This is a genomic window from Streptomyces sp. NPDC056061 (assembly GCF_042266885.1).
Classification (GTDB): domain Bacteria; phylum Actinomycetota; class Actinomycetes; order Streptomycetales; family Streptomycetaceae; genus Streptomyces.
Genome location: NZ_JBHJWQ010000019.1, coordinates 57672 through 163964 on the forward strand (window position 1 = coordinate 57672; position 106293 = coordinate 163964).

Annotated in this window: 89 protein-coding genes and 8 pseudogenes (1 of these 97 cut by a window edge); 57 read left to right on the plus strand and 40 right to left on the minus strand. The window is 69.6% G+C overall.

From position 1 onward, the window contains the following. The 9 genes from mobL to ACFC79_RS24940 all read right to left on the minus strand — a co-directional run. Positions 1 to 1729 carry the 5' portion of a relaxase MobL gene (mobL, locus tag ACFC79_RS24900; protein ID WP_376243801.1) on the minus strand. 551 nt of this gene lie to the left of the window's left edge, so only the first 1729 of its 2280 coding nucleotides appear in the window; it begins with the start codon at positions 1727 to 1729; its stop codon lies off the left edge, out of view. 101 nt (positions 1730 to 1830) lie between these two features. Next, positions 1831 to 2856, minus strand: coding sequence for a hypothetical protein (locus tag ACFC79_RS24905; RefSeq protein WP_376243804.1), 1026 nt, complete (start codon positions 2854 to 2856; stop codon positions 1831 to 1833). Continuing rightward, positions 2856 to 3386, minus strand: a complete 531-nt coding sequence (locus ACFC79_RS24910; protein WP_376243806.1) for a hypothetical protein — start codon at positions 3384 to 3386, stop codon at positions 2856 to 2858. The genes ACFC79_RS24905 and ACFC79_RS24910 overlap by 1 nt, the downstream gene beginning before the upstream one ends. Continuing rightward, positions 3383 to 3946, minus strand: coding sequence for a hypothetical protein (locus ACFC79_RS24915; protein ID WP_376243809.1), 564 nt, complete (start codon positions 3944 to 3946; stop codon positions 3383 to 3385). The genes ACFC79_RS24910 and ACFC79_RS24915 overlap by 4 nt, the downstream gene beginning before the upstream one ends. A 74-nt stretch (positions 3947 to 4020) precedes the next feature. Further along, a complete protein-coding gene (locus ACFC79_RS24920; protein ID WP_376243812.1) occupies positions 4021 to 4743 on the minus strand; it encodes a hypothetical protein in 723 nt (240 codons plus the stop codon). After that, the gene (locus tag ACFC79_RS24925; protein ID WP_376243815.1) at positions 4740 to 5759 is read right to left on the minus strand and encodes a hypothetical protein; all 1020 of its coding nucleotides are present in this window, start codon (positions 5757 to 5759) and stop codon (positions 4740 to 4742) included. The genes ACFC79_RS24920 and ACFC79_RS24925 overlap by 4 nt, the downstream gene beginning before the upstream one ends. Before the next feature lie 190 nt (positions 5760 to 5949). Continuing rightward, entirely contained in the window at positions 5950 to 8241 is a 2292-nt protein-coding gene (locus tag ACFC79_RS24930) for a phage tail tip lysozyme (RefSeq protein WP_376243818.1), read from the minus strand. Positions 8242 to 8293: 52 nt separating this feature from the next. Next, positions 8294 to 9601 carry a hypothetical protein gene (locus tag ACFC79_RS24935; RefSeq protein ID WP_376243821.1) on the minus strand — a complete coding sequence of 436 codons (1308 nt, stop codon included), beginning with the start codon at positions 9599 to 9601 and terminating at the stop codon, positions 8294 to 8296. A gap of 168 nt (positions 9602 to 9769) precedes the next feature. After that, positions 9770 to 10168: a hypothetical protein gene (locus ACFC79_RS24940; RefSeq protein WP_376243824.1), complete on the minus strand. Its 399-nt coding sequence runs from the start codon at positions 10166 to 10168 to the stop codon at positions 9770 to 9772. 422 nt (positions 10169 to 10590) lie between these two features. On the opposite strand from ACFC79_RS24940, the gene ACFC79_RS24945 reads away from it, so the two are divergent. Further along, positions 10591 to 11082, plus strand: coding sequence for a helix-turn-helix domain-containing protein (locus ACFC79_RS24945; protein ID WP_376243827.1), 492 nt, complete (start codon positions 10591 to 10593; stop codon positions 11080 to 11082). Between the two features lie 587 nt (positions 11083 to 11669). After that, positions 11670 to 11807, plus strand: coding sequence for a hypothetical protein (locus ACFC79_RS24950; protein ID WP_376243830.1), 138 nt, complete (start codon positions 11670 to 11672; stop codon positions 11805 to 11807). Positions 11808 to 11929: 122 nt separating this feature from the next. Here the strand turns inward: ACFC79_RS24950 and ACFC79_RS24955 are convergent, their stop codons facing one another. Further along, positions 11930 to 12286 (minus strand): hypothetical protein, encoded by a 357-nt coding sequence (locus ACFC79_RS24955; protein WP_376243833.1) that lies wholly within the window; start codon positions 12284 to 12286, stop codon positions 11930 to 11932. A gap of 306 nt (positions 12287 to 12592) precedes the next feature. Here ACFC79_RS24955 and ACFC79_RS24960 point away from each other — a divergent pair, with 306 nt between their 5' ends. The 3 genes from ACFC79_RS24960 (at position 12593) to ACFC79_RS24970 (ending at position 15480) form a co-directional block, all read left to right on the plus strand. Then, complete coding sequence (locus ACFC79_RS24960) at positions 12593 to 13030, plus strand: hypothetical protein (RefSeq protein ID WP_376243836.1); 438 nt, start codon at positions 12593 to 12595, stop codon at positions 13028 to 13030. A 138-nt stretch (positions 13031 to 13168) separates the two neighbouring features. Then, a complete protein-coding gene (locus ACFC79_RS24965; RefSeq protein ID WP_376243839.1) occupies positions 13169 to 14518 on the plus strand; it encodes an integrase in 1350 nt (449 codons plus the stop codon). Further along, on the plus strand, positions 14515 to 15480 hold the full coding sequence (locus ACFC79_RS24970; protein WP_376243841.1) for a pirin family protein: 966 nt from the start codon (positions 14515 to 14517) through the stop codon (positions 15478 to 15480). Before ACFC79_RS24965 ends, ACFC79_RS24970 begins: the two co-directional genes overlap by 4 nt. A gap of 182 nt (positions 15481 to 15662) precedes the next feature. Here ACFC79_RS24970 and ACFC79_RS24975 read toward each other — a convergent pair. From ACFC79_RS24975 to ACFC79_RS24985, 3 genes and pseudogenes are all read right to left on the minus strand, one after another. Beyond that, a pseudogene (locus tag ACFC79_RS24975) lies at positions 15663 to 16475 on the minus strand (hypothetical protein); the annotation flags it as partial. After that, complete coding sequence (locus ACFC79_RS24980; RefSeq protein ID WP_376244008.1) at positions 16472 to 16837, minus strand: 2-keto-4-pentenoate hydratase; 366 nt, start codon at positions 16835 to 16837, stop codon at positions 16472 to 16474. The gene ACFC79_RS24980 and the pseudogene ACFC79_RS24975, both read right to left, overlap by 4 nt. 28 nt (positions 16838 to 16865) lie before the next feature. Further along, complete coding sequence (locus tag ACFC79_RS24985; protein WP_376243844.1) at positions 16866 to 18413, minus strand: bifunctional 3-(3-hydroxy-phenyl)propionate/3-hydroxycinnamic acid hydroxylase; 1548 nt, start codon at positions 18411 to 18413, stop codon at positions 16866 to 16868. 265 nt (positions 18414 to 18678) lie between these two features. Between ACFC79_RS24985 and ACFC79_RS24990 the strand changes: the two are divergent. From ACFC79_RS24990 to ACFC79_RS25005, 4 genes and pseudogenes are all read left to right on the plus strand, one after another. Next, positions 18679 to 19494: pseudogene (locus tag ACFC79_RS24990) on the plus strand (cupin domain-containing protein); the annotation flags it as partial. Between the two features lie 2 nt (positions 19495 to 19496). After that, the gene (locus tag ACFC79_RS24995; protein ID WP_376243847.1) at positions 19497 to 20321 is read left to right on the plus strand and encodes a fumarylacetoacetate hydrolase family protein; all 825 of its coding nucleotides are present in this window, start codon (positions 19497 to 19499) and stop codon (positions 20319 to 20321) included. Beyond that, a complete protein-coding gene (locus ACFC79_RS25000) occupies positions 20318 to 20950 on the plus strand; it encodes a maleylpyruvate isomerase N-terminal domain-containing protein (RefSeq protein ID WP_376243850.1) in 633 nt (210 codons plus the stop codon). The genes ACFC79_RS24995 and ACFC79_RS25000 overlap by 4 nt, the downstream gene beginning before the upstream one ends. An 11-nt stretch (positions 20951 to 20961) precedes the next feature. Continuing rightward, complete coding sequence (locus ACFC79_RS25005; RefSeq protein WP_376243853.1) at positions 20962 to 22236, plus strand: FAD-dependent oxidoreductase; 1275 nt, start codon at positions 20962 to 20964, stop codon at positions 22234 to 22236. A gap of 318 nt (positions 22237 to 22554) precedes the next feature. Here ACFC79_RS25005 and ACFC79_RS25010 read toward each other — a convergent pair whose 3' ends face one another. The 5 genes from ACFC79_RS25010 to ACFC79_RS25030 form a co-directional block, all read right to left on the minus strand. After that, complete coding sequence (locus ACFC79_RS25010) at positions 22555 to 23109, minus strand: L,D-transpeptidase family protein (protein ID WP_376243856.1); 555 nt, start codon at positions 23107 to 23109, stop codon at positions 22555 to 22557. A 59-nt stretch (positions 23110 to 23168) separates the two neighbouring features. Then, complete coding sequence (locus tag ACFC79_RS25015) at positions 23169 to 23519, minus strand: hypothetical protein (protein ID WP_376243859.1); 351 nt, start codon at positions 23517 to 23519, stop codon at positions 23169 to 23171. 274 nt (positions 23520 to 23793) lie between these two features. Then, positions 23794 to 24813 carry a peptidoglycan-binding protein gene (locus tag ACFC79_RS25020; RefSeq protein ID WP_376243862.1) on the minus strand — a complete coding sequence of 340 codons (1020 nt, stop codon included), beginning with the start codon at positions 24811 to 24813 and terminating at the stop codon, positions 23794 to 23796. Positions 24814 to 25209: 396 nt separating this feature from the next. Further along, on the minus strand, positions 25210 to 25623 hold the full coding sequence (locus ACFC79_RS25025; protein WP_376243864.1) for a TIGR03618 family F420-dependent PPOX class oxidoreductase: 414 nt from the start codon (positions 25621 to 25623) through the stop codon (positions 25210 to 25212). A gap of 178 nt (positions 25624 to 25801) precedes the next feature. Beyond that, complete coding sequence (locus tag ACFC79_RS25030; RefSeq protein ID WP_376243866.1) at positions 25802 to 28660, minus strand: AAA family ATPase; 2859 nt, start codon at positions 28658 to 28660, stop codon at positions 25802 to 25804. Between the two features lie 281 nt (positions 28661 to 28941). Between ACFC79_RS25030 and ACFC79_RS25035 the strand changes: the two genes are divergently transcribed. Genes ACFC79_RS25035 through ACFC79_RS25065 form a run of 7 tightly spaced genes read left to right on the plus strand, consistent with a single transcriptional unit; the run spans position 28942 to position 37058 of the window. Continuing rightward, positions 28942 to 29940, plus strand: a complete 999-nt coding sequence (locus ACFC79_RS25035) for an SDR family NAD(P)-dependent oxidoreductase (RefSeq protein ID WP_376243868.1) — start codon at positions 28942 to 28944, stop codon at positions 29938 to 29940. A 10-nt stretch (positions 29941 to 29950) separates the two neighbouring features. After that, on the plus strand, positions 29951 to 31147 hold the full coding sequence (locus ACFC79_RS25040; RefSeq protein ID WP_376243871.1) for a cytochrome P450: 1197 nt from the start codon (positions 29951 to 29953) through the stop codon (positions 31145 to 31147). Between the two features lie 22 nt (positions 31148 to 31169). Then, complete coding sequence (locus ACFC79_RS25045; RefSeq protein WP_376243873.1) at positions 31170 to 32387, plus strand: cytochrome P450; 1218 nt, start codon at positions 31170 to 31172, stop codon at positions 32385 to 32387. Beyond that, entirely contained in the window at positions 32384 to 33610 is a 1227-nt protein-coding gene (locus tag ACFC79_RS25050) for a cytochrome P450 (RefSeq protein WP_376243876.1), read from the plus strand. The genes ACFC79_RS25045 and ACFC79_RS25050 overlap by 4 nt, the downstream gene beginning before the upstream one ends. Further along, on the plus strand, positions 33603 to 35012 hold the full coding sequence (locus tag ACFC79_RS25055) for an MFS transporter (protein ID WP_376243879.1): 1410 nt from the start codon (positions 33603 to 33605) through the stop codon (positions 35010 to 35012). The genes ACFC79_RS25050 and ACFC79_RS25055 overlap by 8 nt, the downstream gene beginning before the upstream one ends. Then, the gene (locus ACFC79_RS25060) at positions 34999 to 35832 is read left to right on the plus strand and encodes an SDR family NAD(P)-dependent oxidoreductase (RefSeq protein ID WP_376243882.1); all 834 of its coding nucleotides are present in this window, start codon (positions 34999 to 35001) and stop codon (positions 35830 to 35832) included. The genes ACFC79_RS25055 and ACFC79_RS25060 overlap by 14 nt, the downstream gene beginning before the upstream one ends. Positions 35833 to 35840: 8 nt before the next feature. Next, positions 35841 to 37058 carry a helix-turn-helix domain-containing protein gene (locus tag ACFC79_RS25065; RefSeq protein WP_376243884.1) on the plus strand — a complete coding sequence of 406 codons (1218 nt, stop codon included), beginning with the start codon at positions 35841 to 35843 and terminating at the stop codon, positions 37056 to 37058. Here ACFC79_RS25065 and ACFC79_RS25070 read toward each other — a convergent pair. Continuing rightward, positions 37006 to 37695 (minus strand): TetR/AcrR family transcriptional regulator, encoded by a 690-nt coding sequence (locus ACFC79_RS25070; protein WP_376243887.1) that lies wholly within the window; start codon positions 37693 to 37695, stop codon positions 37006 to 37008. The two genes, ACFC79_RS25065 and ACFC79_RS25070, sit on opposite strands and share 53 nt — an antisense overlap. A gap of 169 nt (positions 37696 to 37864) precedes the next feature. On the opposite strand from ACFC79_RS25070, the gene ACFC79_RS25075 reads away from it, so the two are divergent. The 10 genes from ACFC79_RS25075 to ACFC79_RS25120 all read left to right on the plus strand — a co-directional run bounded on the left by ACFC79_RS25075 (position 37865) and on the right by ACFC79_RS25120 (position 48365). Then, a complete protein-coding gene (locus ACFC79_RS25075) occupies positions 37865 to 38848 on the plus strand; it encodes an aldo/keto reductase (RefSeq protein WP_376244011.1) in 984 nt (327 codons plus the stop codon). 33 nt (positions 38849 to 38881) lie between these two features. Next, positions 38882 to 39823, plus strand: a complete 942-nt coding sequence (locus tag ACFC79_RS25080; protein ID WP_376243889.1) for a superoxide dismutase — start codon at positions 38882 to 38884, stop codon at positions 39821 to 39823. A 248-nt stretch (positions 39824 to 40071) separates the two neighbouring features. Next, a complete protein-coding gene (gene ispH / locus ACFC79_RS25085) occupies positions 40072 to 41343 on the plus strand; it encodes a 4-hydroxy-3-methylbut-2-enyl diphosphate reductase (RefSeq protein WP_376243891.1) in 1272 nt (423 codons plus the stop codon). Further along, positions 41340 to 43175, plus strand: coding sequence for a 1-deoxy-D-xylulose-5-phosphate synthase (locus tag ACFC79_RS25090; RefSeq protein WP_376243893.1), 1836 nt, complete (start codon positions 41340 to 41342; stop codon positions 43173 to 43175). Before ispH ends, ACFC79_RS25090 begins: the two co-directional genes overlap by 4 nt. After that, a complete protein-coding gene (gene ispG / locus ACFC79_RS25095; RefSeq protein WP_376243896.1) occupies positions 43172 to 44320 on the plus strand; it encodes a flavodoxin-dependent (E)-4-hydroxy-3-methylbut-2-enyl-diphosphate synthase in 1149 nt (382 codons plus the stop codon). The genes ACFC79_RS25090 and ispG overlap by 4 nt, the downstream gene beginning before the upstream one ends. Next, complete coding sequence (locus ACFC79_RS25100; protein WP_376243899.1) at positions 44317 to 45390, plus strand: polyprenyl synthetase family protein; 1074 nt, start codon at positions 44317 to 44319, stop codon at positions 45388 to 45390. The genes ispG and ACFC79_RS25100 overlap by 4 nt, the downstream gene beginning before the upstream one ends. After that, positions 45387 to 46337, plus strand: coding sequence for a UbiA family prenyltransferase (locus ACFC79_RS25105; RefSeq protein ID WP_376243902.1), 951 nt, complete (start codon positions 45387 to 45389; stop codon positions 46335 to 46337). The genes ACFC79_RS25100 and ACFC79_RS25105 overlap by 4 nt, the downstream gene beginning before the upstream one ends. A gap of 236 nt (positions 46338 to 46573) precedes the next feature. Beyond that, positions 46574 to 46762 (plus strand): hypothetical protein, encoded by a 189-nt coding sequence (locus ACFC79_RS25110; RefSeq protein ID WP_376243904.1) that lies wholly within the window; start codon positions 46574 to 46576, stop codon positions 46760 to 46762. Beyond that, positions 46759 to 47412 carry a cytochrome b N-terminal domain-containing protein gene (locus ACFC79_RS25115; protein WP_376243906.1) on the plus strand — a complete coding sequence of 218 codons (654 nt, stop codon included), beginning with the start codon at positions 46759 to 46761 and terminating at the stop codon, positions 47410 to 47412. The genes ACFC79_RS25110 and ACFC79_RS25115 overlap by 4 nt, the downstream gene beginning before the upstream one ends. Further along, complete coding sequence (locus tag ACFC79_RS25120) at positions 47409 to 48365, plus strand: hypothetical protein (protein WP_376243908.1); 957 nt, start codon at positions 47409 to 47411, stop codon at positions 48363 to 48365. The genes ACFC79_RS25115 and ACFC79_RS25120 overlap by 4 nt, the downstream gene beginning before the upstream one ends. A 261-nt stretch (positions 48366 to 48626) precedes the next feature. Here the strand turns inward: ACFC79_RS25120 and ACFC79_RS25125 are convergent, their stop codons facing one another. Further along, positions 48627 to 49748, minus strand: coding sequence for a YbhN family protein (locus tag ACFC79_RS25125; RefSeq protein WP_376243911.1), 1122 nt, complete (start codon positions 49746 to 49748; stop codon positions 48627 to 48629). A 704-nt stretch (positions 49749 to 50452) separates the two neighbouring features. On the opposite strand from ACFC79_RS25125, the gene ACFC79_RS25130 reads away from it, so the two are divergent. After that, on the plus strand, positions 50453 to 50917 hold the full coding sequence (locus ACFC79_RS25130; RefSeq protein ID WP_376243913.1) for a universal stress protein: 465 nt from the start codon (positions 50453 to 50455) through the stop codon (positions 50915 to 50917). 276 nt (positions 50918 to 51193) lie between these two features. After that, positions 51194 to 52336 (plus strand): site-2 protease family protein, encoded by a 1143-nt coding sequence (locus tag ACFC79_RS25135; RefSeq protein ID WP_376243916.1) that lies wholly within the window; start codon positions 51194 to 51196, stop codon positions 52334 to 52336. Between the two features lie 267 nt (positions 52337 to 52603). Here ACFC79_RS25135 and ACFC79_RS25140 read toward each other — a convergent pair whose 3' ends face one another. After that, entirely contained in the window at positions 52604 to 52720 is a 117-nt protein-coding gene (locus ACFC79_RS25140) for an Hsp20 family protein (protein ID WP_376244014.1), read from the minus strand. Between the two features lie 511 nt (positions 52721 to 53231). On the opposite strand from ACFC79_RS25140, the pseudogene ACFC79_RS25145 reads away from it, so the two are divergent. From ACFC79_RS25145 to ACFC79_RS25180, 8 genes and pseudogenes are all read left to right on the plus strand, one after another. Then, positions 53232 to 53423 (plus strand): annotated as a pseudogene (locus ACFC79_RS25145) (phosphoribosyltransferase); the annotation flags it as partial. A gap of 727 nt (positions 53424 to 54150) precedes the next feature. After that, entirely contained in the window at positions 54151 to 54570 is a 420-nt protein-coding gene (locus ACFC79_RS25150; protein WP_376243918.1) for a CBS domain-containing protein, read from the plus strand. 65 nt (positions 54571 to 54635) lie between these two features. After that, positions 54636 to 54770: pseudogene (locus tag ACFC79_RS25155) on the plus strand (sulfite exporter TauE/SafE family protein); the annotation flags it as partial. Positions 54771 to 54786: 16 nt separating this feature from the next. After that, complete coding sequence (locus ACFC79_RS25160; protein ID WP_376244030.1) at positions 54787 to 55023, plus strand: hypothetical protein; 237 nt, start codon at positions 54787 to 54789, stop codon at positions 55021 to 55023. 181 nt (positions 55024 to 55204) lie between these two features. Next, the gene (ftsH, locus tag ACFC79_RS25165) at positions 55205 to 57145 is read left to right on the plus strand and encodes an ATP-dependent zinc metalloprotease FtsH (protein ID WP_376243921.1); all 1941 of its coding nucleotides are present in this window, start codon (positions 55205 to 55207) and stop codon (positions 57143 to 57145) included. Between the two features lie 111 nt (positions 57146 to 57256). Beyond that, positions 57257 to 57472, plus strand: a pseudogene (locus tag ACFC79_RS25170) (transposase); the annotation flags it as partial. Beyond that, positions 57441 to 57890, plus strand: coding sequence for a helix-turn-helix domain-containing protein (locus tag ACFC79_RS25175; protein ID WP_376244017.1), 450 nt, complete (start codon positions 57441 to 57443; stop codon positions 57888 to 57890). The pseudogene ACFC79_RS25170 and the gene ACFC79_RS25175, both read left to right, overlap by 32 nt. Continuing rightward, positions 57857 to 58360, plus strand: a complete 504-nt coding sequence (locus ACFC79_RS25180) for an integrase core domain-containing protein (protein WP_376243924.1) — start codon at positions 57857 to 57859, stop codon at positions 58358 to 58360. Before ACFC79_RS25175 ends, ACFC79_RS25180 begins: the two co-directional genes overlap by 34 nt. Positions 58361 to 58413: 53 nt before the next feature. Here ACFC79_RS25180 and ACFC79_RS25185 read toward each other — a convergent pair. Beyond that, positions 58414 to 58524: pseudogene (locus ACFC79_RS25185) on the minus strand (transposase); the annotation flags it as partial. A gap of 266 nt (positions 58525 to 58790) precedes the next feature. Continuing rightward, positions 58791 to 59145: pseudogene (locus ACFC79_RS25190) on the minus strand (transposase); the annotation flags it as partial. A gap of 325 nt (positions 59146 to 59470) precedes the next feature. Here ACFC79_RS25190 and ACFC79_RS25195 point away from each other — a divergent pair. Further along, the gene (locus ACFC79_RS25195) at positions 59471 to 61180 is read left to right on the plus strand and encodes a GAF domain-containing protein (protein WP_376243927.1); all 1710 of its coding nucleotides are present in this window, start codon (positions 59471 to 59473) and stop codon (positions 61178 to 61180) included. A 22-nt stretch (positions 61181 to 61202) separates the two neighbouring features. Here ACFC79_RS25195 and ACFC79_RS25200 read toward each other — a convergent pair whose 3' ends face one another. Together ACFC79_RS25200 and ACFC79_RS25205 are read right to left on the minus strand one after the other, a co-directional pair. After that, positions 61203 to 61916, minus strand: a complete 714-nt coding sequence (locus ACFC79_RS25200) for a response regulator (RefSeq protein ID WP_376244020.1) — start codon at positions 61914 to 61916, stop codon at positions 61203 to 61205. Positions 61917 to 62394: 478 nt separating this feature from the next. Beyond that, positions 62395 to 63117 carry a helix-turn-helix domain-containing protein gene (locus tag ACFC79_RS25205; protein ID WP_376243929.1) on the minus strand — a complete coding sequence of 241 codons (723 nt, stop codon included), beginning with the start codon at positions 63115 to 63117 and terminating at the stop codon, positions 62395 to 62397. Between the two features lie 412 nt (positions 63118 to 63529). On the opposite strand from ACFC79_RS25205, the gene ACFC79_RS25210 reads away from it, so the two are divergent. Then, positions 63530 to 64399 (plus strand): universal stress protein, encoded by an 870-nt coding sequence (locus ACFC79_RS25210; protein ID WP_376244023.1) that lies wholly within the window; start codon positions 63530 to 63532, stop codon positions 64397 to 64399. Between the two features lie 122 nt (positions 64400 to 64521). Here ACFC79_RS25210 and ACFC79_RS25215 read toward each other — a convergent pair whose 3' ends face one another. Next, the gene (locus tag ACFC79_RS25215) at positions 64522 to 65232 is read right to left on the minus strand and encodes a CBS domain-containing protein (RefSeq protein WP_376243932.1); all 711 of its coding nucleotides are present in this window, start codon (positions 65230 to 65232) and stop codon (positions 64522 to 64524) included. Positions 65233 to 65576: 344 nt separating this feature from the next. Here ACFC79_RS25215 and ACFC79_RS25220 point away from each other — a divergent pair, with 344 nt between their 5' ends. The 3 genes from ACFC79_RS25220 (at position 65577) to ppsA (ending at position 72324) form a co-directional block, all read left to right on the plus strand. After that, complete coding sequence (locus tag ACFC79_RS25220; RefSeq protein ID WP_376243934.1) at positions 65577 to 67979, plus strand: glycoside hydrolase family 65 protein; 2403 nt, start codon at positions 65577 to 65579, stop codon at positions 67977 to 67979. 151 nt (positions 67980 to 68130) lie between these two features. Beyond that, complete coding sequence (locus ACFC79_RS25225) at positions 68131 to 69636, plus strand: ATP-binding protein (protein WP_376243937.1); 1506 nt, start codon at positions 68131 to 68133, stop codon at positions 69634 to 69636. Positions 69637 to 69900: 264 nt separating this feature from the next. Beyond that, positions 69901 to 72324, plus strand: coding sequence for a phosphoenolpyruvate synthase (gene ppsA / locus ACFC79_RS25230; protein ID WP_376243940.1), 2424 nt, complete (start codon positions 69901 to 69903; stop codon positions 72322 to 72324). Positions 72325 to 72424: 100 nt separating this feature from the next. Here ppsA and ACFC79_RS25235 read toward each other — a convergent pair whose 3' ends face one another. The 10 genes from ACFC79_RS25235 to ACFC79_RS25280 all read right to left on the minus strand — a co-directional run bounded on the left by ACFC79_RS25235 (position 72425) and on the right by ACFC79_RS25280 (position 83336). Next, positions 72425 to 73303 (minus strand): universal stress protein, encoded by an 879-nt coding sequence (locus ACFC79_RS25235; protein ID WP_376243943.1) that lies wholly within the window; start codon positions 73301 to 73303, stop codon positions 72425 to 72427. A gap of 477 nt (positions 73304 to 73780) precedes the next feature. Next, positions 73781 to 74032, minus strand: coding sequence for an acyl carrier protein (locus ACFC79_RS25240; protein WP_376243945.1), 252 nt, complete (start codon positions 74030 to 74032; stop codon positions 73781 to 73783). Next, complete coding sequence (locus ACFC79_RS25245) at positions 74029 to 75327, minus strand: dihydrolipoamide acetyltransferase family protein (RefSeq protein WP_376243947.1); 1299 nt, start codon at positions 75325 to 75327, stop codon at positions 74029 to 74031. The genes ACFC79_RS25240 and ACFC79_RS25245 overlap by 4 nt, the downstream gene beginning before the upstream one ends. 1 nt (position 75328) lies before the next feature. Further along, positions 75329 to 76330 (minus strand): alpha-ketoacid dehydrogenase subunit beta, encoded by a 1002-nt coding sequence (locus ACFC79_RS25250; protein ID WP_376243950.1) that lies wholly within the window; start codon positions 76328 to 76330, stop codon positions 75329 to 75331. Continuing rightward, positions 76327 to 77394 (minus strand): pyruvate dehydrogenase (acetyl-transferring) E1 component subunit alpha, encoded by a 1068-nt coding sequence (pdhA, locus tag ACFC79_RS25255; protein ID WP_376243952.1) that lies wholly within the window; start codon positions 77392 to 77394, stop codon positions 76327 to 76329. Before pdhA ends, ACFC79_RS25250 begins: the two co-directional genes overlap by 4 nt. Before the next feature lie 25 nt (positions 77395 to 77419). Further along, positions 77420 to 79210 (minus strand): acetate--CoA ligase, encoded by a 1791-nt coding sequence (gene acsA / locus ACFC79_RS25260; RefSeq protein ID WP_376243955.1) that lies wholly within the window; start codon positions 79208 to 79210, stop codon positions 77420 to 77422. A 99-nt stretch (positions 79211 to 79309) separates the two neighbouring features. Further along, positions 79310 to 79945, minus strand: a complete 636-nt coding sequence (locus tag ACFC79_RS25265) for a CBS domain-containing protein (protein ID WP_376243958.1) — start codon at positions 79943 to 79945, stop codon at positions 79310 to 79312. A 627-nt stretch (positions 79946 to 80572) separates the two neighbouring features. Continuing rightward, on the minus strand, positions 80573 to 81187 hold the full coding sequence (locus ACFC79_RS25270; RefSeq protein ID WP_376243961.1) for a CBS domain-containing protein: 615 nt from the start codon (positions 81185 to 81187) through the stop codon (positions 80573 to 80575). A gap of 280 nt (positions 81188 to 81467) precedes the next feature. Further along, a complete protein-coding gene (locus ACFC79_RS25275; RefSeq protein ID WP_376243963.1) occupies positions 81468 to 82832 on the minus strand; it encodes a nicotinate phosphoribosyltransferase in 1365 nt (454 codons plus the stop codon). A 216-nt stretch (positions 82833 to 83048) separates the two neighbouring features. Beyond that, positions 83049 to 83336, minus strand: a complete 288-nt coding sequence (locus ACFC79_RS25280) for a DUF1918 domain-containing protein (protein ID WP_376244026.1) — start codon at positions 83334 to 83336, stop codon at positions 83049 to 83051. A gap of 213 nt (positions 83337 to 83549) precedes the next feature. On the opposite strand from ACFC79_RS25280, the gene ACFC79_RS25285 reads away from it, so the two are divergent. After that, positions 83550 to 84218, plus strand: coding sequence for a CBS domain-containing protein (locus ACFC79_RS25285; RefSeq protein ID WP_376243965.1), 669 nt, complete (start codon positions 83550 to 83552; stop codon positions 84216 to 84218). Between the two features lie 164 nt (positions 84219 to 84382). Here ACFC79_RS25285 and ACFC79_RS25290 read toward each other — a convergent pair whose 3' ends face one another. Further along, positions 84383 to 85351, minus strand: coding sequence for a rubrerythrin family protein (locus tag ACFC79_RS25290; RefSeq protein ID WP_376243968.1), 969 nt, complete (start codon positions 85349 to 85351; stop codon positions 84383 to 84385). Between the two features lie 499 nt (positions 85352 to 85850). Here ACFC79_RS25290 and ACFC79_RS25295 point away from each other — a divergent pair, with 499 nt between their 5' ends. Next, entirely contained in the window at positions 85851 to 88238 is a 2388-nt protein-coding gene (locus tag ACFC79_RS25295; protein ID WP_376243971.1) for a heavy metal translocating P-type ATPase, read from the plus strand. 426 nt (positions 88239 to 88664) lie between these two features. Then, positions 88665 to 89120: an Hsp20/alpha crystallin family protein gene (locus tag ACFC79_RS25300; protein WP_376243973.1), complete on the plus strand. Its 456-nt coding sequence runs from the start codon at positions 88665 to 88667 to the stop codon at positions 89118 to 89120. Positions 89121 to 89498: 378 nt separating this feature from the next. Here ACFC79_RS25300 and ACFC79_RS25305 read toward each other — a convergent pair whose 3' ends face one another. Beyond that, positions 89499 to 90026 (minus strand): hydrogenase maturation protease, encoded by a 528-nt coding sequence (locus ACFC79_RS25305; RefSeq protein ID WP_376243975.1) that lies wholly within the window; start codon positions 90024 to 90026, stop codon positions 89499 to 89501. A 223-nt stretch (positions 90027 to 90249) separates the two neighbouring features. On the opposite strand from ACFC79_RS25305, the gene ACFC79_RS25310 reads away from it, so the two are divergent. The 11 genes from ACFC79_RS25310 to ACFC79_RS25360 all read left to right on the plus strand — a co-directional run bounded on the left by ACFC79_RS25310 (position 90250) and on the right by ACFC79_RS25360 (position 103324). Next, complete coding sequence (locus tag ACFC79_RS25310) at positions 90250 to 91386, plus strand: 4Fe-4S dicluster domain-containing protein (protein ID WP_376243977.1); 1137 nt, start codon at positions 90250 to 90252, stop codon at positions 91384 to 91386. After that, on the plus strand, positions 91373 to 91870 hold the full coding sequence (locus tag ACFC79_RS25315) for a cyclic nucleotide-binding domain-containing protein (protein WP_376243980.1): 498 nt from the start codon (positions 91373 to 91375) through the stop codon (positions 91868 to 91870). Before ACFC79_RS25310 ends, ACFC79_RS25315 begins: the two co-directional genes overlap by 14 nt. Then, positions 91867 to 92703 carry an FAD/NAD(P)-binding protein gene (locus ACFC79_RS25320; protein WP_376243982.1) on the plus strand — a complete coding sequence of 279 codons (837 nt, stop codon included), beginning with the start codon at positions 91867 to 91869 and terminating at the stop codon, positions 92701 to 92703. The genes ACFC79_RS25315 and ACFC79_RS25320 overlap by 4 nt, the downstream gene beginning before the upstream one ends. 1 nt (position 92704) lies before the next feature. Then, positions 92705 to 93508 carry an oxidoreductase gene (locus tag ACFC79_RS25325; RefSeq protein ID WP_376243985.1) on the plus strand — a complete coding sequence of 268 codons (804 nt, stop codon included), beginning with the start codon at positions 92705 to 92707 and terminating at the stop codon, positions 93506 to 93508. After that, positions 93505 to 94872 (plus strand): Ni/Fe hydrogenase subunit alpha, encoded by a 1368-nt coding sequence (locus ACFC79_RS25330; RefSeq protein WP_376243987.1) that lies wholly within the window; start codon positions 93505 to 93507, stop codon positions 94870 to 94872. Before ACFC79_RS25325 ends, ACFC79_RS25330 begins: the two co-directional genes overlap by 4 nt. 128 nt (positions 94873 to 95000) lie before the next feature. Beyond that, complete coding sequence (locus ACFC79_RS25335; RefSeq protein WP_376243990.1) at positions 95001 to 96749, plus strand: enoyl-CoA hydratase-related protein; 1749 nt, start codon at positions 95001 to 95003, stop codon at positions 96747 to 96749. Further along, positions 96746 to 99145, plus strand: a complete 2400-nt coding sequence (gene hypF, locus ACFC79_RS25340; protein WP_376243993.1) for a carbamoyltransferase HypF — start codon at positions 96746 to 96748, stop codon at positions 99143 to 99145. The genes ACFC79_RS25335 and hypF overlap by 4 nt, the downstream gene beginning before the upstream one ends. A gap of 44 nt (positions 99146 to 99189) precedes the next feature. After that, complete coding sequence (locus tag ACFC79_RS25345) at positions 99190 to 99504, plus strand: HypC/HybG/HupF family hydrogenase formation chaperone (protein ID WP_376244028.1); 315 nt, start codon at positions 99190 to 99192, stop codon at positions 99502 to 99504. Continuing rightward, a complete protein-coding gene (gene hypD / locus ACFC79_RS25350; RefSeq protein WP_376243995.1) occupies positions 99501 to 100625 on the plus strand; it encodes a hydrogenase formation protein HypD in 1125 nt (374 codons plus the stop codon). Before ACFC79_RS25345 ends, hypD begins: the two co-directional genes overlap by 4 nt. Continuing rightward, positions 100618 to 101730: a hydrogenase expression/formation protein HypE gene (gene hypE / locus ACFC79_RS25355; RefSeq protein ID WP_376243996.1), complete on the plus strand. Its 1113-nt coding sequence runs from the start codon at positions 100618 to 100620 to the stop codon at positions 101728 to 101730. The genes hypD and hypE overlap by 8 nt, the downstream gene beginning before the upstream one ends. Positions 101731 to 102418: 688 nt before the next feature. Then, on the plus strand, positions 102419 to 103324 hold the full coding sequence (locus ACFC79_RS25360; RefSeq protein ID WP_376243998.1) for a universal stress protein: 906 nt from the start codon (positions 102419 to 102421) through the stop codon (positions 103322 to 103324). Positions 103325 to 103610: 286 nt separating this feature from the next. Here the strand turns inward: ACFC79_RS25360 and ACFC79_RS25365 are convergent, their stop codons facing one another. Continuing rightward, positions 103611 to 104216: a CBS domain-containing protein gene (locus ACFC79_RS25365; RefSeq protein WP_376244001.1), complete on the minus strand. Its 606-nt coding sequence runs from the start codon at positions 104214 to 104216 to the stop codon at positions 103611 to 103613. Positions 104217 to 104782: 566 nt separating this feature from the next. Continuing rightward, positions 104783 to 105554, minus strand: a pseudogene (locus ACFC79_RS25370) (hypothetical protein); the annotation flags it as partial. On the opposite strand from ACFC79_RS25370, the gene ACFC79_RS25375 reads away from it, so the two are divergent. Together ACFC79_RS25375 and ACFC79_RS25380 are read left to right on the plus strand one after the other, a co-directional pair. Beyond that, positions 105439 to 105732 carry a transposase gene (locus ACFC79_RS25375; protein ID WP_376244004.1) on the plus strand — a complete coding sequence of 98 codons (294 nt, stop codon included), beginning with the start codon at positions 105439 to 105441 and terminating at the stop codon, positions 105730 to 105732. The pseudogene ACFC79_RS25370 and the gene ACFC79_RS25375 sit on opposite strands and share 116 nt — an antisense overlap. Positions 105733 to 105792: 60 nt before the next feature. After that, a partial coding sequence (locus tag ACFC79_RS25380; protein WP_376244006.1) for a winged helix-turn-helix domain-containing protein occupies positions 105793 to 106293 on the plus strand: 501 nt, incomplete at its 3' end.

Genomic DNA, 106293 nt, shown 5'->3' on the forward strand with positions numbered 1-106293 from the left:
GGCCAGAGGCCGCCAGGCCGACGTGCAACGCGTCCAGACGCTCGTTGTAGACCTGCGTCATGGTCGCAATCCGGGCGTCCAGCACCGCGCGCCCCGCCTTGCCCTCGGTCAGGTGCCGTCCGCCGGGCTGACTGTAGATGTCCCGGCCCAGCTGCTCGGCCCGCTCCGCGTCCTTCATCCTCTGCAACGAGACGTCCTGGCGCAGCGCCGTGAGCGAGAGCAGCCGCCGTCCGTAGGCGGCGGTTTGCCGCTGCTGTTCGTACCACTCGCCCGCGTCTCCGAGGAACGGCAGGAAGTGCTGGTACTTGCTCATCACCCGCCGGTGGTAGTCCTCCTCGAAGCGGTAGAAGGCGTATAGCGGCCGGGAGTCCTCCGTCGCCACGTCGTCCTTCTCCGCCCGCTCCCACTGGCGTGCCAGGTCGTGGTAGGCCCCAGCCCGGTCCTTGTGGTAACGCAGGCGTGAGGCGTAGCTGCGCAGCCGGAAGCCGAAGGAGACCAGGTCCTCCTCCGTGCTCTGCACGTCCCCCTTCTCTGCCCGCTGGTCCGCGGCCAGCACCGCCATCTCGCCGTAATCCATTCCCATGACATCGAGCATCGGCGTGCGCACCCGCAGCTCGGTCTCGGGCAGTGCCCGCAGCATCTGGTAGACGCCGTTGACCGCCCGCTCCGTGATCTGGCTCCGGCCCCGGTCGATCAGGCGCTGCCACTCCTGCGTCGACAGGCCCTCGCTCTCACGCCGTTCGTTGGTGTAGTCGACTATCTTCTCCATCGCAGCGGGCATGGGGGAACCGGGCCGCTCCAGCTGCTCGGTCACCAGCTCGCCGACCAGCGCGTTCGCCTTGCGCATGCGCTGGTCGTTCGAACCGGCATGCCACAGCTTTCGGTCCTCCGGCAGGCATACCATCAGGAATTGGGGGAGTGACTCGGCCCTGATGCGCTCGTGCGCCCACCGCTTGATGAAGGTCGTGACGTTGCGGCGCTCGTAGCCGACGGCGCTGGACAGGTGGGCGACGTGCTGCTTCTCGTCCAGCCAGACATCGATGCCGCGGCGCAGGCGCGACTTGTGCCGGTCCAGCAGTTTGCCGCGCTGGGTGCCGTCCTTTGCGAGCGACCCCCTGCCCGCGTCGATCATCGCCAGATGGCAGTGCACGTGTTGCGTGTCGACCTGGATCACGCCGACGTAGCGCAGGTCGTCGAAGCCGCTCGTTCCTGCGCTCATCCGGTCCAGGCCGCACATGATCGCCATCCGCAGCTTCATCTGGTCGATATGGCCCCGGTAGTCCCCGCGTGCCTCGCAGTGGAAGTCCTCGCCGACGATGCCGTGCTTCTTCAGGTAGTCCTCGTCGAAGCTCAGGACCGTCTTGAATACCGTCTTGCCGTTCTCGAAGCCCTTCTGGATGTCACTGGAAGCCGCCCGCAGCTGCTCGTCGGAGAGCGAGACCGAGCCGTAGCCGAAGGCCACACCACCGTTGCCCTGGGCCTGGCGCATTTCGTTCTTCGCCGCGCTGCGGGAGACCCCCGCGCGCTCGACAGCCGACTCGCGGGCCCTGTACCGCTCGATGAAGTGATCGGTGCGCAGCCGCTGGATCGGGGCCAAGGACTCAGTCGCGCCGTCGCGCGCCATGTAGCGGGTCACGTAGTCGCCCGGCGTCCCGCCCCGCGACCCCTTGCCACCGGGCCGCGGCACACTGAATTCGTTGACCACCACGATCGACTGGCGCAGCCCCATGATTTCTCATCCCTCCGTTGTGGGGCCATCGCGGCCCCGGCTGCTGTTCCCCGGCAGCCGGGGCCGCGATGGTCCGCTCTCGCTCTTGTTCCGGCTGGGCGTCAGGAACCCAGACCGTGTCCCTCCTCGTCGCCGAGATCCAGATCGGCCGCGCGGCGTGTGGCTTCGCGCCTACGCTCCTCGAAGACCGGCGCGGCGCTGTGCTGCTCCTGACGGGCCTCCCGCTCCTCGCGCTCCAGGCCGAGCTCGAAGTCCAAGTCGGTCCTCGGCGTACGCGCGGGGCGCGGCGGCGCCGACGGCTCATCGGCAGTGCTCAGCGACGGGGCCACGCGCTCGTGGTAGACGTGCTCCGGCGTGCCCTCGACGCGCTCCCGCTCGGACTGGTACTGCTCGCGCTCGGCAGCGATCTCCGCCTCGATGCGCTGCAGGCCCTCGCTCACCCCATGCGCCTCGGTCTCCTCCCCGGCCGCAGGGACGGCCGCTCGCTCCGCCTCGTCGGCCAGGTCCAGCTCGTCCTCGGCGAACAGTGAGTTGATCGCGTCTGAGCGCGCCCGCAGTTCCCGCTCGTCGACGGGTGTCTCGGTCTGCGCGAGGCCGGCCTTGGGGTGGTCGGCGAAGTAGTCGGTGAGGTCGTAGCCGGAGGAGGCGAGGCTGATCTCGACTCCTGCGATGCCATGCACCTGAGTGAACACCACCGGCGCATCGGTCCCCACGCCCGACGGCGCTAGCACGAGTGCGTCCACCGTGACCGGAAGTTCCCATTCGATGCCGGTGATCTGCTCGGGCACAGCGAAGCCGCTGCTGAAGTAGCCCTTGTTGGCGAGTGCGACCAACTGCTCGTCGTCGAACTCGTAGAAGGCATCGACCCTCTCGCCCCGGCCGGGGGAGTAGATCACCTCGGAGATCCCGTACGGCAGCCGTTCAGCAGGGGTGATCGAACGCAGCTCGCCGGTGATATGCAGGTAGGGCCGGTAGTTCTCGTCCTTGCCGCGGTGCTGGAGCTCAACCGATTTCACGAGGACGCCGATCTCGGCATCCAGTCCCTCGTGACGGTACGTCTCGACACCACGCTCACGCAGGACCCGGTCGGCCCATACGTCGTTCATCATCAGTCCTGCGGTGCGCATCACTTGCTCCTCTTCCTGTTGTTCTTCTTGCCCTGGTGGTGGGTCTGCGCTGCCGGCCTGGAGTCATCCGCGCGGCCGTCGCGGATTTTCCGGATCCCCCGCGTGCCCCAGCGCCACATGGCCCGCATCACGGCGATCTCTCCGACGGCCAGGAGAGCCACTAGGAAGAACAGCGGCGTCAGCCACATCGCGATCGTCCCGGCCCCGGTCAGCTCGCCCTGGGAGGCACCGGACTGCTGGTGCAACCAGACGCCGAGCATTGGGATGACGACCATCGCGGTCGTGAACGCGAGCAGGTAGTCGGCGATGAGGACGATCGAGCGGAAGAACACGGTCCAGATCACAACCGGGAGCCCGTCGCCGCGCTTCTTCGGGGAAAGCCGCTGCCAGGGCCTGCGCTGCTGCGAGGGGTGCCTGCCGTTCTTCTCTGCGGGCTTTGCCGTGATGGGCTTCCGTACCGGCGTCGTGGCTGCTCCGGTCTCTTCGCTCGAAATGGTCTGATCGGTCCCGTCCAGGGCCTGGGTCGTCATGGCCGTCTCGTCCTTCGTGTCGTCGTTGCGTGGCTCGTTCGTGTCGGGGGCGTGGCAATGACGTAGTCGGTGCGGGCCCAGGCCTGCACCGCCCGTGTCTGCCCCGCGGTGGGCCGCGTGTCGACCACCAGCCACATGACCCGCACGGTGGTGTCGCCGTTGATGGTGTAGGGCCGCTGCACGGCCCGCTCGAAGCCTGAGCGGAAGCTCGTTGGGATCCCGATGCCGTCGGACACGTCCTTATCGCTGGCGAGCAGGTACCAGGGGGCGAGCGTGTCAGCGTCGAGCTTTCCGCTGGCGGCGGCCACGCCCGGCGGCACCGGGGTCTCACCCCCGGAGAATTCGGGGGCCAGTACGAAGCACAGCTGAACAGCGGCCCCTACGGCCGCGCCTCCGATCGCCGCGCCGCGGCTCGTCAGTGCGCCCGTGTTCCCCGACCGACTCCCGGCGTTCGCATCATCCGATGCCCGGGAGGCATTGGGGGAAGCAGTAACGAAATGCTTCTTGTACACCGTGTTCCCGGCCTGTCCGGCCGACTCCTTGTTCTCTGTCGATGTCATTGGCACTCAAATCGCCATTCCAATTGAATGAGAGCGTGACCCTATCGATGAGATGATTGGGTCGGGAATTGGAATCATCCGGAAAGGCGAGTTGACCCGCTTGCGGGAATCCCGGAGAGACCTGAGACGCCACCTTCGGCATCAACGGTGACGAAGAGCAGCATCCGGCGATGGGCGGTCACCTTTTCCGGGCTGGCGCTGTTGCGCTCGACCGAGTCGGAGGTGACCGCGACGTCGACCAGGAAGGCATAGGCGTAGTCGCCCGCGGCGACCTTGACGACCTCGATGTCCGGGGCGTCGCCGACCGCCGAGTTCAGCCCGGCCGTGTCGATGTAGTAGTACCGCTTCCCGGTATCGTCCTCGTTGTACCGCGACGGCGGCATGAACTCCCGCAGGAACGCATCGTCCTCGGTCAAGGCGTACCTGTCCTTGAGCTGCGCGCGCGCCCGCTCATAGGCTGCTCCGGAGTCCCAGGTGAACGCCGTCTCGGCCAGTCTGGTAACGATTCGGCTGTCGGCGTCCAAGCGCCTCTGGCTGATGCCGAGGGCCTCCAGCGTATCCTGCTCCACCCGCTCGGAGTTCTTCAGCTGAGCGGTCTTCAGCCGGCCCTCCAACTGGCCGATCCGCGATTCCTGGGCCTTCGTGGCCGTGTGCTGACCGCTCCACGTGATCGCTGCCAGAGTCGCGACCAGGGCGAGGAACGCGGCCAGCGTCAGGATCCAGGCGTTGCGCCGGACGAAGCCCGGCCGTTTTTCTGGCTGCCGCAGGGGCGTCACGGCCGTCGTCTGCCCGTTCATCGGTCCTCCCCACCGTTCTCGTTCTGCTTGCCGGTGCCCAGATCGCTGATCTCGGGGGCCCAGGGTGTGTCCTGCGTCCGCCTCGACGGGTGCTGATGCACCGCGCCGGCAGCGGTGACGACGACGGCCAGGTCATCGAAGACACCTTTCGTGCCGTCATAGATGTAGTTCGCATCGGCCCAGGCCAGCACGTCGCCGGTCTTCGTGTCCCGGCACAGCCAGACCGCCCGGGCCCTGTCCGTCGTCCCCGTCCTCAGGGCTTGCCCCGAGTCCAGGTCGGGCGTCACCGCCCCGACCTCCCACGTGTACGTGTCCGGGGCGGATGCCTTGCCCCCGTCGTAGCGGACGTACCAGGCAAAGCGCGGATCGATCTCGCTGTCCGCATCGAAGGGCAGCACGTTCTGCCAGGTGTACGCGTCCTCGTCGCCCGCCAGATAGGAGCTCTTGCTGAAGTGCGGAGCCAGATCCCTGCGGTGCTCGGCTGTCGCGAGCATCGCCTCGTTCGGCGCACCGTTGCCCGTATCCGGTTGCATGCTCGAGTCGTGGTGGAGCTTCGCGTAGGCATGCTGTGCGACCGCGACCTCGCCGGCAGCGGCCGCCGCCGCGTCGGACAGCTTCGCCATCCGCTCCGCCGCGTCCGTCTCCCCTGATTCCGCCTCGGCCTCGGCCACCTGCTTCTCCAGGGCCGTGATGCGCACGTCGTTTCCGGCACGGGCCGTCGCGAAGCTGTTGCCCGTCAGTGCCGAGGTGATGACCAGCGCGGCGATTCCCGTGCCCATGAGCGCACCCAGCCCCCGGCGCAGCACCCGCGCGCCGTCCTCGGGCGTGCGCGCTTCGCGCCTGGTCCGCCAGTCGTCGAACCGCGCCTCGAGCTCGACCCCGGTCAGTCTTCTGCGCGTCTGCGGGACAGCGCGCTCCCCCCAGGCCGTCTCCGCGCCCTCCGGCAACGGTGAACCTGGGGCGCTTTCCGTGCCCTGGCCGAACGTGTCGCCAGTCTCATCGTCGCCTGTCGCCACGTCATGTGCCTCTCATTCGAGAATGCCCTCATACGCGATAAGAGCCTATCTTAATGACCATTCGACATCGATTCCATAGATCAATCGAGAGGTGGCGAAAGGTGGTGCCGGGCCGGGGGTCTGGACGCCAAGGAACCGGTGCCCTGACACTGGGCACCGGTTCCTCGGCTGGTCATGCGGCCGAGGTGGATCACGCCGTCTTGACCTGGTCCTCCGGCAGCATCGCGTCCGACATATCCACGAACATCCAGCCATCAGCAGCCAGTTGGCTGGCGCTCAGCACGCTCACCCGGCCCATGAAGGCGCAGTACCCGGCTTCGCCGACGATCACCTGGTCACCCTGGATCCCCAGCACGACAAACGTGTGGCCAGCAACCCCCGAGCCCGGCCCGGATCCGACCGAGTACGGCGTCGGCGTGGCCGACAACTTCTTCCCCATGTCCGCTGCGATCGTGTAAGCCGTGTCGATGCCGTTGCCCACCGGATACTGCTGGTACGTCGTGTACTTGTTCACGAACCAGGTCGACAGCGACACGCAGTTCATCGCGTGGTTATCACCGCACGAACCCGGGCCGCCGCCAGGGCCGTAGCGGTCGTCGAGAAATTTGTCGCCCTCCTCGTTGAAGAGGTCGACGAAGGACTGGGCCTCGGCCATAGTCATCCCGCCGTCCTTCAGCGAGACGGGCCCCGCTCCGTCCTTGTTCTCGCAGTTGCCGAAGATGGTGCGGATGCCCGTGCCGATGCTGTCAATGATGCCGCCGACGATGTCCTCGACGCCGTCGACGGCCGACGGATCAACCGTCCAGCCGCTCATCTTCGCGTACCACATCTGGGCGTCGCCCGTGCGCTCGGCGATGCCCTGGGCATCGTCGGCAGAACGCTCCCAGTTCTCATGGAAGTGCACCGCCGCCGCAGCCGGCGAACCCTGCGAGTTCCCGAGCATGTCCCGGAAGACCGCGACATCGCCAGGATTGTCGCCCTCGGCCATGAACGCCAGCTGGGCCTCGATCGTGTACCAGTCGATGTTCTTGGAGCCGGCGTAGCCCCGCAGCGCCGAGTTGCGGCCAAACGTCCACTGACCGAGCCCGATACCGTTGTCCGTGTTCTTCGAACCTGCCTCCTTCTCCGGGGTCATCGTGTACGTGCCCACGGGGAAGGTCTGCACACTCGTTGGGTCGATGCCCGACTCCTGCGACCAGTTGCCGAGGATACCCGCGATGTTCTCCTCGGGCATGCCCCAGGTCCTGAGCACCGAGTAGACGACCCGGGCGTTGGCCTCCCCGCTCGCAGGGACATCCGCACCAGCGCCGCGATTGCCCGCGTTCACCACGCAGTTGACCCGGCCCTTGCCTACCTGGTCCTCCGTCAGGGCGGTGCTGTTGAGGACACCGCCGAAGACGGTGCCGACCAGGGCCGCCGCTGCCACCGTGGCGACCACACCAGAGGCCGCTGCGGCCACAGGTGCCATCGCCGCCGTGACGGTGACGCCCAGAACCACACCAGCACCCTTGGCTATGAAGCTGCCGATCGCCAGGAAGGGGGCGGCGATCGCGTGGCCGATAGCCTTCACCACGTTGAGGATGAGCATCCACACTGCGTTCGCGGCATTGGCCAGCATCGCCAGAGCCGCGAAGAACATCGATTTCAGCCAGTTGAGCAGCGCCATCGCCATGACCACGCCCATCGCGTGGGGAGCCACCGCAGCCCCACTGCCGATCGTGACGCCCTTGGCCGCCTTCGATCCCAGACCCTCGGCGTCCTTCTGGACGGTGCGCTCGTAGCTCGTGCCACCCGCACCCAGGCGCTTGTCTGCAGGCTCAGCGGCCGGACCGCCTCCGGTGACCTTGGACACGCCTTCGATCGCGTCCTTGCCCGCCTCGATACCGACATTCTTTGCCGCGCCGACGACAGCACCGGGGACTGCGCCGATGCCGCCTGCAGCAGCACCGGCCTGAGCACCCGCCACGGCACCGGAGACCGCCGCACCGGCGTAGCGGCCAGCGTTGCGCCGGGCAGCGCTGCTGCCGTCGCCCTCAACGGCCTTCTTCGCGGCACCGCCGGCGGCGTTCGCAGCCGCGCCGTCCATTCCCTTGGCCGCGCCTTCGGCGGCCTTCATCACACCACCGGCCCCGCCCGCGGCCCCTGTCATATCCGTCGTTCCGGTCGTGGCTGCCGCATCCTTCGCGACAGCCTTCGCGGCGACCCTTGCCCCGGAGGCGTCCGGGGGAGTGCTCCCGCCCAGGCTCTTTGTCCCGCGCCTGGCCGGTGCGGCCGCGGGCGCACCGGCCGGAGACGAACCGCCCGCCGAGGGCTTCGACGGCGGCGCACCGCGAGTCGTGGGCTGGGCGGGCGCCGAGATTTTCGCGTACCCCCGGCCCTTCGCGCCGTGGCCCTCGGGTAGGCTCTTCGGCCCGGCACCCTTCCGAGCCGGCGCTCCAGGCCGAACCGACTCGTCCTGCTTCTTCGACTTGTCGCTGACCATGCTGTTCCTTACTGGCTCAATGCCTGGTGGCCGTGGCTCGGCGGGGCGGCGCTCAGTAGAGCGTCGTCAACACCTCCGAGCCGTCGTGGACGGAGCTGTTGGACTGCACGTCGCGCAGCTTCACGTCGAGGCGGAGAAGCTCAAGGAGCAGTTCTGACTGGTACTCCGACTTGTTCTTGGCGTAGGCCTGATAGGCCTGCGACAGGTTGTTCATCACGTTCGTGAGAGGCCGCATCGTCACGTCGGAGGACTGGTAGTCACTCTTGAGATCCGAGCCGTCGGAGAGGATCCACTGCATGTTCGAGACCTGCTGGGCCGTGCCGTCAGAGCCCTCCTTGCGTTTCTTGGACAGGAACTCGACATAGCTCTGTCCGGAAGGGACGAGGTCGTCCAGGTAGCCGTCGTAGACGTTGCCTGCACGCCAGTTGAGGTCGAAGCCGCCGGGCACGGTGTGTTCGGTCTGCAGGGCCAGTGTCGGGACACCGTCGGGCGCCTCCGCTGCCGAGGTACCCGTGACCGAGTCACCGGCGATCGTCTCGGGCACCGACGGCGGACGCAGGAACAGTCCGTCGACCTTGGTCGTCTCCAGGTCGGAGGTGTACGCCTGGATCTGTGCCAGGTTCGCGCGCATCGCGATGAGCTTGCGGTCGAGTTCCTGGCGGGTTGCCTCTTCCTCCTCGTGGAGCACGATGTTGTAGTACGCCTGCGCCGGGTCGAAGGTCACCGCGTCCAGCGCCGGGATCGTCGTGGTCCCGGTCGCCCCGGGGTTGAAGAAGACCCGCCACTGGTCGTACTTGTCGAAGCTCGCGTCGCCGGCCAGTTCGTCGGCGCTGCCCTTGTTCTGCTCGTGCTCGTCGTAGGACAGCTCGGCGTTCGCCCGGACAGTCAGGTTGAGCACTTGCTTGCCGAAGGGCTTGTCCGCGTCGAGCAGGACTCCGACGTAGCCGGTCGATCCGAAGACGTAGACGGAGCCCTTGATGCCGCCGGTCTCCACCGCCTGGCTGTTGAGGTTCTTGTCCGAACCCAGTAGGAACGCCTGATAGTCCGCTGCGTTGTACGAGATCGATGCGTTGGCCGGGAAGTGCATCATCACCAGGGCCCTGCTGGCTTGCTTGTTGGTGTAGACCCCGTCGACATCACCCTTGAGCGAGGTCTTCGATGTGGTGAACTGCTGGGTGTACAGCGCCGTATGCGACAGTGCGTCGCTGCCAGCCTTCAAGGCCGAGGCCCCTGCCCCTCCGATCACCATTACGCCGGTGACCGCGAAGGCACTGAAGAACACTCCGAAGCGTTCGATCGCGTGGTGCGAGTCGAGTTTGAACTTTTTACCGAAGGCCAGTGCTTTGTCCTTGGTCCCCATGTCCGTCCGTTCCTTGTCCGCCCTGTTCCTGCTCCTGCCGCGGAGTCACGTCGTCCGCTGATGCCGTTCCGGGGGCGACGAACCGGGCCGGAAGAGGCCTTGCACCTCAACCGACCCGGTCGGAATACATCTCTGTTCCCGGTCGTGTGCCCGGCCTGTGGCGGCCTCTCAGCCGAAGACACCACTGGTCAGGACGTTGCTGATCGTCTGGACGACCACGGTGCCGCCGCCGAGGTCCTCGATGGTCTGTTGGCCGCCGGAGCCGATCTTGGCGACGAGCGTCCAGCCGCCGGTGCCGAGCGCGCCACCGACGAGGATGAGCAGCGCAATGGTTCCCCAGCTCGACTGATGTCCGGCCGTCTGCGGATTGGCCATCAGCTTCTTGATCAGGAGCACGCCGCCCCAGACCAGGCCGACAGCACCCAGCAGCATGAGCAGGAGCCCGCCCCAGAGCTGGATCTGGGTCTTCGCGTTCGACAGGAAACTGGTCAGGTCCCATGCTGCAGTCGGCAGCGATTCCTCTGCCTCTGTGAGCGCGAGGGCTGCTGCCTCGTTGACCTTCGTCATGGTTCTTTCCTCTCGCCTTTCGAGTCGCTCATGACATGACAGTGAGTCGCGAGGCGACAAACGCGGTCCACTCGCTTGAATAGAGGATCTAGTTGTCTATCTCCTGTGTATGCGAATGCATCACCAATCGCGTCTAATGCTTCATTGTCGGCTATCTATGAATGCTTCCTTGATGGGTAATCTACATCACTCGACTCACGAGTAGAGGGATGGATCGATAGGGTGAGTCATAGATGAGTCGAGAAAGCCTCATGGATGAGGTGAAAGCGCGTCCTGGTCCCACGCGTCCCAGTGGCACCCCAGGTATGTGGAATCCGCATGATGGACTGTGTAACGTGCACCCCCGGCACCGCTGTGCAGTCCGTGACACCCCGGATCGCGCCCCGGTCGCCGCCCGCCCTCGACCAGGAGCCCAGACCGCCATGAACCCCTTGCCTGGAGACCTCTTCGCCCGCCACCTGCGCCAGGAACGGGAGCGCCAGAACGTCAGCCAGGCCGAGCTGGCCCGGCGCATCGCCGGGATCCTCGGCACGAACGTCGACCCCTCGGCCGTCACCCGCATCGAACAGCAGACCCGAGCGGTCCGGCTCGACGAAGCCGTCGCGGCCGCCCAGGCGCTCGACGTGCCTCTGATCCTCCTGACCAGCGAAGACCCGGCCGGTGAGCGCGAGGCCCAGCTACAGCAGTACCGCGCCGAGCTCGCGCTGGCTCAGCGCGAGTGGGAGAAGAAAGGCCTTGAGATCCAGAGGCTCTCCCGGGCCATCCAGACCCTCACCGGGGACATGGACGCCCTCCCTGACGACACCCTGTCCCCGGTCTCACTCGACCCCCGGCTCCAAGAAGCCATCGACGCCCGGGTCCCCACAGAGAAGAAGCCCTTCGGCGGCGATCCCGTCACAAACCCAGACGCATGACGCTGTTGCGGGCCGCGGGATTCAACTCCCGGTCGCAGACGTTCACCGTCTCGGCCTACCGCCACCGGCCGGCCCGCATGATCTCCCCCGTACTCGCACCATTGCGCCGGGCCTGGATGACATGCCAGGCGCGCAGTGAATAGAAGCTGCAACCCATCGAGTTCATCCCCGCCCCGGACATCCGCGGCAGCAGCATGCTGTGCAACGCGTCACCGGTGACGCCCGGACCCCGTGGGTCCTTCCACTCCTCCGATTGCGGTTCGTCGCCCACAGCGGGGGCACGAACGAGACGAGCTCCGAGCTCGTGATGAGCCTCACGCCACCGTCGGCACCCCAGACGTGCCCGTACGCGAACAGCTGCGCCATCGTGCTCCGTCGGCGCTCCCGCGCATCGCCCCTCTCCGGGATCCGCACCAGTAAGCCCCACCAGTGCAGCGCGTACGGCACACAGGTCACCGGCGTCGAACCGTACCCGTCCGGAGGTGTCCCCTCATCACACCTGCTGGGTACCGAAATCTTCACCAGGGCCGACGAGCTCAACGCGTGCATCTCCCAGGTCCTCGAAGGGCTCGAGTAGGGTCCTGCCCATGGGTTACGACTGGGAGAACATCCTCGGGGCGAGCGGTGCCGGACTCGAAAAGACATACGACGCCGCCGTGTCCGCCGTCATCTATGACCAGGACCCCGGCGACGACGAACTGGCTCTCCCCTTTGGTGAAGAGTAGGCCGCGTCGGCCCGACCAGGGAGCGCGGACTGAAGCTCAGTCGGCAGAACCGAGCAGTCGGCCGGGCTGAGAGCGCTGCTCCTTGAGGAGGGAGCGGTCGCGAAACGTTCTCATGGGTCGCCTCAAGCGGCGGGTTTGAACCGTGTGCCGGACGGTTTAGTCGGGTCACTACCAGCAGGCTTACGCGCGCTGGCCTTGCGGCGGCGGGCCTTGGCCAGTTCCGACGGTCTGGCCCTCTCGCGATTCATCTCCTGTATCTCACGGCAGTCCTGAAGGCTGAACCACAGGAACTTGCCGAAGCGGTGGTGAGGGAAGCCGCTGTGGTTGGCCCCATCCCGGAGCCACCTCTCGCCACAGCCGATGGCGCGGGCCGCTTCCTCTGGAGCGAGCATCACTTCGCCCTGCTCAAGGGCCTTCTTGGCCGCGTCGACGATGGCCTCCCGATCGGCATGAGTGTGGTCGGTTTCCGAGTTGGTCATGGCACCTCCTCCGCTGAGGACTGTCCGGAAGCTTCGAGGGAACCCGGTTGCGACTGACTCTGCGGCCGAGCGTTCACGCACGATCCGGAACCACCGGCATCACCGTCGCACTCGGCTGGGAGTAGCCGGGCATGAAGGGAATGTACGTCATCTGACTCGCAGAAACTAGCAATCTCGCCGCTGGAGCTTGAAAGAAATCGCAAATTCCGCCGGTTCTTGCGTGTCTTGGCTGTCAGTGTGCTCGTGGCTCGACCTGGATCGTGAGGGTGCCTGGATGTTTCTGCGAGTTCCTGGGAGGGTGTGCCCATGCCCTCGCCTGCAGATGAGACCGCGCTCCAGAGGCTCGCCGACGTCGTCCAGCGACGCCGGGTTGAGCTCGACTTGAAGAAGATCGATGTCGCCAACGGTGCCGAGATCGCCATCAACACCTACGTGAAGATCGAAAGCGGCCAGTCCGTCCGCGACGTCACCTACGGGAAGATCGAGAGCGTGCTCGGGTGGGCGCCAGGTTCGTCCAAGGAGGTGCTACGAGGAGGCCAGCCGACCATTGCTGAACGCCTCACAGACGATGCCGTGGTCTCACCTCTCGCCAGCGCACAGCTGGAAGCCGACTTGGAACAGGCTGTCGTCAACGCCGCCATCGCTGTGACGGACAATCTCAGTGCCTCTGAGATCCGCAAGTTGAAGCACGCGGTGCTCGAGGAGTTGCGTCGGGCCGGTCACCTCCCCAAGGGCAGCCGCTGATGGACCGGTGCAGATCCCTGCTCTGGGGGAACGCGCCTTAGACTCCACCGCATTCGACCCCAACCCCTGACATGCCAGGCCATGGCAGGGCGAAGAACGCGCCTGCCGTGGCCATCGAGCCAGAGACCAGGAGGAATCGTGCCCTATATCGAATGGCGCGGCAATAAGTGCCGAGTCAAGTGGTGGGCTGGCGAGTACCTGCCCAACGGCCGCAAGAAGTATGAGTCGGAGTCCGGCTTCGATGATGAGGAAACGGCCCTCAATTACGGCCTCGACCGTGAACACGAAGTCCGTCATGGCACCGCCGTCAAGTCGAAGAATGGCAAGACCATCATGTCGGACTACTGCTGGGACTGGTTTGAAGCCCAGGACCTGAGGCCGTCGACAATGCGGTCCTACAAGGCCATCATCAACAGGAGGATCGAGCCTTATTGGGGGAGCCGGGCTGTCGGCGACATCACTGCATTCGAGTACGAAGGGTGGAGGAGAGCCCTGCGCAAGTCTGCCAAAAACGGAGAGATTTCGGACAAATACGTCATAGACATTCTCAAGGTCTTCGGCGTCATGATGGATGACTCAGTGACTCGCTACCACCTCCGCACGACGTCACCAGTCGTGAAAGAGAAACGAGGCCGCGGCAAGTACAAGAAGAAGATACGTGTGCCGAAGCGCCCCATGGAGATGATCATGCTCCATCGGCTCGCGGCCAACGCGTATCAGGTCTGGGGGTACACCGGCTGGACGTACATCTGGACCGCGGCGTTCACCGGTATGCGGCCGAAGGAGATATGGGGGCTGCAGCGATGCTTCGCCTCACCGAACTGGCCGGCCTCGGACCCGTTAGAGATGGACGACGTGAGACGTGAACCGGACCTGGACCGGTACACGAAGATGCCAGCGCTCCGGGTGCAATACCAGCACCAGTGGGTTGACGGAGAGCGGAAGTTGGTGGAGCCGAAATACGACTCGTGGCGGACGTTGGTGGTGCCGTCGTTTCTGCATGAGATGCACACAGCACTGCTGGCGTCGCATGATGCTCAGTGGGTTTTCAGGTCACACAGAGGGGGGCCGCTGCTCGGAACCCAGTTCGAGCAGACGTATTGGTATCCGATCCGGGACGGGAGCCCGGCACGCAAGGGGCGGTATGCGCGGCCGGAGATCCCTGCGGTGCCGGAAATGGCGACGAAGCGGATCTATCTCCTGAGGCACGGCCACAAGGAGTGGCTCGACGAGGATGGGCACCCGCGGGTGGCGGCCGAGACTCGTATGGGACACGAGCTCGGGGGAGTAGAAGGCGTGTACGCAAACGTGACACCGGCGATGGAATCACGGATCGCGGAGTCGCTGCAGGAGCGGTGGGAGAAGTTCGTGGGGAACAAGGGCGTATGGCTGCCGCCGTTTCCCAGTCCTCTCCCAGTTGATCACTCGATTCGCGTACCAGGCCAGGTCAGAGCGAGTGTCACCCTAGATGTAGATTCGTCGCCATGAGCAATCTCGATCGCCAGGCCGCACTCTCCGTCTGCGGAGGGCGGGGCTTCGTCGTCGCCGAGCCCGTACGTGAACTCCTCAGTCCCCGTCATGTCCGGTTGGGGGAGTCCACGCAGGTGCGCAGACTGCTGCCCAACCTGGGCCGTCGGATGGTGGGCGCGTGGGCCTTCGTCGATCACTATGGCCCCGACGACATCGCGGACGAGCCCGGGATGCAGGTACCGCCCCACCCCCACATGGGTCTGCAGACGGTCAGCTGGCTGCACGACGGCGAGGTCCTGCACCGGGACAGCCTCGGCAGTCTTCGGACGATCCGCCCCCGTGAGCTCGGACTGATGACGTCGGGCCGCGCCATCAGCCACTCGGAGGAGAGTCCGAAGCCGCACGCGCGGTTCCTGCACGGCGCCCAGCTCTGGGTCGCCCTGCCGGAAGCCCACCGCCATGTCGAGCCGCACTTCCAGCACCACGCCGGACTGCCGGCCGTCACCGCCCCCGGCATCGACGCCACCGTGATCCTCGGCGAACTCGACGGCGCGGTCTCGCCGGGGGCCACGTACACCCCGATCGTCGGCGCCGACCTGGCCCTGTCCGCCGGTGCCGAAGCCCGCCTGCCACTCGAACCGGACTTCGAGTACGCGGTACTCGCGATGTCGGGCCGGGCGGAGGTCGACGGCGTCCCCGTGCTGCCCGGTTCCATGCTCTACCTGGGCTGCGGACGAAGCGCACTGCCCCTGCGCGCGGACACCGACGCGGGCCTCATGCTCCTGGGCGGCGAGCCCTTCGAGGAGGAGATCGTCATGTGGTGGAACTTCATCGGGCGGTCCCACGAGGAGATCGAGGAGGCGCGGAAGAGCTGGATGGAGGGCTCGCGTTTCGGCGAGGTGCACGGCTACGACGGTGCGCGCCTGTCGGCTCCCGAACTCCCGCCGGTCTCCCTGAAGCCGCGGGGAAGGGTGCGCTGACCCGACCGCCGAGCCGCAGTGCATGGTGCGGGACTGCGCCGATGTCGTTCAGCCGTCCCGCTTCCAACCAGTCGCTTCTCGGCCCCGGGCGGCTCCGCCTCGGCCCGGCGGAGCCCGCCGGGGGCCCCGATCCGATCGTCTCCTGCCCGCTCAGCCCGCTGCGGGGCGGCCCGACAGGGGGTGAGGGCCACGTCGACGATCATGTCCTCCTGGCCGCCGACCAGGCCCCGTCGGCCGCACTCCAGCAGAATGGCGCGGACGTCGACGCCGTAGCGGTCGGAGGCGATCTCCGCGTGGTGCAGGAAGGAGGAATAGACGCCGGCGTAGCCCAGGGTGAAGCTTTCCCGGTCCACGCGGACCGGGCGGTCCTGGAGCGGGCGGACCAGGTCGTCGGCGGCGTCCTGCAACTGGAACAGGTCGCAACCGTGCTCGAGCCCGGAGAGGTTCGCCACCGCGATGAACGCCTCCAGCGGGCAGTTGCCCGCCCCGTGGCCCGCCAAAGAGGCGATCGAGGCGACGATCTCCGCGTAACGGACCGGAACCACCCGGGAGATCGCGGCCACCACCGGGATGGTGGCCTGGCCGCCGCAGGTGACCATGTTCACGTTCGGAGCGTCCAGGTGCTCCTCCAGGTTGACCGCCGGGACGACGTACGGGCCGATCGCCGCCGGGGTCAGGTCGATCAGTCGCTTGCCCAGCGGCGTCAGCTTCGGCGCGTTGGCCCGGTGGGCCCCCGCCGAGGTGGCATCGAAGACGATGCCGATCTCGTCGAAGCCCGGCAGTGCGATCAGCCCGTCCACGCCCTCGTGCGTGGTGGCCACGCCCGGGCGCCCGGCGCGCGCCAGACCGTCGGACGCCGGGTCGATGCCGACCATGGCGCCCATCTCCAGGTGCTGGGCGGTGCGCAGTACCTTGATCGTGAGATCGGTACCGATATTGCCCGAGCCGATGATCGCGACCTTGGTGCGTGACGCACCGTCTGCACGCGTTGTCACACTGTTCCTTCCCTGATGGCGGTGGTGACCGTGCCCAGCCCGCCGATCACCGCGGTGACCTGTGCGCCCGGTGCGAGCGGGCTCATCGGGCCGAGCGCGCCGGAGAGCACCACATGGCCGGCCCGCAGCGGATCGCCCAGGTCGCGTGCGGTGCGCGCCAGCCAGAGCACCGCGGCGATCGGGTCGCCCAGACAGTCCGCGCCGGTGCCCTCGGACACGGTCCGGCCGTCGACGGACATCTCCATCACGGCCGTCCGCGGTTCGAACTCGGCGAGGCTGCGGCGCTCCCGGCCGAGCACGAAGGCGCCCGCGGACGCGTTGTCGGCGACGGTGTCGGACAGGGTGATGTCCCAGCCCGCGATACGGCCTAGAAGGCAGGTGGACGAACGGTCAGGCCGGGACGGCGAGTCCGCTGGTGTCGGCGGCGGCCACGAAGCGGTCGGGGCGCAGGGCCACCGCGCGCACGCCGTACCGCCGCAGCCAGGGGCCGAGCACGCCGTCCAGGTCCACGAGTTCGTCGGGCCCCCGGGTGTAGGCGTTCTGCGGGCGGACCGCGCGGTAACGGGCACCGAGCGCGTCCCACTGCCGGCGCTCCTCCTCGGTCAGCAGCGTCGAGGGGTCGACATCGTCGCCCAGCAGCACGAAGGTGTCGCCGAGCAGTTCGTCCAGGGGCGCCATCCGGCCGACGGTGTCGCCGACCACCGGCTGCGGCACCATCCGGCCGACGATGCTGGCGTCGCCGAGCGGGCCGCGCAGCCAGCCGGCCTCCAGCACCGGCGGGGCGATCAGCGGCGGTTCGAAGGGGGTGACGAGTCCCTCGGGAGGCGGCGCGGACAGGGCGGCCCGCTCCTCGTCGGATATCTCCTGCTTGATCACCCGGCCGAGCTGAACCGCGAGCCCGGTGTAGAAGTCGGCGTTGGGACGGCGCTCGGCCTCATAGGTGTCGAGCCAGGAATCGGGCAGCTGCCCGGTCAGCACCCGGCCGAGTTTCCAGCCCAGGTTGTGCGCGTCGCGCATCCCGGTCTGCATTCCGGCGCCCGCCCACGGCGGCATCAGATGCGCGGCGTCGCCGGCCAGGAAGACCCGGCCGGAACGCCAGGTCTGCGCCGACCGCACGTGGTGCCGGTAGAAGGCGTGCTGGTGGATCTCGACGTCGTCCTCGCTCACCCCCAGCGCCTTGAGCAGGGGCCACACCTCGGCGCCGGTCGGGAAGTCGGCCTCGGTCTCGTGCGGCTTGAGCGGGATCTCCCAGCGGTGGTTGCCGGCCGACAGCGCGATGTCGACGACCGGCCGCTCCGCGTCCGTCCAGAAGGTGAGGAAGTTGCGGTCGGGCCACCAGCGCTTGACCCGGCAGTCGATGACCACCCAGGTGACCTCGCTGGTGTCGCCGAGCAACTGGATGCCCAGGTGCTGCCGGGACCTGCTGCTGCCGCCGTCCGCGGCGATCGCGTACCGGGTCCGGTACCGGCGGACCTCGCCGGTCGCCGTGTCGTTGGTGGTGACCGTGACCCCGGAGTCGTCCTGTTCGAGCTCGGTCACCTCGGCGCCGTAGCGCACCGAGATCAGGTCCCCCCGGTCCTGCGCGCAGGACCGCAGTTCGGCCTCCATGACCGGCTGGTAGATGTTGTAGAAGCGCGCCTTCGCCCCGAGCGCCGACGGCGGATGCTCGATGCGCATCACCTCGTCGCCGTCGTACGTCACCCAGCGCAGCGCACGTTGCGGGTCGATCACCTTCTCGACGCGTTCGCCGATGCCCAGGCTCTGGAAGATCCGCATGGTCCAGTCGTTGACCGTGACCGCCCGGGCCCGGGGATAGATCTCTTTGTCCCGTTCGAAGGCGATCACGCGCGCGCCCTGCTGGGCCAGGGTCAGAGCGCCGACGACGCCCGTGGGGCCGTAGCCGATGACGGCGACGTCCGCGTCGAAGTTTTGGGGCATGGCGGCCTCCCTGCCGGTCGTCCCAAAGTTTTGGACCGGTCGTTCAGTCCAATAGTGGGGACTGTCACACGGCGAAAAGTGCAGGTCAAGAGGGTGCATCACGGATTCCGCAGAGCAGAATCAGCAGCCGTAACGGCGTCTGCTGCCCAAGGGCTGTCCCGTGATCCCGCCAGGGGTTACGGGACAGCCCTCAGAATCCCGGCGAATGAGCGCAGGTATCGACCGGGGGAGCAACGGGAATGGCTGAGTGAGCGGCGCCATGCGAGCCGTCCAGTACCTCATGCCCGGCGAGGACGCCCCCGAGCACCGGCACACCCAGCACGCCTTCCGCTTCGTCGTCGAGGGCTCGGGCGTGTGGACGGTCGTCGGCGGCGACCCGGTGCCCATGAACCGCGGCGACTTCCTCCCGCAGGCAGGCTGGAACTGGCACGCCCACCACAACGCCGCCGCCGAGCCGATGGCCTGGATCGACGGCCTGGACATTCCCTTCCAGTACGCCACCGAGGCGCAGTTCTTCGACTTCGGCCGCGACGAGATCGGCGACGCCGAGCGGATCACCCCCAAGCGGTCGCGCTCCGAGCGCCTGTGGGGCCACCCCGGCCTGCGCCCGCTGTCGGCCGCCGCGCCCCCACCGGGCAGCCCGCTGCTGTCGTACAAGTGGGAACACACCAACGCCGCTCTTCGCGACCAGCTCCTGCTGGAGAAGGAGGGCTTCGGCCACGCCGCGGAGCCCGGCCACGCCGCGGTGCGCTACTGCAACCCGCACGACGGCTCCGACGTCCTGCCGACCATCCGAGCCGAGTTCCACCGCATCGCCCGCGGCGCCGAGACCGCGCCGGTGCGCGAGACCGGCTCGTCGGTGTACCAGGTCTTCGACGGCTCCGGTGTGGTGACCGTCGGAGACAGGTCCTGGACGGTGACCCGCGGCGACCTGTTCGTCGTCCCGTCCTGGGAGCCGTTCGCCGCCAGGTCCGAGGCCGGCGCGACCGACTCCGACGAGGGAGCCCTCGACCTCTTCCGTTTCTGCGACGCGCCCGTCTTCGAGGCGCTTCGGCTCAACCGCACCCAGAAGGACACCTGACCATGAAGCTCGCCACCATCCGCACCACCGACGGCACCAGGGCGGTCCGTCTCGACGGCGACCGCCTGGTCGACCTCGGCTACGCCGACCTGGGCGAGCTGTTCGCCGAGGCCGACTGGCAGGCCGCGGCAGCCGCCTCCGGCCCCACCCACCCCGTCGAGGGCATCGACTTCGCGCCGGTCGTGCCCAACCCCTCCAAGATCATCTGCGTCGGGCACAACTACACCAACCACATCAAGGAGATGGGCCGGGAGCTTCCGAGCCACCCGACCCTCTTCCCGGAGTTCGCCGACACCCTGATCGGTGCCGGCGACGACATCGCCAAGCCGGCCGAGACCGACACGCTCGACTGGGAGGTCGAGCTGGCCGTCGTGATCGGCAAGGCGGTGCGCCGCGCCGACGAGCAGCAGGCCGCCGACGCCATCGCCGGATTCACCGTCATGAACGACGTCTCGGCGCGCGACTGGCAGTTCCGCACCATCGAATGGACCCAGGGCAAGATCTGGGAGGCATCCACCCCGGTCGGCCCCTACGTCGTCACCCCCGACGAGGTCGGCGGCGTCCGGCCCTCGCTCCAGGTGAGGACGGTCGTCGACGGGCAGGTCATGCAGCAGGACGACACCGGCACGCTGTTGTTCGACCCGGTGTTCCTGGTGCAGTACATCTCCACCGTGATCACCCTGCGTCCCGGCGACATCATCGCCACCGGCACCCCGGCCGGTGTGGGCAACGCCCGAGACCCGAAGGTCTTCCTGCTCCCCGGCAACACCGTGGTCACCGAGATCTCCGGTCTGGGCGCCTGCACGAACACGGTGGTCGAGGCATGACTAACGCCGTTCGGACCGTCGCCGACGCGCGCGCGTGGGCCCGCACGGGCACGCGGCTGGTGCTCGACGCCGTCGCCGACCTCGACGAGGCAGGCTTCTCGGCCGACAACGTGCTGCCCGCGTGGACCCGCAAACACCTCGCCGCACACGTCGCCGCGAACGCAGAGGCCCTGTGCAACCTCGTGCACTGGGCGGCCACCGGCGAACAGACGCCGATGTACGCCTCCGCCGATGAGCGCGCCGCCGGAATCGCCAGGGGCCCCGCCCTGTCGGCCGACGAGCTGCGGTCCTGGCTGACCGCCTCCGCGCGCCGGCTCGCCGAGGGGCTCGACGCGCTCACCGACGAGCAGTGGCAGCACCGGGTCGTCACCGCCCGGGGCCGCACGGTCCCCGCGACCGAGCTGCCGTGGATGCGCGCCCGCGAAGTCTGCGTCCACGCCGTCGACTTCGGCACCGGCACCGCCTTCGCCGACCTGCCGGACGGCTTCCTGACCGCGCTGGTCGACGAGATCCGCGACAGGCGCGGACTCGCCGACCTGCCCGACGGGCCGCTGCCGGAGGTCGCAGCCTGGCTGTCCGGTCGCCCGCACCCGCTCGCCGACGCCCCCGAGCTCGGCCCGTGGCTCTGAGGAGTTGAGTCATGTCCCACCCCGATGTGATCATTGTCGGCGGCGGTATCGGCGGCCTCGGCGCAGCGTTCTCGCTGACCCGCCAGGGCCGGAGCGTCCGCCTGCTGGAGCGTGCCCCGGCCTTCGGCGAGATCGGCGCCGGCCTCCAGCTCGCCCCCAACTGCACCCGCATCCTCGACGACTACGGTCTTCTCGCGGAGGCCGAGCGCCTCGGCGTCGTCCCGGACGCCATGGTCATGCGCGACGCGGTCGGCGGCGACGAGCTGACCCGGCTCGACCTGCGGGACCTGGAGAAGCGCTACGGCTACCCGTACCTGGTCATCCACCGCAGCGACCTGCACGGCCTGCTCCTGCGCGCGTGCGAGCGGGCCGGCGTCGAGCTGATCACCGACGCGGAGGTGATCTCGTACGAGAACGCCGACGACGGTGCTCGCGTGACCCTCGCCTCGGGCGATCGGCACGAGGCCGGCGTCGTGGTCGCGGCCGACGGGCTGAACTCCCTCGCCCGCAAGCTGCTCGTCGACGACGAGCCCGTCTCCTCCGCGTACGTCGCCTACCGCGGCACCGTGCCTGCTGAGCTGCCGCGGGCGCAGTCCGTCGACCTCGGCGAGGTCGTCGTGCATGTCGGGCCCGCCTGCCACTTCGTGCATTACGGCCTGCGCGGGGGCGAGCTCGTCAACCAGGTCGCCGTCTTCGAGTCGCCCAAGGCGCCGGCCGGGCAGGAGGGCTGGGGCACACCCGACGAACTCGACGCCGCCTTCGCCGGGACCTGCGACTTCGTCCGGGACGGTCTGCCGTTCTTGTGGCGGGACAAGTGGTGGCGGATGTTCGACCGCGAGCGGATCAAGAACTGGGTCCACGGCCGGATCGCGCTGCTCGGCGACTCCGCGCACCCGCCGCTGCAGTACATCGCGCAGGGCGCGATCATGGCGATCGAGGACGGCTGGGTGCTGGGCGAGCACGTCGCCCGCAATCGGGCCGCCGACGGCACGGTCGACTGGGCCGCCGCCTTCGCCGCCTACGAGTCGGTCCGCCCGGAGCACTGCCGCCGCGTGGTGAACACCTCGCGCACGTGGGGCGAGCTGTGGCACCTCGGCGGCGTCGCCCGCGAGCAGCGCAACGCACTGCTGCGCGCCCGCGACACCTACGACTACTCGTTCGTCGACTGGCTGTACGGCCCGACCGCGCTGACACCGGACCAGGAGCCGCCCATGTTCACGCCGATCCCGCTGGCCTCGGCGGACGCCGAGGCCCCGGCGACGGCCGTGGAAGGCGGTGCGGCGTGAGCGGGGCCGGTGCCCCGCCGTCCGTACCCCGTTCGGCCGCTTCGACGGAATCCCCGCCGGGGCGCGCCCGACGATCTCGCCGCGACCTCGCTGACCGGGCCGCCGGACCGCCGGACCTTGCCGCGACGGGCGGCGCGGTCCGGCGGGTCCTCGCGCGCCCGGCCGGGGTCCGCAACGCGGGAGACATACGGCATCACGGGGCGGCCCCCACGCACCGCCTCGGTACGGCCCCGGTCCCGGATCGGGGTGCGGCGCCGGTGCACGAGACGGCCGGGGCCGGTGCGCCGACCCGGTCCGCCGGGGACGGCGGGACGGTTCTCAGTCGACCACACGCAGGTGCGTCGGCCAGCCGATCCGGTCCAGGAGCCGGAACATCTTCGCGATGTCCGTCGGGTTCAGCTTCACGCACCCGTTGGACCTGTAGTCGCTGTCCCCGTCCCAGCGGCGTGCCTCGGTCTTCCCCTGGCTGCCGTCACGGTTCATCTCGGAGTGGATGAACATCTCCGTGCGCGTGGCGGTCTTCGCGGAACACCGCATGTTCTCCAGCCAGATCGCGTGCCCCTTGATGAGACGCCCGTCGTAGTGACGGTCCTTGAGTTCGATCCGCCAGTTGCCGTTCGGCATCCAGCCCCGGCCGACGGCGCAGTCGTCCGCCTCCCCGAGGCCGGACCCGGCCCGGAACGTGGCCCGGAGAACCCCGCCCTTGTAGACGTCGAGCTTCGACCTGGTGTGGTTCTGCGGGTTCTTGTCGAACACCAGGGTCGTCGCTGCGGCAGCCGCCTGCGCCGGAGGGGTGACCGAGGGGAGAAGGACGGCGGTCATCAGCGCGGCTGCGGCCAGCGAACCGAGGACCAGCTGCTTGTTCCTGCTCATATGTGTTCCTCTCTCTGTTCTTCCTGCTGTTCTTCCTGCTTTCGGGCGAGCGGTCCGGTTCAGACGGTGGCCAGGCGGACTTCGGCCTTCTTCGTCCCGGCGAAGTCGAAGACGAACTGCTCGCGGACGCCCGAGCTGCACGCCTTCTTCGGGCGGTAGGTGCCCTCACCGCCGGTGACGCGGACGATGGCGCACCTGCCGTCCATGCGGGTGTCCTCGACCCAGCCGGACACCCGTACCCCCTTGGCGGTGCACTTCAGGCTCCATGCGGCCTCGGCGCCATCGGTCTTGGCCGCCTTGGACGCATTGCACGTGGCCGCGTGCGTCTGGCCGACGGCACCGGCCGCCAGGCCGCCGGCGAGCACGATCGTCGTCAGGACGGAGGTGAGGGTCTTGCGGGCAGCGGACATGGTGTACTCCTTCACGGGGAACGGACGGAACCGCGCCGGAACCGGGCCCCTGACGTATGCCTCCGACACGCTGCGGCGAGGGCGGGGCGTCCGGGACCGTCGGGCGCAGCACCAGACTGCCCCGGCGAACACGGCGGGAGGAGCCATGGCCCGCTGCCTGCACAGGCGCATGGATGCAGTGCTGATGCAGCGCCTTCGACCTGGGGTTATGCCGTCAGGCAGGACGGGCGCGGGCCGTGCACGCCGGTGGTGCCCGCTGCGGGCCGTGCCGGCCTCAGGTGCGCACGGTCGGGGAGGGGCCCGGGGACTTCTGGTACGGGGGCGTGTCGTCGGGGGCGCGTTGGAACACCAGCAGGGCCAGCCAGGTGCCCTCGTCCACCCGGCCCGTCGGGTGCAGACGGTGCGCGCGCTGGAAGGAGCGCACGTCGGCGGCGGTCGTCGCGGTGAACCTGCCCGACACCTCCGCGGCCCCCTGCTCCGTGTTGTTTACCAACTCCTGTGCCGCCTGCACCGCGAAGCCCTCGGCACCCAGCCCCACCTCCCGGACGAGGGCCGGCCAGGTGTCCTCGCCCACCTTGCCGTCGGGCGGGAGGTGGTTCCTGCGCTGGAAGTCCACCACGGCCGCATAGGTCTTGTCCCCGAAGATGCCGTCCGCCTCCAAGTCGTAGCCGTGCTGCTTCAGCAGGTTCTGCAGGGCGCGACCGCGGGTGAACTGGTCCTCGTGCCGTTTCCTCGTCAACAGAGGCCAGTCGAGCGGCCCGTCCGCCGCCGACGGGGCTGCGGCCGCGCTGTCGCCGTTCGCCGAATCCGGACGGCCGGGGGCGAACCATGGGCGGACGACAGCTCCGGCGAGGAAGGCCAGGACCACCGCCGCCACCGTGAGGAGCAGCGCCCACCGGGACCGGAGCGGAACCGCGCCTTCACGGTCCCGGGGGAGGCCGTCCGCGCTCCCCGGCCCGGCCGGCGGCGCCTCGTCGGTACCCGTGCGTTGACGCCGCTGTGCTTCCAGCGCGGCCTCGCACCACTCCCGTGCCCGCTCCAGCTCCTCCTGCGGGGCACGGAGCCGGGTGTGCAGTGCCTCCACGACCCGCAGCGGAGCCGTCGACGGGTGCTTCGGGTTCAAGTACCGCGAGAGCGTCGTCTGGTCGATACCCAGCCTCGATGCCAGCGCCTGCTGTGTCGGCCGGGAACCGTTCCCCGCGGCTCCGGCCCCCTCCCACCAGCCCCGGAGCAGCCCCGCCAGCAGCACCGCCGGCGGCGCCTCCTCCTCCCGGCTCACGCGCTCGTGCGCCATGCGTGTGTCCCTCCCGGCCGGGCACCCCCGTCGCCGAGCGGCATGACAGCAGGTCAGGAGTGCGCATCAACGGCATACACGGATGCATTGCCGATGGTCGCGCAGAGCGTAACGAAGCGGATGGCACGCCGGAGCACGCCGAGTGCCGTGCCGACCACCCGGTCCGGTGCCGCGAAGACGCCTCCGACCACCGGTGAGGACGCTCCCCGCCGCGCTCCTCGCTCCCCGCACGGGAACCGGTATTCACCCCAACGGGTAACCCCCGTCATGCCGCCCGGCCCGTCCCGCCGGAAGAACCCCGGGTGCGGGCGCCGAGCGCCGCGGACGGCCGCCTCGTCGGGATCGTGGCCCGGCCGGGGCGGCCCGGAGCACGTGGCACCCCGTCGGAGGGGAAGGTCACCAGCCCGACGGCTTGGCGGTGCCCATCGCGTGCGTGACCGTGATCTCGATGACGACCCTGTTCGGATTGACACGCGGCGGCTTGTAGCGCTGGGTGTATCGGCGCTCGGCCTCGGCGACGGACGCGGGGTCGTCCCTGACGACGGCCGGGCCCTCCAAGGTGCACCAGCGCCTGCCGTCGACCTGGCTCACGGCGGCCCGCGCCGCCTCCCCGGCGGCGCGGACGTTGCGGACCTTCTTGCTGGCGCCGTCGCTGATGACGCGGGCGATCCGGGTCCCGGGGTCGTAGGTGACACCGACCGGGACGAGGTGCTGGCTGCCGTCGGGCCGCGTCGTGGCGAGGAAACACACCCGGCGTTCCTGCCAGAAGCCGTCCTCGCCGCCGGACGGGGATGCGGGGTCGCTGCTCAACGTGTGTCTCCTCGGTGCGTACGGTGCTGCTGCGCCGGCCCGGTCGACTGCCGCGACGGGGCCGGTGCCCGTACTCCGACGTTACGCGAGCGGGCCGGTCGTCCGACGGCGGGGCCCGTGCCACCGGTCCGACGGCCCGGTGCCGGTCCGTCGCCGCAGGGACCGGTCGCCGGTCCCGTCAGCTGACCGCCTCCGGGTACGTCCCCCTCGCTTCCGCGAACCTGTCACGGATGAGCCGGCTCGGGAGCTCCGACCGGCGTTTGATGTGCAACTTCCGGTACACACGGGTGAGATGCTGCTCGACCGTACTCACCGTGACGTGCAGCTTGCGTGCGATCTCGCGGTTCGAGCTGCCCAGCGCGGCCAGCTCGGCGACACGGCGCTCGGCATCGGTGAGCGGTTCACCACTGGGCATGTCACGGATCAGGGGCGCGCGGGGCGTGGGTTCGGGCTCCGCACCCGCCTCCAACTCGCCGAGCAGCGGCACCGCACCGCACTCGCTCGCCCGGAACCGGGCCTGGTGCGCCACCATGTCGGCCTTGGAGTGGTCGCCGGAGAGGCGGTAGCTGTGGGCGAGCGCCACCAGGGTCCGCGCCAGTTCCAGCTGATTGCCGCCGGCGCCGAGACGGGTCGCCGACTCCCTCAGGAGCGCCAGCCGCTCGGCCCCCCGTGCCGCCCGCGCCAGGGCCCGCAGCGCGGTGCCCCGTACGGTCGGTGAGGTGCCGCCCGGCCGCTGATCCTGTTCGTGGATCAGCCGGCACGCCTCGTCCGTCTCACCCACCTCCAGCAGCGCGAAGGCGGCGTCACTGCGCCACGGCAGAAAGGCCGGGACGTCGAAACCCCATGCCGTGATCGTCTCCCCGCAGGCAAGGAAGGCGTCGAGCGCCGCATGGTGCCGCCCCGTTCCCAGGTAGTGGCGCCCACGGGCGTACTGGTGCATGACACCGAACCGGGTCCGTGCCACCCCGGACAGCCGTTGGCGCAGCAGGAGCGTCTGGGCCTCGTCGTGCCGTCCGGTGTCCGTGTACGCCTGGAGGAGGACCGCCACGGGAAGCCCGACCCCCACGCCCCACAGCTCCGGGGAGAGACCTTCGAGGGCCGACTCCGCCATCGCGAGCGCGGCCGGCGGATCGCCGCGCCGCATCGCCGTTTCGGAGCGTATCGCGGTCAGGATGGAGCGCCACCGCGGAATGCCGTTGTCCGCCGCGACCGCCTGGAGCCGTGCTCCCCACTGCTCGGCGAGGTCGTAGTGCTCGGAGTAGGTGAGTGCCTGGAGCACCGCGACCGCGGTCTCCAGGGAACGCTCGTCGGGCCGCACGGCCTCCAGGATCTGTCTGCCCCACTGGACCACGATCTCCTGCGGGCCCTCGGCGAGGACCAACTCCAGCAGCACGGCCCCGTGCTGGGGCCTGCTGCCGGTGAACGAGCGGACGGCGCCGTGGCGCTGCGCGCGTCGGCCATGGGAAGGGGTCCGGCCGACGGGCAGGGGCCATGGCGTCGACGGGTAGTAGACACGGAGGAACTGCCTCGTCTGCTCCAGTGCCGTCGTGGTCTCGGGGGCCGTTCCGGAACGGGTGTCCCCGACCCTCCGTATGACCTCGACGGCATCCTGCTCGCGCCCGTCCCGCAGCAGATGGCGGACGAGCGTGAGCGCGCACCGCCCGGTCAGGGAGCCATCGCGCACATAGCCGAGCAGGGTGTCGTTGTACCCGGCCTGTTCCGACGGATTGTCCCGGCCACTGGCATGCGCGAGATACGCCATGGTCCTCGCCCGGTCCCGGTCGGTGGGACTGACGCCGTGGGCGAGTTCCAGGCACCGCACGGCGGATCCCGCACGACCGGTCCGGAGCATCTCCTCGGCGGCATGGATCAGGGGCAGGCGCGCCCACGGCTCGGCCCGGCCGGCCGAGACCACGTGCTGGGCGACGGTCATGTCGGACGCGCCGCACTCGTACAGCACCCGTGCGGCGGCCAGCGACACCGCGCCCCGCTCGGTGAAGGAAGGGTCCTGGAGCACGGCGGTCCGTACCGCCGGATGCGTGAACCGGCCCTCGCGGACCACTCCCATGGTTTCGAGGGCCTCGACCACCGCCGCGCCCTCGCCCCGGTCGAGCCCGAGAACCCTGGTGATGTTGAGGCCGTGGGAGGCGCGTCCCAGGACGGCCGTGGCGCGGGCCGCGTCGAGGATCGCCGGGCCGCTGCGGTGCAACAGGGACAGCACGGTGCGGGCGTACGAATCGGCCGTCGTGGACCTCCCCGGGGCGCCCCGCACCGCTGTCGTGCCGTCCGGGTGCGGCCCGCCGGCCGTGTCGGGCGACCGCGCCATCAGCGCCCGCACGAACAGCGGATTGCCGCCGCTGACCCGGTGGATCCTCTCCGCGTGGCGCTCGGCGTCCCCGGGCGCGCCGCCCTCGGCGAGCATGCGCCGGACCCCCGCGAGCGACAGCATCGGCAGCGGGACGAGGTGCGCGTGCTGCGTGGCGAGCAGGTCGATCTCCGGCAACCGCTGTTCGGCGGGCACGGACGTGCGCTCGGCCACCACCACCAGGACACGTGTGTTCCGTACGGTGTGCATCAGCCGGTGCAGGAACCGGTACGAGGTCTCGTCGGCGTACTGCATGTCGTCGATGGCGATGAGCAGCGGACGGTGTGCCGACGCGTCACCGATGAGTGAGCACAGTTCCGCCGTCACCCACGTGGGAAGAGGCGCTCCGTCCGGGGCGGCGTCGCCCGGTGCCGCCGGGCCGGCGGCGAGCAGGGTGCCGAAGCCCACGCGGAGTCCGGTCGCGAGCCGGTGCGGGCCGGCGAACAGCTGACGCAGTGTCGCACCCGGAACATCGCGTTCCGCCGGGGTGCCGATGGCGCGGAGGACCACCGCCCCGCGCTCGGCCGCGTGCTCGGAGAACGCCGCGAGGAGTTCGCTTCTGCCGCAGCCGGGAGGACCGTGGAGCACCGCCAGGTTTCCCTCGTGGCGGAGTGCTGCGGAGAGGAGTTCTCCGAGCGTCTCCCACTGGCTGTCACGCTCGACCAGGTTCATGTGCCCCTCCCCGAGGCCTCGTGGCATCACGCGGTGGCCTGCGCCTTGGGAACTGTAGGTCATCCCCCCTCTTTCTGGGACCGATCTCGGCCACCGCCGGGACGACGCCCGCCGGGTAATTTCCCCGCACCCCCTCCGACCTGGCCATTCGCAGGTTTTCGAGGACCCCCTAGGGGTTGGTTAGGGGTGGTGGGGGGGTGGGCGGAGCCCATAGTTTCGCGGCGAATCGGGGCGCCCGTTCCGGATGAGGGTGCGGTGAGCCGTTGACAGGGGAGAGGGGTGTGTGGACGGTGCGAGACGTACGGTTCGACGACCGCGTGGTGGTGGTCACGGGGGCCGGAGGCGGCATCGGACGGGCCATGGCCCTGGCGTTCGCCCGCCGCGGCGCCCGGGTGGTGGTCAACGACCTCGGCGGGCCGCCGACCGGGGGCGACACACCCAGGGCCGAGCTGGCCCGGTCCGTCGTGCAGGAGATCCGGGACGCGGGGGGTGAGGCCGTCGCGTCCACCGACACCGTCGCCACGCCCGAGGGCGGCGAGGCGATCATCCACAAGGCGCTCGACACCTGGGGGAGGATCGACGCACTCGTCGCGAACGCGGCCATTCTGCGCGACAGCCTCTTCACCAGGATGCTGCCCGACGACTTCGACGACGTGATCGCCGTGAACCTGCGCGGGGCGTTCTGCGTCATGCAGCCGGCCTTCCGCGCCATGGCGGAGCAGGGGCAGGGCAACATCGTCGCCGTGACGTCCGCGGCCGGACTGTGCGGCTCCTACGGCGGTGCCAACTACTCCGCCTCCAAGGCCGGACTGGTGGGCCTCACCAAGGCCGTCGCCTGGGAGGGGCAGAAGTACGGGATCAAGGCCAACCTCCTGGCGCCCGGCGCCCTGGACACCCGGCAGTCCGAGGCGTTCAACGCCACCGGCGCCCTGCTTCCGGGCAGGCCGGCGCCGCACGTCGAACCCGGCGAGGAGATGAAGCTCCTCACCGCCGAGCGGGTCGCCCCGATGGCTCTCCTCCTGGCACATCCGAGCTGTCCGGTGACCGCCGAGACCTACGGTGCGGCCGGCGGCTGGTTCCACCGCTACTGGACCGCCCACAGCGAGGGATGGTCCGGGACGACGAAGCCCACCGCCGAGGACGTCGCCCAGCACTGGGAGGCGGTCCGCGGCAAGCAGTCCTCGGGCCACGAGATCACCGAGGAGACCTTCCGTTTCGCCCTGGGCGCGAACCAGCGCGGGCTCGCCCCACTGCTCGAACGGCAGCTGACGAACGACTGAAGGACGGGACATGGACATCAACATCGTGACACCCGAATCCGTACGCGACCCCTGGCCGTTGCTCGACCGGCTGCGCGAGGCCGGCCCCGTCGTCCGCAGCGAACCCATGGGCGGCGCGTGGCTGGTCTCCTCCTACGAGCACTGCCGGGAAGTCCTCATGGACCCCAAGCGGTTCTCGAACACCGTCTTCGCGTCGACCGACTTCGGACCGTGGTTCGAGGGAACCGACACCATGGTCCACACCGATCCGCCGGACCACACACGGCTGCGCTCGATGGTGCAGAAGGTGTTCACCTACCGTTCGGTGCAGCAACTGGAGCCGCGCATCGCGGAGATCGTGCGAGAACTCCTGGACGCACCGGAGTTCGTCGCGGGCATGGCCTCGGGCGAACCGGTGGACGTACTCGGCCGGTTCACCAGCGCCCTGCCCACGACCGTCATCTCCGAACTGCTCGGCATCCCCAGCAGCGACCGCAAACTCTTCTACCAGTGGGCCGAGGCCATGATGCGCTGCATCATGGCCGACCCGCGGCTGGTGCCGCAGGAGCACATCGACGCCGCGGTCACCAGCGGCCACGACATGCTCGCGTATCTACAGGAAGAGATCACCGCCCGGCGCCGGAACGGCACCACCGACGACCTGATCGGCCGGCTCGTGCAGCAGAACACGGACGGGGCGCTGTCGGACGACGAACTCGCCGCCACCTGCGTCACCCTGCTCGTCGCCGGATCCGACACGACGTCGTCCACGACCACGACCATGCTGTCGCTGTTCGCGAACCGCCCCGAGCAGCGACAGCGCGTCATCGAGGACCGCACGCTCCTGCCGACCGCCATCGAGGAGACCCTGCGCTTCGAACCGACGGCCCGGGTGAACTTCCGCAAGGTGCTCGGGGACGTCGAGCTCGCCGGGCAACGGCTCCGCGACGGAGACGTCGTCTGGGCACTCGTCATCGCGGCCAACCGCGATTCGGCCCGCTTCGAGGAGCCGGACCGGTACGACATCACCAGGAGCCCCAACCCTCACCTGACGTTCGGCCAGGGACCGCACCTGTGCCTGGGCGCCCAGCTCGCCCGGATGGAGATCCGGCACGCTGTCGACGCCTTCCTCGACCGCTGGCCGCGCTACGAAGTGGCCGAGCGGCTCCCCTCTCCCGCCTACGCCGCGCTGACCTGGGAAAAGTTCACCGTTGTCGGCGGGCGGTGACCCGACATTGTCCGGAGTGGAAATGACGACCGAGACCCAGACCATCGAAGTGGATTTCGACCCCTGGAGTCCCCGCCTGGCCGGAGAGGACCACGAGTTCTGGGCAGTGATGGACGAACTGCGCGACCGCGGCCCCGTGCTCCACAGCAGCGCCCACGGCGGATTCTGGATCATCACGAGCCATGAGGAGGTGCTCGCCGCCAACAAGGACTGGGAGACCTTCTCCTCGGCCCAAGGTGTATCCCTGCCGCACAACCCGGATGCACCGCTGCTGGCCCCCATCGAGGTCGACCCTCCCGAGCACCGGGACTGGCGGCGACTGCTCAACCCGCTCATGTCCCCGGCCGCGGTGGCCCGGTACGAGCCGGCGATGCGAGGCATCGCGTCGGACCTGATGGACGAATTCGTGGCGACCGGCCACTGCGACCTCGCCGTCGACTTCGCCTGGAAGTTCGTTCCGGCGGCCCTCTTCCAGCTGCTGCTCGGGGTCGCCCCGGAGGAAGTGCCGTACACCCGGGAACTCGCGCACCGCATCGTCTCGCACGGCACCACGCAGGAGGAGCAGAACCAGGCGTTCGCCGACCTGAGCGCGTGGTCGCTGCGCCATCTCGACGAGCGGGAGAACCAGCCCCGGCGCGGCGACGTGGTCGACGCGCTGCTGCACGGGGACATGCGCGGCCGCCGGCTCACCCGGCAGGAGATGGTCCGCGCGATGATCCTGCTCATCGTCGCGGGAATGGACACCACGTCCAACAGCATCGGCGACCTGGCGCTGCACCTGATCAACGATCCCGCCCTGTCCGACCTGTTCCATGACAACGAGCACTCGGTGGAGCAGATCGTCGAGGAGATGCTCCGCCACGGATCGGTCTCCTTCGGCCTGTCCCGCGTCACCACCCGCGAGACGGAGGTCCGCGGGCACCGCATTCCGAAGGGCGAGCGCGTGTTCCTGCTGTGGGCCGGAGCCAACCGCGATCGCCGGGTCTTCGCCGACCCGGAGACCTTCGACCCGTCGCGCACGCCCAACCCCCACCTGGCGTTCGGCGCCGGACCGCACCGCTGCATGGGTGCCCATTTCGCGCGCCTCATGCTGAAGGTCGCGGCGACCGAGATCGACGAGAGGATGCCCGGACTCGCACTGCGGCCGGGCGCGCGGATCGACCAGCCCCCGGGCCTCGTCCGCAGCACCCGGTCGCTCCCCGTCGTGTTCGAGCCGACCCCCGTGCGGAGGGCGCGGTGAAGCCGTCGGCACAAGCCCCGGCGCGGCCGCCCATCGCACCCGACGATCCCGACTTCTACCGCGCACCGGCACGTGCCTTCGGGTGGCTGCAGGAGCACAGCCCCGTCCACCTCTGGGAGTCGGCCAAGGGCAGGCCGATGTACCTCGTCTCGCGTTGGGCCGACGTGCGCCGCGTCTCGGCGTCCCCCGCACAGTTCAGCAGCGCCCGAGGGCACATGATCGACCTTCCGCCCGAGGGCCGGGGCGGTTGTCCCGCCGACAGCAGGCAGAACACGCCCCTGCTGCACAACATCGACCCGCCGGAACACGACAAACACCGCAAGCTGGTCAGCCGCGGTCTCACCGCGCGCAGGGTGGGCGGACTGGAACCGGCAGTACGCGCCATGGTCACGCGGGTGCTCGACGAGGTGCCCGTCGGCGAGGAGATCGACGTCGTGAGCGCTTTCGCGGCCGCGATACCCCTGCGGGTGATCGCCGAACTGCTGGGTGTCCCGACATCCGACCTGCCGTTGCTCCGCGGCTGGTCGGACGAGCTCGCCGCCACCTCGGACGCCGAGGGCGCGCGCCCCCGGCAAGCGGTCCTCTCCGAGTTCTTCGACTATCTGGAGGTCCTGATCGGGGAGCGGCGCCGCTGCCCCCGGGACGACCTGATCACCTCGCTGGCGTCCGCCGAGGTCGACGGCGCGAGACTCTCGCACCCGGAACTCCTCATGCACATATGGACGGCACTCGTGGCGGGCAACGAGACCGCGCGCAACGCCATCTCCGGCGGCATCGAGGCGTTCGCCGAACACCCCGGCGAGTACCGGCGACTCACCACCGAACCGGGAATCGCGGAGAAGGCCGCGGAGGAGGTGCTCCGCTGGACCACGCCCGCGCGGTACGGCGGCCGTACCGTGGTCCGTCCGGTGACCCTGGCCGGACGCCGACTGGAGCCCGACGACTACGTGCTGATGCTCTACTGCGCGGGCAACCGCGACGGCGAGGTGTTCCCCGACCCCTACCGTTTCGACATCGGACGCGACAGCAGCCGACTGCACCTGTCCTTCGGCCACGCCACGCACTTCTGCGTCGGATCCCAGCTCGCCCGGCTCGAACTGCGCATCCTCCTGGAGGAGTTCGCCGCCCGCTACCGCGGCGTCTCGGCAGCCGGACCGGTGGAGCGCACCCACAGCCCCATGCTCAACGGCTACGACCGTGTGCCGGTCGTCCTCGATGCCTAGCCCGGTGGCGGCCCGGCGGTCCGGCGAACGCCTGCCCCGGCCGCTGATGACCGTGGCCTGCACGACGCAGTTCGTCGTGGTGCTGGACGTCTCCGTCGTCCACGTGGCGCTGCCCTCCGTCCGCCACGACCTCGGATTCGCCTCCGGCGGGCTGCAATGGGTCGTCACCGCGTACATGCTGGCGTTCGGCGGGTCGCTGCTGCTGGGCGGCCGACTCGCGGACCTGATCGGCGGGCGACGCGCGCTGCTGTACGGGATGAGCGCGTTCGCCGCCGCGAGCCTCGTCGCGGGCCTCGCGTGGGCCCCCGGTGTGCTGATTGCCGCGCGCGCCGTTCAGGGCGTCGGGGCCGCGGTCCTCTCGCCCGTGTCGCTGACGCTGCTCACCGGTGAGTTCCACGATCCGCGACTCAGGGCGCGGGCACTGGCGGCCTGGGGAGGTGTGGCCGCGGCGGCGGGCGCCGCAGGTGTCTTCGTCGGCGGGCTGGTCACGCAGTACCTGAACTGGCGCTGGACGATGCTCATCAATGTGCCGATCGCGCTGGGTGTGCTCCTGCTCGCCCGGGTCGCGGTCGTGAGCCGGGCACGCGGCACGGCGTGGCGCACCCCGGACGTCGTGGGCGCCCTGGCCGTGACCGGGGGGCTGGTCGCCTGCGTCTACGGGGTCGAGCCGGGACGCGGACTGGTGCTCGGCGCGGGGCTCGTGCTGCTCGTCGTCTTCGTCGGATGGGAGGCGGCCGGAGCCCGTGAGCCGCTGCTGCCGCCATCCGTGTTCCGCAACAGGTCCGTGTCCGTCGCGAACGCGGGGATGTTCCTGACCGCGGCGGCCACGTTCTCGATGTGGTACTACCTCTCGCTCCATCTCCAATACCGGCGGGGATTCGGCCCGTTGGAGACCGGACTCGCCTTCCTCCCCCAGTACCTGGCCATCGTGGCCGGCGCGCAGCTGGCCGCCCGCCTGCTGCCGGTCCACGGCGCCAGGCGCCTGCTGGTGGCGGGCGCGCTGCTCCAGGCGGCGGGGTTCGCCCGGCTGTCGGCAGCAGGTCCGCACAGCCCGTTCCTCACGCACGTCCTGCTGCCCGGTCTTCTCGTCACCGCGGCCCTCGGACTGGCGAGCACCCCGCTGACCATGGCGGCGACCAGCGGGGTGGCGGCGGACCGGGCCGGCACGGCGTCCGGGCTCGTGAACACCTCCCGCCACCTCGGCGGCGCCATGGGGGTCGCGGCGCTGGCAGCCGTCGCGGGGCAGCAGCCCGGGGGAGTGGACCGGATCTTCCGCGTCGACGCCCTCCTGCTCGCCGCCGTCGCCGCGCTCGCACTGTTCCTGCCCAAGGCGTCCGGACCGCCGAGCCCCGCTTCCGGGGCGGACCGGACCGAGAGAAAGGATCCCAGTGAACCAGCCTGATCCCCTCGAACGATTCCGGCTGACCGGACGTACCGCCCTGATCACCGGGGCGGGCCGGAACATCGGTGCCGCCATCGCCCTGGGCTACGCCGGGGCGGGCGCCGACGTCCTGCTCGTCGACCGCGACAAGGAAGCCGTGGAGGAGGTCGCCGGGGCCGTCCGGGCCTCGACGGGGCGTACGGCGGTCACCCTCCACTGCGACGTCGGCGCCGCGGACATCGTCGACCACGTTGCCGAAACGGCGCGGGCGCACTTCGACAGGGTGGACATCCTGGTCAACTGCGCACTGGCCTTCGGGGCCACGGGGACGCACAGCGCCGATGTCTCACCGGCACAGTGGCAGGACGCGCTCGACATCAACGTGCTGGCCCCGGCGAGGCTCTCGGCCCTGTTCGTCGACGCCCTGGTGAAGGGCGGTCCCGGCACCATCATCAACCTCCTCTCCGGAGCCGGATTCGCTCCGGTACCGCTCGCCGCGCCGTACAGCGTGTCGAAGGCGGCGCTGTGGATGCTCACCCGGTGCTTCGCGAAGGACTGCGCCCCGCGCATCAGGGTCAACGGCCTGTGCCCCGGCACGGTGACACCCGACGGCGTGGCGCGCACGGAGGAGTTGCGCAGGGCGACCCCCATGGGCCGCGGCGGGCGCGCCGACGAGGTCGTCGGCGCGGCGATCTACCTGGCGTCGGAGGCGTCGAGCTACTCGACCGGGGACATCGTCTTCGTGAACGGGGGGTTCACCCACCTCACCGGATACAGCGACGAGATCATCGGCTCCGACCCCGTGGGCCGTCCGCGTGCCGGGGGGCGTTCGGCGGGATGACGGCAGTCGTGCAAGAGACGATCGGGGAACGGATCGAACTGCTCAGGCGCCGACGGGGACTCTCCCGGCAGACCCTCGCCTCATTGGTCGGGCACAGCTCCGAATGGCTGCGGCAGGTGGAGCGCAAGGGGCGGCAGGTGGACCGGCTGTCGACGTTGCTGCGCCTCGCCGAGGTCCTCCAGGTGAAGGATGTCGGGGCGTTCATGGGAGCGGCCGTGCCGGGCCGGAGCATGGACGAGTTCACCGTCGGTGCGGCACCGGACATACGGGCCGCACTCCTCGGCCACCGCGCTGCCGCCCGCGGCGGCGACCGGGGGCCGCGCGACGTCGAGCGGCTGCGCTCGGAGGTGACGGAGGCGTGGAGGTCCTGGCGGCACTCCGCGCGTCGCTGGTCCGTCGTGCGTACCTGCCTGCCGGGACTGCTGGAGCGGGTGTGCCCGCCGCACGCCGACCGCGCCGACCCGGAAGTTCTCCGGCTGAGCGCGGAGACACATCGGCTGGCAGCCACCTATCTGCACGGTTCCGGGGACCTGTCGCTGGCGTTGCTGGCGACCGACCGGGCGCTCGCCGAGGCCAGGCTGGCCTCGGCACCCCTGACCGAGGCCGCGTGTCTGCGGGGCTTCGGCGACGTCCTGCTGCGCCTCGATGCCCCGTCGGAGGCGCGTGCCATGTGCGTCGCGGCCGCCGACGCCCTGGAACCGTGCGACGGCTGCCCCGGGTGCCCGACCGCGGCGGCGCGTGCGTGGCTGTACCTCACCGCGGCCGAGGCCGCCGCTTTCGCACAGGACCACCACGGCGCCGAGCGCTTGCTCGACAGAGCGGCCCTGCTGGTCCAGGACGTGCCGGACCGCGTGCCGGCAGCGGATCCCGTGCGGGCGACGGCGGCGCCCGCACGGCCGGTGGACGTGGCGGTCCACCGGGTCCGGGTCGAGGTCGTGCTCGGCCGTTCCGGCAAGGCGCTGCGGCTGGCCGAACACGTGGACAGCGTGGAGGAGTTGGACCGCGAGGGGCAGGCACGCTTCTACCTCACCCTGGCCCGGGCCCACCTGCACCGGCGCAACCAGCCGGGGGCGGTGCTCGCACTGATGCAGGCGGACCGGGCCTCGCCCGAGGAGGCCCGGTTCAACGTCTACGCGCGCCACCTTCTCAAGCAGGCGATCGGCCAGGACAGCATCACCGTTCGCCACGACCTGTACCGACTGGCCGAGCGGGCGGGACTGTTGTGACGCCGTCCGAGCAGCCGTGCCGCAGGCCGTCGCAGACGACGCTCAGCACGCGCTGCGGCACGGCCGCGCCGCCGTCGTTGCGGTTGCGGGCGAGGATCAGCCCGGTGATCAGGGCCATGAGGTCGGCGACGCTGATGTCGTCGCGGACGGCGCCCGCCTGCTGTGCGTTGAAGAGCAGCTTGCCGATGCCCCGCCGCAGACGGCGCCTCGCCCGCGGCACCGCGGCCGAGGCGTCGATGTCCTCCCCGGCGAGGGCGTCCACCATGTCCCTGCGCACGCTGCCCTCCTCGATGGTCAGGGCGAGGAACTCGAACAGGGCGCCGGCCGGGTCGTCCGATTCCGCCAACTTCTCCGCATGGTCCACCAGTTGTTCCAGCCGACCGAGGACGATCGTCTCGAACAGCGCCTCCTTGCTGGCGAAGTGGCGATAGATGGTGCCGGAACCCACCCCCGCGCGCCGGGCGATCTCGTCAAGGGGCACGCCGAGGCCCTCCGAGGCGAAGGCGTCCTGGGCGGCCTTCAGCACCCGGGCCCGGTTGCGCCGGGCGTCCGAGCGCAGGGCCGGACCGAAACGGAGCGATGGTTCGGCTTCCTGCTTCGGGTGGTGTGGATCTTGGGCGTCTATGTCCCTGTTCATGCGGGGTCTCCATGAGGATTCTCGTTGACAAGCGGGGAGTTGGTTCCGTAAGTTCGGCCCGGATCGGATGTCCGGATTCTAGGATGCGAAGACGGAAAACGGATCCGAGGGGTTGGAATAACAACCACGGGAACCTATGGGAAGGGCCCTGGATTTGAAATCGTTAGTGATTCCGCGGCGTCGGCCGGGGAACATCGGCCCGGAAGTCTCCGCTCTGGGACTGGGCTGCATGGGAATGAGCCAGACCTACGGAGTCCCGGACGACGAGGAGTCGATCGCGACGATCCGGCGGGCGCTCGAACAGGGCTGCTTCTTCTTCGACACCGCGGAGTCGTACGGTCCCTTCGTCAATGAGGAACTGCTGGGTCGCGCGCTCCGAGGCCGCCGGGACGAGGCGGTCATCGCGACGAAGTTCGGGTGGGAGTTCGAAGGCACCCGCCGCGGAGGGCTGAACAGCAAGCCCGACCACATCCGCAAGGTGGTCGACGCATCCCTGGGCCGGCTGGGAACGGACCGGATCGACGTCCTCTACCAGCACCGCGTGGACCTCGAAGTGCCGATCGAGGAGGTGGCGGGAACGGTCGGCGAACTCATCCGGGAGGGGAAGGTGCTCCACTTCGGCCTGTCGGAGGCGGGCGCGGGAACGATCGCCCGTGCCCATGACGTCTGCCCGGTGGCGTTCCTCCAGACGGAGTACTCGCTGTGGGAGCGTCACATCGAGCAGGAGATCCTGCCGGCGGTCCGTGAACGGGGGATCGGCCTCGTGGCGTACGCGCCGCTCGGGCGCGGGTTCCTGACCGGCACGGCGCTGCCGGCGGAGGAGTATCCGGAATCCGACTACCGCCGCTACGACCCGCGGTTCCAGGGCGAGAACTTCACCGCCAACACCGCCGCCGCTTCGGTGGTCCGCGAGGTGGCGGCGAAACTCGGCGCGACGCCGGCCCAGATCGCCCTCGCATGGTTGCTGCACAGGGGCGAGGACATCGTGCCGATCCCCGGGACCAAGCGCAGGGTCACCCTGGAGGAGAACCTCGCGGCAGTGGACGTGGTGCTCGATGCCGAGGATCTGCGGCGTCTTGACGACGCGCTGCCGCCGGAGACGGTGGCGGGAACCCGCTATCCGGAAGCAGTCATGCATATGAACGGCCGCTGACGGCCGTCGAAGGAAACAAGAAACGGGGGAAACATGTTTCGCAGGTTGGTCATATCCATGGTGGCCGTGGCGACGGCCGCGCTGGGAGTCACCGGGCCGGCGCACGCGTCCGACCGGACGGCCGTCCCGGAGGCGCCCACGACGCTCCGGCTGCCGGACGGCTTTCGTCCGGACGGCATCGCCATCCGCTCGGACGAGCACCGGGCGTACTTCGGTTCGCTGAACGACGGCGCGATCTACCAGGTCGACCTGTCCACCGGCGAGGGCAGCACGCTCAGCACGGGAACGGGCGGGATGGCCACCGGGATGAAGGCCGGCGCAGGACACCTGCTGTACGTCGCGGGCGGGTCCATGGGGGACGGCCGGATCGTGGACAGCACGAACGGGACGGTGCTGGCCGACTACGAGCTGGCGGCCGACACCGGCTTCATCAACGATGTCCTCGTCACCCGGGACGCCGTCTGGTTCACGGACTCCTTCAACCCGGTGCTCTACGAGCTTCCGCTGCACGCGGACGGCTCGCTGCCGCTGCAGAGCGAACTGGTCACCCTGCCGCTCACCGGTGACCTGCAGTACGCGGACGGGTTCAACGTCAGCGGCATCGCGTCCACGCCCGACGGAAAGGGCCTGATCATCGCTCAGATCAGCACCGGGAAGCTCTTCGAGGTGAACCCGCTCAGCGGGGTGACCCGTACGGTGGACACCGGGGTCGAGGCCCTGACGAATCCCGATGGAATGCTCCTGGTCGACCACACCCTGTACGTGGCCGAGAACCGCAAGAACGAGGTCGCGTCGTTGCAGCTCGACGATCACGGGCTGCGCGCCGAGACCGTCCTGCGCACCACGGACGCGCGTTTCGACATTCCCACCCGCATCGCGGCGGACGGGGACCGGCTCTACCTCCCGAACGCGCGCACGACGACGACGCCCACCCCGACCACTCCCTACACCGCGGTGGCGATTCCGAAGCCGTGAGGCGGTACGCCGGTCCGGCCGACCGGACAGAACACCGGCGACAGCAGCGGTAGGCGCAACTCGTTCTCCGAGACGGCGCGGCACCCCGAATATCCTCGGGGTGCCGCGCCTTTTCCGTGCCGCACACCACCCAATTCCGCGACCGAAGGAAAGGGGCAAATGAATTTGCTGTTCCGGGGCCACCGGTCGGCTTTGCTGGACGCACAGCCCTTCGGTGGAAACGGGAAGGTTCTTCGGTGAACTCCTGCATGCGGACGGAAACTCTGGCCGTGCGATCCGGCGATCTGGCTCTCGCGCCCGACGACGTGGTGATCGCCGAGGGGATCGAGGGCGAGGACCCGTGCACCTTCCCGAGCCCCGGGAGCCGTCGGCTTCTGCACGGGGAGCTTCGGCGACGGGGATTCACCGTGCACAGCGGCACACTGCGCGCCGCAACGACCGGGAGCCCCGGTGACCCGGTGCTTCACCTCGCCCGATGCGCCCCGCCGGGTGCGAGGAAGCAGATCCTCGGCGTGGCCACCGCCCCGGGCGACGAGCGGGCGAGGGCCGCGGTGCGGGAGGTGTTCCGGGAACTGGGGGCCGCGTTCCGCACCCGGACGGTGCTGCTCGCCTCCCCCAGGTCGTTCTGCGCGGGCGTCGACCGTGCGATCGAGATCGTGGAGCGGGTCCTGACCGACCGCGGCAGCCCGGTATACGTCCGCAAACAGATCGTGCACAACATCCACGTCGTACGGAATCTGGAGCGCCGGGGAGCCGTGTTCGTCGACGACCTCGACGAGGTGCCCGTCGGCGCGACCGTCGTGTTCTCCGCGCACGGTGTCTCCCCGGCGGTGCGCAGGCGCGCGGCCGAACGCGACCTCGACGTCATCGACGCGACGTGCCCCCTGGTCACGAAGGTGCACGCGGAGGCACGCCGGTTCGCACAACACGGGGACACCGTGGTCTTCATCGGGCACGCGGGACACGAGGAGACGGAAGGGACCCTCGGGGAGGCGCCCGACCACATGGTCCTGGTGGAGAGCGTGGCCGACGTGGCGGCCCTGCGCGTGCCCGACCCGGAGCGGATCTCCTACCTGACCCAGACGACGCTGGCCGTCGACGAGACGGCCGGGATCGTGGCAGCACTGGCCGAACGCTTCCCCGCGTTGCGTGCTCCCCGCTCGGAGGACATCTGCTACGCGACGACCAACCGGCAGGAGGCCCTGCGCGCGGTCGCGGACGACGCCGATCTGGTGCTCGTGGTGGGATCGGTCAACTCGTCCAACTCCCAACGCCTCGTCGAACTGAGCAACCGTCGGGGAACCGCGGCCCGACTGATCGACGACGCCTCGGACATCCGCCCCGCCGACCTTCGCGACGCCGCGGTCGTGGGACTCACCGCGGGAGCGTCGGCACCGCCCGAACTGGTGGAGGAAGTGGTCGACGTGCTCGCCGGCCTCGGAGCAGCGACGGTGAAGGAGCGAGAAGTGACCCAGGAGAACGTGCACTTCGCACTGCCCAGGGGGGTGTGTGCCCGATGAGCGTGGAGACCGCGGAACGGCGTACCACCGCCTTGCTGGACACCATCGACTCCCCGCGAGACCTGCGTGCGCTGCCCGCCGACCGGCTGGCGGAACTGGCCGCGGAGATAAGGACCTTCCTCGTCGACACCGTGACCACCACGGGCGGCCACCTCGGCCCGAATCTCGGAGTGGTGGAACTGACCCTCGCCCTGCACCGGGTCTTCGAATCGCCCCGGGACGTCGTGCTCTTCGACACCGGCCACCAGACGTACACCCACAAGCTGCTCACCGGGCGCAGGGCGGCCTTCGACGGGCTGCGCCGGCGGAACGGGCTCTCCGGCTACCCGTCCCGGCGGGAGTCCGTCCACGACGTCATCGAGAACTCCCACGCCTCCACCGCACTGTCGTACGCCGACGGAATCGCCAAGGCGCACGCGCTGGCGGGCACGCCGGAGCGCCGGGTCGTCGCGGTCGTCGGGGACGGCTCGCTCACCGGCGGAATGTCCTGGGAGGCGCTGAACAACATCGGAGCCGCCCCCGAGCGCCCGGTGACGGTCGTGCTCAACGACAACGGCCGGTCCTACGACCCGACCGTCGGCCTCTTCGGCCGCCCGCCCGCCGGCGGATCCGGCCGCGTCGACGGCGAGCCGGACGCCCCCGCCGTCGCCGCCCTCTTCGAATCCATCGGACTCGACTACGTCGGCCCGGTGGACGGGCACGACATCGAGGCGGTCGAGGCAGCCCTCCGCAAGGCCGACACGGCCCCCCGGCCGACGGTCGTGCACTGCCGCACGGTCAAGGGAAAGGGCTACCCGCCCGCCGAGACGGACGAGGCCGACTGCCTGCACGCCGTCGGCGTGGTCGACCGCGAGACGGGAAGGCCGCACTACCGCACCGCACCCACCTGGACCACCGTCTTCGGCGAGGAGATGAAGGCGGTCGGCGCGGAGCGCGAGGACATCGTGTGCCTCACCGCCGCCATGCTGCGCCCCACCGGCCTGCTGCCGTTCTCCGAGGCGCATCCGGACCGGGTGTTCGACGTGGGCCTGGCCGAGCAGCACGCGGTCACCAGCGCCGCCGGGCTCGCGACCGCGGGCATGCACCCGGTGGTGGCCGTCTACGCGACGTTCCTCAACCGCGCCTTCGACCAGGTGCTGATGGACGTCGCACTGCACCGCCTCCCGGTCACCTTCGTCCTCGACCGGGCCGGCGTCACCGGCCCGGACGGAGCCAGTCACCACGGCCTGTGGGACTCCTCGCTCCTCTCCCTCGTGCCGGGACTGCGGCTGGCCTCGCCCCGCGACCCCGCACGCCTGCGCGAGCTGCTGCGCGAGGCGGTGGCGGTCTCGGACGGACCGACGGCCATCCGCTTCCCCAAGGCGTCGGCGGGACAGGACATCCCGGCCGTCGAACGGATCGGCACGATCGACGTGCTGCACCGCGGGGAGCGACCGGACGCCCTCGTCGTCGCCGCCGGGCCACTGGCCGCCGACGCGTTGGAAGCGGCCCGCGCACTGGACGAACACGGCATCGGGGCGACGGTCGTCGACCCGCGCTGGGTGGCACCGCTGGACCCGTCCCTCGTCCGGATGGCACTGGACCACCGGCTGGTCGTCACCGTGGAGGACAACATCGAGGTCGCCGGCCTCGGCAGCAGGGTCGCCCACGCGCTGTCCGACATCCCCGGCGCCCCGCGCAACTGCACGCTCGCGCTTCCCGCCCAGTTCGTCGCGCACGACTCCCGCGGCTCCATCCTGCGCAGGCAGGGCCTGGACGGGAGGGCCATCGCCACCGCGGTGCTCAACCGCCTGGGCGGCCACGCCATCCTCGACGAGGGGACGAACCCATGACCGCAGTCGCACTCCCGATTCCCTCCGTGACGTCCCGCCCGCGCACGCGGCGCGCGACCCGCCAGATCCTGGTCGGCCGCGACGGCCGGGCCGTACCGGTCGGCGGCGGCGCGCCCGTGTCCATCCAGTCCATGACCACCACGCTCACCGCCGACGTCAACGCGACACTTCAGCAGATCGCCGAACTCGCCGCGAGCGGCTGCCAGATCGTACGGGTGGCCGTCCCCAGCCAGGACGACGCCGACGCGCTCCCCGCCATCGCCGCGAAGTCGCCCGTCCCGGTGATCGCGGACATCCACTTCCAGCCGAAGTACGTCTTCGCCGCGATCGACGCGGGCTGCGCCGCGGTCCGGGTGAACCCGGGCAACATCCGCCGGTTCGACGACCGGGTGCAGGAGATCGCGCGCGCCGCCTCCGACGCCGCCGTACCGATCAGGATCGGCGTGAACGCGGGCTCCCTCGACGACAGGCTGCTGCGGAAGTACGGCAAGGCCACTCCCGAGGCACTCGTCGAGTCCGCCCTGTGGGAGTGCTCCCTCTTCGAGGAACACGGCTTTCGCGACATCAAGATCTCCGTCAAGCACCACGACCCGGTCGTCATGATCAACGCCTACCGGTTGCTCTCGGAGAAGTGCGACTACCCCCTGCACCTGGGCGTGACCGAGGCCGGGCCGGCCTTCCAGGGAACCATCAAGTCGGCGGTGGCCTTCGGCGCGCTCCTGGCGGAGGGCATCGGCGACACCGTGCGCGTCTCGCTGTCCGCACCACCGGTCGAGGAGGTCAAGGTCGCCACGGCGATCCTCCGGTCACTGGGACTGCGGGAACGTCGGCTCGAAATCGTCTCCTGCCCCTCCTGCGGCCGGGCGCAGGTGGATGTCTACCGTCTCGCCGACCAGGTGAGCGCGGCGTTGGAGGGCTTCCCGTACCCGCTGAGGGTCGCGGTCATGGGCTGCGTCGTCAACGGACCCGGCGAGGCCCGCGAGGCGGACATCGGTGTCGCCTCGGGCAACGGGAAGGGCCAGATCTTCGTGCGCGGAGAAGTGATCAAGACGGTGCCGGAGTCCCGCATCGTGGAGACCCTGGTGGACGAGGCCATGAAGCTGGCCGAGGAACTGCAGCTGACCGCCGAGGAGAAGACATCATGACCACCGCCGTCGCGGACTCCCTCGACCTCGCTGCCGTCCGGCAGGCGGTCGACAGCACACTGACCCGATTCCTGTCCGCCAAGGCCGAGTCGACCGATTCGGCGGAGCTTCCCGAACTCATCGGCATCCTGAGCAGGTTCGTCACCGCCGGAGGGAAGCGGCTGCGCCCCCTGCTCTGCATGTGCGGCTGGTACGCGGCGGGCGGCGGCCCGGAGGCCGGGGTCGCGCTGCACGCCGCCGCCTCCCTCGAACTCTTCCACGCGTTCGCCCTCATCCACGACGACGTGATGGACGGGTCCGACACCCGCCGGGGCCATCCCACCGCGCATCGGGCCCTGGAGGCCGTGCGGGCGGGCGGCGACGGCGCGTCCACCGAGTGGTTCGGCGTGAGCGGCGCGATCCTCCTCGGCGATCTGGCCCTGGTGTGGTCGGACGAGCTCCTGACCGGCGCGACGATGTCGGCACGGCAGCACCGGGCGCTGCGCCCGGTCCTGGACGCGATGCGGAGCGAGGTGATGCTCGGCCAGTACCTCGACCTCCTCGCCACCGGCCGGGTGACCGGTGACCTTGAGGAGGCCATGGACGTCGTGCGGTACAAGACCGCCAAATACACCATCGAGCGACCGCTGCACGTGGGGGCGGTGCTGGCCGACGGGAGCGCGGCCGACCTGGAGGCGTGCAGCGCCTACGCCCTGCCGGTCGGTGAGGCATTCCAGCTCCGCGACGACCTGCTCGGTGTCTTCGGCGACCCGCGGGTGACCGGCAAGTCCGACCTCGACGATCTGCGTGAGGGCAAGCGGACCCCCCTCGTGGCACTTGCCGTCCAACGGGCCGACGAGAGCCAGCTGTCCGTGCTGAGGAGCCTGCTGGGCAGGCAGGACCTCGACGCGGAGGGCGCGGCCGCCGTCCGGCGGATACTGGAGGCGACCGGAGCCCGGCGGCGGGTCGAGGACATGATCGCCGACCGTCATGGACAGGCCCTGCACGCCCTGGACCGGGCCGGTTTCCCGCCCGCCGTCACGGCGGCCCTCCGGGAGATCGCGCGAGCGGCGACCAAGCGGTCGTCGTGAGCGCGCCCCCCGGCTCGGCGCGCCCGGCCTCCCGGCGCCCGCCGATGGCGGTGGCCGTCCGCGCCGTCGTCAACGAGGTGCAGGTGAGCGGCCGGTTCATCAGCAACGATGTGTGGACCACGGTGCTGCCGGCCACCGCGTTCGTCCTGGCGGCGGCGCGCCACAGCGGACACACCGGCGGCCGGATCGCCGTCGATTTCCTGTGCGGGGCGCTCTACTTCTGGCTCTACATCTACGGATTCACCCTCACCAACCAGCTGTACGGGGTGGAGGAGGACCGGGTCAACAAGCCCTTCCGGCCGCTGGTCACCGGTCGCTCCAGCTACCGCGGCGCACAACGCCGGGCCGTCGTGGTGCTGTTGCTCTTCCCCGCCGTCGCCTGGTGGCTCGGCGTGCTGTTCTGGGCCCTGGCGTGGGAGGCGACCTATCTGCTGACCAACGTGGCGCGTTGGGAGCGGCACTGGTTCCTGAAGAACCTCTCGATGGGTATCGGTGTGACGGTCCAGCTGGCCGCGGCCTGGACCATCGTCGCCCCGCTCACCCCCTCGGCCTGGCGCTGGGTCATCACATTGGCCGTGTCCATCTGGCTGCTGATCCCGCTTCAGGATCTGCGCGACGTGAAGGGCGACCTGGTCAACGACCGCAGGACGTTCCCCATCGCCCTCGGCGAGCGCTTCACCCGGGCCTATCTGGCCACCGGCTTCGCCTTGCTCCCGGTGGTGGTGCACCTGTTGCTGCTGGAGCCCTCCGCGTCGCCGTGGAAGTACCCGCTGGAAGCGGTGCTCGCTGCCATCAGCTGGCTCGTGGCCGTGCGGGTCGTGGGCCCCCGGAGCCCCCCGGGGCCCCCCCCCCCCCACCCCGGGGTTGCCCGCCGGCCCCCGGCACCCACAACGCCCGGGAGGCTCCTACACCGGGAGACCGCCCGAGAACCGGGGCTCTGTCGTTGATCCGGCGCCGTACGACGCAACTCTGCGATAGCCGCGCTCATACGGCCGCAGTTGCCTGTGTCTCTTCTCCGGTCGCGATGCGCGCAGCCGTACCGGCGCTGGATACACCGGGTTCCGGACCCGGGACATGGCCGCTCCCGTGCGATGCGCTGTTCGGCCTATAGCCCGGGTGGGCCGGAGTGCCGAAGGTCTTATAAGGCGCTCTACTTGATCTCAACTCTGAGGGGAGTCGTTTCATGACAGGACATCCGCACTCCGTGGAGCGCGGGCTTGCCGCGCCCATCGATCTCAACGGGACCGGGCAATATGTGCACTGGGGCGTGGTGCAGGTGTCTGTCGCCAACCTCGTGATCATCGGACTGATGCTGGTCGTCTTCGTGGTGGCCCTGCTTCTCCCCTTCCCCCGAGGGCGGGGCCGGCGGTGAGCGAGACAGGTGGGGCGGGAGGAGGCTGGACGGGAGCGGTCCGGCGGCGAGCCGTCCGTGTGCTGCCGCCCGACAAGCTGCTGCCCGATACCCAGCCTGCGTACATGGCCTCGTGGATCTACGTCTTCGGTGTGCTCACCATGGCCGCGTTGATCGTCGTCCTGGTCACCGGCGGGGTGCTGGCCCTGAAGGGGCCCGCGTGGTGGCACGTCTCGGATACCGGCAAGTACGTGAACAGCCTGCACCTGTGGAGCGTCGAGCTGTTCATGTTCTTCATGGTCAGCCACCTGTGGGGCAAGTTCTTCATGGCCGCCTGGCGTGGCAGGCGGGCGCTGACCTGGATCACCGGCACGGTGTGCTTCTTCGCCTCGATCGGCACCGCCTTCACCGGTTACCTGGTTCAGCAGAACTTCGACTCCCAGTGGATCGCCGGGCAGGCCAAGGACGGGCTCAACTCGGTCGGCATCGGCGCGTTCTTTAATGTGCTGGACTTCGGGCAGATGCTGATGTGGCACATCGTCCTGCTGCCATTCGTCCTCTGCGTACTGACGGTCTGGCACATTCTCCTGGTCAGGCTGCGCGGGATCGTCCCGCCCATCGATGTCACCACTCCCGCCGCGGACGGCACGGCTCAGGAGGCGACGCCTTGAGCCGACGCCCCCGCAGGTCCGCCGTACCGGACCCGGCCGCCTTCCCCACCAGGCCGTACGACCTGGTCAAGGAGTTCGCCGTCGCGTTGGTCGTGATCGCGCTGCTGACCGCGGTCCTGGCTGCGGTCTTCTCCTCGCCTGACGTCAAGCCGGTGACTCTGGCTTCCTGGGCACGGGCCGACGGCGCCGACTTCACAGCCACCGCCGTAACCGAACTCGGCGGCATCAGCGCGACGGCCCAGTACGGGCCGCCGTACAACCACACGCCGGGCGCGGCGCAGACGCTCGGGCCCCTCGGGCTGCAGAGCATGGCGGGGGTCCGTATCCCGGTGGACACCGCGAATGACTTCGTACTACGCCCGTTGCGCGATGCCCCGGAGCCGCCGGCCGTTACCGCGGCGCTTGCGGCCTGGGCCGCCGCCCCGCCCGCCCGACGCCACGCATGGACCGCGGCCTACTCCGACGCCCTGAGCAAGGCGGGCGGCTCAACCCCTGTGAAGGGCGACTACGGCCCGGTGCCCGTGCTCACGACACGCCTTCTCGAATTGGCCCGCGGCGGAGCCCTGGACGGCACACTCCAGGCGGAGGGCAAGTTCTACCAGACCGACTACACCCGTCCGCTGCTGTTCTTGTCCGACGGCTCCTACGTGGAGTCCTTGGCCCGTGCCGAGCATCTCGGCGGCGACCAGTGGGGGATGATGAACGAGACCGGGAACTACCCCGGTCAGGCCTGGCTGTGGCTGTACACCTTCTGGTATCAGATCGAGCCCTTTAAGTCCTCCGGCAACGCCGACGCCCTGATCTGGGGCGTGATGGCCCTGCTCAGCCTGGGTTTCATACTGGTGCCCTTCCTCCCCGGCGTGCGGTCCGTGCCGCGATGGACGCGGGTGCACCGCTTGATCTGGCGCACGTACTACCGCGAACAGGCTGCGGAACGGGACCGGCGGGAGTGATCCTTCCCGCCCATTCTGTGGTGACCGAGTGTGAGACAGGACCGTTCGTTTGACAGTCCCGCCCTGAAGGACTCCCGGCCGAGGGAGGGATCCGGCGAGGTAGCGCGGAGAGACGTATACGTCTCGGAACCGCATCCCGCACGCAGCACGACCGCAACCCTCCTCCCGGCGCCGCACAGGAACGACCACGGTGCTGAGTCACCACGGCCGGTGCTGATGATCTCAACGGATGCCCCCTCCCCGCAGCACGGTGACAGCCGGTCAGGTTTCTGGCTCGCGCGGAGGTGGCTCGTTCGGCTGGCGTGTGCCGCAGTCTGTCCGGTGCCCAGGACTCCGGGAGGGTCGATCGGTCTGGAAGGTCACGCCGATCCAGTTTGCCCAGCCGACCGGCTGCAGTGCCCAATAGCTGATGGCCCGGTACAGCAGCGCCCCAGCGATCGCTGGTCCGGGAAGCAGGCCATACAGCACCAGCAATGCGGACAGGCTCGCCTCGACCACCCCGATGCTGCCGGGCGTCAGCCGCAGGCTGCCGGGGATCTGTGTGAGCGCGTACGCGAGCAGGATCCCGCGCCAGGGCACGCCGATGCCCAGCGCCCACAGACAGGCTGCCAGGCAGGCAGCGTCGAAGACCCAGTTCATCAGGGCGTACGCTGCCGGTCTCAGCCACGGCCGGAAGCCGGGCTGCAGGCTTCTGGCCTGCTCCATCACGCGCACCAGCATCAGCTGGGCCTGCTGTACCCTCCTGGACCGTCCGCCCGTGCCGGACCAGGCCCACCGCACCGTTCCGCGGAAGCCCGCGAAGCGGGACAGGCTGAAGACCACCAGACCGATCACCAGCGCCAGCATCAGGACCCCGGTAACCGGACGCACCACGGCAGCGGCACCGGCCGCACCGACCGTGAACATCCCCAGCACTGTCAGGATCGCCAGGCCGAGCGCCGAGAGCACCCCGGCGACCACCAGCACGGTGGCCCCGAGGACTGGTTCCACGCCCCGACGGGTCAGCTGCCGGTACACCCATGCGGTAGCGAAGGCCGCACCGCTCGGCAGCGCGCCGGCCATGGCGTTGGCGGCCACCACGATCGCGGTCATCCGCCGCAAACTCCACCGCACCCCGCCCGCCAGCAGCAGGCGACGGGGCACAGCGGCGAAGCACACCACCGACAGCGCCTCGCACCCCACGGCAACCGCCAACTGCGGCACACGCACCCGAGAGATGATGTGGAACGCCTGGGCAAGCTCGTGCCGTCGCCAGACAGCCACCACGACCGCAGCCCCCACCACCAGGCCGGCACCGAGCCACCACACCGGGCCCGGCCGCACGAGACGGCCTGCCTCCCAGCCCTCTTGACCGGCGGCCGCGGATTCCGGCCGCTCAGACACCGGTTGTCACCGCCGAGCGGTAGCACCGCGTCAGGGCCGGACGGTGTCGAGGCGCCCGGAGAGGGACGCTGTCCACGGCACTCCTCCCACCAGAATTCACTGTCTGCGTCAGCACATCATCAGGGCATACCGGCACTGCGACAGGCGCGCTCCTCCCGATGGAGGGCCTGCGCTATATGGCGGTACCGCCAGGCCGTCGGCCCCGCCGACGATGACGACCCCGATCGGCACACTGGCCACGAATTCCAGATGGTGTCACCGCTGCTGACCCAAACCGATACGCATCGCAACGTAGCGATCGACGGCTGCATACACTTCCGCCACAGGGCGGTGCGGTGACCGGGGTTTTGCGCGCGGTGGACAGTCACCTTCCTCCACAACACCACCGACGGCGACTCAAACGTCTGCGCTCCGACCCAGAGGTCGCTTTTGCTCTTTATGGAATGGTTGGCGGTTTTTCCATGGGTGAGTGAGTGCCCCTCCAGAGCGCCGACTGGGGGCCAATAGGAGAACCGTCTGCGGCCACTTCGCCAAATAGCGAGGGAACTGCGTCTTCGAGCAGCCCACCGGGCTGCTGCGCCAGTGCGAGGGCCGCGGGGCACCACCGTCGGCATACGTCATCGATGCTCTGCTGAAGTGGCGGCCCGCGGCTCCCACGGGGATGGTGAGAAGGGGGATACCAAGTGCGACCAAACAGGTGCGTGATGAGTGACGAAGCGACATCAGTTCCGCGGATTGTGGTGGGTGTCGACGGCTCCCAATCGTCGAAGGCAGCCCTGCGGTGGGCGGTCGGCCAGGCGAAGCTGATGGGTGGCGTGGTCGACGCGACCATTGCCTGGGATTTCCCGACGGCCTGGTATGGCTTGGCCCCGCCCACAGACAAGGATCCGGCCGACTATCAGAAGCAGGCACGGGAGACCCTGGATGAGGCGATCAACGAGGCCCTCGGCCCGGGCCCGGGCCGGCCGGTCGACCTCCGTCCCATCGCGGCCCACGGGCACCCGGCTGCCGTCCTGCTCGCTGCCGCTGCAGGAGCATGCCTGCTGGTTGTAGGCAACCGGGGGCACGGCGGATTCAACGAGGCACTTCTGGGGTCCGTTGGTCAGCACTGCGTGCAGCACGCCCCGTGCCCCGTCGTCGTGGTCCGCGGCTCCGGCCATGGAACCTGAACAGCGCGGCGGTGTACGTCCCCCATGGGCCCTGAGGCGTACGAGTGACCAATGATGACGTGGTGCGCACACCGCGTATCACTCCCGATGAGCCGGCCGGATCGAGGCTCGTGCCCCGGAAGTCGTGCCCACAGGTGGCGGCGTCCCTCCCCGCCCACTTGGCATTGCCATGGGGATCGGGATCTGGCGCTCACATCGTTCCGACGGTACGAGGCGGGCGGTGGTCGGAGTGAGACGGCTGCGCGTCAGATGACGGTTTGAGCAGGGGAGAGAGCTGTGCGAGCGACATTCGTTCTGGGGCGGATCGCCGGGGTCCGGGTCGGCGTGCACTGGAGCGTCCTGCTCATCTTCGGCATCATCGCGTTCGGCCTGTCACAGGGCCGCCTTCCAGAGACGCATCCAGGGCGTTCCTGGGCGGTGTACTGGGCCGCCGGCCTGTGCACTGCCGTGGTCTTCTTCGCCTCTCTTCTCGCACATGAGCTGGCGCACGCCATCGTGGCCCGGCGCAACAGGGTCGAGGTGGACGACATCGTCCTGTGGCTACTGGGCGGAGTGGCCCGGCTCAAGGGCGAGGCGTCCAGCCCCGGCGCGGAGCTGAGGATCGCCGGCGTCGGCCCGCTCGTCAGCCTCCTTCTGGGCGGGCTGTTCACACTCGGGACCTGGCTGCTCCGCCTGGCATCCGTATCCGGGATCGTGGTGGAGATGGTGGCGTGGCTGGCAGGCATCAATGTGCTGCTCGCGGTCTTCAACGCGGTGCCCGCCGCACCTCTCGACGGGGGCAGGCTGCTGCGCGCGTTCCTGTGGTGGCGCACAGGAGACCGGCTGCGGGCGACAGCCGGCGCGACTGCGGCGGGGCGGGCTTTCGGATGGCTGCTCGTGGTGTTCGGGCTGATCGCGTTCATGAGGACCGGCGCATACGGCGGTCTTTGGCCAGCCCTGATCGGCTGGTTCCTCATCGCGGCTGCCACCGCCGAGGGGCGGCAGGCCCAGCTGCGCGGCGTGCTCGCCGGTGTCCCGGTGCGGGACGCCATGACGCCCGAACCTCTCACGGTTTCTGCCGACACCACGGTCGCCGGCTTTCTCGCCGGTCCGCGCTACCGCTACCGGCATTCGGCGTTCCCGGTGACCGACGACGGGGCACCGATCGGGCTGGTGACCCTCGACAGCGCCAGAAAGGTGCCACAGGCCGAGGCCCATGCCGTGACGGTGAGCGAGGTGATGGTGCCGCTGACGCAGACCATCGTCGTGGAGCCGGACGCACCGCTCGCGGATCTGCTGCCGCACATGGAACCGGGCGCCGAACACCGGGCCCTGGTCATGGATCACGGAAGGCTCGTCGGAATCGTCTCGCTCTCGGACGTCAGCCGCACGGTGACATGGCTGATGGGCGCCGCCCCCAGGCGGCGCGGCGCTCTCTGACCGTGGCCCGGAGCCGTCGGACAGGCCGCTTCGGGCAGACGTCCGCCCGGATCCGCACACCCACTGCCGGGGACCGGCGCGGGGAGTGAGGTTGCCGTCGGCGGCCATCAGTCGGAGGGTCGAACGCAGTTTCGCCTGGCTTTGTACGTGGGGGTCGACACCGGGTGTCGATGATGCCACAGCCTGGTGCCACCGATTTCTTCTGGAGGCGGAGGGTCCCTTTCCAGGTGGTGAGGGCTGGGAACCGCCCCCACCACCATGCATGCCTCAGGCCTGAGCGATCTCGACATGGTGCGGCTTGGCCGCCTGTGCCTTGGGCACGGTGACGGTCAGTACCCCGTGGGCCGGCGTCGCCGTGACCTTTTCGGCTTTGACCGTCGGCAGCGGCGTCCGGTCGAAGAAGTCATCGAGCTCGCCTGCGGTGTACGGCGGGAAGACCCATTGCGGTTCACCTCCGCAAAATCACGATTCGCGTATACACCCATGCTGCGTGGCTGCCCGTCGCCTCGCGAATCGGGCAAGAACAGACGTATCGCGCGAAGGCCGCCGGAGCGATCCGGTCCCGAGGCTGGAACATGGGCTGCCACACTCGTTCCAGCCGAACGCCGTGATGCCGCCGGTACACAGTTCCTCGGTGAGAGGTGAGAGGTGAGAGGTGAGAGGTGAGAGGTGAGAGGTGAGAGAGGCGCAGACCATCACCTCGAAGCGCTCGTGGACCCCGGACAGGTCCCGTCGAGTACGGCCTCATGCGTGCCCGCCTGCGGTATCAGACACCAGCGAAGGGGCGAGTATGGAGGTACGGGGAGCACGCGCCCCATGTGTTCCGCCGGGACGAGGAGGTCGGATCGTGTTCTTCATGGATCGCCGTGATGCCGGCCGGTAACTGGCCGCCCGGATGGCGTACCTCAAGGGGACTGAGGTGGTGGTGCTCGGCCTGCCCCGTGGAGGGGTTCCGGTCGCCGCGGAGGTCGCCGAGACACTGGGCGCGTTGCTGGATGTCTGCCTGGTGCGGAAGCTGGGCGTGCCCTTCCAGCCGGAGCTGGGAATGGGAGCGATCGGCGAGGGCGGGGTACCGGTCAAGTACGACCGCGAGGGATACATAGACCGCTTTGTGTAGGAAGCGAGGACGTTCCCGGATTGCCGTCGCGGTCACTGCTGTTGTATGCGAGCACGGCTCACCCAGGCACCTGGAAGCGGTGCTGGAACAACCCCGTACGACATCCGTGCTTTGTTCTTCCAGTCGACTGTCTGACCGGTCCGTAGGCTGGGGCGTGTTCCGACGGGGTGTCAACTTCCGACGCGGGCGGTGCCACCGCAGCTTACCCAGGGCGACAGGGCCCAACGATCCACGGTGACTGTGCGGACTGCGCTGCCCGCAGACGGGGCGGTCCGCCGCAGTCAGGCCGTAGCTGCGCTGACGTGGGCGAGGCCGTTGACCACGTTCCCCGATCGCCCGGATCGATTCGAGCAGCTTCGGAATGAGTCCGTCATTCAGTGGTCTCTCAACTTTCACTACGCCATCGTTCACCTCCACGGTGCCCACCAGCCGCCCCAGGGTGGTCGACGACGGGCAGCCGCTTGAGACGGGAGCGCGGCCCGCACGGTGAGCTTCATCTGCCTGTTCCAGGGCAGGGTGAGGGCCCGTCACTCCAGGTTGTGGCCGCGCGTGAGAACGGCGGCCAGGCTGTCGATTGCTTCGGCATGCGTGCGGCATGTCGAGAGCCCACACTGGCCATATGTCCGTATCGGCCGGAGGCGGGCCGGTATCTGGACCCTTCTCCGTGCCGATCACCGAATGCTCGAAGGAGACGGCCATGACCACTGCGCGAGACATCATGCACACGGGCGCTACCTGCATCCAGGAAAACGAGACGCTGGCGGACGCGGCGCGCAGGATGAAGGAGCTGGACGTCGGCGCCCTGCCGATCTGCGGGGAGGACGACCGCCTACACGGGATCATCACCGACCGTGACATCGTGGTCAAGTGTCTTGCCAAGGGCAAGGACCCCACGACCATGACCGCGGGCCAGCTCGAGCAGGGCAAGCCGGTCACGATCGACGCGGCCGCCGACAGCGACCGTGTCCTCCAGGTCATGGAGGAGCACAGGATCCGGCGACTGCCGGTCATCGAGAACCACCGCCTCGTAGGGGTGATCAGCGAGGCGGACCTCGCCCGCCGTCTGCCGGAAGAGCAGGTGGGCCACTTCGTCGAGGCCGTCTGCGCGGCCACCTGACGTCGGGCGCGTGCAATGGTTTGAGCATCCTTCGTCGCTCGGGAGCCGGGATGAAAAGGGGCAGCATGACGGCGGTGCTGATCGGACTGGCGATCGGGACGGCCGCCGGGGTGCTGTCAGGGCTCGTTGGCATCGGTGGCGGTGTCGTCATCGTCCCGGCTCTGGTCCTGCTCGGGTTGACCGCACACGAGGCCAGCGGAACCTCGCTGGCCTCGTGTGCTGATGCCGGTCGGCCTGCTCGGCGTGTTCGAGTACGCCCACAGGCATCAGATCAAGATCTACTACGCGATCGGCCGCGCAGTAGGGCTCACGCTGGGAGCAGGCGTGGGTGCCTATGTTGCCGGACGATTGCCCGATCTTGTGCTTCAGCGCGTGTTCGGGGTGCTTCTGGCGCTCCTCGCCTTCAAGTTCCTGATCTTCCCGACAAGCACACACGAGGGCGCACTTCGTTGATGTGAAGGCGACGAGGCGCGCCCGTCCGTCGGCTGCTGGTCGCCGGCTTGTGGCCGGTCACGAGCCTGGGCGATCCCCAGCCGGTTGGCCCCCATCAGGGCCATTCGGCCCCTGCCGTCCGGGAGCGGCCGCGTTGAGGTTGGGAGACGGGGTTCGGTGCCGATCGAAGGGCGTGAAATCAGTGATCACACGAGTGCGGATGCCGCACCGGCATCTGACGCCGCCCGCCAAGTCCGGGCCGCCGCGTGAGCCGCCCAGCCCTCCGTCCCGGCAGCCGCAGCCGGCCGGCGGGCGGTGGATCTTCTGGTGGATCCTGATAATGATCGTCATCGTCCTGCTGCTCTCGCGTGCGCGGTCCGGGCCGCACACGAGTTCACTGCCCTACAGCGACTTCGTCGGCAAGGTCGGCGCCAGCCAGGTGCAGATGGTCGACATCAACGACAAAGGCGCGGTCAGCGGCACACTGAAGAACGGCACGAAGTTCACCACCCAGATCCCCACCGCGCTGGCCACCGGGGCCCAGCTGCAGCAGCAGCTGACCTCCCACCACGTGAAGATCACCGCCAGCCAGAGCAGCAGCGGCGGTTCGGCATGGCTGTCCGTGCTCTTCTCGTTCCTGCCGTTCCTGTTGCTGATCGGCCTCTTCATGTGGATGGGACGCCGGGCCGCAGGGGCGGTGACCGGCGGGCTGAGCACCATCGGACGCTCGCGAGCAAAGATCATCGAGGCGGAGCGGCCCACCACCGGCTTCGACGACATCGCCGGGTACGACGGGGTCAAGCAGGAGATCAGCGAGGTCGTCGACTTCCTGCGCAATCCCGACCGATATACCGCCGCAGGCGCCAAGGGACCTCGTGGTGTGATCATGGTGGGGCCACCCGGTACCGGCAAGACGCTCTTCGCGCGGGCGGTCGCCGGCGAGGCGGACGTACCGTTCCTGTCGATGACCGGCTCCGCGTTCGTGGAGATGTTCGTCGGGGTCGGCGCCTCCCGAGTGCGCGACCTGTTCGGCGAGGCCCGCAAACGCGCCCCGTCGATCATCTTCATCGACGAGATCGACGCGCTCGGATCGCGTGGTGCCGGTGGGGCACGGCCGGGCGGCAACGACGAGCGCGAGCAGACCCTCAACCAGCTGCTGGCGGAGATGGACGGCTTCGACCAGTCCAGCGGCATCGTCGTCCTCGCCGCCACCAACCGGCCCGATGCCCTCGACCCGGCCCTGCTGCGCCCCGGGCGCTTCGACCGGCAGGTCACCGTGCCGCTGCCCAACCAGGCCGAGCGGGCCGCGATCCTCACCGTCCACGCCCGTGACAAGAACCTGGCTCCGGATGTCGACATGGATGCCGTAGCACGCGCCACTCCTGGGTTCTCCGGCGCGGATCTCGCCAATCTGGTCAACGAGGGTGCCATCAACGCTGTACGGGGCGACCGCACCCGGATCGAACCACACGACCTGGATGCCGCCCGCGACCGTGTGCTGCTGGGACGCCGGGAGTCCTCCAACGCGCTGCTGCCCGAGGAGCGCCGCTCGGTGGCTGTCCACGAATCGGGCCACGCCCTGGTCGCGGCGTTGTGCGAGCACGCCGACCCGGTGGCGAAGGTCACCATCCTCCCGGCCGGCGTCACCCTCGGCGTCACCGAGCAACTCCCCGAAGCGGAACGCCACTTGTACAGCGAGAGTTACATGATCGACCTTTTGGCGGTGCGCCTGGGCGGGCGCGCAGCCGAGCTCGTGGCCTTCGGCGAGGGATCGACGGGAGCCGCCAACGACCTGGCCGGAGCCACCCAGATCGCCACCCGCATGGTCCGCGAGTTCGGCCTCTCCTCCGAACTCGGCCCGATCGGCTACGCCTCCTCCCACCCGCACTACCTCGGTGAGACCACCGACGAGATCGGCCGGCCACCCTACTCGGAGCAGACCCAGCGCATCGTCGACGAGGAGGTCGCACGTCTGCTGCGCCAGGCCGAGCAGCGTGCGATCGCGCTGCTCCGCGACCATCGGCCCGCCCTGGAACACCTGGCCGAACAACTGGTCGCTCACGAGACCGTCAACGGCTCCGTCGTCCTTGATGTCCTGCGCGACGAACGCAGCCAGGCAGAGCGAAGAGGCGACGACCATTGACGATGTGGGGGTTCAGGAGATCCTTTACAGAGCGGCACCAGGACTTGATTGACGGTTCCGTCACATCGGCGACGGTTTCTGTTCATTCGGTGTGCGGCTGATGCTTCTTCTATGACTGACAAGACTCAAAAGCCGGTCGTCGATGACCGGCAGTGGCGGACAGAGCACAGGCATCGAGTTGTGCAGGAGGTGCTCTCGGGCGGCACCGTGGCCGAGGTCGCGCGCCAGTACGGCATGTCGCGCCAGTCACTGCACACCTGGATACGTAGGTTTCGAGACCGAGGGCTACGAGGGCCTGGCCGAACGGTCTCGGCGGCCGAAGGCGTCCCCGCCCCGACTGCCAGCACGGACCGAGGCACTGATCTGCGAACTGCGACGTGCTCATCCGCGCTGGGGCCCGCGGCGGATCGCTCACGAACTGCAGGCCCGGGGTGTTCCCAACGCGCCGGGCCGCAGCACGGTCTACCGGGTGCTGGTGCGCAACGCTCTGGTGCAGCACCAGAAACAGCGCCATCGCCGTGCGTACGAGCGATGGCAGCGGGACGCTCCGATGCAACTGTGGCAGATCGACCTCATGGGCGGGGTGTTCCTGGCCGACGGGCGTGAGTGCAAGCTGGGCACGGGCATCGACGACCACTCGCGGTTCCTGGTGATTCCCAGGTCATCGTCGAGCAGTCCGCACGGGCGGTCTGCCAGGCGTTCACGGACGCGATGGACCGCTACGGCGTCCCCTCCGAGGTGCTGACCGACAACGGCAAGCAGTTCACGGGCCGGTTCACCAAGCCGTTCCCGGCCGAGGTGATGTTCGAACGGATCTGCCGCGATAACGGCATCACCCAGCGCCTGACGAAGCCGCGCTCGCCTACGACCACTGGCAAGATCGAGCGTTTTCATGGCAGCCTGCGCCGCGAACTGCTTGACTCCTGCGGCCCGTTCGAGACACTGGCGGTGGCCCAGGCCAGTATCGACGAGTGGGTACACGCCTACAACTACCGTCGGCCGCACCAGGCTCTGGACATGGCGACGCCGATCTCCAGGTTCCGCCCCGCGCCCGCGGCGCCACCCAATCGAGCGGAGCCGTCCGGGCCGCATCCCGAGCGGGTCCTCATCCCGCAGCGTGAGGCCGGACCGGACGACGGCGAGGCCGTCGAGGTCGGCATGGCGATCGTGCCCAGCCTGCCGAGCCCGGCCTTCGCGCAGATCAACAAGACCTGAGTGAACAGCTCTCGCACCGAGCCCTGATGCATCTGCCGGAATCGCGCGATCGCCGTGTGGTCCGGTACCTGCAGCGCACAGATCACACGCATCGCCACATCGGTTCGGCATAGTCGCTCGATCTGCCGCGAGGAACGTATCCCGTCTGCGTACGCGTAGATCAACAGCGCAGCATCATCCGCGGGTCATAGGCCCGACGTCCCACCCCACCCAGCGAATACCGTTTCTCCAGACCGTTCAGGTCCAGGTGATCGACGACTTCGAGCAGTACCCACACCACGTGATCGTCGGGCAGCCACTCTCGCATGTCCACCGGGAGCAGGAACTGCTGGTCACGGTCCACCGGCCGGAAACCCTTTGCCGTACCGCCATCCAACATGGCTGCCACCAGCCCACAGCAACTGGGTCGGCCCGTCAAAACGCAACAGCCTCGGTTCTCGGAGACGAAGTCCCAGCGGCGGTCCTTCACTTCACCTCCTTGGCGAAATGGGCGGCTGCCCGGCGCAGGATCTCGCGCTCCGGCTGCCACTTTTCTCTGCCTTCAGCAGCCTGGCGTTCTCGGCCCGCAGCCGGGTCAGCTCCTCGGCCCGGCCCTCCGGGCCGTTCCCGCCACGAGCGGTCGACGCGGGCACTCCGGCGTCCTTGCGGACCCACGTGCACAGAGACTCTGCCGTGATCCCGAGATCCGCGGCCACCGCCGCATACGTGCGCTTGCCGCCGCCCGCGCGCTACAGCACGACGGCGTCCCTCCGGAACTCCTCCGAGTACGGAGACCGGCGTCCCACCTGGACATCCCTCCCTGGACCATCAAGATCCATTGTCAGGGTGTCCACTCCAAGGGACCAGCCTCAGGAATCGTGTCGCCCCCCGATGCGAGTCGCGCGGCGAACTGGTCGATGAACACCTCGGAGAGAAGTAGTTGCTCGCGCCACAGCACATTTGTGCTCCCCGCTTCGCGGCTGCGAACTTCGGCGGTTAGTTCCGGGGAGGTGTGTCTGGGCGGACCTCGGGATCGGCGGTGGTTCGGGGAGTGGGAGCGTCGGACGGCGGACGGACTTACGGTGAGAGGTGTGGCTGGTCCCGGGGAGACGCAGCGGGACGGAGGGCGTTGTGGACACCGATGGAGCGACGCATGCCAGGGAGGCTTGCCGGGATCTGGGCGGCATGCTGCCGGAAAACCTCCGGAGGCGCCTTGAGGCCGTGATGCGAAGCCCGGCCGAGGCGGCGCTGCTCCTGCAGGCTGTTATGGCGGTCGGGCGGGAACTGGAGCTGTCCCAGGTGCTGCGTCGCATCGTCGAGTCCGCCGTCGTGGTGGTGGACGCGGAGTACGGGGCGCTCGGTGTGGCCGGCGGGGGAGGCAGGCTCGCGCAGTTCTTGCCCGTGGGGGTCACCGAGGAGCAGCGCGAGGCCATCGGTTCGTTGCCGCGGGGGCACGGAATACTGGGCGAGCTGATCCGTCATCCCCGGCCGTTGCGGCTGGCAGACCTCTCCGAGCACCCGTCGTCCTACGGATTCCCGCCAAACCACCCTCCGATGCGTTCGTTCCTGGGGGTGCCGATCCGAATCCGCGACAAGGTGTTCGGCACCCTGTATCTCACCGAGAAACGGGGCGGAGGCGTGTTCGACGCCGAGGACGAGGTCGCTCTGTCCACGCTCGCGGTGGCGGCGGGAGTCGCTATCGAGAATGCTCGTATGTACACGCTGACGCGCGACCGTCAGCGCTGGCAGGAAGCCAGCAACGAGATCGTCTCGGGGCTGCTGAGCGGCACGGACGACGCGCGTGTCCTGCATATGATCGTAGACCGTTCGTCACGAATTCTCACTGCGGATCTCGCTGTCCTGGCGCTTCCCGCCGGGGGATCGTCGGTCCGGGTGTCACTGGCGTCGGGGATGAACGCCGAGACCTACCACGGCCTGACGCTGTCGGGCGAAGGGTCGCTCGCGGGAATGGCGCTCGACGCGGGTGAGCCGATCATCAGCGCTGATGTCACGCACGACGCCAGGGTGGCCGACCGGCTGCGGTGGAAGGGATGCGGTCCCGCCGTCGCTGTTCCCATGGCCACGCGGCACCGGACGTGCGGTGTCCTGCTTCTGGCCCGCAGGCAGGGCGGCCCCGCATTCACGGAGGACGAGACCGCACCGCTGCGGACGTTTGCCGGTCAGGCGGCCCTGGCAATGGAGCTCACGGAACGGCGCAGGTCCGCGGAGCAGGTGGCCCTGCTGGAGGAACGCGACCGTATCGCGAGGGACCTGCACGACTTGGCCATTCAACGATTGTTCGCCACCGGGATGACTCTGCAGAGTGTGGTGCGCCTGGTGGAGCAGCCACATGTGAGTGATCGGTTGGTGCGTGCGGTGGACGACCTCGATGAAACTATCAAGATCATCCGTTCGTCCATCTTCGGCCTTCGCGCGCGTGACCGGCCGGGCCAGGGACTGCGTGTGCGCGTGGCGAAGGAGGTCGAGCAGGCGGCGCGGACCCTGGGATTCCAGCCGCTTCTGCGCATGGGAGGGTTGATCGACACGGATGTGCCCGTCGATGTCGCCGAGCAGGCTGTCGTGGTCCTCGGTGAGGCGCTGACCAATGTCGCGCGCCATGCGAGGGCGACATCGGTGGACGTGTCGTTGATGGTGGAGGGCAGTTGGTTGGCGCTGGTCGTTTCCGACGACGGAGTGGGGATGCCGGAGGACGGGGGCCCCCGGAGCGGGCTCGACAACCTCGCACGGCGGGCCGAGGAACTCGGTGGGGAGATGCGGGTCGGACCGACCTCGGGCGGAGGCACCCGGCTGGAGTGGCGGGTGCCGCTGCGGCATTGGTGAACCTTCCTCCGGGGCCTTCGGCTCATCGATGCCGGTATCCGGTGCTGTCGGTGTGCGGGGGTTCCTCGGTGTGCGCCGCGATCACAGCCGCCTGGATGCGTCGTTCGACACCGAGCTTGGCAAGGAGACGGGAGATGTGGTTCTTGACCGTCTTCTCGGACAGGTAGAGACGTTTGCCGATCTGGCTGTTGGTCAGTCCCTCGCCGATCAGCGCGAGGACGTCCTTCTCACGCGGTGACAGCCCCGACAGCGCGCCGTCCTCCGCGGACTCGGCTCCGAACTTCTCCGCACGCAGGCTGTTCATCAGCCTCGCGGTGGTCGCGGGGTCGAGTGTCGAGCGACCGGAGGCCACGGTGCGGACGGCGGTGACGAGGTCGGCCCCTTTGATCTCCTTGAGTACATAGCCGGCCGCGCCCGCCATGATCGCATCGAGCAGTGCTTCGTCGTCGTCGAACGAAGTGAGTATCAAACAAGCGAGTCCCGGCATACGAGAACGTAGTTCACGGCAGACCGTGATGCCGTCGCCGTCCGGCAGCCGCACATCGAGAATCGCGACATCGGGCCGGAGAGCGGGGCCGCGAGCCAGCGCGTGGTCGGCCGTGCCCGCGTCTCCGACGACTTCGAGGTCCGGCTCCGCGTCCAGCAAGTCCTGCACCCCGCGCCTGACCACCTCGTGATCGTCGAGCAGGAACACCCGGATGGGCCTGCGGGCCGAGAATCCCGGCTCCTCGCTCATGGCGTCCTCCTCGCTGCCGACGTCCGGATCGACTTGTTCCATGGTGGTCCGCATCGGGAAGCCACGCCAGGGCCGAACGGGTCCGGGGCCGTCCTGGACGCGCTCGAGCCTGTGCCCCGGAGACGCCGATGTGGACCGTACGGCTGCAACAGCCCTTTCCGCCTTTCGGGCGGTCGTCCGGCGGCCGTCTCCGCGACGTACCGACAAACCGTGCGCCCGAACTTCGCGTCAGCGTCGCACAGAGACTTGACGGCGGCAGTATCGAATCATTCTGAGCGGCCCGCGACGGCGACCCGCGCGCTCAGGTGCCACATCGCGTCGATGCCAACGGTACTTCGCGGGCCGCCGCATCTGGTAGGAGCCCCCGGAATCGCCGGGGAGCGGATCTGGCAAGCCTCTGGTCGTCGGCATGAAGTGCTTCTCTCCTCGGGGCCGCGCCACCGGGCCAGATGCGAACCCCGCGTCCCGCCGTCCCGGCCTACGGTGCCGAATCGCCGTCCCCGGGCGCCGCATGACTGCGGAGGACGCGGATGCGGCGCCCGGTGACCCGTGTCGGCGTGATGGTCATCCACACGGTCCGTGGTTGGCCGGCCCATGGTGTCGTATAGGCAAGGGAGTCCAGCCTCCGTGCGGTCTCGGCGTTCTCGACCACCGCTGCCGGGCCCACGAGCAACACGCTCCACCCCTCGCTCAGAGCCTCATCGATGTGGTCGACCTCGAAGGCGGCCGGCTGGCCGGCGACACCCGTCGGGAGGGAGCCGGGGGCGCTCCGATAGGCGATCCGCTCGCCGTCCACGACGTAGTTGACCGGCAGGATGGCCGGTCCGGCATCCGTCGTCACGCCCACTCGGCCCACCCCATGCGTGGACAGCAACCGACGGCACTCCTGAGTGCCGATCTCCAGCAGTTGCGTGTGGTAGCCCGCTCGACCGATTCCGGGCGGCAGCTCTGTCGTGCCGCCGGTCAGTTCGGCCACGGTGGTCTTCAGCGCCTCGGCCATGCGCAGCAGAAAACCGATACCGGGTGTCGCTTGCTGTTCCTCGATGTACTGGATGTAACCAGGAGCCGAACCGGTCAGTTCGGCCACTTGCTGTCGGCTGAGGCCGAGCTGCTCGCGACGGGCCGAGATGTGACGGCCCAGGTCTCCGGACGGAGCACACTGCGGGCCGCCTTCCGAGAAGCGGCCTTCTTCGCGCACCATGGCGTACACGTCCTTCGTGGTTTCCCGTGCGGGGGCGACTCCGGTCGTTCCGCGCTGCCGCCCTCCGATTCCATGGTCCGGCACGGAGACATCGCGATGCATGGGTCATCCGGCCCGCTCTCGTACCCGTTCAGCCCGTGCGGCGGTGCGGGCTGCGGGCTGCGGGCGCAGAATGGTCGTAGCGTCGTTGTGGAGCCTTCCTGGCATTCCGCTTCGCTCGGGGACGTCCCGCGGGAAGGCGGTGTTTTCCCGTCGGTATGTGCGCCGTACGCCGCATGGCTGCCTCGGGCCGAATGATGTCGGCACGAAGGTGCACGCTCGGCAGCGGCTCACACCATGGCTGCCGAAGTACGGGGAGGTGCGACGAGTCGGCGTCGCAGGAGAAACGCAAGGGGGAGAAGCCGTGCGTAGCATGCGGAGCGATGTCTTCCTGGTGGGACCGCTCGTGGTGGGCACCGATGGTTCCCCCGGTGCACTGCGGGCAGTGCGATGGGCGACGAGCGAGGCAGCCGCCCGCGGCACGGTACTGCATGTGGTACATGCCACCGGGGCCGGGCTCGCGAGCCCGTATCTCTCGGGGGAGGACCGTCGACGGATCGCGGCCTTCGGCGCCACAGTGCTGGACGAGGCTGCCGACCTCGCACACCAGATGGCGCCGTCCGTTGCAGTGTCCACCACTTTGTGCGAGCACGGCACCGCGTCGTGCCTGTTCGCCGAGGCGACCCCCGACGCCACTGTCGTCGTGGGTTCCCGTGGGTGCGGAGGGTTCTCGTCCCTGCTGGTGGGATCGGACTCGCTCCAAGTGGCTTCCCACTCGAACTTCCCGGTCGTCGTCGTGCCCGCCGAGGATCGCGAACCGGCAGGCGTCGTACTGGCCGCGGTCAAGGACGAACGCGATGCGGAAGCGCTGCGCGTCGCCGCCCGCCTGGCGGCCCGGGACGGTGCGGAGTTGCACGTGGTGAGTGCCTGGGTCTTCTTCGAGAACGTCGGCACCATGGCTGCCAAGTTCGAAGGTACGCCCCGGTTCGTCGCCGATCGTTCGAGGGCCATCGCCGAGATCGTCGAGCCCGTTCGCGTGGAACTGCCGAGCCTGTCGGTGACCGAACGAGTCCTGCGCGCCGGATCTGTTTCCGAAGTGCTGGTGGAAGCGACCGACGAAGCGGACCTGATCGTCATCGGACCCCGTCGGCACCCCCACCACGTGGGTTCTCCGCTCGGTCACGTGGCACACGCGGTCCTGCACCACAGCCGCTGTCCGGTCGTCCTGGTCCCGGCCTCCTGACACCGCTGTTCGTGCTGACACCGCTGTTCGTGCCTGGCCGGCGCTCCTGCCCGTGGCGCGCGGAACCTTCTTCCTCCCCCTCGTCTGTGGATGCCTTCAGGACTGTACTGGCAAGTATTGGGTCATATGCGCCACATATCCCCGGGATGGGGCAACGGGTCCCTGGCCCGGCGTGCCTCCCCGCACGCGTGGTGTCTCCCGATTCGGCACTCCACATCGACCACGCCCTCCACGGACCGGGCAAGTCGTATCGCCGCAGGGAGCAGGGTGGTGTCGTGTACGCGGCCCGTGAGCGTGACCACGCCGTGCGTGACATCCACCTTCACCGAGGAACTCGGTGAGGGAAACAGCCGGTCCACGACCTCGCGGCGCACTTCGGCGGCGAGCACGTCGTCCGGCCGCAGAAAGACCTTCAGGAGATCGGCACGGCTGACAATGCCTCTGAGCGCGCCGTCGTCGTCGACGACGGGAAGGCTTTTGACCCGGTGGACGGCCATCAGGCGGGCCGCATGTGGGAGCAACATGCCGGGCCGGGCGGATATTACCGGGCGGGTCATGAGTTCCTCGGCGCGCACCGATCCCGCCTTCGCCGAGTCGCCGAGATGTTCCATCTGCTCGATCAACCCGATCAGGTGCTCGTGGAACTCCTCCTTCGGGAGCAGGTCGGCCTCGGAGACGATACCGACGACGCGCCCGTCGCCGTCGACGACCGGTACGGCGGTTACTTTCCAGCGTTCCATGACCGCGACGATCTCCCTGAATTCCGCACTGGGGGAGACCGTGATCACGTTCCTCGTCATCACGTCGTCGACGGTGTATTGGACGAAGGGCATAGTGACACCTCGCGCGCGGCGGAAGGCGCTGCCGCACACCCGCCGGGTGCTGTCCCATTCTCATGCCGTGGGGCGTCGGCTGCCAGGGGCCGAAAGGACCGGCCGGGGACTGAACGGCCCAAGCGCCGTCCCCCGCGCCCGGGGGAGTCTGGGAGTGGAGGCCGACGGACCCGACTGAACGGGATGACGCCGTCGTCGTACCCGAGATGTTCGAGATGTGCACGCGGATGGTCCGCCCCGGAGGTCATGCGGCGAACATCGGTGCGCGGTCGTTCCTCCGGCTCGGCCCCGACCTCGTGCACGACGGGCGCGAGCCGGAACCGGACGTGTTGTGGAGAGCCGCCATGACCAGCAAGTGGACCTGGGACTTCAAGGAGTACGACCCCGGGGAGGAGCGGACGGTAGAGGCCCTGTGCACACTCGGCAACGGAAGGTTCGCCACACGCGGGGCCGCCCCCGAAGTGGCGGCCGACTCCGTCCACTACCCGGGGACCTACGTAGCGGGGTGCTTCGACTCCCTCGTCTCCCACGTCGACGGGGAGCGGATTCATAACGAGGACATGGTCAATCTGCCCGACTGGTCGCGGCTGCGCTACCGCTGTCGGCCGGACGGAGGGCCGCCGGGCGAGTGGCTCTCCCCCGACGATCCGAGCATGCGGTACTGCACGGCCTCGCTCGATCTGCGTCGAGGTGTGCTCACGCGCCGTCTGCTCTTCCAGGACGGGCACGGTCGACGGCTCGGCGTCAGCCACGCCAGGATCGTCCACATGGCCGACCCCTGGCTGGCTGCACAACGGACGGCCTTCCACGCGCACGGCTGGAGCGGGACGGTCGAAGTGGAGTCCACCATCGACGGCGATGTGGCGAACACCGGCGTCGACCGGTACCGCGGTCTCGAATCCCATCACCTCGCCGGCTACAGCGCCGGCGCGGAGACGGATGGGATGGCATGGCTTTCCTGCTCGACTCGTTGCTCCCGGATCCGGATCGCGGTAGCCGTCCGTACGTCCTCGCGTCCGCTCGTCCCGGTGTCGGCCACGTGCACGGATGCGAAGACGGTTCAGGGGTTCCGGCTCCCGGTGGGCCGAGGGCGCCACGCCGTCGTCACGAAGTGTGCGGCCCTGTACACCTCGCTGGACCGCCCGGCGGGTGACCCCCTGCCACGAGCCGTCGCTCATGCGTCCCGAGCGGCGGCGTATCCCGTGCTCCTCGCCTCCCACCGCGCCGCCTGGGAACGGCTGTGGAGCCAGGGGGAACTGGAGGTCCCGGGCGAGACGGGGCGCATCCTGCGTCTGCACCTCTTCCACGTGCTGCAGACGCTCTCCCCGCACACAGCAGAACTGGATGTCGGGGTACCCGCCAGGGGCCTGCACGGCGAGGCGTACCGGGGGCACGTCTTCTGGGACGAACTGTTCGTGCTGCCGTACCTCACTCTGCACTTTCCCGAAGTGGCAGAGGCGGCTCTCATGTACCGGTACAGGCGCCTGCCCATGGCCCGGGAAGCGGCCCGCCGATCGGGGGCCGCAGGAGCGCTGTTCCCCTGGCAGAGCGCCGGATCGGGAGCCGAGGAGACGCAGCGAAGGCATCTGAACCCCCGTTCGGGGCGCTGGCTGCCCGACCACTCACATCTTCAGCACCATGTCGGATCGGCCGTCGCCTGGAACACGTGGCGGTACGGGCACACCACCGGCGACACCGGATTCGTCCAGGGCCCCGGCGCGGAGCTGATGCTCGACATCGCCCGCTACTGGGCGACCGCCGCGGTGTACGACGTCGACCGCGCCCGCTACCGTATACGCGGCGTGGTGGGGCCGGACGAATACCACGACGCCTATCCGGGGGCCGCCGAGCCCGGCATCGACGACAACGCCTACACCAACGTGACGGCGGCCTGGGTGCTCGCCCGGGCGGGTGCGACGTACAGGGAATTGCCCAGGGCACGACGACAGGAACTGGCGGAGCGACTGGGGCTCGACGACGAGACGTTGTGTCACTGGGACGACATCTCCCGCCGCATGTACGTGCCGTTCCACGACGGAGTCATCAGCCAGTTCGAGGGCTACGGAGAACTGACCGAACTGGACTGGGACGCCTACCGCGACCGTTACCACGACATTCGCCGCCTCGACCGGATCCTGGAGGCCGAGGGAGACGCCGTCAACCGCTACCAGGCATCCAAGCAGGCCGACACGCTGATGCTCGGATACCTCTTCCGTCCCACCGAACTGCGGTCCCTGTTCAACCGTCTCGGCTATCGGCTCGACGACGAGACCTGGCGCAGAACCGTCGGGCATTACCTGGCGCGTACCAGCCACGGATCCACCCTCAGCAGCCTCGTGCACGGCTGGGTTCTCGCCCGCGAACAGGGGGCGGATGCGTGGAGCTATTGCGAGGAGGCGCTGTTGAGCGATGTCGCGGACATTCAGGGCGGTACCACCGGCGAGGGCATTCACCTCGGGGCCATGGGGGGCACCCTCGACCTTGTCGAACGCTGTGTCGCGGGCCTGGAGGCCGTCCCGGAGGGACTGCGCGTCGATCCCATGCCGCTTCGGGAGATGTCGCGCTGCGCGTTCACCTTCTGCTACCGCGGGCATCGGGGAATCCGGGTCGATCTCCTGCCCCACAGGTTGGGGATCAGCGTGCCCCGCTCTCACCACATGCCGGCGCTGCCGGTGCGTCTGGCCGGCGAACGGCTCGTCACAGTTGCGCCGGGGGAGGAACGATGGTTCCGTCTGTCGATGACTTGACCCTGGGCCTTCCTCGCGGAGAGAAGGAACCGATACGCCCGCACCCGCGGTCACCGGTCTCGGGTCGTGTTCCCGAGCCGGTGTCGTTCGGCGGACGCGCCCGACGAAGCGGCCCACCTGGAAACCCGCGGCGAACGCGGAGGTGCCTCGCATGAACGCCATGCACGTGCAGCAGTGGAATTCGCCTGGAGCCCCGGAAGGCACATCCAGGCCCGAACGTCTCTTCGACCGGGAGGGCGAGTGGGCCGCCCTGTTGTCCTTCGCCTGTGATCCTCACCCGGGGGCGGACCTCGGAGTCGTCATGGGGCGTCACCGACAGGGCAAGACGCTTCTGCTGGAAGCGCTGGCAGGTGCCACCGGAGGCTTCTATTTCTGTGGGCAGCAGGCCACCGAGTCCGAGGCCCTGCAGAGGATGGGTGAGGAGTACGCGCGATATCGGCGTGCTTCGAGGCCCTTTTGCTGGCATGACTGGAAGGAATGCCTCGATGCCGTGCTGGCGGCAGGGGACGACGGTCCGGCGCCGGTCGTCATCGACTCCTTCCCGGATCTCGTCGAGGCGAGCCCGGCACTGCCGTCCATCATCTACGGGGCCCTGCGCCATTTCGAACGTACGCCGTTGGACCGCCGAGTGCGGTTGCTGCTCGCGGGCGAGACGGCTCCTGTGATGACGCGGCTCTTCGGCTCGGCCTCACCGTTGCGCGCCCGTACCGGGCTGATACTCGACGTGCAACCGCTGGACTTCCGGGAAGCGGCCCGCCTATGGGGTATCGACGACCTCGGACTCGCCTTCCTCGTCCACAATGTGGTCGGCGGCACACCCGCCTACCGGCACGACTACGTGGACGATGATGTCCCGGCCGGACGGAAGGATTTCGATGCCTGGGTCTGCCGAACCGTCCTGAACCCACGTGTGCCCCTGTTCCACGAGGCCCGCCATCTGCTGGACGAGGCGATCGGCCCGTGGAACCGCGGGGTGTGCCACTCCGTGCTTGCCGCCCTGGCCAGAGGATGCACAACTCATGGAGAGATCGCCACTCTTCTGGGCCAGCAGCTCACCGACACCTCACGCGCTCTCACTGTGCTTCGCGACCGCGGTCTGCTCCGGTCCCAGCCGGACGGGCTGCAGCCGGGGACCACCCGCCATCACATCACCGACTCGCTCCTCGCGTTCGAACACGCCGTTGTCCGCCCGCGCAGGGCCGCTCTGGAACAGGCCGATGCCCGAACCGTTTGGGAGGAAGCGCGACCCGCCTTCGATTCCCTGATCGCGGTGCGCGGATTCACTCAGATCTGTCGGGATTGGGCTGTCTCCTTCGCCGACTGGGGGCTCGGCACTCAGCAAGTCGCAGCGTCGCGCGGTACCCTCAGCGGCCCTTCCGGAGAGGGCGGCCTCGACGCCGAGGTCGTGGTGCGGCGGGTGAACGGCTCGCGGACGGGCCCGCTCGTGTCGCTGGGGCTGGCGCGTTGGAGTACCGGCATGGACCTTCACCACCTGCAATACCTACGCCGCATATTGGACCGGCTCGATCCCCGGGACACCGGCTCCGTCCGTCTGGCGCTCTACGGTGCCTCCGGATTCAGTCCAGCACTTCACTTCGCGCAGGCGCGCGGCGATGTCATGCTCGTCGATCTCGAACGCCTCTACCGAGGTGCCTGACTGTGATGTCGAACGCCCGAGCCGACCGGAACTGGGCCGAACGGACCCATCGCTTCCGGCCCACTCGGCACTCCATGAACCCACGGCCCGAAGCGATGGTGGAAGCCGGAAGCCGTGCGGTTCGCCCGAGAGGTGGGAGTGGCGCGGTGAGTAGGGATCAGGATCAGATCCGCGAACCTCCGCGGGTCCTTGGACCTGCGGACGCCCCCGGGCCATCCGCTTCCCCACTGAGCCCACCACACCACACATCCAGCGGAGCACAGCATGCACATCACGCGACGCGTCGTGCCGTTCGCAGAGCTCGGCCGTGAAGACATCCCCGTCGTCGGCGGGAAGAACGCCTCGCTGGGAGAGATGATCACTCATCTGGCGTCCGCCGGAGTACGGGTACCTCACGGGTTCGCGACGACCGCGGACGCGTACCGGGAACTGTTGGCCGCACACGACCTGCACGGACGCATTGAGCAGCAGATCGTGCGTCTGCGCGACGGAGCGGCGTTGGGCGACGTGGGGGCGGCCATCCGCTCGATGATCATGGCTGAACCGCTTCCGGCGGAGTTGCGCGCCGAAGTCGTTGACGCCTATGAACGGCTCGCGAACGAGCAGGACCGCAAAAATCCCGATGTCGCCGTGCGGAGCAGCGCCACCGCTGAAGATCTCCCGGAGGCGAGTTTCGCCGGTCAGCAGGAGACCTTTCTGAACGTCTGCGGAGCGGCCCGGCTGCTGGAGTGCTGCCACCGCTGCTACGCCTCGCTCTTCACCGACCGGGCGATCGACTACCGGGAGCGCATGGGCTTCGACCATCTCACGGTCGCGCTCTCCATCGGTGTCCAGACCATGGTCCGGTCGGACCTGGCAGGTGCTGGCGTGATATTCACCCTGGACCCGGAGAGCGGCTTCGCGGGCGTCGTCGTGGTCAGCGCGGCATGGGGGCTGGGCGAGACCGTCGTCAGCGGTCGGGTCGACCCCGACGAATACACGGTTTTCAGGCCGAGCCTGCGAAATCCGGCACTCGATCCCGTGATCGACATGCGGATCGGAGCGAAACGGCAGAAGGCCGTCTACGACGAAAGCGGGCTGACCAGGATCGTCGACAGCACCGTGGCGGAACGGGCGAGCAGAGTCCTGTCCCCGGCCGACGTCCGTCGACTCGCGACCTGGGCGGTGGCCGTCGAGGAGCACTACGGGTGCCCCATGGACCTGGAATGGGCCAAGGACGGCGTGACCGGGGAACTGGCCCTGGTCCAGGCGCGACCCGAGACCGTGCAGTCCCGGCGCCGGGTGACGACGCTCCGGCGCTGTCGTCTCACCGGCGCTCCCGGACGGAGTCTCGTCGAAGGCATAGCGGTCGGAGAGGCCATCGGTGCGGGCCCTGCGGTCGTCCTCGACTCACCCGTGCAACTCGACCGGTTCCCGGTGGGCGGGGTTCTCGTCACCGGAATCACCGACCCCGACTGGGAACCCCTGATGAAGCGCGCCGCCGCGATCGTCACCGACCACGGCGGCCGGACCTCGCACGCCGCCATCGTCAGCCGTGAGCTGGGCGTACCGGCAGTGGTGGGAGCGGGCCGGGCCACCGAAGTCCTGCACGACGGAGCACACGTGACGGTGTCGTGTGCCGAGGGAGCTCGCGGCCACGTCTACGACGGGCTCTTGTCGTACGAGGAGCGGGAAACCGACCTCGCGGGCCTTCCCGCCACCCGAACCCGCGTGATGCTCAACCTCGCCGATCCGTCCGCCGCGTTCCGCTGGTGGCGTCTGCCCGCGGACGGCGTCGGGCTTGCCCGCCTGGAGTTCATCGTCGCCCACCAAGTCAAGATCCACCCGATGGCGCTGCTGCATCCCGACCGGCTCGACCGCCACGACCGCCACCTGGTCGAGCGGCTCACCGAGGAATACCTGGACCGGAGCCAGTACTTCGTCGACGGACTGGCCTTCGGGGTGGCCCGTATCGCCGCGTCCCGTTGGCCGGACCCTGTGGTCGTGCGCACCAGCGACTTCAAGACCAACGAGTATGCGCGGCTCCTGGGCGGGCAGCCATTCGAACCCACCGAGGCGAATCCGATGATCGGTTGGCGCGGAGCCAGCCGCTACTACGGCCGCGGCTACCGCGAGGGCTTCGCGCTGGAGTGCCGAGCGCTGCGCCGGGTGCGGGAAGAGATGGGACTGACGAACGTCATCGTGATGATTCCGTTCTGCCGGACCGTCGAAGAGGCCGACCGCGTCCTCGACTGCATGGCTGAGCAAGGGCTCCGCCGGGGCGAGCACGGTCTGAAGGTGTACGTGATGGCGGAAATCCCCTCCAACATCATCCTCGCCGAGGAATTTGCCGAGAGGTTCGACGGCTTCTCGATCGGCAGCAACGACCTGACCCAGCTCACCCTGGGGGTCGACCGTGACTCCGAACTGCTCGCCCCTGTCTTCGACGAGACGAACCCTGCGGTCACGCGCAGCGTGCGGTCACTCGTCGCGCGCGCACATGCCGTCGACCGTCCGGTCGGACTGTGCGGCCAGCGCCCCAGTGACGACCCCTCGTTCACGGAGTTCCTCGTGGAGGCCGGCATCGACTCGATCTCGGTTGCTCCGGACAGCTTCGCCGGGGTGAAGCAGCACGTCGCCACAGCCGAATCGCGTACGGGCGGGACGGAACTGGCTGAGCCTGGACAGAGGCCCCGCGGCCACCGGTGACCGTGCACGATGGAGCGATCCTGAGCGTTGCGTCAAGAGCGCCGGGGCGAACAGGAGGGGAATCGTCTTCATAACACGGATGTCATGCGGGCAAGACGCTTCACGTGTGCGCGATGACAGCGACCGGGGCGGTGCAGTGGTGGAGAACCGCGTGAGTGACCGGCCCGATGCGGTCCCCGCCGGTCGGTGATCGGTGGATCCGGCGGCCGACGGCCACGAGATCCGCTTCGGCGCAGGCGTCCAGCAATTGCACGGAGGGGCGGCCCGCCACGGCTCGTGCCTCGACGGTCACCGTCGGGTTCCGCTTCCTGTAGGGACCCAGTACCCGCTCCAGGCCGCTCGCCGCTTCGCGGGTGAGGCGTGCGTTGAGCGCAGGACTGTAGGCCATACCGGATCCCGCCAGCTGAGGCGGTGACCACCCGTAGAGGGGGACGAGCGTACAGCCTCGGCAGGACGCTTCCGCGAACGCGAAGGCGAGCAGGGCGTCGCACGGGTGACCGATGTCGATGCCGACCACCACGCCGCGCGTGAAGTGTTCCCGCCGTGTGTGCGGGGGAGTGTTCTCAGGCCCGCGTACCAGGACCACCGGCCGCCTCGTGGTGCGAAGAACAGCCAGACCGACGGAGCCGAGAACGAACCCCATCAGAGTGCCCCGGCCGTGGGAGCCGAGGACCAGCATGCTCGCGCTCCGGGCGGCTCGGGCCAGGGCGTCCGCCGGGCGTCCGTCCAGGGACTCGGAACTGATGCGCAGCCGAGGATGCTCTTCGAGCAGCTCTTCGGAGATCCCGTCCAACAGGTCCCGTACCCACGCATGGTGCAGATCGGATCTGGCAGCTCGGACATTCAGGGCCGAAAACCCTTCCTCGACATGGACGAGATGCAGGGAGGAGCGGTGCAGGAGCGCTTCTCGCGCGGCCCAATGTGACGCAGCCGCGCTCTGCGCAGACCCGTCGACGCCGACGACGATGCGTTGGTTCATGATGGCCTCCCCGTGCCCCGGGCCGATGCGTTTCTCAGGTGGTGCCGAAGCCCGCGCGGAGTTGTCATACGGAGTCGCCGCAATGCGGCGCCGCGCGGCGGACGGGAACGGCGACGTGTTTCACCACGCCGTCGACGGTGCGCAGAGACCTCATGGCTCCTCCCGGGCAGTGGGGGCAACCTCTCGCTTCAACGGTCTCGCGCCGGCTCCCCGTCGGCACCGAGGCCGGTCGGGCGCGAAGAGACCCGACCGGCCCTGGCGGCCCGGCACGGAGCGAGTTTCGCCGACCCTGGAACGGTTGTGCTCCCGTCCAGCAGGTCGTCCGGCGCTCGACCCGGTTGCCCGGCCGGACTCAGGACCAGTGGCTCCGGCTCGTCGCCACCCGCAATGCAGCAGGCCGAAGCCGATCGGCAGCTGTCAAACCCGCGAGCCGACACGCAAAGCGCCCACCTGGTGTCGGAACGACTCGCGACCGGGTCACCGGGCGGATGTGCGCGATGCGATGTAGTTCGCGCAGCCGGCCAACGTGTTCAGCGAGGAGTAGTCCGTCTCGGGAAGAGGAAGACCGCTCCGCTCACTCAGGGCCTCGACGAAGTTGAGGAAGTCCAGAGAATCCATCTCCAGCTCGACTCGGAAGTTGTCGTCCGGTGAGAGTGCGGCCACATCGGCGCCAGGCACGACGTCCGCCAGAACGTGTTCGACCAGTACGAGGGCGTCGTCACGGTTCACAGTTCCTCCGGTCGTTGAAGCAGGCGGTCGACCGCCGTCAGGAAGCGTGCGCCGGTCGCGCCGTCACTCGCACGGTGATCGGCGGAGAGCGTGGCTGTCACGGTCGGGTGCACTGCGAGCATCCCGTCCACTGCAACGGGACGCTCGACGACACGCCCCAGACCGACCAGAGCAACCTGCGGCGGATAGATCACTCCGAACACCGTTTCGGCACCTTGGTCGCCGAGGTTCGTCACAGTGAGCGTGGGGTCTGCGGTCTCCGAGGCACGCAGGCGCCCCCGGCGAGCACGCGCCACCACGTCCTTGAGAGCAGCCATCAGCGCTGCCACGGACATGTCGTCGGCGTTCGGAAGCGCTGGTGCGACGAGACCGCCGCCGCGCAGGGACACCGCTATCCCCAGCCGTACGTTCTCGGCTTGCGTGAACGCGTCGTCGCTCCAATGACCGTTCAGCTGCGGCACCTGCCGCGCCGCCAGGGCTATGGCCTTGAGGAGCAGGGCCGCCGGCACGAGTCGCTCCTTCACGGAACTGTGCGTGTTCCGTTCGCGCATCCAGTCCATGGCGGTCGCGAGGTCGATGGTCGTGGCCAGGTAGTAATGGGGTATCTCGCGGTTGGCACGCGACATCAGCGCGGAGATGGCCGAGCGCGGAGTAGCCCCGTGCTTCCCCGTCCCGGCAGGCCCGGCGCGGTGGCTATGAGGACGCGGTGTGCGCCGTTCCGCAGCAGCACGCACGTCGTCCGCCCGGACGGTGCCGTTCCGGCCGGTGCCGCGAACCCGGCCCAGATCCACGTCGAGCGATTCCGCCAGCCGCCGGGCCAACGGTGACGCCGGGACCCTGCGCCGGGCCCGAGGTGCTGCCGCACGCTCCACGTCGGCTCGCGTGATGCGGCCACCCCTGCCGGAACCGTGTACGGCGGCCAGATCGACGCTCCGCTCTTCAGCCAGATGCCGCACCAGAGGAGTGGATGTGGAGACGGTGCCCCGGCCGACCCGAGCCGGGCCCGATGCTTCCGGCGGACCGGCCGGGTGCTCCCCCCTTCGGCCGGTGGAAGGTCCGGCTTCGGGCTCGATGACCGCAAGGGGAGCACCGACGGGCACGGTGGTGCCCGGCGCGACCAGCAGGCTGCCGACGGTTCCCGAATCGAAGCACTCGACCTCGATGGTCGATTTGGCCGTCTCGACGACGGCTACGACGTCGCCTCTCGTCACGGTCTCGCCTTCGGAGACCAGCCATTCGACCAGCTTTCCCTCGTCCATGTCGGCGCCCAGGGAGGGCATGGTGAACTCGGGCATGTCAGCTCACCACCTGATGGACCGCGGCCACGATGGAGGCCGCTTGGGGCAGTGCCGCTTCTTCGAGTTGCCGAGCGTACGGAATGGGCACTTCCGCGCTGCACACGCGCTCCACCGGAGCGTCGAGGTCGTAGAAGGCCTGCTCGGTGATCCGGGCCGAGACCTCGGCTGCGAGACTGCCGCTGCGCCATGCCTCGTCCACGATCACGGCCCGGTGGGTGCGGCTCACGGATTCCATCGTGGTGGCATCGTCAAGTGGTCGCAGGACGCGCAGGTCGAGCACTTCCGCGTCCACGCCTTCCCCGGACAGCAGGTCGGCTGCGGTCATCGCCTTCGGCAGCGAGCCACCGTAGGCGATGATGGACACGTCCGTGCCGGGTCTGCGCACCGCCGTGCGGTCGAGATCGACGGACTCGACCGCAGGATCGAGGACGCCCGAGATGTTGTAGAGGCTGCCGTGCTCGAAGATCAGCACAGGGTCGGGGTCGGCGAGAGCAGCGGCCAGCATGTGCCGTGCATCGTCCACGGTCGCCGGGGCCAACACGCGGATGCCCGGGATATGGGCGTACCAGCCCTCCAGGCTGTGGGAGTGCTGGGCGCCGAGTTGCCGTCCTGCCCCGGTAGTCATGCGGATCACCACGGGCACATTCAGCTGCCCGCCCGACATGTGCAGCAGCGTGGCCGCGTTGTTCAGGATCTGGTCCATGGCGAGAAGGCTGAAATTGACCGTCATGATCTCGACCACCGGCCGCATTCCGCCGAGTGCGGCGCCGATGCCCGCACCGACGAACGCGGACTCCGACAGCGGGGTGTCGCGGATGCGGTCGGGGCCGAACTCCTCCAGAAGTCCCAGACTGACCCCGAAGCAGCCGCCGTATCTGCCGACGTCCTCACCCATGAGGAACACCCGTTCGTCCTGCAGCGCTTCGCGCAGAGCTTCGCGGAGCGCCTCTCGGTATGTCGTGGGCGGTGGAGATTTCTCGGATGTCCGGTGCGCATTCATGGGGTGCTCCCGGGCGCAGTCGTCACGCAGCGGAGCAGGTCCGCCACCGGCTCCAGCGGCGCGTCCTCCGCCGACCGGACGGCTTGCTCGACTGCGTCGTGGGCGTCCTGTTCCAGCTGTCGCATCGTGCGGTCGTCGAGGTCGCCCTCGGAACGCATCGGTTCCGCCAGTGCCTGGATCGGATCGCGTTCCTTCCACCGCTCGATCTCGGACTTGGGACGGTACCGGTCCGGGTCGTACATGGAATGGGCGCGGAACCGATACGTCTGCGCTTCCAGGAAGTGCGGCCCGCTGTCCGCCCGGATGGATTCCGCAGCCCGGACGGCGGCGGCTTCCACGGCGAGCACGTCCATGCCGTCGACGGTCCAGGCGGGCATGCCGTAGGACGCGGCGCGCATGGCGAGGTTGGTCTGCGCGTGCTCACGGGCCAGACTCGTTCCCATCGCGTACAGGTTGTTCTCGCAGACCAGGAGCAGCGGCAGCCGCCAGAGCGCGGCGAGGTTTGCCGTCTCGTGGAACTCGCCTTCCGCGAACGCACCGTCACCGAAGAAGCAGCAGGTGACACGGTTGTTCGCCCGCATGCGGTCGGCGAGCGCGAGCCCGGCCGCAAGAGGCAGTCCGCCCGCCACGATCGCGTTGCCGCCGTAGAAGCGGTGCTGCGCGTCGAACAGGTGCATGGAGCCTCCATGCCCATGACTGCACCCCGTGGCCTTGCCGTACATTTCGGCCATCACCGCGTCCACGGGTACCCCGCGTGCCAGAGCGTGTCCGTGCTCGCGGTAGGTGGACACCACGGCGTCCTCCTCGCACAGTGCCGCGTTGACCCCCACCGCGACGGCCTCCTCGCCGATGTAGAGGTGGACAAATCCCCGGATCTTCGTACCGCTGTACAACTCGACGCAGCGCTCCTCGAACCGGCGGATGACGAGCATGTCCCGCAGGAGCGACAGTCGGTGCCCGGACGCGTCCGTGTCCCGGGCCGCCGCCTTGCCGACTCTGCCGCCGGTGCCCCTGCGCGCCGGTGAACGGGCCTTTCCCTCCGCCCTCGCAGTGGAAGCGCTCATGGTCCTGCCTCCGTTCGGGTGCGAGTCACCGTGGTGTCTCGATCGTGGACAGATCGCCCTCGGGGCGTCCCTCTTCGCGGGCACGCAGGACTCGGCGCATCACCTTGCCGCTGCGGGTCTTCGGCAGGTTCTGATCGAACTCGATCTCCCGGGGAGCCACGGCCGGTCCCAGCCGACGGCGGGCGAACGCCAGCAGTTCGCGCTTCAGCCGCGTGTCCGGCAAGTGCCCGGGCCGCAAGGACACAAATGCCTTGACGACCGCTCCGACCACAAGGTCCGGACGGCCGATGACGCCGGCCTCCGCGACCGCGGGATGCTCCATGAGCACGCTCTCCACCTCGAAGGGCCCGATCAGATGCCCTGCCGACTTGATGACGTCGTCGGCGCGGCCCACGAACCAGAACCAGCCGTCGCGGTCCCGCCTCGCCAAGTCTCCCGTCAGGTACCAGCCGTCAGCGAAGCACGCCGCGTACCGCGCCTCGTCGTGCAGATAGCCTCGGAACATTGACGGCCAGCCCGGGCGCAGTGCCAGTTCTCCCACACGGTCCGGCTGACCGATCACCCTCACACGCCCGCCGCTGACCTCTGCGCGGCCGTCCTCGCCGCGCTCGAGAAGACCGGCCTCCACTCCGGGGAGGGGGCGTCCCATGGACCCGGGGCGGATGTCGCCGTAGGCGAAGTTGGCGATCATGATGGCGCCGGTCTCCGTCTGCCACCAGTTGTCGTGGATCGGCAGCCCGAGAACATCCTGTCCCCACAGGACGGCTTCGGGGTTCAGGGCCTCGCCCACGCTGGCGACGAAGCGCAGAGCCGACAGGTCGTACGGCCCCGGAAGCTGTCGCGAGCCGTCCCGGGGTGTGGCACGCATCAGCATGCGGATCGCCGTGGGCGCGGTGTACCAGACAGACACGGCCTGACCGTCCAGGATGCGGTACCAGCGATGCACATCGAACTCCCCCTCGTCCACCACCACGGTCAAGCCGTGGGTGAGCGGAGCGATGATGCCGTACGAGGTGCCGGTCACCCAGCCGGGGTCGGCCGTGCACCAGTAGACGTCGTCGGGACGAAGGTCGAGGGCGAACTCCGCCGTCGAGTGATGGGCGACGACGGCCTCGTGCACGTGGACCGCCCCTTTGGGGGACCCGGTCGTGCCACTGGTGAAGTGGAGCAGTGCCATGTCCTCGGGTGCCGTGGGGGGAACGGTGTACTCGGGTGAGGACCGTTCCAGGGTCTCGGCGAATTCAGCCGTGCCGGGCGGGGGCTCCTCGACGGGGCCGACGAGCAGGACGTGCTTCAGGGAGGGCAGACGATGGCGGTTCCCCTCCACCTTGCGCCGGTACAGCTCCTCCGTGGTGACGAGCACCCGCGCCTCGCCCAGTGCCAGCCGTTGCCGCACCGGCTCCGGGCCGAAGGCGGCGAACAGCGGGCACAGCACTCGGGCGGCGCGCAGGGTGCCCAGCACCGTCGTGTAGAGCTCCGGACAGCGGCCCAGGAGCGTGAACACCCTGTCCCGGCGGGCCACTCCCATGGACGTGAGCGCGTTCGCGAAACGCCCGGTGAGGCGGGCGAGTTCGCCGTAGCTGACGCGGGTGACCGTGTCGTCCGCCGCGACACAACGCAGTGCGTCGCGCCCGCCGAGCCCCATCGCGACCTGATGGTCCACGGCCTCGTAACCGATGTTGAGCCCGCCGCCCGGCAGCCCGGCCAACCGCGACCGGGCTTTGTCCCAGGTGAACGCGGCACGGGTCTCTTCGTAGTCCTGGATCGCGACGGTGGTTCCCGGCACCGGTCGCTGACGGATGACGTGACAGTCCATGACTGGGTCCTTGTGATTCTCGCCCCCACCTCTTCCGAGGAGACGCGGAGAGCTTCGTCCCTCGGCCGGTCGTGCGTCTCCTCCCTGCCCCAGGGCGGGTCAGGAGTCGGTATGCCCGAAAGCAGTGGTTGTGGGACCCGGTGAGCCGGCAGCGACACGATTGACGACCGAGACCACGCCATCGAGCTGTTCGGCGAGGCAGGTGAGGAACGCGATCCGTTCCGGGGTTCCGAGGCGGCCCTCCAGAGTGACGACACCATCCACCACGTGGACGGAGACCACATCCGCTCCGAGACCCATGGTGTCCGTGAGCACGTCGATCAAGCGGTGGCGGATCTCCGCGTCGGGACGCAGAAAGAGGCACAGCAGGTCCCGGCGGGTGAGAATGCCCACGAGCCGATCCTCGTGATCCACCACGGGGAGCCTCTCCACCCCGCGCCGGGCCATCAGCCTGGCGGCGTCGGGTGCGGCGGCCTCGGCGCGGACGGTCACCGCGGGGGCCGACATGATGTCACCGGCTGTCATCCCCGTCGCTGCCGTTCCAGGTCGCCCGGTGGCGGCAGCGTGCGGTGCTCTGCCCACGCGCAGGCCCAGCAGGTCGCTCTCGGAGACGACACCGACGACACGGTCCTCCTCGTCGAGAACCGGCAGCCCGCTGACATCGTGCTGCGCGAGCAACTTCGCGACTTCCTTGAAGGAGGAGGTGGGAACGATCGAGACTACGTCGTCGGTCATCAAGTCACCCACTCTGACGTGTTTCATGGCAGTACCTCCTGCCACTGCCTCGCGGATACCCACGCCGCCCGCACGGACGAACCCCACAGGTCCTTCAGAAGCCACGATCCGTCCGTCCGCGCCCGAGGGAGCAGGGCCGAACGGGAGCAGCGAGGGGGCCGGTCGGTCCTGGTTCGGGAGCGCCGCCCGGGCAGGACGGACGAAGAGGGGCGGGCGCCGCGAGCGGTCCCCGGGCACGGTGTCCACGTCGCCGACACGCAAGCGGCCGGTCCTCCTCGCTCGGGGAGGAGGAATCGTGGAAGAGACCGCGGACCGTTCGTGACGAGCGTCTTCGCCGCCGTGCGCTGCCCGGCGGAGGACGGATCCAACGAACCGAACCGCATGTACCCGCGACACGGCCCGGGACCGCGCAGCGCGTGATCCGCGATTCCTCTTCAGCGCTCCGCCCGCGCCTCCCGTACCCCGGTTCCGAGAATCGGCACCGGAGGCCGAGCCGCTCCATGCGTCGTGTCCCGTGGAGGAGGGCCGGATCCCTGGGCGGGCATGGTGACCGCGCCGAGCGGTTGGCCCCATCGGCGGCGCAGCTGCAGCGAGGCGACCGGGACCGTCATCCCGGACAGGCCGGCGTCAGGTGACCTCCACGCGCACGTCCACGACACCTTCGACGGCGTGGACGGCCCGAACCAGCAGAGGCAGGAGGGAGTGGTTCCGCAGTGGTCCCCTAAGGGTCACCACTCCGTCCAGCACCGAGAACTCGACTCGGTCGGCCTGCGGGAACTCGGTGAGAACGTCGGAACGGATCTCCTCGCCCAGCTCTTCGTCGGGACGAAGGAACACCTTCAGCAGGTCGCTGCGGCTCACGACGCCCTCCAGCATGCCGAGGTCGTTGACCACGGGCAGTCGTTTGACCTTCCTGCGTGCCATGATCCGTGCGGCCTCGGCGAGCGTGGCGTCGGCGTGGACGGTGACGGCCGGGCTCGACATCAGCTCCTCGGCCAGCACCGCGTCGGCCCTGGACGCGTCCTCGATCCGCAGCGGCCCGTTCCCGCGAAATCCCTCCTTGACCAGCAGATCCGCCTCGGAGACGACACCGACGACGCGGCCCTCGCCTTCGAGGACCGGTACCGCGCTGACCTTCCACGTGTGCATGAGCTCGACGATCTCCTTGTACGAGGCTTCGCGGCCGATGGCAACGGCCGTGTGGGTCATGACATCGCTGACGACGTACTGGGAAGCGGCCATGAGGGGCTCCTCGGGGAGTGGCTCGGGCGGTGTGCGACGTCCGGCGGACATCGCGCGGACGGACTCCTCCGAAACGGTCCTGGCCCGAGGCGCGTCGATCCGCGGGGCATCGGTGGCGCCTGCGGCGACCAGGAGGGTGGCTCATCGACGGCGTCCCGCGGTGTGATGAGCTCCGCGGCCCGTGTCTCCGGCTCGGGGGAGGGGGCCGAAGGGCCCGCGCCATGGGTTTCGTTCCGGCACGGTTGCACGGGACCTTGTTGTGTACAGGAAGGCTAACGTCTCACGATGTGTCGGGTCCTGCCGCCGCTGGATACTCGTTCGCCAGGAGACACGTCTCGATGTACCGGCGGACCTCCGTGGTGAGCAGTCCAAGACGTGCGGAGATTTTCGCTCTCGGCGCGACGGGCGCCCGTACGGACCGGGCCCCGGGCGGCAGCTCGGCGAGACCGGCGTTGAAACGTTCCAGGGCGTCGGCAGTTCCCGACCGGGGCGATGTCCGATGTCCCTCACGCATGACCAGCTCCAGCAGAGGGGTCGCGCCGTGCGGCGGCCGTTCGTCGGCGAGGGCGACTACATCCGCTTGCCCCGGCTGGCGGAACACCTGCTTGCGGCCCGGCGCCGTAACCTTGGCCGACGACAGCTTCATCACCGGCCGACCGTCGAACTCGACCAGCTTGTACGCGGAATCCAGATAGGGGGCATCCGCGGAGACCCCGATCTTCGTACCGACCGCGAACGTGTCGATGGGGGCCCCCGAACGGACCAACTCGTCGACCGCGAACTCATCGAGGCCACCGCTCGCCACGATCCGCGTCTCCTGGAGCCCGGCGGCATCGAGTACGGCTCGTGCCTGTCCGGCGAGGGCTCCCAGGTCCCCGCTGTCGAGGCGGATGGCGCACCGGGGACCGATCCCCAGCTCGCGCAGCACCCTTGCCGCCGTCTTCACACCGGTCAAGGTGTCGTAGGTGTCCACGAGGAGCGTCACCGGACCCGGACGAGATCGGGCGAAGGCCCGGAACGCGGCTTCGTCCGTACCGAACGCCTCGACGTACGAGTGGGCCATCGTGCCGACTGCCGCCAGCCCCTCGGAGTACGCGGCCGCCACGTCGCTCGTTCCGGCGAAACCGACCATGGCTCCCAGCCGGGCGGCCTGATGGCCGGCTTCGACGCCGTGCGTGCGACGTAGCGAGAAGTCAACGAGCATGTGTCCGGCAGCCGCCAGCACGCACCGCGCGCATTTGGAGGCCACTGCGGTCTGGTGACTCACCTGGTTGAGCACGTAGGTTTCCACGAGCTGCGCCTCGGGAAGAGCGGCAGTGATTTCCAGCAGGGGCTCGCCCGCCAGGACGATCGTCCCCTCGGGCATCGCCCGCACCTCGCCGGTGAATCGCAGGCCCAGCAGTGGCTCCAGATCCTCGTAGCGCTGCCCCGACACCGACGCGAACACGGCCACGTCCTCCGTGTCCACCTGGTAATCGGCGAGGAAGTCGAGTACGGGCTCCAGCCCGGCGCAGACGAGGAACCCACGGTTCGGCGGAAGATCGCGCACGAACAGACTGAACGTGGCAGGTGCGCTCATGCCCTCGCGGAGGTACGACCGAGCCATGCTGACCTCGTAGAGATCGGTGCTCGTCGCCTTGGACATCGACGGCTCCCTCCTGCGGCCGCGCCGGCACCTCGGCAACCTCCCGGTCGTTCGCGACCGGTGCTCCGACTCCGTCCTCTTGCCTTTACTATCAGCCGCCCTCACCCAGCGGGCCAACCGGGGCCGGGGCGGGGGACTCCCTTTCCGAGACGTGTTCCCCACCCGACTCCGCAGCACGGCGCCTCCGCATTCGGCGGCGCTCGCCCAGTTGCGTTCTCACGGCCGGTGAAGTCCATGCCCGGGTGCCTCTTCGGCCCCGGACCCGGTGAGCCGCGCTTCGGCCTCGTCCGCGCCCGACCCCGGCGCCGCGTTCCCCGGCTCCCGGTGCCGGATACAGGCATCGGGTCCGGGAAAGACGAGCGTCACATGGTCGGTGTCCGACCAGCGCACGTCATACGGCGGGGAACCATCCGGATGGTGCAGACCGACGATCTCGCCCTCACGTTTGCTGCTGCGGGTCGCCGGACTGATAACGATCAGGTGATCGCCTACATGAGCTCGCATGACCGTCACCACTCTCTCGCGCCGTTGCACTCAAACTGTCATGTGCGACGTGCGCATGCACGTGGAGAGGCGCACAATGCCGGAGGACCGACCGGGGCATCACATAGGGCCCGGTGGGTGCCCAGGAGTTCCCCGGATGGCCCCATCGCTATGGGCCCCGCAGCTGATCGGCTGAACTCGTCGTGTCTTCTCATCACATTCCGAAGGAGTCGTATGCGCCATCGCACGGTTGCGGAACTCATGACCAGGGACGTCGTACGAGCCCGGCGTGACCTGCCGTTCAAGGAGATCGTCAAACTGCTTTCGGAGAACGATGTCACCGCAGTACCTGTGGTGGACGAACTCGACCGGCCCCTGGGCGTCGTCTCCGAGGCCGACCTGCTGCGCAAGTCCTCGGACCAGAGCGATCCGTCCGGCCTGACACCCATTCCACACATCGAGGCGTGGGAACGCGCCAAGGCCGAGGGCGCCCGCGCGGAGGAAATCATGTCGGCTCCCGCGGTATGCGCGCGTCCGGAGTGGACCGTGGTCGAGGCGGCTCGCCTCATGGAGGTGCAGAACGTGAAACGCCTGCCCGTCGTGGACGAGACGGACAAGCTGCTCGGTGTCGTCAGCCGCGGCGACCTCCTGCGGATCTTCCTGCGCCGGGACCAGGCCATCCGGGAGGAGATCGACCGGGACGTCCTGCAACAGACCATGGGGCTCGCTCCCTCGGCGGTCACCGCGGAGGTCCGGGAAGGACAGGTGGTACTCCGCGGAACAGTCGAGTTCAAAAGCCTGATTCCCATCATCGAGCGGCTGTGCCGGAGCGTCGACGGGGTGGTGTCAGTGGCCGAACAGCTGTCATATCGCACTGACGACGGCCGCAGCGATTCGCACTGACGGGTGAGACCGCCCGTCGCCGGGACGGGGCGTGCCGGTGTGCGTCCGGGTGCCCTCGGTCCGGCGTCGGGCGGTGATGCGCGGGAGGCAGCCCGGCCGGTTCGGTGAGGCGTCGACCGGCCGGACTGCCCCCTGTGGTGCGTGCGGATCGTCTCCCGGGGCGGTCAGCGCAGCTGGTCGAGCGCCCGCTGGAAGGCGGCAGCGTGCCTGGACTCGTCCGCGGCGGTGTCGCGGAAGTAGCGGGCGGCGATGGTGTCACCGACGGCGGTGGCCCGCCTGGCGAAGCCCGGGTACACCGTGGTCGCCTCGTTGTGTTCACCGGTGATGGCCTTGCGCAGGTTTTCCCTCGTCGTGCGGACCAGGCCGGCCAGGACCGCCTCGCCGGCGAGGTGCTCCCGCAGTTCGATCTCGGCCGTTCCCTCCCACAGGCGGGCCAGCGCGGCGTTGCCGGTCTGCCGGGCGTGGGTGGCGAAGAGCATGTACTTGGCGTGGGCGAGCGCCTCGCCGTGCAGGGCCGTGTCCAGGTTGGCCCTGGTACGGGCGGACCTGACCTTCGGGAGCCCGGCGGGCACCGCCACCACGTCGGCCTTCGGCGGCGCCGGGACGGTGCCTCGGCCGGTGGTCACAACCATGAGGGCCGCGCGGAAGGCGTCACGGTGGCGACCCTCGTCCGCGGCGATCTCGCTGAAGAGTTTCGCGGCCTCGAGGTCGTTGTCCGCGCGGGCCTGCTCGGCGAAGCGGCGATACATGACCTGATGCTCGTAGGTCTCGCCGCTGATGGCCTGGCGCAGGTTGGCCGCGCTCGATCCGACGGTTCCGGACAGGGCGGCCGCCTCGCGCAGGTGCTCGTTCAGCTCGGTCTGCGCCGTGCCGCGGAACAGCTTGGCGACGGCCGGCACGCCAAGGCGGTCGGCCTCGGCGGCGAAGAGGCTGTAGGCGGCATGGGCGTACGCCTCGCCCTTCATCGTGGTGGTCAGGTCGGCGAGTGTCTGCGCGTGGAGAGCCCGGGAGGCGGTGTGCGGTGCCGGGGACGGTGGGCCCCCGGCCGGGGCGGCCAGGGCCGGCGCGGCCGGGGCGGCCACGGCCAGCGCGCACAGACCCGAAACCAGCGCACGTGTCGAATGGCGGAACATGATGTCCTCCTTCCGAGGCGCACCCTTCTGGGTGCGAACGCTCCCCATGCCACCCGCACTCGCACACCACCGCCCCTTCACGCCACCCACGCGAGTGGATACACGCAGTCACCATGCGTCTGTGCATCGACGTGCTGCGCTCGGACGGAGGCAGGCACACGAGGCCGTGAGGGCGGCACGAGGGCGGCAGCCCAGGGAAGCGGCCCGGCAGCAAGGCGCAGCTCCAGGCGATCAGGCGGGCGAAGCCGAAACGGGCATGCGGCGGGAAGCCGACCGCGAGGAAGACGGTGCCTCTGCCGCGCGGAACGGTGCGGGCCACGTGCCCCGGCCACCTGCCCGGGCTGCGTCAAGGACCACGGGCCGAGGAACGGAACCTGCCGGACGGGGGAGGCGGCTGCTTCCGGCGACTGGCCCCGCAGCCCGTTCGGCTCCTGTTCCCGGGGCGAGGCCGAAGTGTGATGAACCGGGTCCGGGCCGAAAATGGTCAGGAGGTGTGCCCATGAGACATTTCTCCGCAGCGGGGTCGGCAGCCGTGGTTTCCGCGTGGCTGGAGCCGGTGCTTCTTGCCGTCACGGCAGCGGCCCTGACGGCCGGAGGCGCGGCCTGGATCGCCGGTGCGGGCAGCCTCGCGGACCTGTTCTGGGGGCTGGGGACAGTGTCCGCCGTCATCCCGGCGGTGGGGTGGGTCGTGGCTGCGTTGCGGCGGGGGCACGCGGGCGTGGATGTGGTCGCCGTTCTGGCCCTCGGCGGCACTTTGGCCGTGCGCGAGTACCTGGCCGGCGCGCTGATCGCCCTGATGCTGGCCACCGGCCGCACTCTTGAAGCTGCCGCTCAACGGCGTGCCTCCCACGACATGAGGGCCCTTCTGGAACGTGCGCCGCGCACAGCCCGGCGCCTCACCGATGCCGGTGTGTGCACGGTGCCGCTTGCCGAGGTGGAGACCGGTGACCTTCTCGTGGTGGGGCCGGGGGAGGTGGTCCCCGTCGACGGCCGTGTGGAGAGCGCCGTCGCCGTGTTGGACGAGTCGGCGCTCACCGGGGAGCCGCTGCAGGTTGAGCGGGCGATCGGCGCAACGGTGCGCAGCGGCGTTGTCAATGCGGGCGGCGCCTTCGACCTGAGGGCCACTGCCACCGAGCAGGAAAGTACCTACGCCGGGATCGTGAGGTTGGCCGGGCAGGCGGGCGCGGCATCCGCTCCCGTGATCCGCCTGGCCGACCGGTATGCCGGGTGGTTCCTCCCCGTGTCCCTCACGGTGGCGGGCATGGCCTGGCTCCTGAGTGGTTCCCCGGTACGGGCGGTCGCGGTCCTGGTGGTCGCCACCCCGTGTCCCCTGCTGCTGGCCGCGCCGGTCGCGATCGTCTCCGGGCTGTCCCGCGCCTCCCGCCTCGGCGTGGTGATCCGCGACGGCGGCGCGCTGGAGAACCTCGGCCGGGCCCGGACCCTTCTGCTGGACAAGACCGGCACACTTACGGGTGGCCATCCGCGCGTCCTCGACGTGGTCGCCGCCCCTGGCTGGAAAACGGCGGAGGTACTGCGTGTGGCGGCCTCGGTCGACCAGTACTCACCGCACGTACTGGCTTGCGCCATCGTCGACGGTGCCCGGGAACGCGGGCTGCATCTGTCGGTGCCGTCGGATGTCACCGAGGAGCCCGGCCGGGGAGCCTCAGGCATTGTGGACGGCTATCGGGTGTCCATTGGCCGGGTTGACACCGTGGAAGCCATGCCGTCCTGGGCGCGGGCGACGGACAACCGTGCATTGCTCGACGGCGCAGCCGTCGCCTGGCTGACCGTCGACGGGCATATGGCCGGCGCCGTCCTTCTGCGCGACCCGATCCGTGCGGACGCTCCAAGAACCTTGCGTCATCTGCGTACGACGGGGATCGAACGGATCATGATGCTCACGGGTGACCGCGTCGAACCGGCCCACGAGGTGGCCGCGGTCCTCGGCCTCGACGGGGTACGGGCAGAACTCGATCCTGCGGACAAAGTCGCCGCGGTCCGCGCCGAACGTGACCGCGCCGTCACCGTCATGGTCGGCGACGGTGTCAACGACGCTCCCGCGCTCGCTGCGGCGGATGTCGGAGTGGCCATGGGCGCCCGTGGTTCCACCGCCTCCTCCGAAGCCGCCGACATCGTCCTGACCACGGACCGCGTGGACCGTCTCGCCGATGCGGCGGCCATCGCCGGACGTGCCCGGCGCATCGCCGTGCAGAGCGCGTTGGGCGGCATGCTGATGTCGCTGGCAGCCATGGCCGCCGCTGCCGCCGGTCTGCTCCCGCCCGCCGTCGGCGCCCTGCTCCAGGAGGGCATCGATGTCGCGGTCATCCTCAACGCCCTGCGGGCGCTGCGTTTCGACAGGACGACGCGACTGGCGCTCACTCCCACCGCCGAAGCGCTCATCCGCCGCTTCGCTGCCGAACACGACGATCTGCGGGACGTCCTCGAAGCGGTCCGAGCCGCCGCCGACCAGCTCTCCGACGCCCCGGGGCCCAAGTCCATGGAGGCGGTGGAGGAAACGCACCGACTGCTGACCGAACGGCTTCTGCCGCATGAGCACGCGGAGGAGCACCAGCTCTACCCCGTGCTCGCCCCCGTACTCGGCGGCCCCGAGAGCACCGCCACCATGAGCCGCGCCCACACCGAGATCGAACGCCTTTCGCGCCGCATCGCCACCCATCTGCGCCTCGCCCGCGACCGCGGCGGCCTGGGCGTCGATCAAATCGACGACCTGCGCTCCTGCCTCTACGGACTGCACACGGTGCTGCGACTGCATTTCTCCCAGGAAGAGGAGAACTACTTCTCCCTGGCCCATGAGCCGGAGGAGCCGACGCGAACCGGCCTTCGCCGGGCCCGTCCCCGCCCGGCGAGACCCACGTCCCATCCATAACCCGGGAACACGGCAGCCCGGGAACACGGCGGAACGCGGCCTGCCCGTGTATCGGCACCGTCGGATGCCGGCGGCCCGCCGCGGCGACGAAGGCATGCACAGCGCGCGCCCGACGGCCACGAGGCCGAGAATGGAATAGCGCTCAGCGGGTTGCGGAGGCGCGTGGTGTGCATGCCGTGCACAGACAGCAACAGACCCCGAGCGGTCGGCCGGGACCGGTCGCCTCTTCGACAGGGATGGCGAACGGGCGGACCTGATGTCCTTTTCGATCGATCAGCCTCCGAAGGGCTGTCCGCCGTCACGGGGTGCCCTTGCCGGAGCAAGTCGGGAACCCGACGTGCGCGCGGACCTGTTGCCAACCTCGAAAGAGCCCCGGACGCCGAACAGCAAAGGCGCCGACACCAGGCGCTGGAATCGGAGGACACCATGCCCGGATCCGAAATGGAGCGCAGGCGCAGCCGCTTCCCCGACCTCATGGACTGGTTCGGAACCGACTTCCCCCGCTTCCCGATGTGGAGGCCGATGCCTCACGTCCACCCGATACCGATCGAGGTGACGAGCCAGGAGGGGCAGTACACGCTGCGTGCGGAGCTTCCCGGGATGGACCCGGAGAAGGACATCCGCATCACGGCCGAGGGCGACACCCTCACCGTCAGCGCCGAACACGCCGAGAGCAAGGAAGAGAAGGACCACTCGGAGTTCCGCTACGGCTCCTTCCACCGAACCGTTCGCCTCCCGACCCCGATTCCGGCCGACGGAGTCGAGGCGGAATACGAGGACGGCATTCTCACCGTGCGCGTGGAGATGGAACCCGAGAGGGCTGAAAACTCACGCAGCATACCCGTGAAGAGAATCGCGGCCGGTGAAGGCGGCGAGTCATGATGACCCGCTACTGAGCCGTGGTGCCGGGCCCGACGCACGCACCGCTACCCGCGACACCGTCATGGTCGGCATGTATGAGTACCTCGCTGTGGACGCGTACGCGCCCTGGGGCGTGGACCATGACGCGGCGGAAGGGAACGGTCCGGGAGGCACGGAAGTCCCGCGTGCCGAGGCACGTGAGGCCCGCGCCCTGATCGGGGTCTCGTCAGCGACCACGCCCGTACAGATCGCGCGGCCGCTTCCCTGTCCCAGCCCCGCCCGACGTGTTCCCGGACCGCCAAAAGCACCGAGCACCGTCAGGTTGCCGCAGATGGCAGATCGGCGCGTGCTGCAATGCCCCAGCGGAGTGTTCCTCACGAGGCCGGGTCAGCCTCTCGTCTACGGCTTGGCGGATTCACCCGGCGCCGAAGCAGCGGCTCCGATGTGGTCGGCGATGTCGTGGGCGATCCGCTCGGCCAGCGGCTCGATCGTGGCCGCCACCGGCGCCGACAGGCCGGGGCCGAGACTGCTGTCGGCCGCCTCGACCGCATAGACGATCAACCGTCCGGGCAGGCGGTCAAGGGCACGGGCGAGTTCCGCGGCGCTGCCGAGTCCGAGACCGTGCGAGCTGGTCGTGCCGTGGCGTTCCCGCTCCAGGCGCCCGCTGCCGAGTTCCAGCCGGTGGATACGGCCGGGGCACGGCGGGTCGGCGTGGGCGCAGTCCACCACCACGGCGAGGTGTGCGCCTTCCCACAAGGAGATCAAACGCGCGGGTTCACCGTCGCACACCAGCAGCCGGGGGTCACCGGGCAGTGGGCGTTGCCGCACACGCTCGGTCAGCCGGGCCACGACCGCCCAGCCCACGCCGTCGTCGTGGCGGTAGTCGTTGCCCACCCCGATGACCGAGATCCGTTCCTGGCGGCTCACGGTGTGGTGGCCTGCCCGCTCCCGTCGCTCCCGTACCGCTCCGCAGCACCGGCGGAGCAGAGGGTTGCGCCAATCGCATCACGCCGAGTGGGCCGATCGGCGGCCGACCGGTATGCCGCGTCGCCGTTTCGCCTCAGAAATCGCCGTCCCCCTCACATACTGGGCGAAATGTTCAGCGGACTCGGGATATGGGTGGGTGAGGGTGGACGAGGGCATTTCCGCAGTGATTGACAAGGACGGACTGGACGCCCTGATCGCCGTCCTGGCAGGACGTGGACGGACGGTCATCGGGCCCACCGTCCGGGACGGCGCGATCGTGCTGGCCGAGATCGGCAGTGGCCAGGAGCTTCCCTACGGCTGGGGCGTTGAGCTGGAGGCCGGACACTACCGGCTGCGTCCCCGGCCGGACGGCGCGGCGTTCGCCCACAGCGCGGGGCCGCAGTCCTGGAAGACCTTCCTGCATCCGCAGCGGGAGCTGCAGTGGGCGGCCGAGCGGGACCCCGGTGGTGACCTGGTGGTGCGGGAGAACGACGCTGCGCCACCGTCGTACGCGTTCCTCGGGGTGCGCCCGTGCGATCTGCGGGCCATCGCGGTGCAGGACCGGGTGCTCATGGGCGGTCCGCACGGCGACAGCCGCTACCGCGCGCGGCGTGAGCGGGCCTTCCTGGTGGCGGTGGAGTGCACGGAGCCGGGCGCTACCTGCTTCTGCGTGTCGATGGGCGGCGGACCGGCCGCAGGCCCCGGCTACGACCTGGCCCTGACCGAGGTGCTCGACGAGGAAGGCCACCGCTTCTGGATCCGGGCGGGCAGCGAGGAGGGCGAAGCGGTACTGGCCGAGATTCCGCACCGTCCGGCGGATGCCGCCACTCAAACGGCGGCACGTGACGGGGTGGCCGGGGCGGCGGACCGGATGGGCCGCACCATGCCGCCGGTGGACCTCCGGACGCTGATGCGCGAGACGCTGCGGGCCGAGCGGTGGAACGACGTCGCGTCGCGCTGCCTGACCTGCGGAAACTGCACCATGGTGTGTCCCACGTGTTTCTGTACCAGTGCTGAGGACGTCACCGACCTGACCGGGGAGCACGCCGAGCGGTGGCGGCGTTGGGAGTCCTGCTTCGACCTGGAGTTCAGCCATCTGGCGGGCGGCCCGGTGCGCGCCTCGCAGCTCAGCCGGTACCGGCAGTGGGCCACCCACAAACTCGGCACTTGGTATGACCAGTTCGGCAGCTCCGGCTGTGTCGGTTGCGGTCGGTGCATCGTGTGGTGCCCGGTTGGCATCGACATCACCGAGGAGGCCCACGCGCTGGACCGGGAGCGCCGGACCGCGCCACCCCGGCAGGAGCACCATGACGGCGGCTGAGCACGGCTTTCTCGGCGCGATGCCGCCCCACCACCGCGAGCGGCTGCTCACGCTCGGGCACGATGTGTCCTTTCCCGTCGGTACCCGGGTGTTCGACGAGGCGGGAGTGGCCGATCGGTTCTGGGTCCTGCTCGGCGGGCGGGTCGCTCTCGACGCACATTTTCCGGGCCGGGGCGAAGTCGTCGTGGAGACCCTCGGCGAGGGCGACCTGCTCGGCTGGTCCTGGCTGTTCGAGCCGTACCGCTGGCACCTGGGTGCGCGTACCCTCGACCGGGTGCGGGCCCACGAGTTCGACGCCCGCCGGGTCCGCGCGGCCATCGATGAGGATCCCGCCTTCGGCCTGGCGGTCACCCGGTGCGTGGCATCGGTGGCGATCGGGCGGCGGCTGCGGGCCTGCCGCATCAGGCTGCTCGACCTGTACGGTCCGGGTGGTGCGGGCACACCGGTCCCCGGGACGGCCGCCGACGGCCGTGAGGGAACGTGACCGCCGTCCTGGCCGCGGGTGTGTGCCCGGACGTGCCGCCGGTGCCGTACCGGGTGGCTGCGCGCACCGCCGAGACGCCCGAGACCGCCACGCTCGTGCTGGAGCCGGTGGCGGAGGCACTGCCGACGTTTGCCGCAGGCCAGTTCGCCATGGTGTACGCGTTCGGAGTCGGTGACATCCCGGTGTCCGTGTGCGGGATCGACGGGGTGCGTCTGGTCCACACCGTCCGGGCGGTCGGCGCGGTCTCCGGCGCGCTCCACGGGCTGAGGCCCGGGGCAGCGGTGGGGGTGCGCGGCCCCTTCGGCGTCGGCTGGGGTCCGCCGGCCGCCGGGCGCGATCTGCTGGTGGTGGCCGGCGGTCTCGGGCTCGCTCCGTTGCGGCCGCTGGTGACCGAGGTGCTGGCCCGGCGCGGGCGGTGCGACCGCCTGCACGTCCTGATCGGCGCGCGCACCCCGGCCGACCTGCTCTACCGGGAGGACCTCGCCGTGTGGCGGGCGGCCGGTGCCCGCGTGCTGGTGACGGTGGACCGACCCGACGAAGCGTGGCAGGGGGATGTCGGTGTGGTGACCACACTCCTGGAGCGGGTGTCCTACGACGCGGGCGAGGCGGCGGCATTCCTCTGCGGCCCGGAGGTGATGATCCGGCACGTGGCCCGCGACCTGGTGCACCGCGGGCTGGATCCGGACCGGATCCGGGTCTCGCTGGAGCGCACCATGCACTGCGGTACCGGGCACTGCGGCCACTGCCAGCTCGGCCCGCTGCTGTTGTGCCGCGACGGCCCCGTGATGGCGTGGAGCCGCGCGGAGTCCCTTCTCTCAGTCCCGGAGCTGTGACATGCCCGCCGCCCCCGCAACCGTCCACGGCACCGGGCGCCCGACGCTCGCGGTATGGAAGTTCGCCTCCTGCGACGGCTGCCAACTGACCCTGCTGGACTGCGAGGACGAACTGCTCGGCATCGCCGAGCGGGTCCGGATCTCCTACTTCCTGGAGGCGTCCAGCACAGCCGGCCCCGGCCCGTACGACCTCTCGTTGGTCGAGGGGTCCGTCACCACCGAGGCGGACATCGAGCGGATCCGGCACGTCCGTGCCGCCTCCCGCAGACTCGTGACCATCGGCGCCTGCGCCACAGCGGGCGGAGTCCAGGCACTGCGCAACCACGCCGATGTCGCGGAGTTCGCCGCCGTGGTCTACGCCCGGCCGGACTACATCGCCACGCTCGCCACCTCCACACCCATCAGCGCCCACGTCCCCGTCGACTTCGAGCTGCGTGGGTGCCCCATCGACCGGGGCCAGTTGATCGAGGTCATCACCGCCTACCTCGCCGGCCGCACCCCCGATGTGCCCGGACACAGCGTGTGCTTCGAGTGCAAACGGCGCGGCACCGTGTGCGTGACCGTCGCGCACGGCACACCTTGCCTGGGCCCCGTCACGCACGCCGGGTGCGGTGCGCTCTGCCCTGCCTACGGGCGCGGCTGCTATGGCTGCTTCGGCCCGTCCAACTCGACCGACTTCGATGCTTTCCTCCCGCTCCTGCGCCGCGACGGGATGGACACCCTCGACATGGTGCGGGTGCTGCGCACCTTCAACACAGCCGCCCCCGAGTTCGACGCGGCCGCCCGGAAGGAGGAGCAGGCGTGAGTCACCGCGGGTCCCGAGTACTGCGGGTCGGATCCCTCACCCGTGTCGAGGGAGAGGGCGCGCTGCACCTGCGCGTACGCGACGGCAGGGTCGACCGGGCCCGATTGCGGATCTACGAACCCCCACGGTTCTTCGAGGCATTCCTGCGTGGCCGCTCGTACACCGAACCGCCCGACATCACCTCGCGAGTGTGCGGGATCTGTCCGGTCGCCTACCAGATGAGCGCCTGCCGTGCCATCGAGGACGCCTGCGGTGTCGTCGTGGACGGGCCGATCGCCGCTCTGCGGCAGCTGCTGTACTACGGCGAGTGGATCGAGAGCCAGAGCCTGCACATCTATCTGCTGCACGCGCCCGACTTCCTCGGTGCGGACGGTGCCATCGGCCTCGCCCGCACCCATCGGGCCCACATCGAACGGGGGCTTCGGCTCAAACAAGCCGGCAACGCCATTCTCGAACTGCTCGGCGGCCGCGCCATCCACCCTGTCAACGTCCGTCTCGGTGGTTTCCACCGTGCCCCGGCCGTATCCGAGTTGCGGCCTCTGGCCGAACGGCTGCGGCGGGCCCGCGACGACGCCGCCGAGACGGTGTGCTGGGTGGCGGGCTTCGAGTTTCCCGATGCCGGGTGCGACAACCAGTTCCTCGCCCTGGCCGAACCCGGCGCCTACGCCATCGCGTCGGGAACCCCGACCGTGATGGGTGCACCGAACGAGGCGGGGCTGCCCGCCGACTCCGACCGTGCGCTTCCCACCCGTACTTTCCCCGTCGGGCGGTTCGGTGAGCATGTCGTCGAGAGGCAGGTACCGTACTCCACCGCGCTCCACTCCGTGCTGGACGGGCGCCGTCATCTGACCGGCTCGCTCGCCCGATACGCGATCAGCGGGCGGTGGCTGTCCCCGATCGCGCGTCAGGCGGCGCAGGACGCCGGGCTGGGCGACCCCGGCCGCGGTACGGTGTGCCGCAACCCGTTCCGCAGCATTGTCGTCCGTGCCGTCGAGGTGCTTCATGCCGTCGACGAGGCGCTGCGCTTGATCGACGCCTACACCCCGCCGTCCCGGCCCCATGTCGAGGTCCCCCCGCGCGCCGCCACCGGCCATGGGGCGACGGAGGCACCACGCGGGCTCCTCTACCACAGCTACACCCTCGACGCGCACGGCACGCTCACCGACGCGGTTCTGGTGCCGCCGACCGCGCAGAACCAAGGAGCGATCGAGGGGGATCTGCGCCGCATGGTGCAGGAGCGTCTGGATGCCGGGGAGGCCACCGATGCCGAACTGACCGCACTGTGCGAGCGCGCCATCCGCAACCACGACCCCTGCATCTCCTGCTCCGCCCACTTTCTCGATCTCACCGTCGACCGCCGCTGACAGGGTGCCATCAGGCGCCCGGCCAGGTGACCTGCCGGGCGGGGCTGGGTGCGGACCGTGACCGAGCCGGTGAGGATCGCGGCAGGCGGCCCCGTATCCGCGCGGGCCCGACGACCGGGAGGCGAGCGATGCGCATCCTGCTGATCGCGAGTGCGGTCAACAGCCTCACCCAGCGCGTCTTCGCCGAACTGGGCGAGGCGGGTCACACCGTGGCGGTGGAACTGGCGCTCGGCGAGGAGTCCCTGCGGGAGGCCGTGCGCCGGTACGCGCCCGAACTGGTCCTCGCTCCGATGCTCACCACCGCGATCCCGCGGGACGTCTGGTCCGCGTACACCTGTCTCGTTGTCCATCCGGGCCCGGTCGGGGACCGGGGCCCCTCCTCGTTGGACTGGGCGATTCACGAAGGCGCCCGCGAGTGGGGTGTGACGGTGTTGCAGGCCGACGCGGAGATGGACGCCGGAGACGTGTGGGCCTCCGTGCCGTGTGCGCTGCCCTCCGTCGGCAAGAGCGATCTGTACCGCGGCGAGATCGGCGACGCCGCAGTGGAGGCGGTACTGCTCGCGGTCCGGCGGCTGACCTCGGGGCGGTACCTGCCGCGGCCCCAGGGAGGTGACGACCGGGGCGGTACGCGGCGCACCCGGCCCTACTTCGATCAGAGCCTGCGGCGTATCGACTGGGCATCGGACACCGGCGAAACGGTGCTGCGCACGTTGCGGGCGGCGGACTCGCAACCGGGTGTGTTGGACGTGATTGCGGGCGACGAGTGGTATCTGCACGGTGGCGGCGCCGAGGACACACTGCGCGGCCGCCCGGGTGAGATCCTGGCCACCCGGGCGGGCGCGATCTGCCGGGCGACGGTGGACGGCGCGGTATGGATCCCCGAACTGCGGCCCCGGCGGCAGAAGGGCGGCCCGGCCACCTTCAAGCTCCCGGCCACCCTCGCGCTCGGCGAGCGTCTGCCGCCCGTACCGGAATTGCCCGCTCCGCTCCGGTGCCCCGGGCACCGCCGGACCTGGACGGACATCCGTTACCTGGAGGACGGCCCGGTCGGCTTCCTGCACTTCTCCTTCCCCAGCGGCGCGATGAGCACCGAGAGGTGTGCGCGCCTGCTCTCGGCGTACCGCTTCGCCTGCTCCCGGCCGACCCGCGTCCTGGTGCTCGGAGGGGGGCGGGACTTCTTCTCCAACGGCATCCATCTGAGTGTGATCGAGGCCGCCGCCGACCCCGCCGAGGAGTCGTGGGCGAACATCAACGCCGTGGACGATTTGGTGGAGGCGGTTCTGACCACCATCGACCGGCTGGTCGTGGCCGCGCTCGGCGGGAACGCCGCGGCGGGCGGTGCGATGCTGGCGCTGGCGGCGGACGAGGTGTGGTGCCGCAGTGGGGCCCTGCTCAACCCGCACTATCGCCTGATGGGCCTGTACGGCTCCGAGTACTGGACGTACACGCTGCCCCGCAGGGTCGGCCCCGGGCAGGCGGAGCGCCTGATGCGGCGTGCGCTGCCGGTGACGGCGGCCGGGGCGCTCGGCCTCGGACTGGTGGACCGTGTCATCACCTGCGCGCCGGGGAACTTCGGCGCCGAGGCCGCCCGCCTTGCCGCACACATCGCCACCGCGTCGCCGGTCCAACGACGCGTCGAGGCCAAGAAGGCGGTGCGGGAGCGGGACGAGGCGGTCAAACCACTGGCCGCCCACCGAGCGGAGGAACTGGCACACATGCGCCGTTCGTTCTTCGATCCCGATGCCCCTTATCACGTGCTGCGCGCGGACTTCGTGCGCAAGCGGCGGCCACGGTGCACTCCGGCGCACCTGCGGGATGCCGCACTACACGTCGGCCCGCGTGCCGCGGCGCACGGACAACCACCGGCCGGCCGGTGAGGGCGCCGCGACCTGAGTCCAACGCGACGGCTCCCGAGCGCCGTCGCGTCACAGTGCGTGGTGTCGTCCAGGGAGTGGGATTCCGGCCCTTCGTCTTCGTGCTCGCCCGGGAACTCGGGCTCACCGGCCATGTGACCAACACCCACCGGGGGGTGGTCGCCGAGATCGAAGGCGCCCCGTCGGCAGTTGCCGTGTTCTGCGACCGTGTCCGCCTCGACGCACCGCTCTCGGCCATGGTCGATTCCGTCACCCACCAGGTGATCCCGGCAACTGGCACTGGTGGATTCGCCATCCTCCCCTCGCCGGCCGGCGGCCATCCCGCCACCTTCGTCGCACCGGACACCGCTACCTGCGAAACGTGCCTGAAAGAGCTGACCGACCCCGCCAACCGCCGCCACCGGCATCCGTTCCTCACCTGTACGCACTGCGGACCGCGGTTCACGATCACCACCGGGCTCCCGTACGACCGGGCCAACACCACAATGGCCGCCTTCCCCATGTGCTCCGACTGCGCCCGGGAGTACAGCGATCCCGCCGACCGGCGCTTCCACGCACAGCCGGTGTCCTGCCACGCCTGTGGTCCACAACTCCGGCTGCTGGAGCCGGGCCGGGAGGCGGCGCAGGTGACGGGGGCGGAGGCCCTGCACCGCGCCCGCGACCTGCTCGCTGCCGGGGCGGTCGTCGCGGTCAAGGGTCTCGGCGGCTACCACCTGGCGTGCGACGCCGAACATCCGCAGGCTGTTCGTACGCTGCGCCGTCGCAAGGACCGTGGTGACAAACCGTTCGCCGTCATGGCCCGGGATCTCCGCGACGTCGAACTCCTGGCCCATCTGTGCGACGCGGAACGAGCGCTGCTCACCGGCCGGGTGCGGCCCATCGTGCTGCTGCGCCGACGCCGTGGAGCAGCACGGCCCGTAGCTGCCCCGCAGCTCTCCGACGCCGTGGCGCCCGGCAGCCCGGACCTGGGCGTCATGTTCCCCTACACCCCGCTGCACCAGCTGCTGCTCGGCCTGCCGGACGACCCGCAGGGCCCGCGGCTGCTCGTGATGACCAGTGGGAACACCGCGGGAGAACCCATCGTCACCAAGGACCAGGAAGCGGTCGAACGGCTCTCGCACCTGGCCGAAGCATGGCTCGTGCACGATCGGCCGATCCACGCGCCGTGCGACGACTCGGTCGTACGCGTCTGCGACGGCGAGCAGTTGCTGCTGCGCCGCGCACGCGGCTACGCCCCCCTGCCACTCGTCCTGCCTGCTCCGGTGCCGGCAACACTAGCCGTGGGCGGGGACCTCAAGAACGTCTTCTGTCTCGCGGAGGGGCGGCAGGCATGGCTGTCCGCCCATGTCGGTGACATGGACGACCTGGCGACGCTGGAGGCGTTCGAGCGGGCCGAGGGGCAGCTCGAAGTCCTCACGGGTATCAAGCCCGCCCTGCTGGCCACCGACCGCCATCCGGGCTATCGCTCCGCCGCATGGGCCCGGCGCAACGCGGCCGGCCGGGCGGTGCACGGTGTGCAGCACCACCACGCCCACATCGCGTCCGCCATGGCCGAGCACGGGCTCGTCGGCGATCACCCGGTCATCGGCGTCGCCTTCGACGGCACCGGTTACGGCGACGACGGCGCGATCTGGGGTGGCGAGGTACTGCTCGCCGACTACTCCGGCTTCCGTCGTTTCGCCCAGCTCGCGTACGTACCGTTGCCGGGTGGGAACGCCGCCGTGCACCGCCCGTACCGCATGGCCCTGGCGCATCTGTACCAGGCGGGCCTCGCCTGGAGTGGTGACCTGCCCTGCACCGTGGCCTGCCCGACGGAGGAGCGGCATCTGCTGCTCCGACAGCTCCAGCGGAAGCTGGGCTGCGTTCCCACCTCAAGCATGGGACGGCTGTTCGATGCCGTCTCCTCACTGGCCGGAGTGTGCCAGCGGTCCGGATACGAGGCCCAGGCCGCGATCGAGTTGGAAGCGGCAGCGCTCGGCGAGGGCGGCATCGACGAACGGCCCGGCTACCCCTTCGTCGTGCGACCCGCCGCTGCACGTGCCCCGACCGCCGAGCTGATCGCCGACCCCGCGCCGGTGCTGGCCGCCGCCGTCGCCGACCTGCGGACAGACGCCGGTCCACAGGTGATCGCGGCACGTTTCCACCGCGGCGTGAGTGATCTCGTCCGCCGTCTCTGCGCCGCGGCACGCGAGCGCCACGGGCTCCGGACAGTCGTCCTGACCGGCGGAGTCTTCGCCAACACCCTGCTGTCGTCGGCCTGCGGTAGCGGTCTGCGACAGGACGGCTTCACCGTCCTGCGTCAGCACCGGGTGCCCCCGAACGACGCGGGTCTCGCACTCGGACAACTCGTGGTGGCCACCCGTGCGGCATCACCGCCCCGCCACCCGGCGCGCGCATGACGGACGACGGCGAACGACGGTCACCGGACGACGAGGAGAACACCATGTGTCTGGCGGTACCCGGCAAAGTCAGCTCGATCGGGGAACAGGACGGCGTCCGGATGGCCGTCGTCGACTTCGGTGGCGTCCGCAAGGAGGTGTGCCTCGCCTACCTGCCCGATCTGCGGGTGGGCGAATACGCACTCGTGCACGTGGGATTCGCCCTGCAGCGCCTGGACGAGGAATCCGCCGAGCGCACTCTGGAGCTGTTCGAGGCCCTGGGGATGCTCGAAGAGGAGTTCGGCGACCCGTGGCGCGCCGCCGACGCCGCCGCCCCCGCGTGTCCGCTCACCCCCGGCCCGGTGTGGGAGGAGCGGTGAAGTACATCGAGGAGTTCCACGACCCGCGCCTGGCCCGGCGCCTGCTCGATGACATCCACTCCACCGTCACCCGCCGATGGGCGCTGATGGAGGTGTGCGGAGGGCAGACACACAGCATCATCCGGCATGGGATCGACCAACTCCTGCCCGATGAAGTGGAACTGATCCATGGTCCCGGGTGCCCGGTGTGCGTGACGCCGTTGGAGGCGATCGACAAGGCCATGCGGATTGCCGCCCGGCCGGAGGTGATCTTCTGCTCGTTCGGCGACATGCTGCGGGTTCCGGGCACGGACCGGGACCTGTTCCAGGTCAAGAGCGAAGGCGGCGACGTACGGGTGGTGTACTCACCCCTCGACGCGGTGCGGATCGCCCGGGACAACCCGCACCGCGAGGTGGTGTTCTTCGGCATCGGCTTCGAGACGACCGCACCCGCCAACGCCATGACGGTGCATCAGGCAAGTCGGCTGGGAATCCGTAATTTCAGCCTGCTGGTCTCCCACGTGCGGGTGCCCCCGGCGATCGAAGCGATCATGCGGGCGCCGGGCTGCCGCGTCCAGGCGTTCCTCGCCGCCGGGCACGTCTGCAGCGTGATGGGCACGCATGAATACCCGCCGCTCGCCGAGCGGTTCCGGGTGCCGATCGTCATCACCGGCTTCGAACCGCTGGACATCCTCGAAGGGATCCGCCGGGCTGTGCGGCAGCTGGAGCACGGCCGGCACGTCGTGGAGAACGCCTATCCGCGGGTGGTCCGCCCGCAGGGCAACCCCGTGGCGCGGGCGATGCTGGACGACGTCTTCGAGACCACCGACCGCGTCTGGCGCGGCATCGGCGTGATCCCCGGCAGCGGATGGCGGCTGTCGGAGCGCTACCGCGCGTACGACGCGGAAGCGCGCTTCGCCGTGGAATCGGTTCGGGCCGAGGAGCCCGCCCTCTGCCGCAGCGGCGACATCCTCCAAGGTCTTCTCAAACCAACCGACTGCGAGGCGTTCGGCACTGCCTGCACCCCTCGCAACCCGCTGGGAGCCACCATGGTGTCCGGAGAAGGCACCTGTGCGGCCTACTTCCGGTACCGGCGGCTCAACGCGTCCGCCCCACAACAGGAGACGAGTTTTCTTGTCTGACACCTGCCCCACCCCGACCGGTACCACTACGCCGCCCCCACGGCTCCGGCACTCCGATCCCGGTCTGCCGGCCCTCACCTGCCCCACGCCGCTCCGCGACCGGCCCACCGTGACGATGGGCCACGGCGGAGGCGGCGTGATGTCGGCCGAGCTCGTCCAGAACCTGTTTGCCCCGGCCTTCGGCGGCGGCGTGCTGTCCCAGCTTACGGACTCCGCGGCCGTATCGCTGGGCGGCGTCCGCCTTGCCTTCTCCACCGACTCCTTCGTGGTGCGCCCGCTGTTCTTCCCCGGCGGCAGTATCGGCGATCTCGCCGTCAACGGCACCGTCAACGACCTCGCCATGAGTGGCGCCCGCGCGGCCTACCTGTCCTGCGCCTTCATTCTTGAGGAAGGCACCGACCTGTCGCTCGTCGCACGAGTTGCGGAGACACTCGGTGCTGCCGCACGCACCGCGGGGGTAGAGGTCGTCACCGGCGACACAAAGGTCGTCGAAGTCGGCCACGGAGACCGGATCTACGTCAATACAGCAGGGCTCGGGCTCATCCCGCCCGGGGTCGACATCCGCCCCCAGCGGGTGGTCCCCGGCGACGTCGTGATCGTCAGCGGACCGATCGGCGCCCACGGCGTGGCGGTCATGAGCGTCCGCGACGGGTTGGAATTCGGCGTGGAGATCGAGAGCGACTGTGCCGCACTCGGTGGCCTCGTCGACACGATGCTGGGCATCACGCCCGACCTGCACGCGCTGCGCGACCCCACCCGTGGCGGCCTCGCCGCAGCACTGTGCGAGGTCGCCACGGCCGCAGACGTCGGTATCGCTCTCCAGGAGAGCCGCGTGCCGGTACCGCCCGAGGTCGAGAGCGCCTGCGCGATGCTCGGCCTGGACCCGATGTACGTCGCCAACGAGGGCAAGCTCGTGGCCTTCGTCCCGCCCGAACACGCCGACGGGGTCATCGCCGCCATGAGGGCGCACCCGTTGGGCGCCGGAGCGGCGGCCATCGGCACATGCGTGGCATCCCATCCCGGCATGGTCGTGGCACGCACCGGGCTCGGGGGGACACGCGTGATCGACGCGCCCCTCGGCGAGCAACTGCCCCGTATCTGCTGACCGGCACCGCCGTGGGCACAGCGACGCGGGACGGGCCCGCCCGACTTCACGTGTCAGCCTTCCCGGATGACGGACCGCCCTCCCCGCCGGTGCGCCGGCGGTTCGGCCGGGTTGCCGTGCCGCGGTCGGAGCGGGCCCGCGGCGACCCGGACGGTGTGAACCCGCCGCCATGGCTCGCGGTGGCCGGAAGCTTCCGGGCCGGGGCGGACGCCGGTCTCCCGCCTCCCTTCGCGGCGACCGGGCCGGTGGCTCGGGAGCACGAACGGCGCGGCGTCGTCGTTTGTGGGCCACGGGTCCTTCCTGTCGGGTACGACGCCGTCGGCGCGCGTCGCCTCCGCCCGGACCACATGCCATTCGATCTGCAAAAGTCCGAGCGGAGCGAGTCGGCCCCGTGGTCGGGGAAGGCAGCTGCCCCTGGCGTACCGCATGGTGTTCACCCCAGGTGTCCTTGTGACGGGCCGAGGCCCTTCCGCGCACCGGGCCGACCGGGGGCCTGTGCTGCGTGCTCTGCCGACGGGCCCGATGAGCGGGAGTCCTGAAGGCCCATACCCTGCCCACCCGCGGCAGACGGCCGACAGGTCTCCATCGGGGCCGAACGGCCCATGGCGGTGGAGACCGCAACGGTGCCAGCGTGAGGGTGCCGGCTACGGGGCGTGTGTGAGCCCCGGCGCGGGCCGAAGGAGGAGCCATGGACATCGAAAACCCCGTCCGGTCCGAGCTTGCCGAGGTCGTCGTGGGAATCGACGGTTCCCCCTCCGCGCGGACCGCCGCGCTCTGGGCCGCCGCGGAGGCCGACCGCCGGTCCCGCCCCCTGTGTCTCGTGCACGCCATCGACACCGATCGGCACGCGCGCGCGAGCGACGCGAGAACGGCCCACGCGGTGCGCGAAGCAAGCCACGACCTGCTGGCCGAGACCGTGGACGCCGTGCGGGAACGCTTTCCGGACCTGGACGTCACCAAGAAGACCGATCAGCACGAACCGGTCTCCGCGCTCCTGATCACCGCCGGACGGCAAGGAACGGTCGTGGTCGGGAGCAGAGGACTCGGAGGCTTCTCCGCCCTTCTGCTCGGCTCCGTGGGGCTGGGGGTGGCGGCTGGCGCCGAGGTGCCCGTGGTCGTGGTGCGCGGGGAGGCCGAGCGCCCGGAGTCGGGCTCGGTGACCGCGGCCGTGCGCGATTCCGCGGACCTCGGGTGGCTGCTGCTCGCTGCCGCGGAGGCAGACATCCGGAAGGCGGCGCTGCGCATCGTGAGCGTATGGAACGTGCTCGCCCACGTCGGCACCGTCGCGACCATGCTCGACGACCTCGACGAGATAGCGCAGCGACGGGTGCGCGACATCAAGGAACTCGCCGACCGCGTGCGCGAGAGGTACCCCGGTCTGATCGTCGGCCACCACGTGGAGGCCGCAACGAGCACCCCAGGGGCCTTGGTCGAGGCGAGCGCCCACACCGATCTGATCGTGATGGGCCGCGGCCACCCCTCGACGTGGCTGGGGCCTTCTCTCGGACGCGTCGCCCACACCCTCGTCCACCACGCGCACTGCCCGGTGGAGATTGTTCCGGCAGCCTTCGCGACCCCGGGCAGCACGCCATGAGCGGCCTTCTGTTCGGAGCCGATCCCAGGCGACCGGATGTCCCCGCGCATTGCTGGGCCGATGCCGAGGCCGGAATACAGACGTCTGCGCCTGCGCCTGGTGGTCGCGCTGCCCCGGCCCACGAGCGGCTGTCCTATGACGTCCTCGGCCACACGAACACCTGCGGCTGCAGGCGGAACCGGCGCTCGCCGACGCGGAGGATCTCGTGCAGGAACGGCACCCAGACGTGAGGACCTCGCCCGAGCTCATGAACGGGGGACCGCTGCCGTACCGGTGGGTGCGGGCGTCACGTACCGGCGCCGGTGCCGTCCTCGGGGCGGAGCCGGTCGACGACCCCCACGACCCCGTCGGCACTGTTGCACAGCCTGAGGAGGACCGGTACGAGTCCGGGGCGGCGAACGGTGCCGCTGAGGGTGACCAGTCCGTCCTCGACGTCCACGGAGAGATCCGAGGGGCTCAGTCCCAGCGTGCGGGTGATCACATCCTCGATGATCTCCTCCTGGATCGCCCGGTCCCTGCGGAGCAGCAACTGGATGAGATCGCTTCGGCTCAGCACACCCACGAGCCGGCCGGAGTCGTCGGTCACGGGCAGCCGTTTCACCTGGGCCCGGTCCATCACGCGAGCGGCCCGCACCACGCTCCACCCGGGCCGGGCGATCACCACGGGGCTCGACATGAGTGCCCCCGCGGTCTCAAGTCGGGAACCGACGGCGCGCCGACGTACGAGATCGGCTTCGGAGACGACTCCGAGCGGCCGGTTCGCCTCGTCCACCACGCAGACCGCGGTGATGTCGAACTCGTCCAGGAGCCTGGCGATCTCCTTGAGGCGTGTCTCCGGCACGACACTGACTACCGCCGGAGTCATCAACTCGGCGACGCTGCGGTGCCTCATTGCCGGTCTCCTTCCGTACTCCGTTCCCGCTGCCACCACTCAGGATCGCCGGTATCCGCCCCTTCCGGCGAGGGCCGTCCGGCCCTCGGGGCCGAACTATCCCGCCGAGGCGTTCCCGCTTGCATGGGGACCACGGTTCCGCAAGGGCCCTTGCGGCGATCCGGTGTGCCATCGCCAGCACATCCGGACCGCGCATCCAGTTTCTCTGAACTACCATGTGTCGCCCGCAACCGGGTCTGGGTCGCGCGCCGCCGCCTGCGGGCCCCGCTCACCCCCGTGAACCTGGTGGAGACGCGGACGTTTCCCGGCGGCGTGGTCCGGACCAGGTACGAGACGAGGCGCTGAGCAGCCTTCCGTTGTCTGATGGCATGGATGGTTCTGCCCGCCGGGAATGAGCGGGCAGGCAGTGCCGGGATGTCTTGTCGTCGGGGACCGCGGGGAGAACGGGGGGCAGTGTTCTGTCCCCGCGGTCCGGCTGGGCTGCGGGGACAGAACCGGGGCGGCAATGGCTGGCCTGGCCCGGGAGTCGGTGGCGTGGGCTATCGGGTCCTGAAGCGGCGGTAGAGGTTGCGGGCCACGTAGGTGCCGGGGCTGCCGAAGCCGACGATGTCCACGTTGCCGTCGCCGGTGACGTCGGCGAGGAGTCGGAGGTGCTTCTTGCCTGCCCATCCCTGGGCGTGTCCGAAGTCGTTCAGGACGAGTTGGGGGGCTCGAACGTGCCGTCGCCGCGCCCGCGGGAGACGACGACGCCGTGCGGCTGGGGTTGTCCTCGGTCGAGTTCCATCCCTGGTCTACCCCGAAGTCGTCGAGGACATAGAAGGGTTCGGAGAACTTTCCGTCCTCGTCCTGGAGCGATACCCAGACGCCGTCGTCGTGGCAGCCGACGATGTCGAGCCTGCCGTCGCCGGTGGTGTCGGCGAGGAAACGCGGATGCTTGTCGGCCAGCCATTCGCCGGCCTGCTTTCCGTGTTCGAACTCTTTGAGGACCAGCTCGCCGCCCGTGGGCGAGAACGTTCCGTCCTCGTCCCGGGCGGACACACGGACACCGCCTGTGCACAGGACGACGACATCGGGCCTGCCGTTGCCCGTCATGTCCGCCAGGGACCACAGATCCGCCGGATTCGGGGACGTCGCGCCCTGGTGCAGGGGACTTTTGTCATCGAATGTCCCGTCGCCCCTGCTGGACGAAGTCACAGCCCCCTTCGTGGATCTGATCCCCACGATGTCCGCCCGCTCTGTTCCCGCGGTGTCGGCGAGGAACCGCGCACCGGCCCCGGCCCAGAAGCCCAGTTGCCCGTCGGCGGAAGGGGCGAATGAGCCGCTCTTCCACCCTCCGGCGCCGACGGGAACGAGGCGCCACTGCTGGCCCCGGCTGCCGACGGAGTTCGGCGCCTGGTCGACCATCCACAACCGCTTCCGGCAGTGGCGTGGCGCCGGCGTGTTCGAGGCCCTGCTGGAGGGCCTGATCGCGGAAGCCGCGAAGCGGTGCGAGGTGGACCTGTCCCTCGGCTACTGAGGTTGAACTCGTGGTGTCGTAGGGGCTGACGGCTTGTCGTCCGTGCGGTATCACCGATGCATGCGGTATCCACAAGGGGGCGGGCTGACCGCCGAACGGCAGTTGTTCCGCGAGGAATTACGGCTCCAGGCGGCGGAGCGGTTCGCCCTGGGCGAGGCGAGCTCGGTGATCGCCAGGGACTTGCGGGTCAGCGTCCGCTCGGTGCAGCGATGGCGGCAGGCATGGCAGGAGGGTGGTCCGCGGGCTCTGCGGTCGCAGGGACCGGCGTCGCTGCCGAGGCTGAGCGAGAAGCAGTTCACGCAACTGGAGGCGGAGCTGGCCAAGGGGCCGGCCGCGCATGGGTGGGAAGATCAGCGCTGGACCCTGAGCCGTGTGAAGACGGTGATCGGCCGGCGCTTCCATATGACCTACACCGTTCAGGGCGTGCGCAAGCTGCTGGTGCGCAACGGCTGGTCCTGCCAGGTGCCGGCCCGTCGCGCGATGGAGCGGGACGACGACGCGGTGGCCGGATGGGTCAAGGAGGTGTGGCCCTGCGCGGAAGGCTCGCGGCGGCCCGTGGAG

Excerpts from the sequence above, each read along its gene's own strand:
- ACFC79_RS25015 (WP_376243859.1), bottom strand. The coding sequence starts at position 23,519 with ATGTCCGCTGCCCGCAAGACCCTCACCTCCGTCCTGACGACGATCGTG.
- ACFC79_RS24920 (WP_376243812.1), bottom strand. The coding sequence starts at position 4,743 with ATGAACGGGCAGACGACGGCCGTGACGCCCCTGCGGCAGCCAGAAAAA.
- ACFC79_RS25235 (WP_376243943.1), bottom strand. The coding sequence starts at position 73,303 with ATGAACCAACGCATCGTCGTCGGCGTCGACGGGTCTGCGCAGAGCGCG.
- ACFC79_RS25000 (WP_376243850.1), top strand. The coding sequence starts at position 20,318 with ATGACTAACGCCGTTCGGACCGTCGCCGACGCGCGCGCGTGGGCCCGC.
- ACFC79_RS25150 (WP_376243918.1), top strand. The coding sequence starts at position 54,151 with ATGACCACTGCGCGAGACATCATGCACACGGGCGCTACCTGCATCCAG.
- ACFC79_RS24910 (WP_376243806.1), bottom strand. The coding sequence starts at position 3,386 with ATGACGACCCAGGCCCTGGACGGGACCGATCAGACCATTTCGAGCGAA.
- ACFC79_RS25315 (WP_376243980.1), top strand. The coding sequence starts at position 91,373 with ATGACGGCGGCTGAGCACGGCTTTCTCGGCGCGATGCCGCCCCACCAC.
- ACFC79_RS25210 (WP_376244023.1), top strand. The coding sequence starts at position 63,530 with ATGCGGAGCGATGTCTTCCTGGTGGGACCGCTCGTGGTGGGCACCGAT.
- ACFC79_RS25345 (WP_376244028.1), top strand. The coding sequence starts at position 99,190 with ATGTGTCTGGCGGTACCCGGCAAAGTCAGCTCGATCGGGGAACAGGAC.
- ACFC79_RS25300 (WP_376243973.1), top strand. The coding sequence starts at position 88,665 with ATGCCCGGATCCGAAATGGAGCGCAGGCGCAGCCGCTTCCCCGACCTC.
- ispH (WP_376243891.1), top strand. The coding sequence starts at position 40,072 with ATGCGGACGGAAACTCTGGCCGTGCGATCCGGCGATCTGGCTCTCGCG.
- ACFC79_RS25275 (WP_376243963.1), bottom strand. The coding sequence starts at position 82,832 with ATGTCCAAGGCGACGAGCACCGATCTCTACGAGGTCAGCATGGCTCGG.
- ACFC79_RS25265 (WP_376243958.1), bottom strand. The coding sequence starts at position 79,945 with ATGACCGACGACGTAGTCTCGATCGTTCCCACCTCCTCCTTCAAGGAA.
- ACFC79_RS25100 (WP_376243899.1), top strand. The coding sequence starts at position 44,317 with ATGACCACCGCCGTCGCGGACTCCCTCGACCTCGCTGCCGTCCGGCAG.
- acsA (WP_376243955.1), bottom strand. The coding sequence starts at position 79,210 with ATGGACTGTCACGTCATCCGTCAGCGACCGGTGCCGGGAACCACCGTC.
- ACFC79_RS24955 (WP_376243833.1), bottom strand. The coding sequence starts at position 12,286 with ATGACCAACTCGGAAACCGACCACACTCATGCCGATCGGGAGGCCATC.
- ACFC79_RS25270 (WP_376243961.1), bottom strand. The coding sequence starts at position 81,187 with ATGGCCGCTTCCCAGTACGTCGTCAGCGATGTCATGACCCACACGGCC.
- ACFC79_RS25020 (WP_376243862.1), bottom strand. The coding sequence starts at position 24,813 with ATGGCGCACGAGCGCGTGAGCCGGGAGGAGGAGGCGCCGCCGGCGGTG.
- ACFC79_RS24905 (WP_376243804.1), bottom strand. The coding sequence starts at position 2,856 with ATGCGCACCGCAGGACTGATGATGAACGACGTATGGGCCGACCGGGTC.
- ACFC79_RS25365 (WP_376244001.1), bottom strand. The coding sequence starts at position 104,216 with ATGAGGCACCGCAGCGTCGCCGAGTTGATGACTCCGGCGGTAGTCAGT.
- ACFC79_RS24950 (WP_376243830.1), top strand. The coding sequence starts at position 11,670 with ATGGGTTACGACTGGGAGAACATCCTCGGGGCGAGCGGTGCCGGACTC.
- ACFC79_RS25005 (WP_376243853.1), top strand. The coding sequence starts at position 20,962 with ATGTCCCACCCCGATGTGATCATTGTCGGCGGCGGTATCGGCGGCCTC.
- ACFC79_RS24945 (WP_376243827.1), top strand. The coding sequence starts at position 10,591 with ATGAACCCCTTGCCTGGAGACCTCTTCGCCCGCCACCTGCGCCAGGAA.
- ACFC79_RS24940 (WP_376243824.1), bottom strand. The coding sequence starts at position 10,168 with ATGACGAAGGTCAACGAGGCAGCAGCCCTCGCGCTCACAGAGGCAGAG.
- ACFC79_RS25250 (WP_376243950.1), bottom strand. The coding sequence starts at position 76,330 with ATGAATGCGCACCGGACATCCGAGAAATCTCCACCGCCCACGACATAC.
- ACFC79_RS25325 (WP_376243985.1), top strand. The coding sequence starts at position 92,705 with ATGCCCGCCGCCCCCGCAACCGTCCACGGCACCGGGCGCCCGACGCTC.
- ACFC79_RS25280 (WP_376244026.1), bottom strand. The coding sequence starts at position 83,336 with ATGCGAGCTCATGTAGGCGATCACCTGATCGTTATCAGTCCGGCGACC.
- ACFC79_RS25040 (WP_376243871.1), top strand. The coding sequence starts at position 29,951 with ATGGACATCAACATCGTGACACCCGAATCCGTACGCGACCCCTGGCCG.
- ACFC79_RS25045 (WP_376243873.1), top strand. The coding sequence starts at position 31,170 with ATGACGACCGAGACCCAGACCATCGAAGTGGATTTCGACCCCTGGAGT.
- ACFC79_RS24960 (WP_376243836.1), top strand. The coding sequence starts at position 12,593 with ATGCCCTCGCCTGCAGATGAGACCGCGCTCCAGAGGCTCGCCGACGTC.
- ACFC79_RS25295 (WP_376243971.1), top strand. The coding sequence starts at position 85,851 with ATGAGACATTTCTCCGCAGCGGGGTCGGCAGCCGTGGTTTCCGCGTGG.
- ppsA (WP_376243940.1), top strand. The coding sequence starts at position 69,901 with ATGCACATCACGCGACGCGTCGTGCCGTTCGCAGAGCTCGGCCGTGAA.
- ACFC79_RS25225 (WP_376243937.1), top strand. The coding sequence starts at position 68,131 with ATGAACGCCATGCACGTGCAGCAGTGGAATTCGCCTGGAGCCCCGGAA.
- ACFC79_RS25360 (WP_376243998.1), top strand. The coding sequence starts at position 102,419 with ATGGACATCGAAAACCCCGTCCGGTCCGAGCTTGCCGAGGTCGTCGTG.
- ACFC79_RS25080 (WP_376243889.1), top strand. The coding sequence starts at position 38,882 with ATGTTTCGCAGGTTGGTCATATCCATGGTGGCCGTGGCGACGGCCGCG.
- ACFC79_RS25070 (WP_376243887.1), bottom strand. The coding sequence starts at position 37,695 with ATGAACAGGGACATAGACGCCCAAGATCCACACCACCCGAAGCAGGAA.
- ACFC79_RS25375 (WP_376244004.1), top strand. The coding sequence starts at position 105,439 with ATGTCCGCCCGCTCTGTTCCCGCGGTGTCGGCGAGGAACCGCGCACCG.
- ACFC79_RS24930 (WP_376243818.1), bottom strand. The coding sequence starts at position 8,241 with ATGGTCAGCGACAAGTCGAAGAAGCAGGACGAGTCGGTTCGGCCTGGA.
- ACFC79_RS25290 (WP_376243968.1), bottom strand. The coding sequence starts at position 85,351 with ATGTTCCGCCATTCGACACGTGCGCTGGTTTCGGGTCTGTGCGCGCTG.
- ACFC79_RS25055 (WP_376243879.1), top strand. The coding sequence starts at position 33,603 with ATGCCTAGCCCGGTGGCGGCCCGGCGGTCCGGCGAACGCCTGCCCCGG.
- ACFC79_RS25090 (WP_376243893.1), top strand. The coding sequence starts at position 41,340 with ATGAGCGTGGAGACCGCGGAACGGCGTACCACCGCCTTGCTGGACACC.
- ACFC79_RS24995 (WP_376243847.1), top strand. The coding sequence starts at position 19,497 with ATGAAGCTCGCCACCATCCGCACCACCGACGGCACCAGGGCGGTCCGT.
- ACFC79_RS24915 (WP_376243809.1), bottom strand. The coding sequence starts at position 3,946 with ATGACATCGACAGAGAACAAGGAGTCGGCCGGACAGGCCGGGAACACG.
- ACFC79_RS25130 (WP_376243913.1), top strand. The coding sequence starts at position 50,453 with ATGAGTGACGAAGCGACATCAGTTCCGCGGATTGTGGTGGGTGTCGAC.
- ispG (WP_376243896.1), top strand. The coding sequence starts at position 43,172 with ATGACCGCAGTCGCACTCCCGATTCCCTCCGTGACGTCCCGCCCGCGC.
- ACFC79_RS24935 (WP_376243821.1), bottom strand. The coding sequence starts at position 9,601 with ATGGGGACCAAGGACAAAGCACTGGCCTTCGGTAAAAAGTTCAAACTC.
- ACFC79_RS24985 (WP_376243844.1), bottom strand. The coding sequence starts at position 18,413 with ATGCCCCAAAACTTCGACGCGGACGTCGCCGTCATCGGCTACGGCCCC.
- ACFC79_RS25010 (WP_376243856.1), bottom strand. The coding sequence starts at position 23,109 with ATGAGCAGGAACAAGCAGCTGGTCCTCGGTTCGCTGGCCGCAGCCGCG.
- ACFC79_RS25205 (WP_376243929.1), bottom strand. The coding sequence starts at position 63,117 with ATGGTGCGCGAAGAAGGCCGCTTCTCGGAAGGCGGCCCGCAGTGTGCT.
- ACFC79_RS25335 (WP_376243990.1), top strand. The coding sequence starts at position 95,001 with ATGCGCATCCTGCTGATCGCGAGTGCGGTCAACAGCCTCACCCAGCGC.
- ACFC79_RS25200 (WP_376244020.1), bottom strand. The coding sequence starts at position 61,916 with ATGAGCGAGGAGCCGGGATTCTCGGCCCGCAGGCCCATCCGGGTGTTC.
- ACFC79_RS25245 (WP_376243947.1), bottom strand. The coding sequence starts at position 75,327 with ATGCCCGAGTTCACCATGCCCTCCCTGGGCGCCGACATGGACGAGGGA.
- ACFC79_RS24970 (WP_376243841.1), top strand. The coding sequence starts at position 14,515 with ATGAGCAATCTCGATCGCCAGGCCGCACTCTCCGTCTGCGGAGGGCGG.
- pdhA (WP_376243952.1), bottom strand. The coding sequence starts at position 77,394 with ATGAGCGCTTCCACTGCGAGGGCGGAGGGAAAGGCCCGTTCACCGGCG.
- ACFC79_RS25285 (WP_376243965.1), top strand. The coding sequence starts at position 83,550 with ATGCGCCATCGCACGGTTGCGGAACTCATGACCAGGGACGTCGTACGA.
- ACFC79_RS25180 (WP_376243924.1), top strand. The coding sequence starts at position 57,857 with ATGGACCGCTACGGCGTCCCCTCCGAGGTGCTGACCGACAACGGCAAG.
- ACFC79_RS25220 (WP_376243934.1), top strand. The coding sequence starts at position 65,577 with ATGACCAGCAAGTGGACCTGGGACTTCAAGGAGTACGACCCCGGGGAG.
- ACFC79_RS25215 (WP_376243932.1), bottom strand. The coding sequence starts at position 65,232 with ATGCCCTTCGTCCAATACACCGTCGACGACGTGATGACGAGGAACGTG.
- ACFC79_RS25030 (WP_376243866.1), bottom strand. The coding sequence starts at position 28,660 with ATGAACCTGGTCGAGCGTGACAGCCAGTGGGAGACGCTCGGAGAACTC.
- ACFC79_RS25110 (WP_376243904.1), top strand. The coding sequence starts at position 46,574 with ATGACAGGACATCCGCACTCCGTGGAGCGCGGGCTTGCCGCGCCCATC.